The sequence below is a fragment of the Streptomyces sp. NBC_00158 genome, from assembly GCF_045160885.1.
Lineage (GTDB): Bacteria > Actinomycetota > Actinomycetes > Streptomycetales > Streptomycetaceae > Streptomyces.
In genome coordinates, this window is record NZ_CP108161.1 from 2,306,666 (window position 1) to 2,419,856 (window position 113,191).

Consider the following 113,191-nt stretch of genomic DNA (forward strand, 5'->3'; position numbering starts at 1 on the left):
GCACGACCTGACCGGGGCCGGGGCCGGGGCCCAACGGCCGGTTATCGACCGTGACTTGACATTCGGGGAACGGGGGTCTGGCCGGGGTCCGGCGGCGGTGATGTCATCCGAGTGAGCCGTCCGCGCCCGCACCGCGCGCGCCGGCCACTCCCCCCACATGCGAAGGCCCCGCTCCGGTTCGGAGCGGGGCCTTCGTACGCGTGCGGGGCGAGCCCGGGATCAGTCGTTCGGGACGATCTCGTAGCGCGGGGTGTTCTCCGCCATCTGGCGCAGCGCGTCCTTGCGGTCGCGCTTCGAGAGGCGGTCGATGTACAGGTAGCCGTACAGGTGGTCGGTCTCGTGCTGGAGGCAGCGGGCGAAGTAGCCGGTACCGCGGACCTTGATCGGGTTGCCCTGGGCGTCCTGGCCGGTGACCTCGGCGTAGTCCGGGCGGGCCAGCGAGGCGTACGCGGTCGGGACCGACAGGCAGCCCTCGTTCGAGTCGTCCAGCACGCGGGCCGCGGCGGGCAGCTCGACGAGCCTGGGGTTGACCACGACGCCGGTGTGGCGGACGCCGTCGTCGTCCGGGCAGTCGTAGACGAAGACCTTGGCGTCCACGCCGATCTGGTTGGCGGCCAGGCCCACGCCCTCGGCGGTCTTCTGGCTGGCGAACATGTCGTCGATCAGCTTGGCCAGCTCGTCGCCGAACTCGGTGACGTCCTTGCACTCGCTGTGCAGCACCGGGTTGCCGACGACCGTGATCGGGCGGGAGGTACCGCGCTCGCGGTAGGCCAGCTCGCGCGCCTCACAGTCCTCGGTGTCCACGACGTAGCCCTCGTCGTCGATCGGGGTCACCTGGTTCTCCTGCTGCGCCATGTCCGCCGTACGCCTTCCCTCAAGTCCGTGGTGTGCCCGTACAGCCTACGGCCCAGGGTCAGCAGACTTCCTCCAGATCCCGCCACTCACGGCTGTCGGGGCTGTCGGCGACCCAGCCGTCGAGCAGCCCGCGCACCAGGCCGGCCGGCGCGGCGATGCCGCACTCTCGCTCGGGCACCCACAGGGAGCCGGATCCGGCCGTCCGGTGGCCCAGCGGGCCGGGGTGGCCCGGTTCGCTGTGGTCGTGCGGGTCGAGGTGGTCGCCGTTGCCCTCGCCGCTGGGCATCGCGCTCTCCGAACAGGTCCGGCACAGCAGGCGCACCGAGGAGGACCAGTCCTCCGCGGCGAAGCCGGCGTCCGAGGCCAGCTGTTCCAGGGCGTCGCGGTCGGCCTCGGTGGCCGCCTCCAGCAGCACCACCCAGGTCGGCACCGGCGAGGGGGCCCACAGCTCGATCTCGTCGAAGACCGGGTACGAGGGGCCGGCCGCGGTGATCCGCTCGCCGTGCGGCACTCCGTCGTGCAGGACGACCTCGCCCCAGCGCCGTCCGGAGGAGGGCAGCGGGATGGACAGGACTTCCATCCGGGCTGGATCGAGCCTGCGGCCCCACACGACCTCGGCCTCGCCCTCGGGCGACAGCCGTACGGCGGCGCTGCCCAGCTCCATGCCCACCGGCTCACCGGTACCGGCCGTGCTGTGCGGGTCGCCGGGCACCTTCAGCCCGTACGCCTGCCAGGCCCGGCGGGCCAGCGGCCAGTCCTGGAGCGCGGTCGCGGCGATGCCGACGTTCCACCAGTCCGGGGCGCCGGTCTCGCGGTCGAGCAGGGCCACGGCGCGCAGTCCGGCGGACCTGGCCTGTTCCCAGTCGTGCCGGAACTTGTGGAGAAGTGCCAGGTTGAACCAGGACTCGGACAGCCAGGGCTCAAGATCGGCAGCCCTGGTCAGCAGCGCGCCCGCGTCCTCGTACCGACCGTCGCCGATCAGCGTGAACGCGCGGTCGGTGGCCTGCCGCCACGAGGCGGAGGGCCGATGCCGTACCTTCCCGAAGATCCTCACGATTCCCGCCTGCTTGGGGGCACCCCCAGCGGTGGCTGGGGGACAGGTGCAGCCTTGCGCACACCCTCACGGACACTCCTACTGCATCCAACCATGCCCGCTCGGACGGCCGCTCATTACCCATGGGTTACCCCGGCGGAACGGGTACGACTCTGCCGCGTCCGCCCCTGGCCAGAACCCTCGCCAAGGACTCCACGACCTCCGGCTGGTAGTCGCGGCCGGTGCCCAGGCGCAACTGTTCGAGGGCGGCCAGTGAGCCGCCCGGGTGACGGCCGCCGACCGCCAGGTCGTCGTACGCGTTGACCGCGCGCACGATGCGGGCGGCGACGGGCTGCTCACGGTACGGATCCGCCTGGCGTTCCACGATCACCGCGACCTCCGCCGGCACCCCGGTCTGGCGGGCCACCTCGCCGCCCAGCTCGGCGATCCGGCGCGCCTCGGCGGCGGGCAGTCCGGCGGTGGCCCCGGCGGGGACGGGGTCGACGAGCGAGAGCTGGCCGATGTCGTGCATCAGCGCGGCGTACTCCAGGACCGTGAGCTCCCGCTCCGACAGGCCCAGCTCGCGGCCGACGGCGCGGCTGAGGGCGGCGACCCGGCGGGCGTGCCCGGGGGCGGTGTAGCCGGCGATCTCGGTGGCCCGGGCGAGGGAGGTGATGGTCTGGCGGTAGGTGGTGCGGACGGCGGTGATCCGGTGGAAGGACAGCTGGGTCAGCAGCAGCGGCACGCAGAACACCGGCAGGGCCCACAGGCCCGCCACGGCCACCCCGAGGGCCATCACGACGCCGGTGGCGCAGATCGCCGAGCCGGCGCCGGGCAGGGCGCGCAGCTCGTCGCGGAGCAGGGGCCCGTACGGCCAGCCGGTGCGGGCCCCGGCCGTGACGGCGGCGAGGACGGCGTCGCACAGGGCGGTGAGGCCCAGCAGGAGCAGCAGGAACAGGACGAGGTACGGGCCCTGCCCGAGCCGGTCGCCGAGCCTGCCCGAGTTGTGCAGGGGCTGGAAGCAGGCGGCGGCGAAGGCCACGGTGAGGACCCGGCGGGCCACGTGGTCCAGGGCCGGTCCGTGGCCCCGGGCGATGTGCGGGACGGTGCCGGCGAGGGCGGCCGCGACGACGACGGCGACGGTCTGGAGCACCCCGTGGTGGGTGGGGTGCCCGGCGTCGTGGCCGAGCAGGGCGTACGCGAGGGCCCCGGCGGAGCCGAGGGGTGCGGGCCGGCCGGGGCCGGCGGGTCCGGCGGCGTCGCCGGTGCCGTCGCCGGTGCGGGTCGGTCGGTGGTCGCGGCGGGCGAGTTCGCCGAGGGCGACGAGGGTGCCGAAGGCCAGGGCGGTGCCGGGTTCGACGACTCCGGTCCACAGGGTGTGGCCCAGCCCGGCGGCGGTGAGCACGGCCGCGGCGGCGCGTACGGCCCAGCCGGCGAGGGCCCTCACCGGCCGCCGCCGGCCCGCCCGGCGGGATCGCCGGCCCGCGGCCCGGCGGCCCCGTCCCCGACGCCCTCGCCGGCCGCACCGGAGGCCCCTGCCGGGGTCCCGCCAGAGGCCCCGGCGGGGCTTCCGCCGGAGGTCCCGCCCGGGGCGCCGTCCGCGGTCTCCCGGCGCGGCGGGCCCGGGGCTGCGGGGATGACCTGGAGGTCCTCGTCCGAGGTGACCACGGGGTGCCAGCCGTGCCGGCCGATGGCGGCGACCAGGGCCCGCACCATCGCCGGGTCGAACTGCGCCCCGGCGCAGCGCTCCAGCTCCGCGAGGGCGGTCGCCACCGGCCGGGCGCGGCTGTAGGAGCGGGTGGAGGTCATGGCGTCGAAGGAGTCGGCCACCGCCACCACGCGGGCCAGGACCGGGATCTGCTCGCCGCTGAGCCCGTACGGGTAGCCGGAGCCGTCGACCCGCTCGTGGTGGTGCAGGATCGCGGACCGGGCCTCGCCGAGGAAACCGATGCCCCGCACCATCTCGTGCCCGTACTCGGGGTGCAGTTCGATGGTGCGGCGCTCCTCCGGGGTGAGCGGCCCGTCCTTGCGCAGCAGCCGGGTCGGCACGCCGAGCTTGCCGACGTCGTGCAGGATCCCGGCGATCCGGACCACTTCGAGGCGGTCGTCCCCCATGCCCAGCTCGCGGGCGATCATGGTGGAGGCCTGGCCGACCCGTTCGCTGTGCCCGCGCGTGTAGCGGTCCTTGATGTCGACGGCCTGCACCAGGGCGCGGATGGTGGCCCGGTGCGCGGCGCGTTCGCGGTGGTACTGGGCGAAGACCCAGCAGGAGATGTACATCGGCAGCAGGACGAGCAGCGCGGCCGGAGCCCCGTACGGGCCGCGCCACATGACGGCCATCATCAGGCCGGCGAGCCCGTGCACGCAGTGCGGGACCAGGGACCGGCCGGCGAGTCCGCGCCAGGCGGTGGCGGCGGGCCGGCCCTCGGCGGCGGCGAGGACGGCCGCGTCGAGGGCGGTGAGGACCAGGCAGAAGACGACGGCCGCGACGGCCGCGGGGAGCATCGCGTACGGGAAGTCGGCCACCCGGCCGGCGGGTTCGGCGCCCCCGCCGGTGAGGGTCTCCCGGCCGCCGAGGAGCGCGTAGGCCCGCCCGGCCGCCCAGGCGGCGCACGCCTGCTGGGCGGCGTGCCAGATCCGGCGGACCCCGGCGGGCCGCCGCACGACGCCCTGCGCGAGCCCTCCGGGGACCGCCACGAGCGCGGCGGCCGGGGGCGGCAGCAGGAATACGGCGGCCATGACCACCGGGAAGAAGGAACCGATGCCCTCTGGGACCCGGCGGCCGAGGACGGGCAGGTGCCGCGCCGACTCGCAGCCGAGGTAGAGGAGGGCCAGCAGGGCCACGGCGGGCCAGGGCGTCGCGGAGCCTGGGAGGAGGGCCGGGGCGGCGCAGGCCGAGGCGGCGAGGACGGCGGCCAGGACGCAGGCGCGCGCCATCGGCGGAAGTACCCGCATGGCGCTCTCCTCCCCCAGGGGCCGGGAAAACCGGGTACCGGAATGGAGCGGTACCGCGAGGGGAGAATAGGTCGGCACCCGAACGGAGCGGGGCACATTTTCGCATTGCGCCGTACGGGCGCCCCCGGATTAGCACCTTCGAGTGAATGAAGTGTGGTTCCGGGGGCGGTGGTTCAGCGTTCGGACCGGACCGTTCAGCCGGTCGCGGGCCCGGCGGTGATGTCACCCTCCGGGACGGCCTGACCCGAACGGATCAGTTCGATCCGGCCCATGACCTTGGAGCGGAGATCGGTCGGCACGTCGTCCGATCCGCAGCAGCGCTTGACCAGCTTCTTCACGGCCTGTTCCAGGCCGTACTTCTCCAGACAGGGATTGCATTCGCCGAAGTGCGTCTCGAACTTCGTGCAGTCACTGTCGGGCATCTCGTGGTCCAGGAACTCGTATAGATGATCCAGGACCTCGGCGCACTCCGTCTCGTGCGGCTCTCCGCAGCTCATGAGCCCGAGCCTTTCAGGTCGTTCGACTCTCCCGCGCCGGCGGGGACCAGCCCGCGCTCACGGGCATAGTCCTCCAGCATTCCGCGGAGTTGACGGCGCCCACGGTGCAGCCGCGACATGACCGTACCGATGGGTGTACCCATGATGTCCGCGATCTCCTTGTACGCAAAGCCCTCTACGTCGGCAAGATAGACCGCGATGCGGAACTCCTCGGGAATGGCCTGGAGCGCTTCCTTCACGTCCGAATCGGGCAGGTGGTCGAGCGCCTGCGATTCGGCGGAACGCAGACCGGTCGACATGTGCGACTCGGCGCGCGCCAGCTGCCAGTCCTCGATCTCCTCGGCGGCGCTGCGCTGCGGCTCACGCTGCTTCTTGCGGTAGGAGTTGATGAACGTGTTGGTCAGAATGCGGTAGAGCCACGCCTTGAGGTTGGTGCCCTCGCGGAACTGGTGGAAGGACGCGTACGCCTTCGCGTAGGTCTCCTGGACCAGGTCCTCGGCGTCGGCCGGATTGCGCGTCATGCGCAGCGCGGCGGAGTACATCTGGTCGAGGTAGCCGAGGGCGTCCCGCTCGAAACGCGCATTGCGCTCAGCGGTCGTCTCCTGTGCCTGGCCTTCGTCGGTCCCAGCGACAGGACCCACCTCCTCCGACAGCGTGGCGGCTCCGAAAGCGGATCCGCTCGAATCGGAGAATAGTCGACCTTCCCGGCCCTCCGCCGCCCGAAGCGAGTCTCGCTTGGGGGCGGGCAGCACCGTCCATTCCAGGTCAGCGGCCTGCGGGCGGTTCTGGCTGATGACCTGGGTCATGCGCTCCCTCTCCTCCGAAGTCTTTCCCCTGCGTTCCGACACTCCCCACAACAGGCGGCCGGGGCAGCGCATTCCCCGGTGCGCCAAGGGTTTTCGCCGATTTCCGGGGGCCGGGCGGGGCGGGTGAGCGGGGTCACGCCGGAATCTGTCAGGTCCGGACCGCGGAGGGGCCCGTCCGGGGCTCCTTGGGGCGTCCGCGGCGCGGTCCGCGGCTTCCGGGGCTCCGGCGGGAGTCCGTCCGGGCCCGTCCGGGGCTCCGTCCGGGCCGTCCCCGGGTCAGGCCGGGAGCCCGGCGAGCCAGGGGGCGACCGCGTCCGTGATGACCGCCAGGGCCTCCTCCTGGGTCAGGTCGGCCTTCTTCGGCACGGCGAAGCCGTGGTCGCCGAAGGGCACCTCCACGAGCTCGTGCTCCCCTCCCGGGAACTCCTCCGGCCGCCCGAAGGGGTCCCGGCCGCCCTGCACCACGAGGACGGGCCGCCCGGCGCCCAGCAGCTCCTCGGCGCGGGACTTCTCCGGCTTGCCCGGCGGGTGCAGCGGGAAGGCCAGCGCGAGCACCCCGGCCGCGCCCAGGTCTGCGGCGGTCCGGCAGGCCACGCGGGCCCCGGCGCTGCGACCGCCGGCCACCACGGGCGGCCCCGGCCGCTCCAGCGCGGGCCACAGGGCCCGCCAGCCCTCGTCCAGCACCTTGGGCGCGGCGGCGACCTTCTTCCCGGCGACCCGCCAGGGCTGCTCGACCAGGGCGACGGTGACGCCCCGGGCGGGCAGTGCCGCGGCCAGGGCCTGGAGGTCGCGGGCTTCGATGCCGCCGCCGGCGCCGTGGCCCAGGGCCAGCACCAGCTTCGCGGCGCGGGCGGCGTGCCAGGTGATCCGGGCCTCGCCGGCCGGGGTGTCGACGCTCTCGGTACGGGTGCTCATGGGCCCATCCTGCCGGGCGGCGGGCCCCTGGGACGGCAGGGCGCCGCCCTAGAAGAGGGTGGCCTCCTCCGGACCCTCCAGCTCCCGGAGCAGCTCCGGCCCGTTGTTGCGTACGCTGCTCACCGCCGTGGCCACCGGGTACGCCCGCATCAGCCCGCCCGGCGGGGGCGCCAGCAGCGCCCGCAGCCCGTTCTCGTCGGTGCGGGCGGGGTCCAGCCAGGCGTCCCAGCGGTCCGGGGTCAGCATCAGCGGCATCCGGGGGTGGATCTCGGAGAGCGAGCGCGGCCCCTCGGCGGGCGCCACCCCCAGCGGGGTGGTCTCGGCCTCGGCGGTGATCACCGAGCAGGTGGCCCACCAGGCGCCGGGGTGGTCGGCGGGCAGGGTGGCGTCGCGCCAGAACTCGTAGATCCCGGCCATCGCGAAGACCGAGCCGTCGGCGGGGAGCACGAAGTACGGCTGCTTGCGGGCCCGCTTCTTCTTCCCCTCGACCTCCAGCTCCCGCTCGTCGTGCGCGGTGACCCACTCGTAGTACCCGTCGGCGGGGACGATGCAGCGGCGCTGCGCGAAGGGGCGGCGGAAGGACGGCTTCTCGTGCAGGGTCTCGGACCGGGCGTTGATCATCCGGGCCGCGCCCTCGGGGTTCTGCGCCCAGGAGGGGACCAGGCCCCACTTCAGCACCCGCAGCTGGCGAACCGGACGGGGGTCCCGCGCGTCTTTCAGGGGACGGTCGAGGACGACGTGGACCTCCTTGGTCGGCGCCACGTTCCAGTCGGGGGCCAGGGTCTCGCTCGGCTCCCACCTCTCGATCCCGAATATCCCCGCCAGCTCCTGGGGCGTCCGACTCGCCGCAAACCTTCCGCACATGGCTGACACACTGCCATGGACCCGACCTCCGACCGCAAGGAGTCCGCCACTCCATGGACAGCAGCACGACGGCCGGCCTCTGGGACCGGCTCACCGGAATACAGGCCGCGCCCGCCTTCTGGCTGGTGCTGGCGACCGGACTGGCCGCGCTCGCGGTCGTGGCGCCCCGGCCGGTGTGGCTGGTGGCGCGGAACGCGATCACCATCGCGCACGAGGGCGGCCACGGACTGCTCGCCCTGCTGACCGGGCGCCGGCTCACCGGGATCCGGCTGCACTCCGACACCAGCGGGGTGACCCTCAGCTGGGGCAAGCCGACCGGGATCGGGATGGTCCTGATGCTCGCCGCCGGCTACACGGCGCCCGCGCTGCTGGGCCTGGGCGGGGCGGCCCTGCTGGCGGCGCACCGGATCACGCTGCTGCTGTGGGCGGCGACCGCGCTGCTGCTGGTGATGCTGGTGATGATCCGGAACGCGTACGGGCTGCTGACGGTGGTGCTGACCGGCGGGACGTTCCTGCTGGTGTCCTGGAAGGCCCCCGAGGCGGTCCAGGCGGCGTTCGCGTACGGGGTGGTGTGGTTCCTGCTGCTGGGCTCGGTGCGGCCGGTGTTCGAGCTCCAGGCCCAGCGCCGGGGCGGCGCGGCTCCGGAGTCCGACGCGGACCAGCTGGGCCGCCTCACGCACGTCCATCCGGTCGCCTGGCTGCTCATGTTCCACACGGTCACCCTGTGCTGCCTCATCGGCGGCGGGCGCTGGCTGCTCGCCCTCTGAGACGGGGCCGCGATCCAGATCGGGGGCCGTGGGGAGCCACTAAAGTAAGGGCCATGACCGAGACCCCCGCGCTCCATGACCTCTGGCCCGCTCCGTTCGCGGAGCAGGCCGTCCACGCCACCGTCACCGTGCCTGGGTCCAAATCGGTCACCAACCGCGCCCTCGTGCTCGCCGCCCTCGCGGCCGAGCCGGGCTGGGTGCGCCGCCCGCTGCGCTCGCGAGACTCCCAGCTGATGTCGGACGCCCTGCGGGCGCTGGGCGTCGGCATCGAGGAGACCGTCTCCTCCAGCTCCGCCGACGGCGACAGCGGCGAGGCCTGGCGGATCATCCCGGCGGCCCTGCACGGCCCGGCCACCGTCGACGTCGGCAATGCCGGCACGGTCATGCGCTTCCTGCCGCCCGTGGCCACCCTGGCCGACGGCGACATCCGCTTCGACGGCGACCCGCGCTCCTACGAGCGCCCCCTCGGTCAGGTCATCACCGCGCTGCGCGCCCTCGGCGCCCGGATCGACGACGACGGCCGGGGCGCGCTGCCCATGACCGTCCAGGGCGGCGGGGCCCTGGAGGGCGGCACGGTCGAGATCGACGCCTCCAACTCCTCCCAGTTCGTCTCGGCGCTGCTGCTGTCCGCGCCGCGCTTCAACCAGGGCGTCGAGGTCCGGCACGTGGGCGGCAAGCTGCCCTCGATGCCGCACATCCGCATGACCGTGGACATGCTGCGCGCGGCCGGCGCCCAGGTCGACACCCCCGAAGCCGGCGGCGAGAAGGACGTGTGGCGGGTGGCGCCGGGCGCGCTCCTCGGCCGCGACATGGTCGTCGAGCCGGACCTGTCCAACGCCCAGCCCTTCATGGCCGCGGCGCTGATCACCGGCGGCACGGTCACCATCCCGGACTGGCCGCTGCGCACCACGCAGCCCGGTGACGCACTGCGCGAGATCTTCACCGCGATGGGCGGCTCCTGCGAGCTGACCGAGGCGGGCCTGGTCTTCACCGGCACCGGCAAGATCCACGGCATCGACGTGGACCTGAGCGAGGTCGGCGAGCTGACCCCGGGCATCGCGGCCGTGGCCGCGCTCGCGGACTCGGAGTCGGTCCTGCGCGGCGTCGCGCACCTGCGGCTGCACGAGACGGACCGGCTGGCGGCGCTGACCGCGGAGATCAACGGCCTCGGCGGCGACGTCACCGAGACCGAGGACGGCCTGCGGATCCGTCCGCGCAAGCTGCACGGCGGCGTGTTCCACACCTACGACGACCACCGCATGGCCACGGCCGGCGCGGTGATCGGCCTGGCCGTGCCGGGCGTGGAGATCGAGAACGTGGCGACGACCGCGAAGACCCTGCCGGACTTCCCGAAGATGTGGACGGACATGCTCGCAGGACCGACGGGAGCGGGAGCGTAGGGGCCCGGTCATGCGCAGGTACGGCAAGCACACCGACGAGGACGACATCCGCCAGCGCCCGAACCCCAAGGGCAACCGGGCCAGGACGAACATCCGGCCCAAGCACGAGGACGCCTCCGACGGCTTCGTCCTCACCGTGGACCGCGGCCGGCTGACCTGCCTGGTCGAGGACCGCAAGGTCATCGCCATGAAGGCCCGCGAACTGGGCCGCAAGGCGGCGGTGGTCGGCGACCGGGTGTCGCTCGTCGGTGACCTGTCCGGCAAGAAGGACACCCTCGCGCGGATCGTGCGGATCCAGGAGCGCAAGTCGGTCCTGCGGCGGACCGCGGACGACGACGACCCGTACGAGCGGGTGGTCGTCGCCAACGCCGACCAGCTGGCCATCGTCACGGCGCTGGCCGACCCGGAGCCCCGGCCCCGGATGATCGACCGCTGCCTGGTGGCCGCGTACGACGCCGGGCTGGAGCCGCTGCTGGTCCTCACCAAGTCCGACCTGACCTCCGCGGACAAGATCCTGGAGGTGTACTCGACCTTCGGGCTGAACTACGTGGTCACCAACCGCGAGGAGCTGGCGACCGGCGATGCCGCCGACCGGGTGCGCGAGCGCCTGGACGGCCGGATCACGGCCTTCGTCGGCCACTCCGGCGTCGGCAAGACGACCCTGGTGAACTCGCTGGTCGGCGAGGGCCGCCAGCGGGCCACCGGGCACGTCAACGCCGTCACCGGCCGCGGCCGGCACACCACCACCTCGGCGCTCGCGCTGCCGCTGCCCTCCGGGGACGGCTGGGTCATCGACACCCCGGGCGTGCGCTCCTTCGGCCTGCACCACGTGGACCCGTCCCGGGTGGTGCTGGCCTTCCCGGAGCTGGTGCCGGGCACGGAGGAGTGCCCGCGCGCGTGCAGCCACGACGAGCCGGACTGCGCGCTCGACCGGTGGGTGGAGGACGGCCACGCGGACCCCGCGCGGCTGTACTCGCTGCGGCGGCTGCTGCAGACCCGCGAGCGCCGCGAGGGCGACTGACCGCGGGCCGGAGACGGACCGCAGGCGCACCGTGGGCGGACCCGCCGGCGACAGGTTGATCGTCCGGCGGGGTTTGCCACCGCCCATGTCTGGTAAATGCATAATCGCACCAAGTGACGCCGAGTCACCTGACGCGGGGAGGCATACGCCATGGCGTGGCTGCTGGTCGTGGTCGCCGGGATCCTGGAGACGGGCTTCGCGGTCTGCCTCAAGCTGTCGCACGGGTTCACCCGGCTGTGGCCGACGATCGCCTTCGCGTGCTTCGCCCTCGGCAGCTTCGGGCTGCTGACCCTCGCGCTGAAGAAGCTGGACGTGGGTCCGGCGTACGCGGTGTGGACGGGCATCGGGGCGGCCGGGACGGCGATCTACGGCATGGTCTTCCTGGGCGACCTGGTCTCGACCCTCAAACTCGTCTCGATCACGCTGGTGATCCTCGGGGTCATCGGCCTCCAGCTCTCCGGTTCGGCGCACTGAGCAGCCGCAGCAGCTCCGCCGCGGCCGGCTCCTGGCCCGGCTCCCCCGGCGCGACCACGTAGGACAGCGCGAGCCGTACGGCGAGCTCGCAGCGGCGGGCCGGCTCCTGCGGCAGCGCGGCCGCGGCCCGGTCGCGCGCCGCCCGGGTCAGCTCCCCCGGCCCGAGTGCCTGCCGGCCCCCGGGCGGGGGCGGCGAGGGCAGGCCCGGCCCCCAGGAACCGGTGAGCAGGGCCCGTACGAGGACCCGTGCGCGGGCCGCCCGTACGGTCCAGTCGGCGACGGCGGCGAGCCGCTCGGCGGAGCCGCGCGCGGCGGGCGCGGCCAGCGCCCGTTCCACCCCGTCGAGGTACCAGTCGGCGGAGCGGCGCACCAGGGCCCGGCCCAGGCCCGCCTTGCCGCCGAACTCGTTGTAGAGGGTCTGGCGCGACACCCCGGCGGCGGCCGCGACCTCGACCATCCGCACGGCCGGCCAGGGCCGGGCGGCCAGTGCGGCCTCGGCCGCTTGCAGCAGGGACTCACGGGCCGTCGGCATCGCCACCTCCCCGCTGGATTCGCCGGCCGCACATCCCCACCAGGGTTGACGGGCCGCCAGGTCCCGTCAAGGGCGCGTCCCGGCCGCACTGTGGACCTCGTTCGCCGGGACCGGCCGGTCTCGATACTGTTCGGCCATGTCCACGTATGCCGATGACCTGCGCCTCGCCCTCGAACTCGCCGACGCGGCGGACGCCGCCACGATGCAGCGCTTCCGCGCCCTGGACCTCCAGGTGGAGACGAAGCCGGACATGACGCCGGTGAGCGAGGCCGACAAGGCCGCCGAGGAGGTCGTCCGGGCCGGGATCCAGGCCGCGCGCCCCGACGACGCGATCCTCGGCGAGGAGTACGGGCTCAAGGGCGACGGGCCGCGCCGCTGGGTGGTGGACCCGATCGACGGCACGAAGAACTACGTGCGCGGCGTCCCGGTCTGGGCGACGCTGATCTCCCTGATGGAACAGGACGCGGACGGGGTGTTCCGCCCGGTCGTCGGCGTGGTCTCGGCCCCGGCGCTGGGCCGCCGCTGGTGGGCCTCGCAGGGCGGGGGCGCCTTCGCGGGCGGCGCGCTGGGCGAGCCCGCCGGGCCCGTCTCCGTGTCCAAGGTGGCCTCCCTGGGCGACGCCTCGTTCGCGTACTCCTCGCTGAGCGGCTGGGAGGAGCAGGGCCGGCTCCCGGGCTTCCTGGACCTGACTCGCGCGTGCTGGCGTACGCGGGCGTACGGCGACTTCTGGCCGTACATGATGGTCGCGGAGGGCTCGCTGGACCTGTGCGCCGAGCCGGAGCTGAACCTGTGGGACATGGCCGCCATCGCGGTCGTGGTGCAGGAGGCGGGCGGCCGGTTCACCAGCCTGGACGGGGTGGACGGGGTGGACGGCGGCAACGCGGTGGCCTCGAACGGCCTGCTGCACGACGAGATGCTGGGCTTCCTGAACCGCAGGGCCTGAAGCGGAGGGCCTGAAGCGGAGGGCCGCCCGGCGCGCTCGCGCGCTGTGCGTGCCCCCTTGATGACTTTCCGTGTCCGTGGGAGTCTGAGGATCCCCCCGCTTGTGCGCTTGTGAACGGCTTCTCTAAGTGGAGGACCTACGCGTGCCGCACCCCACCCAGGCGGGGGCTCACCCCAGGAGGTGGCTCTCCCCATGCTCGTCCGCGACGCCATGAGCACCGTGATCCTGACCCTCGGACCCGCGCACTCCCTCCGTCAGGCGGCCTGCCTGATGTCCGGCCGGCGCGTCGGCGCGGCCGTCGTCCTCGACCCCGACCACAGCGGCATCGGCATCCTGACCGAGCGCGACATCCTGAACTCGATCGGCGCCGGCCACGACCCCGACCGGGAGTCGGTGGGCGCGCACACCACGAACAACGTCGTCTTCTGCACCCCCGACGCGACCGTGCAGGAGGCCGCGGAGGCCATGGTCCACGGCGGGTTCCGGCACCTGATCGTGCTGGAGGACGGCGGCCCGGTCGGCATCGTCTCCGTCCGCGACGTCATCCGCTGCTGGGTGCCGGCCCGCCGGGCCGTGCACGCGTAGCGCTCCGGCACGGGAACGACAGCGGGCCGGAACCCCGGCGAAGGGGTTCCGGCCCGCTGTCCTGCTACGGCAAGCGGCCTTGATCAGCCTCGGAGGGCCTGGACCGCGGCTTCGAGCCGCTTGCCGAAGTCGGCGTCCGCCCGGCGGAAGTTCTCGACGGCGCGCTCGACGATGTCGTCACGGGAGACCTTGGCGATGAAGCCGGACAGGTTCTCGATCAGACGGGACTTCTCGTCCTCGGAGAAGAGGCGGTAGAGGTTGCCCGCCTGGACGAAGTCGTCGTCCTCGGAGTGCGAGGGGGTGGCGTGGTTGCCGGTGCCGCCGGTGACGGGGGTGGACTCCCACAGCGGGCGGCCGGTCTGGGCGGGGCCGCCGAAGCTGTTGGGCTCGTAGTTCTTGGAGCCCTTGTGGCGGCCGTCGTACAGGTAGCCGTCGCGGGAGTTGGTGCGCGCCTCGGTGGCGTGCGGGCGGTTCACCGGCAGGTGGTCGGCGTTGATGCCGACGCGGTAGCGGTGGGCGTCGCCGTACGCGAAGAGACGGCCCTGGAGCATCTTGTCCGGGGAGGGGCCGATGCCGGGGACGAAGTGCGCCGGGGAGAAGATGCTCTGCTCGACCTCGGCGAAGACGTTCTCCGGGTTGCGGTTGAGCTCCAGCTTGCCGATCTCGATCGGCGGGTAGTCCTCGTGCGGCCACACCTTGGTGAGGTCGAACGGGTTGAAGCGGTAGTTCGCCGCCTCGGCCGCCGGCATGATCTGGACCTGCACGGTCCAGGTCGGGAACTCGCCGCGCTCGATGGACTCGCGCAGGTCGCGCTGGTGGGAGTCCGGGTCCTCGCCGGCGAGCTGGTTGGCCTCGGCCTGGGTGAGGTTCTTGATGCCCTGGTCGGTCTTGAAGTGGTACTTGACCCAGAAGACCTCGCCGGCCTCGTTGCTCCACTGGAAGGTGTGCGAGCCGTAGCCGTTCATGTGGCGGTAGGACGCCGGTATGCCGCGGTCGCCGAACAGCCAGGTCACCTGGTGGGTGGACTCGGGCGACAGGCCCCAGAAGTCCCAGACGTTGTCCGGCTCCTGCGAGCCCGTGTACGGGTCGCGCTTCTGGGTGTGGATGAAGTCGGGGAACTTGATGGCGTCCCGGATGAAGAAGACCGGGGTGTTGTTGCCGACGAGGTCGTAGTTGCCCTCTTCGGTGTAGAACTTCAGCGCCCAGCCGCGCGGGTCGCGGCGGGCGTCGGCGCCGCCGAGGCTGTCCGCGACGGTGGAGAAGCGCAGGAACGTTTCGGTCTGCTTGCCGACCTCGGAGAGGAACTTGGCGCGGGTGTACCGGGTGACGTCCGCGGTCACCGTGAAGGTGCCGTAGGCGCCGGCGCCGCGGGCGTGCACCACGCGCTCCGGGATGCGCTCGCGGTTGAAGTGCGCGAGCTTCTCCAGCAGGAGCTGGTCCTGGACCAGGACCGGACCGCCGACGCCGGCCGTCTCGCTGTTCTGGTTGTCGGCGACCGGAGCCCCGGCCTCCGTGGTGAGCGGTCCCTGCGTCACGTGCGCCTCCAGCGTCATTCGTGCATGTCCTGTCCTTGGCGTTTGCCGTAATCGATCCTACGATGGACTTTGTCTAAGTCAAGCAAGCATCCAAGTCCACACTGGTTCGGGATCTACACGGATTCCCCGCTGTTAGGCTGGCGTGTATGAGTGACCTGCTGGAACGACTTCGCGGACGCGGCTGGCGCATGACGGCACAGCGCCGCGTCGTGGCCGAAGTGCTCGACGGTGACCACGTGCACCTGACGGCGGACGAGGTGCACGCACGTGCTGTGACCAAACTGCCCGAGATCTCTCGCGCGACGGTCTACAACACCTTGGGCGAGCTCGTATCGATCGGCGAAGTCCTCGAAGTCTCGACGGACCGGCGGGCCAAGCGGTACGACCCCAACGCCCACCGCCCCCACCACCACCTGGTCTGCGCCCAGTGCGGCGCCATCCGGGACGTCCACCCGGCGGGCGACCCGCTGGCCGACCTGCCCGACGGCGAGCGCTTCGGCTTCACGGTCTCGGCGGTCGAGGTGACGTACCGCGGGGTGTGCCCGAACTGCGCGGGCGCCTGACGCGTCACGGAAGAAGGCCGGGAGCCCTGGGCTCCCGGCCTTCTTCGCGTTCAGAAACGGCCCGGAAACGACTCGAGGCCCGGATCCATGGGATCCGGGCCTCGGGCCTTCAGTAGCGGGGACAGGATTTGAACCTGCGACCTCTGGGTTATGAGCCCAGCGAGCTACCGAGCTGCTCCACCCCGCGTCGGTAAACACGACTCTACGTGAGGCCACCCGGCAGATGCAAATCAGTTGTCGGGAACCCCGGCGGGCGGCGGCTCCGCCGCCCCTACGCGGACAGTTCCTCGGCCAGGGCGTCGCGCAGCCGGGCGGCGCGCTCGGACACCTCGGCCGGACCCAGCTCCATGGCCCGCACGCACCACTTCTGCCCCTCGGCGAGGTCCCCGTGCCGGGCCGCGAGCAGCCCCAGCCGGAGCGCGGCCCGGCCGTGCCCGGCCACCGCCGCGCGGGTCCACCACAGGGCCGCCTCGGGTTCGCTGCCCTCGCGGGCCAGCAGCAGCCCGAGGTTGAAGGCTCCGTTGCGGGAGCCGGCCTCGGCCGCCTCCCGGTACCAGCGGGCCGCCACCGCGAGGTCGCCCCGGGCGGCGGCGAGCATGCCGACCCGTACCTGTGCCCGGCGGTGGCCCTGCTCGGCGGCGCGCGCGTACCACTCCTCGCTCTCGGTGCGGGCGGCTCCGCCGACGGGCTCGCCGAGGGCCACCGGCTCCGGCGGCGGGGCCAGCGATTCCAGCAGGGCGGCCAGCCGGAATGCGGCCTCCGCGCTGCCGCCGCCCGCCGCGCAGCGCAGGTGCCGCTCGGCGGCCCGCTCCTCGCCGTCGCGCACGAGGGCGATCCCGACCTGGAGCGCCGCGTCGGTGTGCCCGGCGGCGGCGGCCCGCTCGTACCACTTCAGGGCGGAGCGGTCCTCGTCCCGGCTGGCGAAGAGGATCCCGAGGTTGAAGGCGGCGTCGACGCTGCCGGCCTCCGCGGCCTTGGAGAACCAGGGCTCGGCGCCGGCCGCGTCCCCGGCCTGGAGCAGCATGATCGCCAGGGCGTTGGCGGCCTCGCGGTGGCCGGCGTACGCGGCCCGGCGGTACCACTGCTCGGCCTGCGCGGTCCGCTCCTGGGCGGCGCAGAGCAGGGCGAGGTTGTAGGCGCCGTTGTGGTCGCCGGCGTCCATGGCGACCCGGTACCACTTCTCGGCGGTCTGGGTCTCGCCGCGGGCGGCGTGCAGCGCGCCGAGGGCGTTCGCGGCGTTGCCGTCGCCGTCCTGGGCGGCGCGGTGCCACCAGGCGGCCGCGCTGTCCTCGTCGCCGGCGTCGCGCAGCAGGAAGCCGAGGGCGCAGGCGGCGCGGGCCTCGCCCTGCTTGGCGGAGCTGAGGTACCAGCGGCCGGCCTCCTTGAGCTCGCCGCGGGCCTCCAGCAGGGCGCCCAGGTGCAGTCCGGCGCGGCGGTGCCCGCGCGCGGCGGCCTGGCGGTACCACTGCTCGGCCTCGGCGGGGTCGCCCTTGCGCAGGTGGCGGGCGAGCCGGTAGGCGGCCTCGCGGTGCCCCTGCTCGGCGGCGGCCCGGAACCAGCGCTCGATGCCCTTGTCCCCGCGGTGTTCCAGCAGGTCGGCCAGGCCGTAGGCGCCCAGGGCATGTCCGGACTCGGCCGCCTGGCGCAGCCAGTACTCGGCGGCGGGCTCGTCCCCGCGCTCGCGGTAGTGGCGGCCCAGGGCGTGCGCGGCGGGGGCGGATCCGGCGACGGCGGCGACCCGCCACCAGCCGGCGGCCTCGTCGGGGTAGCCGCGCTGGAGGAGGAGGACGCCGAGGTTGTTGGCGGCGGCGCGGTCGCCGCCACCGGTGGCGCCGCGGAGGTAGGGTTCGGCGCCGGCCAGGTCGCCGCGGCGCAGCAGCAGGGCGCCGAGCACGCTCATGGCGCCCGGGTCGCCCTTGTCGGCGGCCACGCGGTGGCGGGCCTCCAGCTCGGCGTCGGTGGCACCCTCGGCGTCCCCGAAGGCTTCTGCCGCGCTGTGCCTGTCCAAAAAGTCCGCATCGGTCAGTGCGGTCTGCGCGTTAACGGTCGGAGCGGCCTCGCCCGTTCCCGCGCCCGACTCGGCCTCCGCCCTCACAAACCGCCCTGTCTCCAGCAGAGTTGACCTGTCCCCCATAAATCCCATCGTCGCATCACCTGCTACCCGCGTACACCTGGTATGTCGCAGCCAGTGAGGTCACTACAGCGTTTTGTCGACATGCCCACAGAGAGACAAGTCAAACACGCTCGCCCCCCAACTCACCCGCCCCAGTGACCCCGTGTCTCCCAACAGCACCTTTTCGGTGCTCCGGACATGACGAAGGCCCGGATCCCATTGGATCCGGGCCTTCGTCTTCAGTAGCGGGGACAGGATTTGAACCTGCGACCTCTGGGTTATGAGCCCAGCGAGCTACCGAGCTGCTCCACCCCGCGTCGGTGAAACCACAGTATCACGACGCGGGACGGAACCATTACGGGGTTTTCCGCACCGCCTAGCCGCCCGGCTTGGGCGCCGTCAGCTTCGCCTCCGCGTCGATCGCCCGCTTCAGCGCCGCCTGCAGGTCGCTCTGCGCCTTGCCGTACGCGGCCCAGTCGCCCGCCTTCATCGCCTTGTCGGCCTCCTCCACCGCCTTCTGGGCGTCGGCGAGGGCCGCCTTGACCGTCGGGTCCTGCGCGGTCGGCGGGGTGTTCGGGTTCGTCGGCGTCGTCGGGTTCGTCGGCGTCGTCGGCGGCACCGGCGTGGTCGGGGCCTCGGCTCCGAAGACCACGTTCAGCGCCTTCTCCAGGGTGTCCTCGAAGGCCGTCTGGCCGCCGTAGGTCACCAGCACCTTGCGCAGCAACGGGTACTTCAGCCCGGAGCTGCGCACGTACACCGGCTCCACGTAGAGCATCCCGCCGTCCATCGGGACCGCGAGCAGGTTGCCGTACTCGATCTCCGAGTCGCCGCCGCGCAGCAGCCGGATCGACTCGGCGATCTTCGGCTCCGACTGGAACTTGCTCTGGACCTGGCCGGGGCCGTCCGGCGGCTTGCTGGTCGGCATCTTCAGGATTCGGATCTTGCCGTAGTCCGGGGTCCCGGGATCGGCGTTCACCGCCATGAAGGCGCTCAGGTTGGGCCGCTCGTTCGGCGTGAAGGTCGTCGTGAGCGAGAAGACCTGGTCCTTCTCAGGCTGGCCCGGCATCTTCATCGACAGGTAGTACGGCGGGACCGCCGTGCCGGCCTTGGTCGTCGGGTCGTCCGGGACGGCCCAGGCCTCACTGCCGCTGAGGAAGGTCTGCGGGTCCGTGACGTGGTACCGGGTCAGCAGCTCGCGCTGGACCTTGAAGAGGTCCTGCGGGTAGCGCATGTGGTCCATGAGCGGCTTGGAGATCTCGCTCTTGGGCTTCACGGTGCCCGGGAAGGCCTTCATCCAGGTCTTCAGGACCGGGTCCTTGGTGTCCCACTGGTACAGGTCGACCGTGCCGTCGTAGGCGTCGACGGTGGCCTTCACCGAGTTGCGGATGTAGTTGACCTGGTTCTCCTGGGCGACCACCGCGCGCTGGCTGTTGGTCAGCGAGTCCGCGGTGCTCTGGCCCAGCGTGGTGCGCGAGGCGTACGGGTAGCCGTTCGTCGTCGTGTAGGCGTCGACGATCCACTTGATCCGGCCCTCGACGACGGCCGGGTACGGGGCCCCGTCGATGGTCAGCCAGGGGGCGACGGCCTCGACGCGGTCCTTGGGCGTGCGGTTGTACAGGATCCGCGAGCCGTCGCCGATGGCGCCGGAGTAGAGGATCTGCGGCTCGCTGAAGGCGAGCGCGTACGCGGCGCGGTTGACCGGGTTGTCCAGGTTGACCCCGGAGTTCCCCTTGTAGCTGGTCTCCTTCTCGCCCTTGTCGTCCGAGTAGTCGAGCTCCTTCTGCGGACCGCCGACGATCGAGTACTGCTTCGTCTGCTCGCCGTAGTAGATGCGCTGCTCGAAGTCGGTGCCGAACATGCCCTTGGAGGGCAGGTCGGACTGCGTGAAGTCGGGGGCGCCGTCCTTGACGGTGGTGCCCTTGGCCGCGACCACGCCGTAGCCGTGCGTGTACTTGAAGTGGTCGTTGATCCAGTTGTTCTTCGGGATGCCGCCGATGTTCAGCTCGCGCAGCCCGATGACCGTGTCCTGGCCGTCGTACCGGTCGACCGCCAGCGTGGACGGGAAGCCGTAGTAGCCCTTGACCTGCTGGAGCTGCTGGAAGGCCGGCGAGACGATGTTCGGGTCGAGCAGGCGCAGGCTGGCCGTGGTGTCGGCCACCGAGCGCAGCTTGGTGCGGTCCTCGGTCTGCGGGGCGCCCGGGTAGTCCTTCACGTCGGCCCCGTCGATGCCGTAGGCGTCGCGCGTGGCCTTGATGTTCTTCTCGACGTACGGCGATTCCTTGGCCTGCTCGTTCGGCTGGACCTGGAACTTCTGGACGATCGCCGGGTAGAGCCCGCCGATCAGGATCGCCGAGAGGACCATCAGGCCGAAGCCGATGACCGGCAGCTGCCAGGTGCGCCGCCACAGGGTGGCGAAGAACAGCACCGCGCAGATCGCGGCGATGGCGACGAGGATCGTCTTCGCCGGCAGGTAGGCGTTGGCGTCGACGTAGCGCAGGCCGGTCCAGTTGTCGGCGGCCTTGAAGTCGCTGGACTTCACGGCGAGGCCGTACCGGTCGAGCCAGTACGCGATCGCCTTGAAGGTGACGAAGAGGCCGAGCAGCACCGACAGGTGCCCGGTCGCCGCGGCGGTGGCCCGGGCGCCCGGGCTGGTCACGCGCAGTCCGCCGTACAGGTAGTGCACGACGACGGCGGCGATCACCGAGAGGACGACGGCCGCGAAGCCGAAGCCGAGGAGGAAGCGGTACCAGGGCAGGTCGAAGGTGTAGAACGACACGTCCAGGTGGAACTGGGGGTCCTTGCGCCCGAAGGGCACCCCGTTCACGTACATCAGCCAGGTCTTCCACTGGCCGGCCGCCGAGGCGCCCGCGATCAGTCCGACGATCGCCGCGATGGCCAGGAGCAGCCACTTCTTGTACGGGGCGACGCTCATCCGGTACCGGTCGAGGCTCTGCTGCTCCATCGACATCGCGCTGAGCGGCGGCCGCAGCCGGTACGCCAGCCAGATGTTCAGCCCGACCGCACCGGCCATCAGCAGGCCGAAGACGGCGAAGAGGCCGATCTTGGTCCACAGGGTGGTGGTGAAGACGGAGGAGTACTTGACGGAGCGGAACCAGAGCCAGTCCGTCCAGAACCCGGCGAACATGATGAACGCCATCGCCAGGACGGCAAGGACGCCCAGTGTCGTCAGGAGGGTCCGGGCGCGCCGGGAGGGGCGGCCGACTCTCATCCGTGGCCCGGAGGGGCCTCCGCCGCGGTCCGGCATCTGGAAAGCCAAGGTGCGCACCTCGAAAGTCGCTGTGTCTGGTCCTGGGCCCACGATCGTAGGGCCCACCCATGCAACTTACTGAGGCTTTAGTCAGTTCCCGGTATCGGGGGGAAAGGAGGCAGGATGTTGTCCATGTCCAACCTTTCGCCCTCCCCCGGCACCCCCATGGCGGCCAGCCCGCTGACCCGCGCCGTCCTCGAGATCGACGAGTACGCCTCCACCCTCGGCTGGGACAAGCCGGCCCGCCTCTTCGCCCTGGTCGACACGGCCCGGCTGCGCCGGCAGGAGCCCCGCCTCGCCGGGCAGCTCGGCCTGGACCAGGACGACGCGGGCAAGAGCCAGCTCACCCCGATCGAGCAGGACGAGGTTCCGGCCGGGACCCCGCTGGACAAGTTCCTCGGCACCATCGCCTGGCCCGACGCGGTCGTCGGCTGCGCCCTGACGGTGGAGCGGCTGATGCTGCCGCCGTCCGCCGAGGCCGCCGTGCCGGAGGGGCTGAACGACAAGCAGCTGACCAAGTGGGTCGCGGGCCACCCCGAGCGGCAGGAGGTGCGCCTGACGGTGGGCGTGCTGCGCGACGGCTCGCGGGAGTCGGCCGTACGGCTGCGGGAGAAGGACTCCTCCAGCGAGGTGCTGACCGGCGCGAGCCTGGTGCCGGGGCTGGCCGACGCGCTGGCGGCGACCTTCAGCTAGGGGCGGGAGGGGGGCTCGGTCAGGACGCGGTGCACTTCGGCAGTCCGGCCGTGTCCCCCTTGCCGATCTTCTCCAGTGCCTTGGCGGCGTCGCCGATGGTGGACACCTTCACCAGGGTCAGGCCCTCGGGTGTGTGCTGGGCCGCGGAGGCGCAGTTCTCGGCCGGGGTCAGGAAGTATTCGGCCCCGGCCTTGCGGGCGCCGATGGTCTTCATCTGGATGCCGCCGATGGGGCCGACCTTGCCCTCGTCGTCGATGGTGCCGGTGCCCGCGATGAACTTGCCGCCCGTGAGGTTCTCGGGGGTGAGCTTGTCGACGATGCCGAGGGCGAACATCAGGCCGGCGCTCGGGCCGCCGACGTCGGCGAGCTTGATGTCGATCGGGAACGGGAAGGTGTGGTCGGTCCCGGCCCGGATGCCGACGATGGCGTGGCCGTCGTCCTCCGCCTTGCCCGCGGTGATGGTGACCTTGGCGCTGCCGGTGGGCTCGCGGTTCGCCTTCTCCGCCTCGGCCGCCTCCGCGGCGGGCACGATGGTGAACTCGACGGGCTCGCCGGGCTTGTGCTTGGTGACGAGCTTGGCCACGTCCCCGGGGACGGTGACGGGGGCGCCGTCCACCGCCTTGATCACGTCACCGGCGTGCAGCCTGCCCTCGGAGGGGCTGGCCTTGACGACGGTGGAGACGACGACGCGGGCGGTGACCGGGATGCCGAGCTGCTTGAGGGCGGCCACCTTGGCGCTCTCCTGCGACTGGCTGAACTCCTCGGCGTTCTCCTGCGTCGATTCCTTGTCCGTCTTGCCGTTCGGGTAGAGGTTCTCGTGCGGTACGACGATGTTGTCGCCGGCCACCCAGCCGTACACCGCTTCCAGCAGGTTCATGTCGTAGTCGGCGCCGGTGACGCGGACCGTGGTCATGTTGAGGTGGCCGCTGGTCGGGTACGTCTTGTGCCCCGAGATGCTCAGCACCGGCTCACCGCGCGAGTCGCCCAGCGTGTTCACGGTCGGGCCCGGGCTCATCTCGGAGTACGGGACCTTGATGAAGACCCCCGCGCAGAGCAGCGCGAACAGCACGAGGAAGGAGGCGAGCATCGTCGCGGTGCGGCGTGGCATGGATCGACAGTACGGGACGGCCCGGCCGGGCGGCCCGTGGGGCCGGTCCGTACGGGGTCAGCGGGCGGAGGGGGCTCTCGGGACGGTTCCCGGGACGCTTCAGACGGCGTCGGAACCGGAGTGCGCCTTTTCGTTCGTCCTCGCCCGGTCGGCCCGGTCCATGGCCTCGCGGAACCTGGCGTAGCCGGCCAGTTCGGATATGTCGCCCTGGGTTCGGTCGCGGGCCGCCCAGCTGCCCCATATCGCCGCCCCGATCGCGGCGAACAGCGGAATCAGCAACCACGCCAGTGATGCCATGAACGTGCCTCCCTGCCCCGAAAGTGCGTGTCGTTGGTGGCTTCAACGCTCGTGCCCGGAGGGGGGTTACGCAAATCGAGGGCGTGTTGCGCGGCCGAACGGGGGGAGGCTACCCCCCGCCCGTGAGGACCCCGCACCCGGCCCCCGTACCGGCGGCGTCAGCAGGCGACTGCGCCGGACTCCGTCCGTCGGCCCGGCGCACGCCACGGGTTCAGCAGGCGCCGACCCACTCCTCGGTGCCGTCGGAGAACGTCTGGTGCTTCCAGATCGGGACCTCGTGCTTGAGGTCGTCGATCAGCATGCGGCAGGCCTCGAAGGCCTCGCCGCGGTGCGGGCAGGAGACGGCGACGATCACGGCCAGGTCGCCCACGGCGAGGTCGCCGATGCGGTGTACGGCGGCCAGGGCGCGGACCGGGTACTTCGCCACGACGCGGTCGGCGACGCGGCGCATCTCGGCCTCCGCCGTCGGGTGGCAGGAGTAGCCGAGCGAGTCCACGTCGGCTCCGCCGTCGTGGTTGCGCACCGTCCCGACGAAGAGGGTGGTGCCGCCGGTGGCGTCGTCGCCGACGGCCTTGAAGACCTCGTCGATGGAGAGCGGGGTCTCACGGATTTCGAGCAGCCTGATGGGGTCCTGCGCGGCCTGCTCGCCGGGGTGGTCGAAGTGCGGTGCCATGTTCCCCATCGTGCCCTAGCCGCCGACCCGGTGGAATAGCCGTTTCGCCCGGGGCGCGGCGCGCCGGTTGGGAGCCTCCTACAGGAGACCGGCCCCGCCCCGGACCGGGCCGGTCCGGGGCCGTGTCCCGCAGGTCAGAGCCCGCGGCGGCGCCGGGCGCGGCGTACGGCGGCGGCCGCGCCGAGGAGGGCGACCGTCGCGCCGGCGGCGCCGGCGGCCGTGGCGGCGTCCTTGCGGCCGAGGCGGCGGCCGGCGACGGTGTGCCGGCCCGCGACCTCCTGGAGCAGCTCGGCCAGCACCTCCTCGTTGGTCCAGCGGGGCCGCCAGCCGGCCGCGTGCAGCCCGCTGACGCTGACCACCCAGGGGTGCATGGTGTAGGCGAGGTCCCCGGCCGGGGACGGGGTCAGGCCGATCCGGTGGAGCCGGGCGGCGGCGCCGAGCGCGACGGCGGAGGGCAGCTCCATGCGGCGGATCCCGCTGAGCTCCTCGACCTCCTCCTGTTCCAGCCAGCCCTCGCAGCCGACGGCGAGCTCGCCCTCGGCCTTCTCCAGGGCCGCGTACTCCAGGGCGCTGACCAGGTCCTCGACGTGGCAGAACTGCCAGGTGGGCCGGGATCCGGCGACGACGAGCAGGCGCGGGGACTCGAAGTAGCGGGTCAGGGCGGTGTCCGTGCCGCCGACCAGGACGGCGGGGCGGACCACGGTCACGTTGAGGCCGGGGTGGGCGCGGGGCGCGCGGCGGCCCAGGCGCTCGATCTCCAGGAGGTCGCCGACGCCGGTGGCCTCGGCGGTGGCGCGCAGCTCGGAGTCCTCCGAGAGCGGGATGTCGTTGTCCGGCAGGGCTCCGTAGACCATCGCCGAGGTGCACAGCACGACCCGGTGCACGCCGGCCGCGGCGGCTGCGGTGAGCACGGTCTGGGTGCCGCGCACGTTGTAGGCGGTGCGGGCGGCCGGGTCCGTCTCCAGGTCGAGGTCGAGCGCGAGGTGGACGACGACGTCCGCGCCGCGCAGCTTCTCGGCGATCGCGGGGTCCCGTACGTCCAGGACGTGCCACTGGGCGGCGGCGCAGTCCCCGCGCCGCTCGTCGATGGCCACGACCTGCTTGACCTCGTCGGATTCGACGAGGCGGCTCACCAGGGCGGCGCCGACGCCCGAGGCGGCCCCGGTCACCGCGATCACGGGGCTGGGGCGGCGCGGACCGGCCTGGTTTCGCGGCTGGCGAACGCCGGGGGCGCTGTCGTCGTGCTCAGGGCGGTTTTCGGCGTCGTGCGGCGCGCGAGCCTGCGGATCTGGGGAACTCACCGGGCGTCTCCAGCGGTTGTCTTCAGTGGGGACGCGCTGTGACGCGTACCCACCAGGTGATGTCCATCCTGCCGCAGCCCAGGACCCGGCGGAGCACCGAGCCCGGAAGCGGGAGTGGTGTCTAGGCTGGGTGGTGTTGTCGGACCATCGCCCGCCGGCTCCCGCCGGCGGCCCTACGAGCCGAGGAAACCCGTGAGCGACACCCCATTCGGATTCGGCCTTCCGCCGGAGGAGCCGGAGGACGGCGACAAAGGCAAGAAGGGCGGCCAGGGAGGTCCGGGCAATCCGTTCGGGTTCGGCCCGGGCGGCCTTCCCGGTGGCTTCCCGGGCGGTGCGGAGAATCCGTTCGCCGCGATGTTCGGCTCGATGAACCCGAACGACCTCGGTGCCGCCTTCCAGCAGCTCGGCCAGATGCTGAGCTACGAGGGCGGTCCCGTGAACTGGGACATGGCCAAGGACATCGCCCGCCAGACCGTCGCGCAGGGCACCGCGGACGGGGTCAAGGACGCGAGCGTCGGCATCGCGGAGAAGTCCGCGGTCGAGGAGGCCGTGCGCCTGGCCGACCTCTGGCTGGACGGCGTGACCTCCCTGCCGTCGGGTGCCAACGCGGCCGTCGCGTGGAGCCGTGCCGAGTGGGTCGAGGCGACCCTCCCGGTGTGGAAGGAGCTCGTGGACCCGGTCGCCGAGCGCGTGGGCGCGGCCATGGGCGGCGTGCTGCCCGAGGAGATGCAGGCCATGGCGGGCCCGCTGCTCGGGATGATGCGCTCCATGGGCGGGGCCATGTTCGGCCAGCAGATCGGCCAGGCCGTGGGCACGCTGGCGGGCGAGGTCGTCGGCTCGACGGACATCGGACTGCCGCTGGGCCCGGCCGGGCGGGCGGCGCTGCTGCCGCTGAACATCGAGGCCTTCGGCAAGGACCTGAGCGTCCCCTCGGACGAGGTGCGGCTGTACCTGGCGCTGCGCGAGGCGGCGCACGCCCGCCTGTTCGCGCACGTGCCGTGGCTGCGCTCGCACCTGTTCGGTGCGGTCGAGGGTTACGCGCGGGGCATCAAGGTGGACACGTCGAAGCTGGAGGACGTGGTCGGCCAGCTCGACCCGTCGAACCCGGAGCAGCTCCAGGAGGCGCTGCAGGGCGGTATGTTCCAGCCGCAGGACACCCCGGAGCAGAAGGCCGCCCTGGCCCGCCTGGAGACGGCGCTCGCGCTGGTCGAGGGCTGGGTGGACGCCGTCGTGCACGAGGCGGCGAAGCCCCGTCTGACCTCGGCGGACGCGATGCGCGAGACCATGCGCCGGCGGCGTGCTTCGGGCGGCCCGGCGGAGCAGACCTTCGCGACGCTGATCGGGCTGGAGCTGCGTCCGCGGCGGCTGCGGGACGCCTCGCGGCTGTGGGCCTCGCTCACCGACGCGCGCGGCGTGGACGGCCGCGACGGGCTGTGGGAGCACCCGGACATGCTGCCGACGGCTTCCGACCTGGACGACCCGGACGGGTTCGTACACCGCGAGCACCTGGACTTCTCGGAGATCGACAAGATGCTCGGCGAGGCCGCCCAGCAGCGTGACGAAGAGGGCGACGACAAGAAGTGAACCTGTACGACGACGCGGTCCGGGTCCTGAAGGAGTTCGAGGGTCCGGACGCCCAGCAGGAAGAGCTTCGCGGGGTCTACCTGGACCACCTGGCCGCCCACGCTGACGGGATGTACAAGCCCTGCACGGCCGGGCACGTCACGGGCAGCGCCCTGGTGATCGACCCGGCCGGCGGCCGGGTGCTGCTGACCCTGCACAAGAAGCTCGGCATGTGGCTCCAGATGGGCGGGCACTGCGAGCCCGGTGACACCACCCTCGCCGGGGCGGCGATGCGCGAGGCCGTCGAGGAGTCGGGCATCGCCTCGGGGCTGACGCTGGTGGAGGGCGGGCCGGTGCGCCTGGACCGGCATCCGATCCCCGCGCCGTGCAACTGGCACCTGGACGTGCAGTACGCGGTGCTGGCCCCGGCCGGTGTGGAGGCGGAGATCAGCGACGAGTCGCTGGACCTGCGCTGGTTCCCGTACGCGGAGGTGGCGGCGGTCGCCGACACCTCGGTGGTGCGGCTGCTGGAGGCCACCCGGGCGCGGCTCGGCGCGTGAAGTGACGGGGAAGGGGCGGACCCGTGCGGGTCCGCCCCTTCCCCGTGCCCCGGTCCCGGCCCCGGTCCCGGCCCCGGTCAGTTCCAGGCGTTGTTCTGGTTCTGGGCGTGCGCGCCGTGCTGGCCCATGCCGTACTGGGCCGCGACGCCCTGTCCGAGCTGGGCGTTCTGCGGGGGCAGCACCTCGCTGGGCTGCACCAGGGCGAAGCCGGTGCCGAGGAAGCTGAGCTCCCAGCCCTCGCCGGTGTTGCCGCGGCGCCGCCACACGCCGGTGGAGTGCGTCTGGGCCTGCATCTGCACGCGCAGCGAGGTGGACCAGGCGACGATGGCGTCGGCGTCGGCGTTGACGTACTTGTCGGGGGTGACCTGCATCATCAGCGGCTGGCCGGAGGTCATGAGGGCGACCTTGCCGCGGCCGGAGATGTTGAGCTGGTACTTGCCCGAGCCGGAGATCCCGTACTGGCTGTCGACGGCGATGACCTCGGTGTGCAGGGTGGAGTCCATGGCGAGGACGTAGCCGCTGTCCACGGTGAGGCCGTCGTGGTCCACGTCGACGACGTGGACGTACTGGGCGAGGTTGGCGAAGTAGACGGTGCCCTGGCCGGAGCAGCGCATCAGGTCGAGGCCCTCGCCGGTGCGGCGGCGGGCACCCCGCTGGTTGCTGCTCTGGTACTCGCCGTCGAAGTCGACGATGCCCTGGTAGGCGACCATCGAGCCCTTGCGGGCGAGGATGTCGTCGGAGCCGTTCAGGGTGACCCTCAGGAGCTGGGGGTTCTGGACGGTGTACCGGTCCTGGGACTGCTGCTCGGCGTGGCCGAAAAGTGAGCTCTGCATGGTGTGTCCGCTCCCCCTCAGCCCCGGGTCCGGAGCCGGTCGGTGCTGTCCTCGCTGGGCTGTACGACGACGATGCCCTGGCCGGAGAAGGCCATCTGGTAGGCCTCCCCGCTGCCCCGGCCGATCATCGACGAGGCCTTGAAGCTGCGCTTCCCCTTGACCTTGAGGTTCGGGGACCAGGCGACGAGCGCGTCCGGGTCGACGTACGTCTCGTCGTCGCCGCGGCCGCAGTCGACCACGATCGGGGTGCCGCGCGAGGTGATGGCGACCCATCCGGTGCCGGCGACCTGGACGTTGAACAGGCCCTGGCCGGCGAACTTCGCCATGCCCTTGACCCGCTCCACGCCCCACTGGAGGTGGGCGTCGAAGGCCAGGAGGTTGGTGCCGTTGACGGAGAGGGCGTCGTTGTTGAGGTTGATGCAGACGACGTCCGCGCCGTAGTCGGCGAGGTAGAGCAGGCCGTCGCCGGTGCACTTCATCAGGGGCGCGCCCTCGCCGGTCAGCCACTGGGAGGCCATCTGGCGGACGGCGGGCGGGTTGGGCTCGTACTGGACGAAGCCCTCGTATGCCACCATCGAGCCGGTGCGGGCGAAGAGGTCCTGGCCGCTCTGCATGGCGACCTTGAGCATGGCCCGGCCGTGGTTCTCCATCCGGGCCGTGACGGGTGTCGGGGCGTAGCCCGCGAGCTGCTGGTTCATTGCGTTCATGGCGTTCATGTGGGGCTCCCTCAGACCTCGTACGGCTGGACGACGATGAAGTTGCCGGGGGCGCCGCGGAACTGGAGGTTCACGGTCTCCCCGCTGTGGCCCGGGTAGGCGTTGCGGCGCAGCCGCACCTGGCTGGAGATGATCACCTGCGAGGCGGCCGACCAGGCGACGATGGCGTTGCTGTCGGCGAAGGTGGTCGGGGTGACCGGCAGGACGACGGGCACGCCGTGCGTCTTGACGATGACCGTGCCGGAGCCCTGGAACAGCATCGTGAACAGGGCGCCGCCGGGGATGCCGTGGCCCTCGATGCGGCGGACCTCGTGCTGGAGGGACTCGTCGAAGGCGAGGACGCTCTCGGCGGAGACGCAGATGCCGTCGCCCTGGAGCTCGATGGCGTGCAGGTGGGCGCCGTTCTCGGCGAGGAAGACCTGGCCGCGGCCGGTGCAGCGCATCAGCTGCATCTCCTGGCCGGTGGCGTTGCCGACGATGCGGCCGGCGAAGCCCGCGCCCTTGTAGCTGAAGTCGACCTTGCCCTGGTAGAGGACCATGCTGCCCTGGCGGGCGAGGACGGCCTGGCCGCCCATCGACAGGTCGACGCGCATGAGCTGCTGGTTCTGCGGGGTCCAGCGGGCGCCGGTGGGGGCTTCCTTGTACGGCTGGAGGGCGAGGGCGAGTCCGGCGCCGGGCGCGGCGGCCTGCGGGGCCTGGCCGTAGGGGGCCTGGGGCTGCTGGCCGTACGGCGGCTGCTGGCCGTAGGGGGCCTGCGGGGCGGGCGGCTGGCCGGGGACCTGGCCGTACGAGGGCCCCGGCTGCTGGCCGTAGGGCGCGGGGGCCGGGGCCGGCGGCGGGACCTGGCCGCCGTATGACTGCTGCGGCTGCTGGCCGTGGGCGGGCGGGCCGGGCTGCTGGGGCGGGTGGGGCGGCTGGCCGTACGGGGCCGCGGGGGCGGTCCCGCCGATCGGGCCGACCATGGTCGGGGCCGAGTGGACGGGCACGGGTGCGGGCGCGGGCGCCGGGGGCTGCGGGGCCGGGGGCTGCTGCTGCGGCGGGGCGTACGGCGCGGGGGCGGGCGGCTGCTGCTGGACCGGGGCGCCGAAGGACGGGGCCGGGGCGGCGGCCTGAGGGGGCGGGGCGAACGCGGGGGCGGCTGCCTGCGGCTGCGCCGGGGCCTGCGGCTCGGGCTGCGGCTCGTCCTCGGCGACCTCGCCGCCGAAGTGCTCCAGCAGCGCGCCGAGTCCGCCGTCGAAGCCCTGGCCGACGGCGGCGAAGCGCCACACGTCCTTGCGGTAGAAGTCGCCGATCATCAGCGCGCGTTCGGTGCTGAACTCGGAGCCGGTGAAGGAGTACCGGACGACTTCCTCACCGCCGGCCACGATCCGGATGTAGCCGGGGCCGATCTGCGACATCTGGCCGGCACCGTCGAGGGTGGCGCTGAAGGACAGCTTGTGGATGGACGCGGGCACGTGGTCGAGGGTCACCCGGAAGGACTCGGTGTCCCCGGCCTGCGCGCCGAGCTGCTGGATCGACTCCTCGGGCGACTTCGGCTGGTTGTAGAAGACGAAGTAGCGGTCGTCCGACAGGCGCTCGTCGGCGTCGAGGCCGAAGCAGCTGATGTCGAAGGTGAGCCCGGGCCCGGCGATCTGGACGCCCACGTACAGATCGGTGCCCGCCGTCAGATCACTGATCTTGGCCTTGTGGCCGCGTTGGAATTCCCTGGCCATGTGTCCGACCGTCCCCCATCCCGACTTCGACTGCTCGATGTGTGCCGCTCAGGCTAACGGCTCCTGCCGACATCCGGCCAAGCCGGTACCGACCCGCTCCCGGCCCGGTACCGCCCCGCTTCCGGGCCGGTTCCGGTCGGGGACCCGGCCCCGCTCCGACCCGGTGCGCGTCCGTGCTCCCGTGACGGGAGGTCACTCCTCGCGGGCGGCCGGGACCCGGGGCATCCGCTCCGCCGCGGCCACCCCTTCGAGGAACCCGCGGGCCCGCTCGGTCTTCGGGTAGGCCTCCAGCAGCGCCCAGAAACGGGGGCCGTGGCCGGGCACCAGGAGGTGCGCCAGCTCGTGCAGCAGCACGTAGTCGACGACGTACTCCGGCATCCCCTGGATGCGGTGGGACAGCCGGATGCTGCCCTCCGCGGGGGTGCAGGAGCCCCACCGGGTGTTCTGGTTGGTGACCCAGCGCACCGACAGCGGACGCGCGCGGCCGCTGAAGTACTGCTCGGACAGACGCTCGGCGCGCGCGATCAGTTCCGCGTCGCCGAGGGTGCGCTTGCTCTCCTGGGCGGCGAGCTTGTCGAGCATGACGCCCACCCAGCGCCGCTCCTCGGCCTCTGACATCCGGGCGGGGATCAGGACGACCGTCCGCTCGCCCTCGCGGTAGGCGGACACGGTCCTGCGGCGGCGCGCGCTCCGGCGTACTTCGACGGCGCGCTGTGGCGGGTCGGCTGGCACGCGTCGACGGTACCCGGTCGCCGTGGCGGAAGTCCCGCGCGTCCGCGGTTCGGAACATGATCGGTTCGCCGGGAACCGCAAACACCCCTATTCCTCATCTCATATGCCCAATACCCCTCGCCTGTGGACGAATTCCCGCGCCCGGTCCGGCGGCCGGGCATGGTGGCGGAGACGGGGAACGACGCGGTGGTTCGTCAGGACGGGGAGGCATTGATGTATCCGAAGGTGAAGCCGGCGCTGGCACGGGCGTGGCGGGACCTGCAGACGGTCCAGTTCGGGGTGACGCCGGCCCACGCGGTGGTGCTCGGACCGCTGGACACGGCGACCGGATCGCTCATCGACCGGATCGACGGGACGCGGGGCATGGAGCTGCTGCGCGCCGAGGGGGCCGGGATGGGACTGCCGGAGGGGCAGGTGGACGGGCTGGTCCGGCACCTCGCCGGGGCCGGGCTGCTCGACGACCACACCGCGGGAGGGCCGCGGGCGCAGGCCGTACGGAGAAGGCCCGAGGTGCTGGAGCGGCTGGGGCCCGACCTGGGCTCGCTCTCCCTGGTGCACCGGGAGCCGGGTGGTGATCTGCGGGGGGTCGCGGCGCGCAGGGCGTTACGGGTCCAGGTTCGCGGGAGCGGCCGGGTGGGGGCGGTGATCGCCGCCGTGCTGGCGGGGGCCGGGGTGGGCCGGGTGGACGTGCTCGACGGGGGGCGGGTGGAGCCGGCCGACGTGGCTCCGGGCGGTCTGGATCCGGGGAGCGTGGGCCGGCCGCGGGCCGAGGCGGCGGGGGCGCTGGTGCGGGAGTCGGCACCGGGGCGGGCGCCGGGTGCGGGGGATCCCGGGGGGCCCGGGCCGGAGCCGGCCCTGGTGGTCCTCGCGCCCCGGGACGGCCTCCAGGCGTGGGCCCCCGATCCGGCGACGGCGGCCGACTGGGTGGCGAGCGGCACCCCGCACCTGTACGCGGGGGTGCTGGAGGGTACTGGGCTGGTCGGGCCCCTGGTGCTGCCCGGATCCACGGCCTGCGCGGGGTGCATGGAGCGCGACCGCGTCGACCGGGACCCGGCCTGGCCCAGGATGCTGGTCCAGTGGCGCTCGGCGCACCGCCGGCGCGGGCCGGGGGCCTGCGACCTGGGGCTGTCCACGGCGGTGGCCGGCCTGGCCGCCGCGCACGCCCTGGCCTTCCTCGACGGGCAGCTGCCCGCCTCGACGGCCACCCGGTGGGAGGCCGCCCTGCCCGGCCTGCACTGGCAGCCCGCCGCGCTGCGCCCTCATCCGGACTGCCCCTGCGCGGCCGCTGCCCCCGAGCCGGCGGCGGGTCCGGCCGCGGAACCGGCGGCGGGTTCCGGGGCGGTGCGGTCGTGAGCCGCCGGACTCCCGGCGGAGCCGGGGCGGGTGCCCCGGTCCGGGTGCCAGGGGGGCCATGGCAGGATGCGACGAGGGCCGAGCCGCGCCCCGAACCGCCGCTCGCGGCACAGCAGTCCGGAAACTGGAGGGGCTCATGTCCGATCTTCCCCGGAAGGCGGTCACGCGCACCGTCAAGCTGGCCGCGCTCCCACTGGGCATCGCGGGCCGGGCCACCTGGGGGCTGGGCAAGCGGATCGGCGGCAAGTCGGCCGAGATCGTGGCCCGGGAGCTCCAGCAGCGCACCGCCGAGCAGCTGTTCCGCACGCTCGGGGAGCTGAAGGGCGGCGCCATGAAGTTCGGGCAGGCCCTCTCGGTGTTCGAGTCGGCGCTTCCCGAGGAGGTCGCGGGCCCCTACCGGGCGGCGTTGACGAAGCTCCAGGAGGCGGCCCCGCCGCTGCCGGCGGCGCGGGTGCACGAGGTGCTGGCGGAGCGGCTCGGCGAGGACTGGCGGGACCTGTTCGAGGAGTTCGAGGACAAGCCGGCGGCGGCCGCCTCGATCGGGCAGGTGCACCGGGCCGTGTGGCACGACGGCCGGCAGGTGGCCGTCAAGGTCCAGTACCCGGGGGCCGGGGAGGCACTGCTGTCCGACCTCAAGCAGCTGGGCCGGTTCGCGGGCCTGCTGGGGCCGCTGGTCCCGGGCATGGACCTCAAGCCGCTGATCACCGAACTGCGGGACCGGGTCGCGGAGGAGCTTGACTACGAGCTGGAGGCCGAGGCGCAGCGCACCCACGCCGACGCCTTCGACGCCGACGAGGACGTGGTCGTCCCGGACGTCGTGCACCAGGGCGACCAGGTGCTCGTGACCGAGTGGCTGGAGGGCGTCCCGCTCTCCGAGGTGATCGCCGACGGGACGCGGGAGGAGCGCGACCGCGCCGGACAGCTGCTGGCCCGGTTCCTGTTCTCCGGGCCCGCGCGGACGGGGCTGCTGCACGCCGATCCGCACCCGGGCAACTTCCGGCTCGTCACGGGGGCGGACGGCCGGATGCGGCTGGGCGTACTGGACTTCGGCACGGTGGACCGGCTGCCGGGCGGCTGGCCCAAGCCCATCGGCCGGTCACTGCGGCTGACCCTGGACGGGGACGCCGAGGGGGTCTACGGGCACCTGTGCGCCGAGGGGTTCGTCAAGGAGAGCATCGAACTCGACCCGGACGCGGTGCTGGACTACCTCAAGCCCATCATCGAGCCCGCCGAGGCGGACGAGTTCACCTTCACCCGGCCGTGGCTGCGCGGGCAGGCGGCGCGGATCGCCGATCCCCGCTCCCCCGCGCACCAGTTGGGGCGGCAGATCAACCTGCCGCCGTCCTACCTGCTGATCCACCGGGTGACGCTGAGCACCATCGGCGTGCTGTGCCAGCTGGGCGCGACGGTGCGGCTGCGCGACGAACTGGAGTCCTGGCTGCCGGGGTTCCTGCCCGAGGACTGACCGCGGGCGGGCGTCACCACCAGGAGGAGTCGAGCCGGCCCTCGATGGCCCGGAGGTTGGCTCGCGCGCAGTCGACGCAGAAGTACTGTCTGGCGCCGTTCTCCACCGAGCACGTCCAGGTGGGCGGCGGCGGGGCGCCTTCCGGGGGGCGGGCACCGCAGCGCGCGCAGACGACGGGCTGGGCCTCGGGCCCCGGGGTGGGTTGGGGGGTCGGCTGGTCCACCACCAGACGATATCCCCGCCGGCACTCGCGGGGCCCCGCAACGCACCGGGGGGACCGGTCCGTTCGGACCGGTCCCCCCGGTGCTGCCGTCGCCCGCTGTGTTCAGCGGGCGCCGACGGTGTTCATGCGGCTTTCAAGTCGCTTTCGAGCGGCTCCGGACCCGGTCGGGCCCGTCGGCGCTCAGTGCATGACGGCCATGGCCAGCGCGCGCCGGGCGCGCATGGAGACGCGCTCGGCCCTTCGCTGCATGCGCCGCGCGGCGACCAGGCGCAGGGCGTGACGCTCGGCGTCGACCTCGCGCATCCGGTCCTCCATATGGGCACGGGCCAGGGCTTCTGGGATGAGTTGCATTTCGCGGGTCCTGTTCTGACGCGAGGTGATCGCGCCTGCGGTGATGAAGTCTGCGGTGGCGGAGCCGTGCGGCTGCTCGCTCGTGGTGGCGTGGGGGGACATGGGGGCCTGCTTCAAGGGGTCGTGCGTGAGGGGACGGTCGATGGTTCCGATGGCGGTCATGCCGCTGCAACCGGGTTCTTGCGCGGACGGCCACGGGGCCGCTTGCGGGCCACGACCACGCCCTGGACGAAGAGCTCGCCGCCCCAGACGCCCCAGGGCTCGCGGCGCTCCTTGGCGCCGGCGAGGCAGGCCTCGACCAGCGGGCAGGTGCCGCAGAGGGACTTGGCGTACTCGACGTCCGCCGGGGACTCGGCGAAGAAGACCTCGGGGTCGAAGGTCCGGCACGGTACGGGGACGCCGAGGTTCTCGATGGCGTCGTCGAGCGCGGTGAGCGCGGTGAGGGGGGTCAAGGCGTGGTCCTCCGGGACTGCGGGCGGGGAGATCGTTTGGGTCTGCGGTACGGACGGGGCGTGCGCTTCGAGTTGCACGGTGTTTTCTTCCTCGTCTTGTTCGGCTAGTCGTTCCGGCCGGTCGGCCGGGTGGCGGCTGTGGTACCTGGTCTTGCCAGTCCCGAGGCCCCTTCGCTCCGTCGTCCCCGTTCGGGGACAAACAGAAGGGCCGCGGATCCCGGGTGGGGTTCCGCGGCCCTGAAGGCGCCGGCCTGATCATGCGATCAGGCTGGATCACTCCAGGGTTCGAGCCCGCGGAAGGCCCACATCAGGTGGTGCTGCGTCGTCTGCTGCTGCGTCTTGGATCCGGCACCGGCCGCGGCCGCGGCGCCATAGGCGCCATGCGCCTTCTGGGCTCCCGCTACTGCTGCCAGTGCCTTGGTCGGTCGCTCATTGCGCTCGCTGACCGGGAGGGTCGCCAGCAGGGCCGCGGGGCTGACAGCGGAAATCGCGGACAGACCGGTGCCCCGGAGGGAGACGGAACCGAGCAGGCAGGAAGCGGCGACCGAGCGATCGGTCATTTTGGTGAAGGTCATGAAGCTGGTCACTGGTCTCGCCTCCTCTCGGCGTCTCGGGGACTCGGCCCGGGGGCCTGTCCCATGTATTCGGATAAGTACAGCACGGATCCGGAGCTTCGGAGAAGCCACCGTTTCCGTTGCTAAGAACCTATGGGGCTTCGCCGGGCATGTGCAAACTATTTTTCCGACGAGTTTCTACGCGTCGTCAGGATCCTCACCGTCAGTCCCCTGACCAGTACAGATGGCCAGGACTTCGGCCCCGTACCGGTCGAGCTTGCGGCCCCCCACTCCGGAGATCATCGCGAGCTCTCCAGGCTCGGAGGGCGCGGCCTCCGCGATCGCCATGAGGGTTTTGTCAGTGAACACGCAGTATGCGGGCATTCCCTGGAGCTTCGACTGTGTTGCGCGCCACTCGCGCAGCCGCTCGTAGAGTCCCTCGTCCATGTCGGAGGGGCAGTCCCCGCAGCGCATCAGCTTGATGTCCCCGGCCTCGGTCAGGGTCCGGCCGCAGACCCGGCACAGCACCGGCCCCCGGCGGCCCCGCCCCCGCGCCGCCGCCTCGGCGGGGACTCCCGACCGGGCGGCGGGGGCCGCGGAGCCCGGCCGCAGCCCGTTCAGGAAGCGGCTGGGGCGACGGGAGGCCCGGCCGCCCGGAGCCCGGGAGAGCGCCCAGGAGAGCGTCAGGTGCAGCCGTGCGCGGGTGACGCCGACGTAGAGCAGCCGGCGTTCCTCCTCGACCTGGTCGTCGGTCTTGGCGTAGGTGATCGGCATCATGCCGTCGGTGAGGCCGACCAGGAACACGGCGTCCCACTCCAGGCCCTTCGCGGCGTGCAGCGAGGCGAGGGTGACGCCCTGGACGGTCGGCGCGTGCTGCGCGGCCCGGCGCTCGTCCAGTTCGACGGTGAGCTCGGCCAGTCCCGCGCCGGGGCGGGCGCGGGCGAAGTCCTCGGCGAGGCGGACCAGCGCGGCCAGCGATTCCCACTGGTCGCGCGCGGCGCCGGAGCCGGCCGGCGGCTCGGAGGTCCAGCCGGTGGAGCTGAGCACGGCCCGGACCTGGGCGCCGAGCTCGACGAGGTCGTCGAGCAGCGGGTCGTTGCCCGCGGAGCGGGCGGCTCCGCGCAGCGCGAGGACCGCCTTCTGCACCTCGGCGCGCTCGAAGAAGCGCTCCGCGCCGCGCAGCTGGTACGGGACGCCGGCGTCGGCGAGGGCCTGCTCGTAGACCTCGGACTGGGCGTTGATGCGGAAGAGCACGGCGATCTCGCCGGCCGGGACCCCGGCCGCGATCAGGTCGCGGACCCGGCGGGCCACGCCCTCGGCCTCGGCGGGCTCGTCCGGGTACTCGGCGTAGACGGGGTCGGGGCCGGGCTCGCGCTGGGAGACCAGCTCCAGCCGGTGTTCGGCGGCCCGGCCGCGGGCCTGGTTCAGCAGGCCGTTGGCGAGGTGGACCACCTGGGGGGTGGAGCGGTAGTCGCGGATCAGCTTGACCACGGTGGCCTGCGGGTAGCGGGTGCGGAAGTTCAGCAGGTGGTCGGGGGTGGCGCCGGTGAAGGAGTAGATCGTCTGGCTGGCGTCGCCGACGACGCAGAGGCTGTCGCGGTCGCCGAGCCACAGGTCCAGCAGGCGCTGCTGGAGCGGGCTGACGTCCTGGTACTCGTCCACCACGAAGTGCTGGTACTGGGCGCGGATCTGCTCGGCGATGTCGTGCCGGTCCTGGAGGATGCCGACGGTGAGGAGCAGCACGTCCTCGAAGTCGATCATGCCGCGGTCGCGCTTGAGCTGCTCGTACGTGCCGTAGATCTGGGCGATCTCGGCCGTGTCCCGGGGGGCCTCGCGGCCCGCCTTGAGGGCGGCGGCCGGGTAGTCGGCGGGGACGGTCTGGGTGACCTTGGCCCACTCGATCTCGCCGGTGACGTCGCGCAGCTCGTTGCGGTCGAGGCGGACGCGGCACCGCGCGCCGGCCTCCGCCACGAACTGGATCTTGCGCTCCAGGAGCCGGGGCACCTCCCCACCGATCGCCCGGGGCCAGAAGTACTGGAGCTGGCGCAGGGCCGCGGAGTGGAAGGTGCGGGCCTGGACCCCGCCCGCGCCGAGGGCGCGGAGGCGGCCGCGCATCTCGCCCGCGGCCCGGTTGGTGAAGGTGACGGCGAGCACGCTGGCCGGCATGAGCTGGCCCGAGCGGACGCCGTAGGCGATCCGGTGGGTGATCGCGCGGGTCTTGCCGGTACCGGCACCCGCCAGCACGCACACCGGGCCGCGCAGGGTCGTGGCGACCTCGCGCTGCTCAGGGTCGAGGCCCTGGAGCACGGCGTCGGCGTCGACGTCGGGCGCGCCGCCGCCGGCCGGTACGGATGAGGAGTGCGTTGCTGCTGTCACCCCGCCATGCTGCCAGGTCGGGTGCGCCGGACGGGAAACCCGTCCACAGGCCCGCGGCATCCGTCGTACCGGCCGGACCGGTGGAGCAGCAGGTCCGGCGGGAGTGGATCAGCCGGCAGTCGGATCGGTCACACCGGGCGGCCCGGCGGGAATGGCCCGGCGGGGCCGGACGTTCGACTCCTCGGATCATCACCGGCACCACGGTCCACCGAGACCTCACAGAGGAGCGAGCATGCAGGACACCGGCACCGTCACGATGTACAGCACCACCTGGTGCGGCTACTGCCGTCGGCTGAAGACCCAGCTGGACCGGGAAGGCATCGCGTACAACGAGATCAACATCGAGCTCGACCCGGAGTCCGCGGCGTTCGTGGAGAAGGCCAACAACGGCAACCAGACGGTCCCGACCGTGCTCGTGAAGTCCGCCGCAGGCAGCGAGTCCGTCATGACGAACCCGAGCCTCGCCCAGGTCAAGCAGGCCCTCGCCGTCTGACCGTCAGGGACGCGCGCTTCCGGAAAGGCCCCCGCCGCGGCGGGGGCCGTTCCGCGTCCCGGGCCGGTACGCAGGCGGCTCAGACCGCCGCCGGCCCCTTGGGCAGCGGCTGCCCGTACCAGAGCTCGACCAGGCGGGCCGCGATGGAGATCCCCGACGGGGGCAGGACCTCGCCCGCCTCGATCGCGGCGCGGTAGTCCTCGCGGGAGAACCAGCGGGCCTCCTGGATCTCCTCGCCGTCGACCGTGATCTCCGAGCTGACCGCGCGGGCGTTGAAGCCCAGCATCAGGCTGTACGGGAACGGCCAGGGCTGGCTGGCGACGTACTCGACCTCGCCGATCCGCACCCCCGCCTCCTCCCACACCTCGCGGACCACGGACTGCTCTATCGACTCGCCCGGCTCCACGAAGCCCGCCAGCGTCGAGAAGCGGCCCTCCGGCCAGTGCACCTGGCGGCCCAGCAGCGCCCGGTCCTGCTCGTCGGTGACCAGCATGATCACCGCCGGGTCGGTGCGCGGGTAGTGCTCGGCGCCGCAGCCCGGGCAGCGGCGGATGTGGCCGGCCGCCGCGACGACGGTGCGCTCGCCGCAGCGGGAGCAGAAGCGGTGCATCCGCTGCCAGTTCTCCAGCGCCACCGCGTGCACCATCAGCCCCGCGTCGCGCGGGTTCAGCAGCAGCCCGGCCTCGCGCAGCCCGGCCGGGCGGGCCGACTGGTCCATGCGGCCCGGCAGGGAGTCCTTCTGCAGCGCGAAGTACCGTACGCCGTCGTCGTCCGTCCCCAGGAAGTACCGGTGCGTCTCGGTGACCGGGGCCTCGAAGGCGGGGGTCATCACGATGCCCGTGCCGCCGTCGGGCGTGTCGTCGATCAGCACCTGTCCGCCGGAGACGACGAAGACGCGGGTCGTCGGGTGGCTCCAGGCGGCGGCGAGCCACGCCTCGTCGAGGCGGTGGTGCGCGGCTCGGTCGATGCCGCTGGGCGCGGTGAGCGACAGAGGACGCTCGGTGTGGGTGCTCACTGGTACTTCCAACTCCCCCGGTGGTGGGACAAGGCAGGCGTACGGGACGTGCTTCAGTCGGTGGTGGCGGTGGCCGCGGCGGGCTGCGGCGGCGACCAGTTCGCGGCGAGGTCGCCCCACAGGTAGGCGGTGGTCTCCACGCCCTTGAGGAGCAGGTCGAGCTCGACCTTCTCGTTCGGCGAGTGCCAGCCGTCGGACGGGACGGAGATCCCGAGGAACAGGACGGGCGCGTCCAGCACGTCCTGGAGGTCGGCCGCCGGGCCGGAGCCGCCCTCACGGGTGAAGCGGACCTGCTGTCCGAAGGCGCGGCCCATGGCGCGGACCACGGACTGCAGCGCCGGGTGGTCCAGCGGGGTCAGGCAGGGGCGGGTGGGCGCGCCGAAGGTGACGGAGTACCGGATCCCGGCGGGCACGCGGGCCCCGAGCCAGTCCCGGAAGGCCGCCTCGACCTCGTACGGGTCCTGCCCGGAGACCAGGCGGAACGACAGCTTCAGGTGGGCGGAGGCGGGCACGATGGTCTTGCCGCCGGGGCCCTGGTAGCCGCCGCCGATGCCGTTGACCTCGGCGGTCGGGCGGGCCCAGACGCGCTCCAGGGTGGAGTAGCCGGCCTCGCCGGCGGCCGCGTACGACTTGGCCGTGCGCAGCCACTCGGCCTCGTCGAAGGGCAGCTCGGAGATCAGCCGGCGCTCGGCGTCGGTCAGCTCGGCGATGCCGTCGTAGAACCCGGGGAGCGTGACCCGGCCGTCCTCGTCGTGCAGCGCCGCGACGACGCGGGCGGCGACCGTCGCCGGGTTGGGCACGGCACCGCCGAAGGCGCCCGAGTGGATGTCCTGGTCGGGGCCGTGGAAGTCGATCTCGCAGTCGGCGACGCCGCGCATGCCGGTGCAGACGGTGGGGGTGGTCTCGGACCACATGCCGGTATCGGAGACGATCACGACGTCGGCGGCGAGCTCGGCGGCCCGGGCCTCGACGAGGCCGCGGAAGTTCGGGGAGCCGGACTCCTCCTCGCCCTCGATGAGGAGCTTGAGGTGCACGGCGGGGGCCTCGGCGCCGGTCCCGGCGAGGTGGGCGCGCAGGCCGAGGGTGTGGAAGAACACCTGGCCCTTGTCGTCGGCGGCGCCGCGCCCGTACATCCGGCCGTCCTTGACGACCGGCTCGAAGGGCTCGGTGTGCCAGCCGTCGGCGAGGGCGGCGGGCTGGACGTCGTGGTGGCCGTAGACGAGGACGGTGGGGGCGGCCGGGTCGGCGGCGGGCCAGTGGGCGAAGACCGCGGGGGCGCCCGGGGTGTCCCACACCTCGGTGACCGGGAAGCCGGTCTCCTTGAGCTTCGCGGCGAGCCAGTCGGCGCTGCGGCGTACGTCGTCCGCGTGCTCGGGCTGGGCCGAGACGGAGGGGATGCGCAGCCACTCGGCGAGGTCGTCGAGGAAGGCGGCGCGGTGGGCGTCGATGTACGTGCGGACGACGTTGTCCGGGGTTTCGCTCATGGCCACGAGCCTAGCCGTCCGCCCTGGGGGCGCCGTCCGTGCCCGTTTCGCCTTGGAGGATCCACTCAAGCCGGTCCCGTCCGGGCAGGTCACGGGGGCGGATCACGCGGCCGCTGCGCACGTGCAGGAAGGCCGCCGTGACCCGGTCGAGGGGGGTACCGGTGGCTTCCGCCCAGGCGAGGCGGTACACGGCCAGCTGGAGGGGGTCGGCCTGGGTGGTCCGGCCGGTCTTCCAGTCGACCACCTCGTACGAGCCGTCGGGGTTGCGGTACACGGCGTCGATCCGGCCGCGGATCACCCGGCCGGCGAGGGTCAGCTGGACCGGGGCCTCCATCCGGTACGGGGTGCGCTCGGCGTACTCGCTGCGCTCGAAGGCGGCCTTGAGGGCGGCGAGGTCGGCCTCGTCTGCGACCTCCTGGTCGGAGCCGGGGAGGTCGGCGGCGGGGTCGAGGAGGTCGTCGAGGAGCGGCAGGGGCAGCTCGTCGAAGCGGGACTCCACCCAGGCGTGGAAACGGGTGCCCTGGCGTGCCGCGGGCTGCGGGGGCTTGGGCATGGGGCGGGCGAGATCGCGTACGAAGCCCTGCTCGTCGGCGGCCAGCCGCAGGAGCTGGCTCGCGGACAGGGCGGAGGGCAGCTCGACGTCCCGCACGGCTGCGCGGGCGCGGCGGAGCTCGCCCTCCAGGGCGTCGAGGTCCCGGTCCCAGGAGGCGACCGCCCGCGCCTCCTCGGGGGTCAGGTCCCCGACACCGCTACGCGGCGGGGGCCCCTCCGGGCGGGGGGCGTCGGGGTACGGCCGCGCCGGTCGCTCCGCGCGGTCCGGCGTGGTGGCGTACGGGTACGGGTACGGCCGCGCCGGGCCCCCGGCCGAGGCCTCGCCGGCCCAGAGGTCGTCGTCCCGCTCGGCGGTACCGGGCGCGCCCGGACCGCCCGCGGCCAGGGCCTCGCCGGCCCAGGGGTCGTCGGCGGGGTCGTCGCCGCGGGGCGTGCCCGGGTGGGCCGGTCCGGGGCCCGAGGACACGGCTTCCCCGGCCCAGGGGTCGTCGGCCGGACCGTGGTCCGTCGCCCGGGGGGCCGGTCCGGCTGCGCCGGGGGCGTCTGCCAGTGCTTCGCCCCACGGGTCGACGGGCACGGCTTCGCCCGCCCAGAGGTCGTCTGCGGCAGGGGCGGCGGCCTCGGGCCGGGGGTTCGTTTCCCCCACCCCGCCCCTTCCCGAAACCGGGGCTCCGCCCCGGACCCCGTCCCCGGCTGCGCCGGGCCGCGCGCGCACGGCTCCGCCGGCCCGGGACGCGCCGGGGGCGCCCGCCGGGGCTTCGCCCCACGGGTCGACGGGCACGGCTTCGCCCGCCCACGGGTCGTCCCCCTCAGGGAACGTCGCGGGTGCGGCACCCCCCGGCCGCGGGTCCCGTCCCGCTGGGCCGGAGGAACCGGCCGGGGCTTCGCCCCACGGGGCGGCCGGCACGGCTTCGCCGGCCCAGAGGTCGTCCTCGGGGGACACCGGCCCGGGGGCCGGGCCGGCTGTGCCGGCACGGTCCGGCGGGGCTTCGGAGCGCGGATCGTCCGCCGGAGGCAGGGGTTCCTCGTCGTACGACGGGTCCTCGCAGTCCGGGGGCCACAGGTACGGGTCGTCGGACGGCTGCGGGGTGCCGGGGGCGGTCAGGTGGGCTTCCACCAGGGCGGCCGCCTCGCGGCGGAGGGTGAGGGAGGCCGGGTCCAGGGGCAGGGGCCAGGAGTGGTCCGGGGTGGCGTCGGCGGCCAGGGCCGGGTTCTCGGCGTCGGGCTCGGGCTCCTCCGCCCAGGCCTCGATCTCGCCGAAGCCGGCCTCGCAGTGGGCGTACAGGGACTGCAGGAACGCCGAGGGGCCCCGGCGGCGCTTCTGGGTGGGGCCCCACCAGTGGCCCGAGGCGAGGAGGAGGGAGCGGGGGCGGGTGAAGGTGACGTAGCCGAGGCGGAGCTCTTCCGTCTCCTTGTGGGTCTTGAGGGCCGCCTTGAACGACTTCAGGCCCGCCGAGGTCCACGCCGGGACGTCCGGGAGGGTGTCGGCGTCGCCGCGCAGGGCGTACGGGAGGACCTTCGGGTACGAGGTCCAGGCCTCGGGGGCCTTCTCCTTCGGGAAGGAGCCCGCGCACAGGTCGGGGACGACCACCACGTCCCACTCCAGGCCCTTGGACTTGTGGGCGGTGAGGACCTTCACCGTGTTCTCCCCGCCCGGCAGGGCGTGGTCGAGGCCCTTCTCGTACTGGGCGGCCGTGCGCAGGAAGCCGAGGAAGGCCAGCAGGGTGGCCTCGCCGTCCAGGGCGGCGAAGCCGGCCGCGACGTCCAGGAAGTTGGAGAGGGTCTCACGGCGGCGCGCCGCGAGGGCGTGGGGGGAGGCGGAGAGTTCGACGTCCAGGCCGGTGGTCGACAGGACCCGGTGCAGGACGTCCATCAGCGGGTCGGAGAGCGAGCGGCGCAGGTCGCGGAGCTCCTGCGCGAGGTGCGCGAAGCGGACCCGGGCGGCTGCCGAGAAGGGCAGGTCTTCGGGGGCCGAGCCGTCCAGGAAGGTCTCCAGCGCGTCGGCCAGGGAGACGACCTCGGCCGGGTCGACGCCCTCGACCGCCGCCGCGAGCCGGCGGTCGGGGCCGTCGGCGGCGTCGGGGCGGGCGACCAGCTGCCGGGCGAGGCGCCCCAGCAGGGCCAGGTCGCGGGCGCCGATCCGCCAGCGGGGGCCGATGAGCAGGCGGACCAGGGCGGCGTTGGCCCCGGGGTCCTGGAGCACCTCGCAGACGGAGACCAGGTCGGCCACCTCGGGGAGGTGCAGCAGCCCGGAGAGGCCGACGACCTCGACCGGGACGTCCCGGGCGACCAGCACCGCCTGGATCCGCGCGAAGTCGGCGGCCGAGCGGCACAGCACGGCGATGTCGCCGGGCTCCCTGCCCGTGCGCACCAGGTGGGCGATGGAGTCGCCGAGCCACTCCAGTTCCTCGGCGTGGGTGTTCAGCAGGGCGCAGCGGACCAGGCCGTCGCGCTCGGCGCCCGGGGCGGGGCGCAGCGCCTCGACGCCCTCGTGCATGGCGCGCAGCGGGGCGGCGAGGCCGTTGGCGAGGTCGAGGAGGCGGCCGCCGCTGCGCCGGTTCTCGCTGAGGGAGAGCCGGGTGGCGGGGCGGCCGTCGGCGTGCGGGAAGTGCTCGGGGAAGTCGTCGAGGTTGGCGACGGAGGCGCCGCGCCAGCCGTAGATGGCCTGGCAGGGGTCGCCGACGGCGGTCACCGCGTGCCCGGTGCCCCCTCCGAAGAGGCCGGACAGCAGCAGCCGCTGGGCGACGGAGGTGTCCTGGTACTCGTCGAGGAGGACCACCCGGAACTCCTCGCGGAGCAGGGCGCCGACTTCCGGGCGGGTGGTGGCGAGCCGCGCGGACAGGGCGATCTGGTCGCCGAAGTCGAAGAGGTCGCGGGAGCGCTTGGCGGTTCGGTAGCGGGAGACCAGCTCCAGCAGCTCCAGGCGGCCTCGTACGGCCTCGGGGACCTTGCGCAGGTCCTCGTTGGTGAGCTTGGTGCCGGCGAGGACGTCGAGGAGTTCGGTGTCGTGGGCCCGCAGCGCGTCCGGCTCGACGAGGTGCTCGGAGAGTTCCCCGTCGAGCGCGAGGAGGTCGCTGACCAGGTCGGGGACGGACTTGGTGAGGGACGGGTAGGGGCCGGGTGCCTCGCGGAGCACCTTCGCGGCGAGCTGGAAGCGGGTGGCGTCGGCGAGGAGGCGGGCGCTGGGTTCCAGGCCGATGCGCAGGCCGTGGTCCTTGAGCAGCTGTCCGGCGAAGGCGTGGTACGTGGAGATGCGGGGCTCGCCGCCGGCCGTCCCGGCCTGGACGTCGGCCGGGGAGGGGTCGGGGTCGGTGACGCCGGCCTGGGCGAGGGCCTTGCGGACGCGCTCGGCGAGCTCGCCGGCGGCCTTGTTGGTGAAGGTCAGGCCGAGGACCTGCTCTGGGGCGACGGTGCCGGTGCCGACCAGCCAGACGACGCGGGCGGCCATGACGGTGGTCTTGCCGGAGCCGGCGCCCGCCACGATGACCTGGGGGGCGGCGGGAGCGGTGACGCAGGCCAGCTGTTCGGGCGTGAACGGGATCCCGAGGAGCTCCTTGAGCTGCTCGGGATCGTCGAGGGCGGGGGCGCGCCCGTTCACGTACGCGGTCATCTCAAAAGGCTAGCCGGAGCCGCCGACACTCCCGTCCGGCGTCTCACTCGACGGTCTGGCGGCCCTCGGGGAGGGCGCTGCACGCGCTGCGGAAGGTGCAGCGGGCGCAGTGTTCGCCGGTGGCGGGGGCGAAGCGTTCGTCGAGGACCCGGCCGGCGGCGGTGGCCAGCAGGTCGCCGACCCATTCGCCCCCGCCCTCGCCGGAGCCGGTGCCGGAACCGGTGCCGGTGACGGGCCCGGACAGTGCTTCCTGCGCCTGGATCTTCGGGACCTCGTCGCCGCCGTCGCGCTTGGCGGCGCCCTGGCGCAGCTGGACGAGCTCGGCGCCGCCGGGTTCGGGGCGGCGTCCGTCGAAGACCTCGTCGACGGCGCCCTCGCGGACGGCGAGCTGGTAGACGGCGAGCTGCGGGTGGCGGGCCACCTGGTCGCGGGTCGGGGCGTTCTTGCCGGTCTTGAAGTCGACGACGTACGCGCGGCCCTGCGGGTCGGCCTCGACGCGGTCCATGGAGCCGCGGATCCGTACGGCGTACTCGCCGGCGTCGAGGGTGACGTCGAAGTCGTGCTCGGTGGCGACGGCGGAGCGGCCGCCGCGGTCGGTGGTGTGCCAGCGCAGGAAGCGTTCCAGGGCGGCGCGGGCGTTGTCCTTCTCCTGGCGGGACTTCCAGGGGGCGTCGAAGGCGAGGGCGTCCCAGACGGAGTCGAGGCGTTCCATGAGGACGGCCAGGTCGGCGGGGGTGCGGCCGGAGGCGACCTCGTCGGCGAGGACGTGGACGACGTTGCCGAAGCCCTGGGCGGCGGTGGAGGGGGCGTCGGCCTTGACCTCGCGGCCGAGGAACCACTGGAGGGAGCAGGTGTTGGCGAGCTGGTCCAGGGCGCTGCCGGAGAGGGTGACGGGCCGGTCGCGGTCGCGCAGGGGCACGGCGGAGGCGGTGGGCTCGTACAGGCCCCACCAGCGCTGCGGGTGCGCGGCGGGGACGAGCGGGCGGTCCTCGTCGTCGGTGAGCGCGGCGAGCCGGGCGAGGCGGCGGGCGGCGGCGTCGCGCAGGGCGGGCGAGGCGTCGGGGTCGACGGTGGTGGCGCGGAGCTCGGCGACGAGCGCGGGGACGGCGAGGGGGCGGCGGGGGCGGCCGGTGACGTCCTTGGGGGTGACGCCGAGTTCGGTGAGGAAGCGGGAGGGCTGGTCGCCGTCCTCGGCGGGGGCCTTGACGGCGGTGACGACGAGGCGGTGGCGGGCGCGGGTGGCGGCGACGTAGAACAGCCGGCGCTCCTCGGCGAGGAGCGCGCCGGGGGTGAGGGGTTCGGCGAGGCCGTCGCGGCCGATGCGGTCGGCTTCGAGGAGGGAGCCGCGGCGGCGCAGGTCGGGCCAGAGCCCTTCCTGGACCCCGGCGACGACGACGAGGCCCCACTCCAGGCCCTTGGAGCGGTGGGCGGTCATGAGGCGTACGGCGTCGGTGCGGACGGCCTTGCCGGTGAGGGTGTCGGCGGCGATGTCCTCGGCGTCGAGCTGTTCGAGGAAGTTGAGCGCGCCGCGGCCGCCGGTGCGTTCCTCGGCGCGGGCGGCGTTGTCGAAGAGGGCGCAGACGGCGTCGAGGTCCCGGTCGGCGTTGCGGCCGCCGGTGCCGCCGCGGCGGGCCTGGCGTTCGAGGCGCTGCGGCCAGGGGGTGCCGTCCCAGAGGGTCCAGAGCGCCTCCTCGGCGGTGCCGCCGCCCTGGAGCAGCTCGCGGGTCTTGCGCAGCAGCAGGCCGAGGCGCTGGGCGCCGCGGGCGTAGGCGGGGTCGTGGGCGGTGAGCCGCTCGGGCTCGGCGAGGGCGCGGGCCAGCAGCACGTCGGAGGGTGCGGGTACGGCGACGCCGGCGGCCCGCTCCTCGTCCCGCAGCGCCCGCCCGAGCCGGCGCAGGTCGGCGGCGTCCATACCGCCGAGCGGCGAGGTCAGCAGGACCACGGCCCCTTCGACCCCGACCCACCCTTCGCCTCCGGCGGTCGCGGGGGTCTCGGGGGTCTCGGGGTCGCCCCCGGGGGCGTCGGCCCCAGCCTCGGTGCCGGAGCCGGTGCCGGTGCCGGTGCCGGTGCCTCCGGCGGTGGCGCGGGCCTCGGGGGCGCCCCCGGGCACGACGGCTCCGTCCTCGGCAGGACCGGCACCGGAGACGGCCTCCGGGACGGTGTCTCCGGCCTCTGCCGACGCCTCGGCGCCGGGGCCCGGGGGAACGTCCCGCCCACCCGCCCCGAATCCGCGAGCGAGCTCGCCCACCCCGGCGCCCGCGGCGCCCGGAACGGCTGGGCCGGGCCCGGCCGGGTCGGGCACGACGGCGGCGCCCGGCGCCACGGCCTCGCCGGGCAGCGGTTCCGCGCCCGGGCCCGGACCGGCGGCGTCGGCGGCGTCCGGCAGGGCGGGCGCGTCCGGCAGGGCGGGCTCGGGCGGCAGGGCGGGCTCGGGCGGCAGGGCGGGCGCGTCCGGGGCCGCGTGAGGCAGGGCGGCACCGGCGGCGCCGGGTCCGTCGGAGCCCGCCGCCTCGGCGGCGTCCGGCAGGGCGGCGGCCGACGCCGCCGGGCCGGGCACGCCCGGGTCGGCGGGGGCAGCGGCTCCGGCCGACGGGGCTGCGTCTTCCCGGTCCCCGCCCGGCAGGGCAGCGGCGGCGGTGAGGCGGAGGGCCGTCAGGAGGGGGGAGACGGCGGGTTCGTGGCGGAGGGGGGTGGAGGCGGCGTCCGTTTCCGCCGGGACTCCCGCCGCGATCAGGGCGCGGCGCATCGCCGGGAGGGTGCGGCCGCCCGCGCGGACCAGGACGGCCATGTCGCGCCAGGGGACGCCGTCCTCCAGGTGGGCGCGGCGCAGGACGTCGGCGATGTTGTCCACCTCGGCGCCGGCCGTCGGGTACGTGTACACCTCCACGCTGCCGCCCTCCCGGGCCGGCGCCAGGTCCCGGTGGGCGCGGACCGCGGCCGCGGGCAGCCGCGGCACCGGCATGCGGGCGGTGAGGAGGCGGGTCGCGGCCAGCAGGTTCGCGCCCGAGCGGCGGCCCGTCGTGAGGGCGCGGACGGCCGCGCCGGGGAAGGCCGACTCGAAGTCGAGGACGTTGTTGATGTCGGCGCCGCGGAAGGCGTAGATCGACTGGTCGGGGTCGCCGAAGGCGATCAGCGTCCCGGCCGGCCCGTTCAGCGCGCGCAGCAGCCGCAGCTGGGAGGCGTCGGTGTCCTGGTACTCGTCCACGAGGATCACGTCGTAGGAGGAGGACAGGGACGGGTTCTCCTCCGCCAGGAGGACCGCGCGGTGCAGGAGCTCCGCGTAGTCCAGGGAGCCCTGGAGGTCGAGGACGTCGAGGTACTCGGAGAGGAAGGCCGCGGCCGCCTTCCAGTCGGGGCGGCCGATGCGGTCGGCGAAGCCGGCGAGGGCCCCGGGGCCCAGGCCCAGCTCGCGGGCGCGGGCCAGTACGGCGCGGACCTCGTCGGCGAACCCGCGCGTGGTCAGCGCGGCCCGCAGGTCGTCGGGCCAGCGGATGGACCGCAGCCGCCGCTGGCCCTCCAGCAGGGTGCGGACCATCACGTCCTGCTCCGGGCCGGACAGCAGCCGCAGCGGGTCCGCGAAGAGCTCGTGGTCCTGGTGGGCGCGGACCAGGCCGTAGCAGAAGGAGTGGAAGGTGGTGGCCTGCGGGGCGCGGGCGCCGCCGAGCCGCAGCGCGGCGCGGTCGCGGAGCTCCACGGCCGCCTTCCGGCCGAAGGTGAGGATCAGGATCCGGGCGGGGTCGGTGCCGGCCTCGACCCGGGCGGCCGCGGTTTCGACGAGGGTGGTGGTCTTGCCGGTGCCGGGGCCGGCGAGGACCAGCAGGGGTCCGCGGGTGTGATCAACCACCGCCCGCTGCGCTGCGTCCAGAACAGGGGGAGCCACCTGGACCGGCCCGGTGCGCACCAGGCGGTACGCGTCAGGCGTGCGCGTACGCCGCTCCGAGCGGCCGGGGGGAGAGGTGATCACGTGGGGTGCCGGTCCTGGTGGGTCTGCGGTTGCTGCGGTCTGGCCGGCGGCCGCGGCGGTCGGGTGGACCGCGGCCGCGTACGCCGAAGAGGCAACGCTACGCCAACCGCGCGGGCCGCCGCAGTCCGTCCCGCGGGGTGCGGAAGTCGCCCGGGAGCGGTCCGGAGCCGTCCTCCGTACGGGCCTTCGACCCGCCGCCCGCGTCTCGGATGCCGGAAGCTGTCAGATGTGAGCCTCGTCGCCCCCGGCCCCCTCGTCGCGCCCGTCCCAGCGCGCCCTGCGCATCGCCAGCCGGGGTTCGCCGGAGGGCGTCTCGCGCAGCGGGGTGCCCTCGGTGCGGTAGTGCTCCAGGGCCCGCCGCTCGCTGCCGGGCAGGGGTACGCCGTCCGCCCGCACCACGCGCCACCAGGGCACGGCTCCTCCGTACAGGGCCATGACACGCCCGACTTGGCGCGGGCCGCCCTCTCCGAGCCACTCGGCGACGTCCCCGTACGTCATCACCCGGCCGGGCGGAATCCGCTCGGCCACCTCCAGTACCCGCTCCGCGTAGGCGGGCAGCTCTTCGCTCATTCGGCACATGGTGCCGGATGCTCCGGCCGGTCCGGTGGAAGCTTTCCTTCCGTACCGGCGCGCACCCTGCTGCCCCGCGCGGCCGCCCGTCCGTGCCACCATCTTCCGGGCGGTGACTGGTGATACGTGATCAAGAAGAGACGGATGTGACGGCGAAGGAGCGGGTTGTGAGCCCTCCGGACGGCGCGGCGAGGGGCGATGACGCGCGCCCGGACGAGGCGCACCCCGACGACCCGCCCGGCCACACGCCGACGGCGGCCGACCGCGTGGAGGTCGACGAGCCGCTGCTCGCCGCCCGCGTGCACCGGCCCTCCGACCTGGTGCGCCTGCTCGCCGGGATCCTCGGCATCGCCGTCGTGCTCGGCATCGCCGCGTTCGCCCACGGCACCACCGCGGGCCTGGAGCAGGACATCACGCAGGGCACCGGCCAGGCGCCGGCCCTGCTGATCAAGGTCGCGGGGCTGGTGTCCAGCATCGCCGTGCTCCTCGTGCCGGTGGCCTTCGCCATCGAGCGGCTGATCAAGCGCGACGGGCTGCGGATCGCCGACGGCGTCCTCGCGGCCGTCCTCGCGCACGGCGTGACCCTGGCCACCGACCTGTGGGTGTCCCAGGCCGCCCCCGAGACCATCCAGGACGCGCTGACCCGGGCCACGGCCACGGCCGGCTCCACGGACCCGGTGCACGGGTACCTCGCGCCCGTGATCGCGTACATGACCGCCGTCGGGATGACCCGGCGGCCCCGCTGGCGGGTCGCGCTGTGGGTGGTGCTGTTGTTGGACGCCTTCGCCATGCTGGTCAGCGGCTACACGACGCCGTTCTCGATCATCCTGACGGTGCTGATCGGCTGGAGCGTGGCGTACGGGACCCTGTACGCCGTCGGCTCGCCGAACGTCCGGCCCACCGGGCAGAACCTCCTCGCCGGCCTGCGCCGCGTCGGCTTCCAGCCGGTCAGCGCGATGCGCGCGGAGGCCGCGGACGGGGACAGCACGGAGACCGGCGACCGGGGCCGGCGGTACCACGTCACGCTGGAGGACGGGCCGCCGCTGGACGTCACCGTCGTGGACCGCGAACAGCAGGCGCAGGGCTTCTTCTACCGGGTCTGGCGGCGGATGACCCTGCGCGGGATCACCACCCGGCGCAGCATCCAGTCGCTGCGCCAGGCCCTCGAACAGGAGGCCCTGCTCGCGTACGCGGCGATCGCGGCCGGGGCGAACGCGCCGAAGCTGATCGCCACCTCCGAGCTGGGCCCGGACGCCGTGATGCTCGTCTACGAGCACCTGGGCGGCCGGAACCTGGACGCGCTCGCCGACGAGGAGATCACCGACGAGCTGACCCGCAACGCGTGGGAGCAGGTGCGCGCCCTGCAGTCGCGCCGGATCGCGCACCGCCGGCTCACGGGGGACGCGCTGGTGGTGGATCGTTCCGGCAAGGTGATCCTCACGGACCTGCGGGGCGGTGAGATCGCGGCCGGCGACCTGGTGCTGCGGATGGACGTCGCGCAGCTGCTGACCACGCTCGGCCTGCGGGTCGGCGCGGAGCGGTCGGTGGCCTCGGCGGTGTCGGTGCTCGGCCCGGACACGGTGGCGGACTGCCTGCCGCTGCTCCAGCCGATCGCGCTGAGCCGCTCCACCCGGGCGACGCTGCGCAGGCTGGCCCGGGAGCGGGCCGACCGGCAGCGGGAGGCCGTACTGGAGTCCTCGCGGGCGGCGAAGGCGGCGCGCGAGGCGGGCTCCGGGGACGCGGCGGCCTCGGCCGCCACGGCTGCGGCCGACCGCAAGGCCGAGAAGAAGGCCCTGGACGACGCCCTCGAAGGGGCGCGGGAAGAGGACCTGCTGAGCCAGATCCGCCAGCAGGTGCTGCTGATCCGCCCGCAGGCGCCGGTGGAGCCGGCCCGGCTGGAACGGATCCGGCCGCGCACGCTGGTGTCGTTCATCGCGGGCGCCTTCGGTGCGTACTTCCTGCTCACGCAGCTGGCCCACGTGGACTTCGCGACGGTCATCTCCGACGCGCAGTGGGGCTGGGTCGGGGCGGCGCTGGCCTTCTCGGTGCTGACGTACTTCGCGGCGGCGATGAGCCTGCTGGGCTTCGTCCCGGAACGGGTCCCCTTCCTGCGGACGGTCGTCGCGCAGGTGGCGGGGTCGTTCGTGAAGCTGGTCGCCCCGGCGGCGGTGGGCGGCGTCGCGCTGAACACCCGGTTCCTGCAGCGGGCGGGGGTCCGGCCGGGCCTGGCCGTGGCGAGCGTCGGCGCGTCGCAGCTGTTCGGCCTGGCCAGTCACATCCTGCTGCTGCTGGCCTTCGGCTACCTGACGGGTACCGAGAAGACCCCGGAGATGGCCCCGTCGAGGACGGTGATCGCGGGTCTGCTGACGGTGGCGGTGCTGGTGCTGGTCGTCACGGCGGTGCCGTTCCTGCGGAAGTTCGTGGTGACGCGGGTGCGGGCGCTGTTCGCGGGCGTGGTGCCGCGCATGCTGGACGTGCTCCAGCGGCCGCAGAAGCTGGTGACGGGCATCGGCGGCATGCTGCTGCTGACCGGCTGCTTCGTGATGTGCCTGGACGCCTCGATCCGCGCCTTCGGGGGCGGCGAGGCCATCAGCTACGCGAGCATCGCGGTGGTGTTCCTGGCGGGCAACGCGCTGGGCTCGGCGGCGCCGACGCCCGGCGGCATGGGCGCGGTGGAGACGACGCTGACGCTGGGTCTGATCGCGGCGGGGCTGGAGAAGGAGGTCGCGATCTCGGCGGTGCTGCTGTTCCGTCTGATGACCTTCTGGCTGCCGGTGCTGCCGGGGTGGGTGTCGTTCAACTTCCTGACCCGCAAGGAAGCCATCTAGCCCCTCCTTCTTGACGCGCCGCTCGCGCGGTGCGGCCCCTGGGGGCCTCCCCGGCTTCGCGCCGCTGCGCCGGACTCCGTCCGTCGGCCTGCGGGGCGGGGCCGGTTTGCGTCGCCGGTGCCTGTGGGTCGTGTGCGGGTGGGTGGGCCGCTGCGCGGGGCTGGGTCCCCTACCCGCCCTTCGCCCGTTCCCCGGGCTGCGCCCGGACCCCTTGCGGGTGCTCCGCCCCCGCACCCCCGCGCCTCAAACGCCGGCGGGGCTATGAATAGCCCCGCCGGCGTTTGAGGCGACGGGGTCAGGGGCGGAGCCCCTGGGAACGGTGGAAGGGCGGGTAGGGGACCTCGCCCCGCGCAGCGGCCACCCACCCGCAGACGACCCACCGGCAGCGGCCACGGGCACCGGCCCCGCCCCGGCTCCACCGGCAGCGGTGTCACGAGACCGCGAGGGTTACCAGCAGGGCGCCCGCGCAGGCGAGTTCCGCCGCGCCGACGGCGGCCGGGCGCAGGCCCCGTCCGGGGAGGGCGGCCGCTCGGGCCAGGTACGCCGTGAAGGGGAGGGCCAGCCAGGGGGAGAGCAGCGCGGCCAGCGCGAGGGCCGCGGCGTGGTAGGCCACCGAGCCCCGCCGGTACGCCCGGGAGCCCCGTTCGCGGATCATCGTCTTCACGTACGGCACCGTCCCCGCGAAGTACAGCAGGCAGGCCAGGGCCGCCGGCCACGCCCGGCCGGGGCCGAGGCCCCCGAGCCCGGCCGCGACCAGCGTCATCCCGCACGCCGGGACCACCGCCGCGAGGCCGTTGGCGAGGGCCCGTTCCCGGCCCCGCCACGCGTACCAGGTGTTGACCGCCAGGAACGGCGCCGCCGCCACCGCCGCGAGCAGCAGCCAGGGGTGCCGGACGGCCGGCGGCAGCGCGGCCGCCGCGCAGGCCCCGCCGAGGACCAGCGCCGGCCGGGTGTGCCGCCGCGCCGAGCGCAGCCCGCGGGCGTGCAGCCGCAGCCACTGCTGGCCGTGGAAGACCGCCGCGTACCCGAGCAGCCACGCGGCCAGCAGCAGTACGTGCTCCCAGCCGGGGCGCGGGGCCAGGAGGGTGCCCGCGAGGAACGGCACGACGAGCATCGCCCACGCCCCGTGCTGGTCCGGGATCCAATTCCTTTTCCGAGCCATGGAATCCATCCTTCCACGAATGAGAAGTGGAATTTTTCCGCGTGATTTGATTCCGCCGACTTCCGGACGGTCGGCCCGATGAAAAGCGGAAGTTGGTCACCCGCCCCCGGGACCTTTGCCGCCCTCCGGGCCCGCCCCACCGGCGTAGCGTCGACGAGTGGTCCGGTTTTCCACGGCCGCCCCGCCCACTCCGTTTCCGGTCGCCTGGAGGGTCACCTTGAACGCGCGTGATTCCGTCGATTCAGCCGTCGAGTCAGCAGTCGAGTCCGCCGTCGATTCGCTCGTCCGGGCGGGCGGTTTCTTCACCCGCGCCGAGGTCTCCGACGACCTGCGCACGGTGCACCGGACCGGCGGCCGGGCCGCCGAGGCCTTCTACCGGGACCGGTGGAGCCACGACAAGGTGGTCCACTCCACGCACGGCGTGAACTGCACCGGTTCCTGCCGCTGGAAGGTGTTCGTCAAGGACGGGATCATCACCTGGGAGACCCAGGCCACCGACTACCCCTCCGTCGGCCCGGACCGCCCCGAGTACGAGCCCCGCGGCTGCCCGCGCGGCGCCTCGTTCTCCTGGTACTCCTACTCCCCCACCCGGGTGCGCTACCCGTACGTGCGCGGGGCGCTGCTGGAGATGTACCGCGAGGCGAAGGCACGGCTGGGCGATCCCGTGCTGGCCTGGGCGGACGTCCAGGGCGACCCGGAGCGGCGGCGCCGCTACCAGCGGGCCCGCGGCAAGGGCGGACTGGTCCGGGCGAGCTGGGACGAGGCGCTGGAGATCACCGCCGCCGCGCACGTGCACACCATCAAGGAGCACGGCCCGGACCGGGTGGCCGGCTTCTCGCCGATCCCCGCGATGTCGATGGCCTCGCACGCCGCGGGCGCCCGTTTCCACTCCCTCATCGGCGCGCCGATGCTGAGCTTCTACGACTGGTACGCGGACCTGCCGGTGGCCTCCCCGCAGGTGTTCGGCGACCAGACCGACGTGCCCGAGTCGGGGGACTGGTGGGACGCCGCCTACCTGATGATGTGGGGTTCGAACGTCCCCGTCACCCGTACGCCCGACGCGCACTGGATGGCCGAGGCCCGCTACCGCGGGCAGAAGGTCGTCACCGTTTCCCCGGATTTCGCGGACAACACGAAATTCGCCGACGAGTGGATGCACCCGCACCCCGGTACGGACGGCGCCCTGGCCCTCTCGATGGGGCACGTCATCCTGAAGGAATTCTTCGTGGAGAAGGAGACCCCTTTCTTCACGGATTACGTCCGCCAGTACACGGACCTGCCTTTCCTGGTCTCCCTGCGGGAAACGGAGCACGGCCTGGTCCCGGGAAAGTTCGTCACCGCCGCCGATCTCGGGCAGGACACCGAGAACGCCGAGTGGAAGACCGTCCTGGTCGACGACGTCACCGGCGAGCCCGTCGTCCCGAACGGCACCCTCGGACACCGCTGGGGCAAGAACGAGACCCCGGAGTGGAATCTGGAGCTCGGCGCGACCGTCCCCCGGCTGACCCTGCTGGAGGAGGGGGAGAGCGCCGAGATCGTCCTCCCCCGCTTCGAGGACGACGAGCGGGACGACGAGCGGGACGGCGGGCGGGGCGGCGGGCGGGGCGGCACCGTGCGCCGCGGGGTGCCCGTGCGCCGTATCGGCGGCAAGCTCGTGACCACCGTCTTCGACCTGATGCTCGCCCAGTACGGGGTGGCCCGCGCGGGCCTGCCCGGCGAGTGGCCCACCGGCTACGAGGACGCCTCCCAGCCCGGCACCCCCGGCTGGCAGGAGTCCCTGACCTCGGTGCCCGCCGCGCAGGCGGCCCGGGTGGCGCGGGAGTTCGCGCGGACGGCCGAGGCCTCGCAGGGGCGCTGCATGATCCTGATGGGGGCCGGCACCAACCACTGGTTCCACTCGGAGACCATCTACCGCTCGTTCCTCGCCCTGCTCACCCTCACCGGCTGCCAGGGCCGCAACGGCGGCGGCTGGGGCCACTACGTCGGCCAGGAGAAGTGCCGCCCGGTCACCGGCTGGGCCACCCTGGCCGCCGCCTCCGACTGGTCGCGCCCGCCGCGCCAGATGATCGGCGCCGCCTGGTTCTACCTGCACACCGGCCAGTGGCGCTACGACACCCTCCCGGCCGAGGCCCTGGCCTCCCCGCTCGCCGAGGGCGCCTTCGAGGGCATGAGCGGCGCGGACTGCCTGGCCGCGAGCGCCCGGATGGGCTGGATGCCCTCGTACCCGACCTTCGACCGCAACCCGCTGGAGCTCGGCGAGGGCGCCGACCCGGTGGCGGACGCGGTGCGCGCGCTGGAGGACGGCACGCTCGGCTTCGCCGGCGAGGACCCCGACGACCCGCGCAACTGGCCGCGCGTGCTGAACGTGTGGCGGGCCAACCTGCTCGGCTCCAGCTCCAAGGGCAACGAGTACTTCCTCAAGCACCTGCTCGGCACGCACTCCAACCTCCCCGACGACGGGCCGCGCTGCACGCCCCGGGACGTCGCGTACCGGGAGGAGGACGTGGAGGGGAAGCTCGACCTGCTGATGTCGATGGACTTCCGGATGACGTCAACGACGCTGCTGTCGGACGTGGTCCTGCCGGCCGCCACCTGGTACGAGAAGCACGACCTGTCCTCCACGGACATGCACCCCTTCCTGCACGCCTTCACCCCGGCCGTGGACCCGCCCTGGCAGGCCCGCTCCGACTACGACGCCTTCCGCGGCCTCGCCGAGCGCTTCGGCGAGCTCGCGGCCACCCACCTCGGCGTACGCCGGGACCTGGTGGCGACCGCCCTCCAGCACGACACCCCGGGCGGCGAGATGGCCCAGCCGGGCGGGGTCGCGCTGGACTGGTCGAAGGGCGAGTGCGAGCCCGTACCGGGCCGGACGATGTACGGCCTGTTGGTGGTCGAGCGGGACTACGGGGCGGTCGGCGAGAAGTTCACCGCGCTCGGCCCGCTGGTCGACCGGCTGGGCGTGACCACGAAGGCGATCACCTTCGACGTGGCCGAGGAGGTCGCCCACCTCGGCAAGAAGAACGGCCTGGTCCGGGGCGGGGCCGGCGACGGCCGCCCCCGGCTGGACACCGCGCAGCGGGCCTGCGAGGCGATCCTCGCCCTGTCCGGGACGAGCAACGGCCGGCTCGCCACCCAGGGCTTCGAGACCCTGGAGAAGAAGGTGGGCACGCACATGGCCCACCTGGCCGCCGAGGCGGAGGGCAAGCGGATCTCCTTCGCCGACACCCAGGCCCGCCCGGTCCCGGTGATCACCTCGCCGGAGTGGTCGGGTTCTGAGTCGGGCGGGCGCCGCTACACCGCCTTCACCGTCAACACCGAGCACCTCAAGCCCTGGCACACCCTCACCGGCCGCCAGCACTTCTTCATCGACCACGACTGGCTGCACGAGGTCGGGGAGTCGCTGCCCGTCTACAAGCCGCCGCTGAACATGCACACCCTGTACGGGGAGCCCGAACTCGGCACCGTCGACCAGAAGTCGGTGGCCGTCCGCTACCTGACCCCGCACAACAAGTGGGCGATCCACAGCCAGTACCAGGACAACCTCTACATGATGACCCTGGGCCGGGGCGGGCAGACGGTGTGGATGTCCCCGCAGGACGCCGCGGCGATCGGGGTCGCCGACAACGACTGGATCGAGGCGGTCAACCGCAACGGCGTGGTCACCGCCCGCGCGATCGTCTCCCACAAGATGCCGCCCGGCACCGTCTACATGAACCACGCGCAGGAGCGCACGGTCGGCGTGCCGAAGACCGAGAAGACGGGCCGCCGCGGCGGCATCCACAACTCGCTGACCCGGGTGATGCTCAAGCCCACCCACCTCATCGGCGGCTACGCCCAGCTGACCTGGGCCTTCAACTACCTGGGCCCGACCGGCAACCAGCGCGACGAGGTGACGGTCATCCGCCGCCGCGACCAGAAGGTGGAGTTCTAGATGAAGGTCATGGCGCAGGTCGCGATGGTCATGAACCTCGACAAGTGCATCGGCTGCCACACCTGTTCGGTCACCTGCAAGCAGGCGTGGACCAACCGGCAGGGCACCGAGTACGTCTGGTTCAACAACGTCGAGACCCTCCCCGGGCAGGGCTATCCGCGCCGCTGGGAGGACCAGGAGAAGTGGAAGGGCGGCTGGGAGCGCACCCGCTCCGGCCGGCTGCGGCTGCGCGCCGGCGGCCGCCTCGCCAAGCTCGGCAAGATCTTCGCCAACCCGGAGATGCCCGGGATCGACGACTACTACCAGCCCTGGAGCTACGAGTACAAGAACCTCACCGACGCCCCGGCGGGCGACGACCTCCCCACCGCCCGGCCCGTCTCCCAGCTCACCGGCGAGCCCCTGGACACCATCCAGTGGGGCCCCAACTGGGACGACAACCTCGGCGGCGCCCCCGCCCACGCGCCGAAGGACCCGGTCGTGGAGAAGATCCGCGAGGAGGTCGGGGAGAAGATCCGCTTCGAGTTCGAGCAGAGCTTCATGTTCTACCTCCCCCGGATCTGCGAGCACTGCCTCAACCCGGCCTGCGTCTCCTCCTGCCCGTCGGGCGCCATGTACAAGCGGGAGGAGGACGGCATCGTCCTCGTCGACCAGGACCGCTGCCGCGGCTGGCGCATGTGCGTGACCGGCTGCCCGTACAAGAAGGTGTACTTCAACCACCGCACCGGCAAGGCCGAGAAGTGCACCTTCTGCTTCCCGCGCGTCGAGGTCGGCATGCCCACCGTCTGCTCCGAGACCTGCGTGGGCCGGATGCGCTACCTCGGGGTCATGCTCTACGACGCCGACAAGGTCGCCGGGGCCGCCGCCGTCGAGGACGAGCACGACCTCTACCCGGCCCAGCTGGAGTGCTTCCTCGACCCGCACGACCCGGCCGTGGTCGCCGCCGCCCGCGCGGCCGGCCTGACCCGGGAGTGGATCGAGGCCGCGCAGCGCTCCCCCGTCTACGACCTGATCGCCACCTACCAGGTCGCCCTGCCCCTCCACCCGGAGTACCGGACCATGCCGATGGTCTGGTACGTGCCCCCGCTCTCCCCCGTCGTCGAGGCGGTCGCCGCCACCGGCAGCGACGGCGAGGACGCCGGGAACCTCTTCGGCGCCATCGACGCCCTGCGCATCCCCGTGGAGTACCTCGCCGAGGTCCTCACGGCCGGCGACACCCACGTCGTGGAGGCCGTGCTGCACCGGATGGCCGCGATGCGCGCCTACATGCGGAAGATCAACCTCGGTGAGGAGCGGGACGAGTCGATCGCCTCCGCCGTCGGCCTGACCGGCACCGAGATGGAGGACATGTTCCGCCTGCTGGCCATCGCCAAGCTGGAGGACCGCTTCGTCATCCCGACGGCGGCCCGCGCCGACGCCGACGCCCTCGCCGCCTCGCACCCGCTGGACGCGGAGTGCCCCGTCGGGGAGCGGGCCGGGAAGCCCCGCGTGACGCTCAACCTCGGCCCCACCAGGAGGAGCTCGTGACCCCCGACGCCCTCGTACGCCTCGTCGCTGGCTGCGTCCTGCAGTACCCCGGCGACCGCTTCCACGACGAACTCCCGCGGCTGCGCACGGCCCTCGCCGCGGCTCCCGCCGAACCGGCGGCGCTGCTCGGCTCGTTCCTCGACGAGGCCGAGGAGCTGACCCCGATCGGGCTGTGCGAGCGGTACACCTCCACCTTCGACACCCGCAACCGGCGCTGCCTCTACCTGACGTGGTGGACCGACGGGGACACGCGCCGGCGCGGACTGTCCCTCGTACGGCTGAAGCGGATCTACCGGGACTTCGGGCTGGAGTACGCGGGCGAGGAGCTGCCCGACTTCCTGCCCGCCGCCCTGGAGTTCGCCGCCCTGCGCGAGGAGGCCGGCACCCGGCTGCTCCAGGAGCACCGGGCCGGGCTGGAGCTGCTGCGGCTCGCGCTCACCGAGTCCGCCAGCCCGTACGCCCGCGTGCTGGAGGCGGTGTGCACGACGCTGCCCGGCCCCTCCCCCGCGACGAAGGCCGAGGCGAAGGCCCTCGCGCGCAGCGGGCCGCCGCAGGAGCTGGTGGGCGCCGGCTCCCCGCTCGAACCCTTCGGGCCTGGGGGTCCCCCCAGCGGTAGCTGGGGGAGCATCGACCGGCCCGTGGACCTCCCGTGGCCCACCTCCCCGGAAAGGAAGACGGCCTGATGGACCTCATCCTGTGGGGCGTGCTGCCGTACGTCTCGATCGCCCTGCTCGTGGCCGGCACGGTCTGGCGGGCCCGCTACGACGCCTTCGGCTGGACCACCCGCTCCTCCCAGCTGTACGAGTCGCGGCTGCTGCGGATCGGCTCCCCGCTCTTCCACTTCGGCATGCTCTTCGTGGTCCTCGGCCACGTGGTGGGCCTGCTGGTCCCGATGGAGTGGACCGACGCCGTCGGGCTGAGCGACCACGCCTACCACCTGCTGGCCGTCTCCACCGGCGCCGTCGCGGGCGTCGCGGCCGCCGCCGGCATCGGGATCCTCGTGTACCGGCGCCTGAAGGTGCCCGCCGTGCGCCGGGCCACGCTGCGCGGCGACCACCTGATGTACACGGTCCTGCTGGGTGCGATGCTGCTGGGCCTGACGGCCACCGTCCTCAATTCCACCGGGCAGACCGGGGACTACAACTACCGCGAGGGCATCTCGGTCTGGTTCCGCGGCCTGTTCGCCCTCTCCCCCGACTACCACCTGATGGCGGGCGCCCCGCTCGCCTTCAAGCTGCACGTCCTGTTCGGCTTCACCCTCTTCGCGCTGATCCCGTACTCGCGGCTGGTGCACATGTTCTCCGCACCGCTGAAGTACCTCTTCCGCCCGTTCGTGGTCTACCGCAAGCGGGACCCCGAGCTGACCTCCAACCGTCCGGACCGGCGCGGATGGGAGCGGGTGTCATGACCGCCCGCCCCGCGCGCGCGGTCGTCCGCACCCCCCGCCACGACGTCGCCGAGCGCCCCTTCCTCGTCATCTGGGAGGCCACCCGGGCCTGCGAACTGGCCTGCCTGCACTGCCGGGCCGAGGCGCGGACCGCCCGCGACCCCCGCGAGCTCGACGGGGCGGACGCCCGCCGGATGATGGACCAGACCGCCGCCTTCGGCAAGCCCGCACCACTCTTCGTGATCACCGGCGGCGACCCCTTCCAGCGCCCCGACCTCACCGACCTCATCGCGTACGGCACCTCGCTGGGCCTGCGCGTCGCCGTCTCCCCCTCCGGTACGCCCACCCTCACCCGGGAGAACCTCCTCGCGGTGCGCGACGCGGGCGCGGTGGCCCTCTCGCTCTCCCTGGACGGCTCCACACCCGAGCGGCACGACTCCTTCCGGGGCGTCCCCGGAGTCTGGGAGCGGACCCTGGAAGGCTGGCGGGCCGCCCGCGACATCGGCCTCAAGGTGCAGGTCAACACCACCGTCAGCCGCCGCAGCCTGGAGGACCTCGCCGATGTCGCGGCGCTGGTGCGCCGCGAGGGCGCGATGCTCTGGTCCGGCTTCCTCCTCGTCCCGGCCGGGCGCGGACAGCAGCTGGACTCCCTCACCGCCGGAGAGACCGAGGACGTACTGGACTTCCTCTACGACTGCGGGGCCGTCCTCGCCACCAAGACCACCGAGGGCCACCACTTCCGCCGGGTCGTGCTCCAGCGGACCGTCCTCGAAGCACGCGGCGAACGCCCCGCCCCGGGACCCCTGTACGAGCGGCTGCGCGCCCGCGCCGGCCGGCTGGGGCTCTTCGACGGGGAGCGGCGGGCGGTGCGCAGGCCCCCGCTCGACGTCTCCTCGGGCCGCGGCTTCGTGTTCGTCTCGCACACCGGCGAGGTGCACCCCAGCGGCTTCCTGCCGCTGTCGGCGGGCAGCGTGAAGGACCGGCCGCTCACGGAGATCTACCGCCGGGCGCCGCTGTTCACCTCGTTGCGCGACCCGTCGCTGCTGCGCGGCCGGTGCGGGGCCTGCGAGTTCAAGTCGGTGTGCGGGGGCTCGCGCTCGCGGGCGTACGGCGCCACCCGGGACGTGCTCGCCGAGGACCCGTACTGCGCGTACGAGCCCGGCAGCTTCCCGTACCAGGAGGAACTGCGGCACCTGATCCGGGGCGCCGCCGGAAGGAGCACCCAGTGCGTTCGCTGATCATCGTGGGCGGCGGCATCAGCGGTCTGGCCGCCGCCTGGGAACTGCGGGGCGCGGCCGACGTCACCGTCCTGGAGGCCGGCCCCCGCGTCGGCGGGAAGCTGCGTACGGGCACCGTCGGCGGCATCCGCGTCGACGAGGGCGCGGAGTCCCTGATGGCGCTGCGGCCGGAGGCCGTGGAGCTGGCCTCGGCCGTCGGGCTCGGCGACGCCCTGTGCGACCCGGCCCGGTCGGCCACCACCGTCTGGACCGGCGGCGCGCTGCGCCCGCTGCCGCCGGGCCACGTCATGGGCATCCCCGCCGACCCGGCGGCACTGGCCGGCACCGGGCTGCTGTCGGCGGCGGGCCTCGACCGGGTCGAGCGGGAGGAGACCGTGCCCGCCCGGGCCGTCACCGAGGACTGCTCGGTGACGGAGTACCTGGCCGCCCGCCTCGGCCCGGAGGCGGTGGACCGGCTGGTCGAACCGCTGCTCGGCGGGGTGTACGCGGGCCGCGCCGACCGGCTCTCGCTGCGCGCGGCGATGCCCCGGATCGCGGCCCTGGCGGAGCGGGGCGAGCCGCTGCTGCCGGCGCTGCGCCGGATGCGGGCGGCCGCCGCGGCCCGGGCGGCGGGCCCGGCGCCCGCGGCCGTCCGGGGCGTGAGCGGCGGCACGGGCCGCTTCCCGGAGGCGGTGGCCCGGGCCTCGGGGGCGCGGATCCTCACCGGGACGGCGGCCCGCTCGCTGGAGCGGCTGCCGGGCGACCGCTGGCGGATCTCGGCGGTGACCGCCGACGGGCCGCTGACCCTGGAGGCCGACGCCGTGGTCCTGGCGGTGCCCGCCTTCGCGGCGGCGGAGCTGCTGCGGCCGCACTCGCCGCTCGCGCGGGAGGAGCTCGCGGCGGTCCCGTACGCCTCGACGGCGGTCGTCACTCTGGTGTTCTCCCGCGGCCGGGCCCGGGCCCTGCCGGAGGGCAACGGCTTCCTGGTCCCGCCCTCGGACGGGCACACCCTGAAGGCGGCGTCGTTCCTGTCGAACAAGTGGGCCTGGCTGCGGGAGGCGGCGCCAGACGAGTTCGTGGTGCGCGCCTCCGTCGGCCGCTTCGGCGAGGAGGGCCTGCTGGACCGCCCCGACCGCCATCTGATCCGTACGGTCACCGCCGAACTCCGCCGGGCGGCCGGTGCGATGGGCGAACCGCACGCCGCCCGGGTGACCCGCTGGGACCGGGGCCTGCCCCAGTACGGCGTGGGTCACCTGGACCGGGTGGCCCGGATCCGCGAGGCCGCCGGGAAGCTCCCGGGCCTGGCCCTGTGCGGGGCGGCGTACGAGGGCGTGGGCGTGGCCGCCTGCGTCGCCACCGGCCGCACCGCCGCCCGGCAGGCCGTCGCGGCCTAGGAGGTGTTCCCGCCCCCCGAACGGGTCAGCGCGGGGGCGGGGCCGGGGGCGGGCCCACAGGATGGGGGCATGCCGAGAAACGTCCTGCGGGCCACCACCGCCGCCGCGCTCGCCGCCACGCTGCTCACCACCGGTGCCTGCTCCGACGGCGGCGGCAGCCGGCGGACGGCCGGTACCGGAGCCGCCAAACCGGCCAAGCCGCTGTCCTGGGGCGGCTGCAACGCCCCCACGGCCGCCGAGGGCGGTGGTCAGGCGCCCGGCCAGGACTGGCAGTGCGCCACCCTCGACGTGCCGCTCGACTACGCCGAACCCGAGGGCGAGACCATCCCCATCGCACTGATCCGCGCGAAGGCCCGCGACAAGTCCAAGCGGCTCGGCTCGCTGGTGTTCAACTTCGGCGGGCCCGGCGGTTCCGGGATCTCCACCCTGCCCGGCGCCGCCAAGGAGTACGAGGCCCTGCGCACCCGGTACGACCTGGTGAGCTTCGACCCGCGCGGGGTCGGCCGCAGCGCCCCCGTCCGCTGCGAGGACGACAAGCAGCTCGACGCGTACTACGCGCAGGACTCCTCCCCCACGACCCCGGAGGAGGAGAAGGCGTTCGTCGACTCCATCCGCAAGTACCAGCAGGCCTGCCGGACCAACTCCGGCAAGGTGCTCCCGTACGTGGGCACCGAGAACGCGGCCCGCGACCTGGACCGGATCCGCCAGGCCCTCGGCGACGAGAAGCTGAACTACTTCGGGATCTCCTACGGCACCGAACTCGGCGGGGTCTACGCCCACCTGTTCCCGAAGAACGTGGGCCGGGCGGTCTTCGACGCGGTCGTGGACCCCACCAAGGACGCCGAGCAGGGCGCGCTGGGCCAGGCGAAGGGCTTCCAGCTGGCCCTCGGCAACTTCGCCCAGGACTGCGTGAACCGCGGCGACCAGTGCCGGATCCAGGGCAGCACCGCGAAGGAGATCGAAGCCAACATCATCAAGCTGCAGAAGGAGCTGGCGGCCAAGCCCATCGCCGGCATCGGCGACCGGAAGCTCACCGAGTCCCAGGCCACCAACGGCATCGCCCAGGCCCTCTACTCCAAGGAGCTGTGGCCGCTGCTGGAGCAGGGCCTGGACGAGGCCGAGGGCGGTCAGGGACAGTTGCTGATGGCCCTGTCCGACGCCCTCAACGGCCGTGACCAGAACGGCCGCTACAGCAACATCGGCGCGGCCAACACCGCCATCAACTGCGCCGACTCCAAGGAGCGCTACACCCTGGAGGAGACCAGGGCCCGGCTGCCGGAGTTCCGCAAGGCCTCGCCCGTCTTCGGGGACTTCCTCGGCTGGGCGATGCTGAGCTGCACCGACTGGCCGGTGGCCGGCGCCTGGCAGACCCCGGACGTGTCCGCGCCCGGCGCCGCCCCGATCCTGGTGATCGGCAACACCGGCGACCCGGCGACCCCGTACGAGGGCGCCCGCAAGATGGCCGAGCGGCTGGGCAAGGGCGTGGGCGTGGAGCTGACCTACAAGGGCGAGGGCCACGGCGCGTACAACAGCGGCGACAAGTGCGTGCAGGGCGCGGTGAACGCGTACCTGCTGGACGGGAAGGTGCCGGGCGCGGGCACCGTCTGCACGGCGGCGTAGGGCAGGCATGCGGAAGGGGCCGTACCCGGCGGGCGGGTACGGCCCCTTCGGGCACTTCTAGTAGACCGGCTTGTCGGGCTCGATCTGGTGGACCCAGCCGATGACGCCGCCGCCGACGTGCACCGCGTCGGCGAAGCCCGCGGACTTCAGGACCGCGAGGACTTCCGCACTGCGGACACCCGTCTTGCAGTGCAGGACGATCTTCTTGTCCTGCGGCAGGTCCTGGAGGGCGGTGCCCATCAGGAACTCGCCCTTGGGGATCAGCTTCGCGCCGGGGATCGAGACGATCTCGTACTCGTTCTTCTCGCGGACGTCGATGATCTCGATGTTCTCGCCGTCGTCGATCCACTCCTTGAGCTGCTTCGGAGTGATCGTGGAGCCGGCCGCGGCCTCCTGGGCCTCCTCCGACACGACGCCGCAGAAGGCCTCGTAGTCGATGAGCTCGGTGACGGTCGCGTTCGGACCGCAGACCGCGCAGTCGGGGTCCTTGCGGACCTTGACCTGGCGGTACTGCATCTCCAGGGCGTCGTAGATCATCAGGCGGCCGACGAGCGGCTCGCCGACGCCGGTGAGGACCTTGATGGCCTCGGTGACCTGGATCGAGCCGATGGACGCGCAGAGCACGCCCAGCACGCCGCCCTCGGCGCAGCTCGGGACCATGCCCGGCGGCGGGGGCTCCGGGTACAGGCAGCGGTAGCAGGGGCCGTGCTCGGACCAGAAGACGGAGGCCTGGCCGTCGAAGCGGTAGATCGAACCCCACACGTACGGCTTGTTGAGCAGCACGCAGGCGTCGTTGACCAGGTAGCGCGTGGCGAAGTTGTCCGTGCCGTCGACGATGAGGTCGTACTGGCTGAAGATCTCCATCACGTTGTCGGCTTCGAGCCGCTCTTCGTGCAGGACCACGTTGACGTACGGGTTGATGCCCAGCACGCTGTCCCGGGCGGACTCGGCCTTGGAGCGGCCGATGTCCGACTGGCTGTGGATGATCTGGCGCTGCAGGTTCGACTCGTCGACCTCGTCGAACTCCACGATGCCCAGGGTGCCGACGCCGGCCGCGGCCAGGTACATGAGGGCGGGCGAGCCGAGGCCGCCCGCGCCCACGGCCAGCACCTTGGCGTTCTTCAGGCGCTTCTGGCCGTCCATCCCGACATCCGGGATGATCAGGTGGCGGGAGTACCGACGGACCTCGTCAACGGTGAGCTCAGCAGCTGGCTCTACCAGGGGTGGCAGCGACACGGGGACTCCGTAGATGGGTAAGTCTGAACGTTGGTTCTTCCCGTAACACTGCCACGCCCTTCTTCATTCCGAGACACCCGGTCCGATACGTGAGACGAATTCGTCCCAGTACGCGGGCATCGACGCCCAGGGGTCCCGGTCCGGGGCGCCCCGGCGGTCCGTGAACCAGATGGTTCCGGCGCCCTGCCAGCGGGCGATCCGGACCGCCTCCTCCAGGTGGGTGCGGGGCACGCCGTGGACCAGGTGGCAGAACCGCTCCGGCGGGTGGTCGGCCGTCCACTCCGCCACCTGCGACCAGCGGTAGTCGGCCCAGGCCCCGGAGAAGGTGACCAGCTGGTCGGCGGCCTCCACGTAGCCCTCGTAGGGGTGCGTGCCGTGTCCCAGCACGATCCGCAGCCCCTCGCCGAGCCCGCGCAGGGCGTCGGTGACCCGGCGTACGGAGGGCAGGTCCGCCCGGCCGGCGGGGGCCCCGGCCAGGTAGAAGCCGCCGACGCCGTACCAGTCCCGGAACCGGTGCGCGTCCGAGACCAGCTCCCCGAACGACCGGGAGCCGTCCCGCATCGCGAGATGCCCGAGGACCGTCCCGCCCGCGTCCCGCAGCTTCGCGGCCGCCTCGGTGCAGTGCGGGTCGGGGCGGCCGCCGGGGCCGTCCGCGACGTTGAGCACCGCCCAGTGCAGCGGGGTCCCCGGGCGGGTCAGCTCGGCCCACTCCACCGGGGCGACCAGCGGGTGCGCGTAGCCGGGGATGCCCAGGCCGAGCCGGCCGGCCTCGGTCGCGGCCGCCGCCGTGGCCCCCGGCGGGGTGGTCAGATACGGCACGCCGCCTCCATCCAGATGTCCGCGAGGGACTCCTCCAGGTTGATCCGGGGCCGCCAGCCGAGCCGGTCCCGGGCGGTGCGCACGTCGGCCTGCTGCCAGGCGCCGCAGCCGTCGGGGTACGGGTACGGCTGGGGGGCCGCGGCGAGCTGCTCGGGAGTGGCCTCGGAGCGGGGTGAGCCGATGGCGGAGAGGCCCTGCGGCCTGCCCCCGTGCCCGTGGCCGAGCCGGTCGTTGCCGTGCGGCACGTCCAGCTCGTTCAGGGCGCCGCCGTATCCGGCGACCCGGGCGAGTACGGCGGCCGCGTCGCGCAGCCGGACCGCGCGGCCGGTGCCGATGTTCACGACCCCCTGGGCGGCGGACAGGGAGGCGGCGTGCACGGCCCGCGCGACGTCCCGTACGTCGACGAAGTCGCGCTGCACCCCGAGGCCGCTGAGCTTGAGCTCGCCGTCCCCGGACTGCATGGCCCGCCGCATGGCCTCGGCGAGCCGGCCCAGCGGGGAACCGGCCGGGGTGCCGGGCCCGACGGGCGAGAACACCCGCAGCACGACGGCGTCCAGCCCTGAGCCGAGGACCAGCTCGGTGGCGGCGAGTTTGCTGACGCCGTACGGTCCGCCGGGTCTCGGGACGGCGTCCTCGGCCGTGGAGGAGCCGGGCTGGCTGGGCCCGTACTCGGCGGCGCAGCCGAGCTGGACGAGCCGGGCCCCGCAGCCGCTGCGGCGCAGCGACTCGCAGATGGTGGCGACGGCGACGGTGTTGTGCCGGGTCAGTTCCCGGGCGCCGCCCCGGGTGGCGCCCGCGCAGTTGATGACCACGCCCGGGTGGACGGCGTCCAGGAACCGGGTGAGCGCGCCGGGGCTCCCGGTGGCGAGGTCGAAGCGGACGTCGGCGTCGTCGCCGCGGCCGAGCGCGGTGAGCTGCACGGCCGGGTCGGCGAGCAGCCGGTCGGCGACGTAGCGGCCGAGGTATCCGTTGGCTCCGATCAGCAGCACCCTCATCGCGCAACCCCTTGGTCGATTGGCTGGCCGGTCATGCTGTTCCTCCTTGGTTTCGGTGGGGCCGGTGACGCGCGTGTGCGGAGGCACGGGACAGCGCGAGGAAGGCGTGTACGAGGAGTCCCGCCGCGGCGGCGGGTACCGCCGCCGGGTCCGGGACGAGGGCGAGCGCGAGGGCCGCGGCGACCGGCGTGCGGTGCGCGCCGTGCCGCAGCAGCAGCCGGGCCAGGAACAGCAGCACCGCGAGCGGCACCGCCGTCCCGGGGGCGGCCGCCGTGACCGTGGCCGCCCCCGCGGCGGCCGCGGCGAACAGCAGGAGGACCCCGGCGAGCAGCGGCCGCGCCCCGGCGGCGAAGTCCTCCAGGGCCCGGCTCCCGGCGAGCCGGCGGCGCGCCCGGGCGGCGTAGAGGGCCGCGGCGAGGTGTCCGGGGGCGACGGCCAGCGCGAGGGCGGCGCCGAGGGCCGGGCCGTGCCGGTGGACGGCCCAGCCGACGGCGGCCGCCGCCAGCAGGTGGGCGGTGTAGGGGAAGCGCCCCCCGGCGCTCCGCCCGGGCCACACCAGGGCGGCGGCGGTGAGGAGCGCCGCGAGGGCTCCCGCCCCCGGCACCCCGGCGGCGGCCGCCCCGAGGGCGAGCGCACCGGGCAGCAGCGCGTACCCGAACCCCCGCACCACCCGGGTCCCGGCCGGGGGCCGCACGGCCACGTCGTCGGGGACCTCGCCGCGCGGGGTCCGGGCGTACAGCTCCTCGGCGAGGGTGAACACGTCCCGGTGCCGGAACCGCGCGGCGGTCCGGTCGGTGATCCCGTGCGCCTCCAGCCCGGCGGCGATCTCCAACGGATCGACGGCCCGCTCACAAAGCTCCCGGTGCCGGTGCAACAACGCCTTGACGGGATCCCCGCCGGCCCGGCCGCTCCGCCGCCCGGCGGCGCCGACCGCCGAGACGCCGGGTCCGGGAAATCCAGCCCCGCCGGCGTTTGAGGCGCTGGGGGCACCCCCAGCGGTGGCTGGGGGAGGGTCCGGGGGCAGAGCCCCCGGCAGCGGCGCCGCACCCGCGATGTCCGAGGTGGTCATACCGCCGCCTCCGAACCCGACGTGGCCCGGGCGACCCACGGTCCGGGGACCACCGCCTCGGCGGGCCGCGCGAACGGGACCTCCCCCTCGACCCGTGAGGAACCAACGGCCAGGAGCCGCAAGTAGCTCTCCCCGAAGGCCCCCACGTTCTGCTCGACGGTGAACAGCTCCAGCGCCCTGGCCCGGGCCGCGGCGCCCAGCCGCTGGGCCCGCTCGGGGTCCTCCAGCAGCGCGGTGCAGGCCTCGGCCAGCGCCCGGGGGTTGCGCGGCGGGACGACGAGCCCGGTGCCGCCGATGACCTCCCGTACGGCCCCCACGTCCGTGGAGACGGTGGCCCGGCCGCAGAACATGGCTTCGGCCAGGGTGATGGGGAAGCCCTCGATCACCGAGGACAGCAGCACGATCCGTCCGGCCCCGTACGCGTCGGCCGGCGACGGCGCCTCGGGCCCGCCGATCTCCTCGAAGGTGACGGGGCACTCCCCCACGGTCCGCGCGTCGGCGGCCTCGTCGGGGAAGAGCTGCGCGGCCAGCGCCCGGCAGTCCGCCAGGTAGCCGGGGGCGGCGGCCGAGGCGAAGATCCGCAGCCGGGTGTGCGGGGCGGCCCGGCGGACCTCCGCGAAGGCGTGCAGCAGGGCGATCAGGTCCTTGGACGGCTCGATCCGCCCGACCCACACCAGGGTGTCGGGGTCCCCGCGGTCGGGGTCCTCGCCGACGGCGGCGAATCGGTCCGCCTCCATGCCGGGGTAGACCGTCCGCAGCCGTTCCCGGGGCGCCCCGCAGCGTTCCTGCCAGCGGCGGGCGTGCGCGTTGCCGGGGGTGAGGAGGTCGGCGCGGGCGTAGATCTCGCCGGCGAGGCGGATGTGGAAGGCGGCGAGGAGGGCGCGTACGGCGGGCCGGGTGTCCTCGCGCTGTTCCAGGTAGTGGGCGCGGAGCTGGACGCCGTACTCGGTGACCAGCAGCGGAACCCCGAAGAAGCGTTTGGCCAGCAGGCCGGGGACGGCCGCGACCCCGCCGGCGGCGGCGTGGCAGACGTCGGCCCGGCCGAGGCCCTCGGCCTCGTCCTCGTACCAGTCGAGGGACAGCGGCCGCAGCGCGCGTTCCAGTTCGTCCACGAACTCCAGCAGGTCGGGGACGCGCGCCGCCTGGAGGGCCCGGCCCGCTCCCGGGGCGCGGCAGCCGGACTCGACCGCCCGCACGGCCGTCTCGGAGCGCAGGGCGGCGTACATCCCGCCCTGGTCGCGGGCGAGTCCGGCGAGTCCGTACAGTCCGGCGGCGAAGGCGTCGGGCTCGCCGGCGCAGACGCCCCGGACCAGCTCGGCGAAGCACTCGGCGAAGCGCCGACGCTCGCGGCGCGAGTAGGAGCGCCCGTCGTCGGCGGGGGCCCACAGCGGGGCCGTGCGGACGCGGGTGACGTGCGGCGGGAGGGTGACCCGGCCGCTCTCCTCCTGCCCGGCGGTGCGGCTCAGCGCGTAGAGCTCGAACTCGTGCTGGGGCAGCCCGCGAACGAGCCGGTCGCACCAGAGCCTCGCCTCTCCCGACGCATACGGATAACCACCTTCCGTGACCAGTCCGATCCGCACGAGTGGCACCCCCGATCTCCCGTTCCAGGCGGTCGCCGTCGGTCCGGCGACCCGCCGCGGGAGAACTCAAGCGGATGCGCCGGTGGCGCGACGGACGGTTGTCCGTCGCGCCACCGGAAGGGGTGAAGAGTCGTAACTTTCCCGTACGGTTCGCGTTCGAGCACGCTAAGAAGGGCGTTACGCGGAGGCCTCCTGGCGTTCGGTCAGCCGCGCGGAGCGGCGTTCAACGGCGAGCACGGGATCGAGTGCGGGGACGGCGTCGAGGAGCTGTCGCGTGTACGCGTGGGCGGGCCGGCCGTACACCTCCTCCACCGGGCCCTCCTCCACGACCACGCCGCCGCGCATGACGGCGACCCGGTCGCTGACCTGACGGACCACCGCGAGGTCGTGCGCGATGAAGACGAGGGCGATGCCGAGCTCCCGCTGGAGTTCCGCGAGCAGGGCGGTGACCTGCGCCTGGGTGGTGACGTCGAGGGCGGACACGGGTTCGTCGCAGACGATCAGCCGGGGCCGGGGCGCCAGGGCGCGGGCGATGCCGACGCGCTGGCGCTGCCCTCCGCTGAACTCGTGCGGGTAGCGGTCGTAGTGGGCGGGCTCCAGGCCGACCCGGGTCAGGAGTCCGTCGACGCGGGCACGGATCACGGCCTCGTCGCGTTCCCCGGCGGCGCGCAGCGGGTCGGCGATGGACTCTCCGACCGAGCGGCGCGGGTTGAGGGAGGAGACGGGGTCCTGGAAGACCATCTGGGCGCCCCCGGCGATGCCGGAGACCTCGGTCCCGGCGTGCCGGACCTGCCCGGAGGTGGGCTCCAGCAGTCCGACGAGCATCCGTCCGAGGGTGCTCTTGCCGCTGCCGGACTCGCCGACGATGCCGAGGGTCTCGCCGGCCCGTACGGCGAGGGAGACCCCGGCCACCGCGCTGACCCTGCCCCTGCCGCGGCCGAACTCCCGGCGCAGGCAGACGGCTTCGACGACGGGCGGCTCCGGTTCCGGCCCGGGACCGCCCGGGGCGGCGACCACCCGCAGCCGGGGGCTGCGCGGGGCGTCCAGGCGGGGTACGGCGGCCAGCAGGTCCCGGGTGTAGGGGGCCTCGGGGGCGGCGAGGACCCGGCGGACCGGGCCGTGTTCCACGGCGGCGCCGTCCCGCATGACCAGGAGTTCGTCCACGCTCTCCGCCGCGACGCCCACGTCGTGGGTGACCAGCAGCAGCCCGAGGCCGTGTTCCCGGCGCAGTCCGTGGAGGAGGTCCAGGATCTGGGCCTGGACGGTGACGTCGAGGGCGGTTGTCGGCTCGTCGGCGATCAGCAGCCGGGGTTCGCAGGCCAGGGCCATGGCGATGAGGGCCCGCTGGCGCATGCCGCCGCTGAACTCGTGGGGGCGGGCGCGGGAGCGGCGCACCGCGTCGGGGATGCCGACGCGGTCCAGGACCTCGACGGCCCGGGCGCGGGCGGCCCGGCGGGAGGCGGTGGTGTGGACGCGGTACACCTCGGCGATCTGGTCGCCGACGGCGAGGTAGGGGTCGAGGGAGCTGAGGGGGTCCTGGAAGACCATGGCGGCGGTTCCGCCGCGCAGGGCGCGCAGCTGTGCCGGGCCGGCTTCGGCGAGGTCGGTGCCGTCGACCCGTACGGTGCCGGAGATGCGGGCGCCGGTGCCGTGGTGCAGGCCGAGCAGGGCGGCGGCGACGGTGGACTTGCCGCTTCCGGATTCGCCGACGATGCCGAGGGCGCGGCCGGGTTCCAGGGTGAAGGAGACCCCGTCGACGGCCCGTACGTGCTTGCCGGGGCCGCCGACCGGGAAGTCGACGACGAGGTCGGTGACGTCGACCAGCGGGCCGGTCATACGAGGGCCACCCTTCGGTCGGCGAGGGCGTGGAGCAGGTCGGCGCCGGCGCCGGCGATGACGACGGCGGCGCCGATGGCGAGGACGACGCCGACGACGACGGGCAGGTCCACGACCCGGACGCCGTCGATGAGGGTCTTGCCGAGGCCGGGGATGCCGAAGAGGGACTCGGTGAGCACGGCGCCTCCGATCAGGGTGCCGAAGTCCACGGCGCTGAGGGCGATCACGGGTCCGAGGGCGCCGCGTACCGCGTGCCGGGTGACGACGGCCCGCTCGCCGACGCCGTAGGCGCGGAAGGTGCGGATGTGGTCCTCGGCGAGGGTCTCCAGGGTGGAGCTGCGGGTGAGGCGCGCGTACTTGGCGCTTTCGAACAGGCCGAGCGTCGCCCAGGGCAGCAGCAGGTTCCAGGCCCACTGTTCGGGGTCCTCGCCGAAGGGGACGTACGTCGGGAAGGGCAGCCAGCGCAGGTAGGCGCAGACGGTCATGAGCAGCAGCAGCCCGAGGATGAAGACGGGGGTGCCGGTGCCGGCGAGGGTGAGGACGGTCAGTGCCCGTTCGGTGGCCCCGCCGCGGCGCAGTGCGGACAGCAGGCCGGTGCCGACCCCGACGAGGAGCCAGATGGCGAGGGCGCCGAGCGCGAGGGAGAAGGTGGCGGGCAGCCGCTCCAGGAGCAGCTGGGTGACCTCCCGGTCGTTCTGGTAGGAGAAGCCGAGGCAGGGCGCGTCGCAGTGCAGCGCGATGCCGGCGCCGGCGGAGTAGTCCCGTCCGGCGAGGAGTCCTTCGAGGAAGCGCAGGTACTGGGTGACGACGGGGTCGTTCAGTCCGAGCTGTTCGCGCACCTGGGCGATCTGCTGCGGGTTGCAGCGTTCCCCGCAGGCGAGGCGGGCGGGGTCGCCGGGGGCGACGTAGAAGAGGGCGTAGACGACGACGGACAGGGCGAGCAGCACGAGCAGTGCGCCGCCGGCCCGTTTGAGCACGAACCTGGTCACGGTTTGCGCTCCTTTCCGGTACCGACCCGCAGGCGCGAGTCCTCGCGCGGGTCGAGGGCCGAGCGGACCGCGTCGCCGAGGACGGTGAAGGCGAGCACGGTGGCGAAGAGCAGCCCGGCGGGGAGCAGGACGTAGGCGGGGTCGGCGCGGAACCAGGTCTGGGCGCTGGAGAGCATCTGGCCCCAGGAGGGGGTGGGCGGTTTGACGCCGACGCCGAGGAAGGAGAGGGAGGCCTCGGCGACGATGGCGGTCGGGACCTTGATCGCGGCGAGGGTGATGACGGGTGCGGCCAGGGAGGGCAGCAGTTCCCGGCGGGCGACGCGCAGGGGTCCCCAGCCGGAGAGCCGGGCGGCTTCGACGAAGTCGAGGCCGTTCAGGGCGAGGGTCTGGGAGCGGACCATCCGGGCGGTGCCGCCCCAGTCGAAGAGGCCGATGACGAGGACGAGCAGCAGCGGCCGGGGGAAGCCGGGCGGTACGACGGCGGTGAGGGCGATGGCGATCACCAGCATGGGCAGGGCGATCATCACGTCGGTGAAGCGGCCGATGAGCTGTCCGACCCAGCGGTTGCCGAGCGCGGCGGCGATCCCGACGCTCACTCCGACGGAGATCTGCACGGCGACCGCGCCGAGGGCGACGAGCAGGGAGACGCGGGCGCCGTGGAGGAGCCGGGTGAACAGGTCTCGGCCGGTGCCCGGTTCGACGCCGAGCCAGTGGTCGGCCGAGATCCCGCCGAAGGAGCCGAGGGGGACGCCGCCGCGCGCCGAGTCGACGAGGTCGTCGTGGTAGGTGTTCGGGTCCTGTCCGGTGAGCTGGGTGAAGAGGGGGGCGGTGAGGGCGAGGAGGACGAGGAGGGCCAGGACGGCGGCGGCCGCGAGCGCGGACGGGCGCCGGCGCAGCCGCCGCCAGACCTGGCGGCCGGCGCCGACGGCCGGGGCGGGGGCCCCGTCCGCCGGTGCCGGCTGGTCGAGGAGCAGGGTCACTTGACCGCGACCTGGGAGATGTCGAGGACGCCGGTCCAGTCGCTGATGACGACGTTCTTGACGTCCTTGCCGACGAGCCGCTTGTAGACCGGGTGGAAGAGCGGGATGTCGAGGGCCTGCTCGCCGATCTTCTTGTCGAGGGCGCCCCAGCGCTTGCCGGCCGCGGCGAGGTCGGTGAGCTTGGCGATCTCGTCGATCTCGGTGTTCACGGCCGGGTCGTTGAGCTGTGCGTGGTTGTAGTTGGAGCCGTTGGTGACGATCTGCCGGCCGTCGAAGATCGGCGCGAGGAAGGGGCCGCCGGAGGGCCAGTCGGCGCCCCAGCGGGAGAGGAAGAAGCCGGGGGTGTTCTTGGCGTCCCAGCGGCGCTCGTTGAAGGCGTTGTTCTCCAGGCCTTCGAGCTTGACGGTGATCCCGGCGGCGGCGAGGCCCTGCTGGACGGCGGTGGCGACCTCGGGGCTGGTCTGGCGGTTCTGCGCGTTGGAGTGGGTCAGGGTGATGGTGAGGCCGTCGGGGTGGCCGGCTTCCTTCAGGAGCTCCTTGGCCTTGGCCGGGTCGCCGGTCTTGCCGGCGGGGAAGTGGTCGTAGGGGGTGAAGCCGAAGGCCTCGCGCTCGGGCAGGAAGGTGGTGGCCGGCTCGGCGAGGGCGGAGCCGCCGGCGGCGTTGACGACGCTGGTGCGGTTGATCGCGTACGCGATGGCCTGGCGGACCTTCGGGTTGTCGAAGGGGGCGACCTTGGGGTTGAAGGCCAGGTAGTTGACGTAGCCGAAGTGCCCGGTGCCGACGCGGCCCGCGAGCTCCTTGTTGTCGCCGATCTGGGCGAGTTCGGCGGGGCCGAGGTTGGTGTCGGTGGTGACGGCGGCGGCGTCGGGGCCGGAGCTGGTGGACAGCCGCTGGTTGACGACGGCGGCGTCGAGCCCGGAGCGGACGTCGATCTTGTCCGGGTAGGCCTTGCGCTCCTCGTCGGTCCCGGGGTCCCAGTGCTCGTTGCGTTCGAGCAGCAGGGTCTCGCCGTCGCCGGTGTTCTTGACGACCTTGTAGGGGCCGGAGGAGACGGGGTGCTCCTCGTACTTGGTGCCGGTGTCCTTGGCCTTGGGGACGGGGGCGAACTGCGTCTGGGTGGCGAGGAAGGGGAACTCTCCCTCGGGCTTGCGGAGTTTGAAGACGATGGTCTTCGCGTCGGGGACCGCGATGGAGTCGAGGCCCTTGCCGCCGTCCTTGTAGGGCCCCTCGTAGGTCTCTCCGCCGACCAGCCAGTCGCGCAGGTAGGGGGCGCCGCCGGAGAGTTCGGCGGCGAAGGAGCGCTCGATGCCGTACTTGATGTCGGCGGAGGTGATCGGGCTGCCGTCCTCGTACTTCAGCCCGTCCTTGAGGGTGTAGGTCCACTCGGTGGCGTCGGCGTTGGGCCGGCCGGTGTCGGTGGCCAGGTCGGGCACGACCTTGGCGCCGGCGGGGCCGTCCTCGCGGTTGCGGGTGGTCAGCGTGCGGAAGACCAGCGAGGGGACGTTTCCGCCGCCGGAGGTGTAGAGCCGGGCCGGGTCGAAGTCGTTCTGCGGCTCGGTGTTGAGGACGGTGAGGGTGCCGCCCTTCTGCGGGGCCCCGGGGGCGCCGGGCTTGCCGCCGGTCTCACCTCCGGCCTTGCCCGACGCGTCCTCGGGCCCGCACGCCGCGGCGCCCCCGGCCAGGACGAGGCTGACGGTGACCGCGGCGATGCGGCGCGATATGCGGGACTGGCGGGATGAACCGGCGGAAAGCATGGGAGAACGGGACCTCTCGGCGTGGAAGGGGATGCGTCGGGGGCCACGCGGGGTCGGCGTCCGGCACCACTACCGGCACACGAGGTGCCGGAAGGGCCGGTGGGGGAAATGCAGGAAGCCGCGCCCGCGGGCAGGGGAAGTGCCCGGGCGCGGCGAGGCCAGAGGAAAAGACGAGGGTGGTCGCGCGCTCAGGGCAAGCGTCAGCGACAGAAGATGTCGGCCACGCTGTGCGCGGCCACACCGAGGAGCGCCAGCTCTATGGCGGCGCTCGCGGCGGAGGTGTGGCGGTGCGACATGCGGAGAACAATTACCGATGATCGGACGGCTTGTCAACGGAGGAACGAGCCACCCGCCCGCACCCTTCGGTCAACTCCCGGGATACACCCATGGGTTGGGCTTGCAGTGAATGCCGTCGATGTCGAGGGACTTCGTCTGCTGCTGCATGATCGGCGCGAGGGCCCCCGGGGTCTGGCAGCTGACGTGCCCGTGCCCGAGCCGGTGTCCGACCTCGTGGTTGATGAGCATCTGCCGGTAGGCGAGCATCTGGTCGGCGCCGTAGGTCTGCGAACCCTGGCCCCACCGGAAGGCGTTGATCATCACGCGCTCGGTGGAGGCGGAGTCGCAGGAGACGTTGTCGATCGTGGTGTCGAGCCCCGACTTCGCGCACCAGACGCCGGTGGTCCCCGGGCTGGCCAGGGTCACCACGAACTCGGCCTCGCCGCCCGGCACCCGCTCGAAGGTCATCGCGTCGCCGTGGGCCCAGCTGCGCGGGTCGTTGAGGGTGCGCTGCACGGCGTCGGCGAACAACTGCGCGTCCATGCCGAGGCCCTGCTCCACGTCGACCCGGTAGCGCACCTTCTTCCCCTTGCCCGGAGCCTTGGCGACGCCGGGCACGGTGTCGAAGGCCCCCGGGCCGGCGAGCTTGGCTTCGATGGGCAGCTGCTGCGCCATCTGCTGCTCGTACGTCGCCGGCTGCGCGGGCGCGGCCGGCGGGACGGAGGGGGTGGGGCGGCCGTCGGAGCGGGAGGCCGGGGAGCTGTCGGTCTGGGTGCGCTTCGGGGTGTCGTCCCCGGCAGCGCGGGCGGCGGTGTCGGAGTCCCCGTCGGCGGCGACCTGTCCGGCGACGACGACGGCGAGCACGGTGGTGACGGCCGCCGCGGCCATCCCCGTGTACGTACGGATCTTCGTGCCGCGCCCGGTCACCGGCTCGGCGGCGGCCGCCACGGGCTTGCGGGGGCCGGGCACCCGGCGGTGCGAACCGGTCGAGGTGAAGGGGTCGCGCGGGGCGGGCTCCGCCGCCGGGGCGGGCGCGGGGGTGCCGAAGGGCGGGGTGTCGGCGCGCGGGACCGCGGCCGGAGCGGGCGCGGCGGCCGGGGCCCCGGTGGCGGCGGCGCGGGGGGCGCCGCGCCAGTCCCCGTAGACGGCGGCGGCAGCGGGGGCGGGGGCGGTGCCCCAGGCGCCGCCGTCCTCCCGGTGCCCGGGGTGGCCGACGGCGCGGGCGCCGCGCGGGGGGGCGTACCCCTGGTGGACGACGGTCGGCTCGGCGTTCGGGCGCTCGCCGCCGGGCCGGGACCCCGCGTGCGGCGCAGCCGCGGGCTCGTACGGGTCGGGGGTGTACAGCCCGTCCCCGTAGTAGGGGTCGGCCGCGTACCCCTGCGGCTCGTACGGCGCCTGCGGCTCGTAGTGCGCCTCGGGCTCCGGCTGCGGACGGACCGGGGCCGGAGCCTTGCGACTATGTCGTCCCACGTCTCAGCCCTTGCCGTCTTCGGTACTTCGGTCGGTTGCCCGCCCGGCGGTGTCGCGCAGCAGCTCCTGGAAGGCCGCGGCCACCACCTCGGGGTACTCCATCATCGCGACGTGCCCGGCCTCGGGCAGGCTCAGCAGCCGCGAGCCGCGGAAGTGCGCGGCCGCCTTGCGCGCCATACGGTACGAGACCAGTTGGTCGCGCCCACCGTAGACGAGGAGGGTCGGCGCGAGCACGCGCTGCGCCTGGCGCCACAGTCCGTGTTGCCCGCCGAGGGTGTAGGCGTCGACGATCCCCCGCGAGGAACGGGTCATCGCGTCCCAGAAATAGGGCAGCGCCATGCGCCGCTCCATCTCCTCGACGGCGGCGCCGAAGCCCTCCGCCGTCACCCGTGAGGGGTCCCCGTAACAGAGGTCCGTCACTCCCCGGGTGCGTTGTTCGGCCGTGAGGCCGACCGTGAGCCGCCCGAACAGCGCGGCCACGCCCGGCAGCGCCAGCAGGGCGGTGGGCACGGCCGACTTCTGCACGCGCAGCTCGGGCAGCGCGGGCGAGACGAGCGTCAGGGTCCGCACCAGGTCGGGCCGGACCGCGGCGACGCGGGTGGAGACGGCTCCGCCGAGGGAGTTGCCGAACAGGTGCACCGGCCCGCGGCCGGCGGCGTCGAGGTGGCGGATGACGGCGCGGGCGAGCGCGGTCACCGAGTAGTCCCGGTCGGCGGGCGGCGGGGACCAGCCGAAGCCGGGCAGGTCCAGGGCCTCGCCGTCGACGGTGCCGGCCAGCAGCCCCATCAGGGCCGACCAGTTCTGGGAGGAGCCGCCGAGTCCGTGCACGAACAGCGCGGGCGGCAGGCCCTCCCGCAGCGGTGGCCGGAAACGTACGTTCATTTCCAGGCCCGGCAGCGCGACCGTGCGCAGCTGCTCCCCCTCGGCCACCCGGACGCCACCCACCTGGGAGGCCGCGTCGGAGGTGGACCGTACGCCCGGCGGCTCGGTCGAAGACATGGGCCAATGTTACGAGACGATCACGCCCGGCCCCTTGCGTTCTCTTGTGTTCGCGGTCACAGGACCGTCTGGCGTCGCACTCCCGATCCTCCTAGGCTCGTAGTGAGTACGAGCGAAGGCGAGGGGAGCGGAATGACTGTCGACCCCGCGGAGCCGGACACCTTCCGGGAGCGGTTCCGGGACGGCCTCGATACCGAGGCTCCTGAGGCGGACGCCGCCGAGCAGCACATCGAGATCCAGCCGCAGGAGGACGACCCGCTCGTGGGTCTGGATCCGGGCGAGGCCCCCGAGGCGGACGCCGCGGAGCAGGCCCGGGTGGTCCCGCTGGACGAGGAGGACTACCGCTGATCGCCGCCACCCCCGCTCCGACGGGCGCTGACCAGCGTGTCAGGCGTGTGTCCGAGCGGTCCGTACCGCGAGAAAACTCGGCTTGAACCCACCAGATTCGGTTACCGAAAAGTACGATGGCGGCGCGGCGCAGAGCGCACTGTGTTCATAGAGAAAGTGGGAGGCGGCGTGACAGCCATCGAGCAGACCGAGGCAGCGCGTCCGCGGGGTACGCGGCTGCCGCGCCGTGCCCGGCGCAACCAGCTGCTGGGCGCGGCCCAGGAGGTCTTCGTCGCCCAGGGCTACCACGCGGCGGCGATGGACGACATCGCCGAGCGGGCCGGCGTCAGCAAGCCGGTGCTGTACCAGCACTTCCCCGGCAAGCTCGACCTGTACCTCGCGCTGCTGGACCAGCACTGCGAGAACCTGCTCTCGGCGGTGCGCGGGGCGCTGGAGTCCACCAGCGACAACAAGCTGCGCGTGGCGGCGACGATGGACGCCTACTTCGCGTACGTGGAGGACGAGGGCGGTGCGTTCCGCCTGGTCTTCGAGTCGGACCTGACGAACGAGCCGGCGGTGCGCGAGCGCGTGGACCGGGTGTCGCTCCAGTGCGCCGAGGCCATCTCGGACGTGATCGCCGAGGACACCGGCCTGTCGAAGGACGAGTCGATGCTCCTGGCGGTGGGCCTGGGCGGGGTCTCGCAGGTCGTGGCCCGGTACTGGCTCTCCAGCGAGAGCCCGGTGGCCCGTGACACCGCGGTGGGGCTGCTGACCTCGCTGGCGTGGCGAGGCATCGCCGGCTTCCCGCTGCACGGCACGGAGGCCTGACCGGCGCTGTTCGCTGCGAGCGTGTCCGCCACGAGCCGATCGTGTCCCCTCTCCGGGCTAATGTGGACCGGGTACGGCGCGGCTGATCGCGCGAACCGGACCGTCGGAGGGACAAAGCCGTGGAGGTCAAGATCGGCGTGCAGCACGCACCCCGGGAGATCGTGCTGGAGAGCGACCTGAGCGCCGAGGAGCTGGAGGCCATCGTGGCCGCCGCGCTGTCCGGTACGGCGCCGCTGCTGAGCCTGACCGACGTCAAGGGCCGCAAGGTCCTCGTGCCGTCCGACCGCCTGTCGTACGTCGACCTGGGCGAGCCGAGCGTGCGCAAGGTCGGTTTCGGGGCGCTCTGACGCTCACAGCAGCACCTGGGAACGAAGGAAACGGCCCGGCGGATGGTTCCGCCGGGCCGTTTCCCTTTCTTCCGCTTCGGGTAGGACGGCAGTGACCCGGTTCGCCCTGACGCATGGGAGTGACCAGATGCTGCTGATGGAGGCTCTCGGCTCCGGGCTGCTCGGCCTCGCACTGGCGGGCGCCGCCTCGCGGCTCCTCGCGAAGCGCTTGCCGTCCACCAGGACGGTGCTGGTCAGCGGGGTGGTCGGGGCCCTGTTCGGGGCGTACCTGACGCACATGTCGCTGGGTCCGGGGCACAACACCCTGTTCGCGACGCTGCTGGGCGGCGTCGGCGTCTCGGCCGTCGTGCTGTCGCTGCTGCTGCGTCCCGCCGACGGCTCCGGGAGGTCCCCCCGGCGCGCTCCGTTTTCGCTCTCGTCGGGGGGCTGAGCGGCGCTCGCGCCGCGCTTGAGCGGCGCGAGCCGTGCGGCGCCGACCGGGGTGATGCCGGATTGCCCGCGCGGGCGGTCACGGGCTCCCCGGGCCCGGGGCGGGCCCCGACGCCCCGCGCGGCGGAAGCCGAACGGGGCCGGGGGAAGCCCGCCCGGCCCACGTGGTCCCGCAAAACGCCCGGCCAGGGCTTACGCGGCGAGGCCCAGGGCCGCCATGCGCTTGGTGTGCGCCTTGGTGATGCGGGTGAACATCTCGCCGACGGCCGCCAGGTCGAAGCCGGCCGCCATCCCGTCGACGCCGCCGACCAGCATGGTGGACAGCGCGTCGCGCTCGGCGACCACGCGCTGCGCCTGCGAGAGGGCCTCGCCCATGAGCCGGCGGGCCCACAGCGCGAGCCGGCCGCCGCAGCGCGGGTCGGCCTCGATCGCGGCCCGGACCTTCTCGACGGCGAAACCGCCGTGGCCCGTGTCGTCGAGGACGCCGACGACCAGGGCGCGGGTGTCGGTGTCGAGGTGGGTGGCGACCTCGCGGTAGAAGTCGCTGGCGATCGAGTCGCCGACGTAGGCCTTGACCAGGCCCTCCAGCCAGTCGGAGGGGGCGGTCTGGCGGTGGAAGTCGTCCACGCCCTTGGCGAAGGGCTCCATCGCGGCGGTCGGCTCGGCGTCGATGGCCGCCAGACGGTCCCGGAGCCGCTCGAAGTGGTGGAATTCGGCGGAGGCCATCTTCGCCAGCTCGGCCTTGTCACCCAGGCTGGGCGCGAGCTTCGCGTCCTCCGCCAGGCGCTCGAAGGCCGCGAGCTCCCCGTACGCCAGCGCGCCGAGCAGGTCCACGACGGCGGCACGGTACTGGGGGGAGGCGGAGGCCGTCGCCCAGTCCTGGGCGGCGATGCCCTGCGGCTGCTCCTGGGCGTCGTCGTCGGCGGGAGATGCGTTTTCTACGGTCGACATGCTCCGCACAATAGCCCGCCGAAAGGCCGCACAAGTCACCACACCCGCACACTGTCGGCCCCGGTAAACACGCCTACCTGGTGAATTCACCCGACACACCTGCGCGATTCCGGGGTACAGTGGTAATGCGCCTGCCGAATACTCGGCGGGCCATCCGAATGAGGATGCCCGGTCGGTGGCCCGATCGGCTCCACCCGACCGCCCTCTGTGTGGTGGTGCGTCCATGCGCACCGATCCGCACGAGGGGCCCCCTCAGCGGCAGAAGCGCTTGAGCGAAGGCCAGTGGTCCCGCGCAGCTTTGTATGTACACAGCAGTACTGCAAGCCCGGCACGGTAGGACCCCCCTCGCCGCCTCGCGCCGCGTCTCACAGAAGAGGCAGCACCCTGACTACGTTCCGAGAACTCGGGATCTTTCCCGAGACCGCCGAGGCCCTGGAAGCCGTCGGCATCGTGTCCCCCTTCCCGATCCAGGAGATGACCCTCCCCGTCGCCCTCTCCGGCACGGACGTCATCGGCCAGGCGAAGACCGGAACCGGCAAGACGCTCGGTTTCGGCCTTCCGCTGCTGGAGCGGGTCGTCGTCCCCGCGGACGTCGAGGCCGGCCGGGCCAGGCCCGACCAGCTGACCGACGCCCCGCAGGCCCTCGTGGTGGTTCCGACCCGCGAGCTGTGCACCCAGGTCACCAACGACCTCCTGACCGCGGGCAAGGTCCGCAACGTCCGCGTCCTCGCCATATACGGCGGCCGCGCGTACGAGCCGCAGGTCGAGGCCCTCAAGAAGGGCGTCGACGTGATCGTCGGCACCCCGGGCCGCCTGCTGGACCTGGCCGGGCAGAAGAAGCTCGACCTGTCCCGCGTCAAGGCCCTCGTCCTGGACGAGGCCGACGAGATGCTCGACCTGGGCTTCCTGCCCGACGTCGAGAAGATCATGAACCTGCTGCCCGCGAAGCGGCAGACGATGCTGTTCTCGGCGACCATGCCGGGCGCGGTCATCGGCCTGGCCCGCCGCTACATGTCGCAGCCGACGCACATCCGCGCCGTCTCCGAGGACGGCGAGGGCGCCACCGTCGCCAACATCACGCAGCACGTCTTCCGTGCGCACAACATGGACAAGCCGGAGCTGGTCTCCCGCATCCTGCAGGCCGAAGGCCGCGGGCTCGCGATGATCTTCTGCCGCACCAAGCGCACGGCGGCCGACATCGCCGAGCAGCTGGAGCGGCGCGGCTTCGCCTCCGGCGCCGTCCACGGCGACCTCGGCCAGGGCGCCCGCGAGCAGGCGCTGCGCGCCTTCCGCAACGGCAAGGTCGACGTGCTGGTGTGCACCGACGTCGCCGCGCGCGGCATCGACGTCGAGGGCGTGACGCACGTCATCAACTACCAGACGCCCGAGGACGAGAAGACCTTCCTGCACCGCGTCGGCCGCACCGGCCGCGCGGGCAACAAGGGCACCGCCGTCACCCTGGTCGACTGGGACGACATCCCGCGCTGGCAGCTGATCAACAAGGCGCTGGAGCTCGACTTCCACGAGCCCGAGGAGACGTACTCCACGTCCCCGCACCTGTACGAGCAGCTGAACATCCCGGCCGGCACCAAGGGCATCCTGCCGCGCGCCGAGCGCACGCGGGCCGGCCTGAAGGCCGAGGAGCTGGAGGACCTGGGCGAGACCGGCGGGCGCGGTGGCCGTGGCGGCCGCGGCGCCGCTGCCGCCGCCGTGGTGACGGAGGAGCGCCCCGCGCGCACCCGTACGCCGCGCCAGCGCCGCCGCACCCGTGGCGGTGCCGAGCTGGACGCCGAGTCGGGCGTCGAGTCCCCGGCCGTGGCCGAGGCCCCGGCCGCCGAGGTTCCCGCCGCCGACGAGGCGCGCCGGCCGCGCCGCCGCCGGACCCGCGTGACGGCTTCGGCCGTCGCCGCGGTCGCCGAGGCCGCCGTGGTCGAGGCGCCGGTCACGGTCTCCGCCCCGGTCGCGGAGGTCGTGGTCGAGGCACCGGCCGTGGTCGAGGAGGCCCCGGTCAAGCCCAAGCGCACCCGGACCCGCAAGACCGCCGCCACGGTGGTCGAGGCCCCCGTCGCCGAGGCCCCGGTCGCCGTCGAGGCTCCGGTCGCCGAGGAGGCCCCGGCCAAGCCGAAGCGGACGCGGACCCGCAAGGCCGCCGCCGCTCCCGTCGAGGTCGTCGAAGCCGCCCCGGCCGCCCCGGCCCCGGCGGCCCAGGCCCCGGCCGCCGAGGCCGCGCCGAAGAAGCCGCGCCGGGTCCCGACCCGCAAGGCCGTGGCCACCCCGATCCCCGACGTGGTCACCGGCACGGTCACCGAGGCGCCCGCGCCCCGGCGGACCCGGTCCCGCAAGGCGGCCGCCGCCGCGCCGGAGCCGGACTTCCAGATGGCCCCGCCGTCCGAGCCGGCCCGCACCACCCGCCGGTTCCGCTGACCCGGCCGGGCACGCGCCCGCAGAACGGCCCCGGTCCCCTTTCGAGGGGGCCGGGGCCGTTCCCGTATCCCCCGGCGGTGCTACGGGCCGGTAACCTCGGGCCATGAGCAAGCCGCCGCGCCTCACCCTGCCGCCCGCCGCCCGCGCGTACCGCCTGACCACCGCCCGCGGCGAGTTCGCCGTGCACGAGGCGGGTGAGTCCGTACGCGGAACGGCCCTGCTGGTCCCCGGGTTCACGGGCAGCAAGGAGGACTTCATCGCCCTCCTGGAGCCGCTCGCCGCCGCCGGCTACCGGGTGGTCGCCGTCGACGGGCGCGGCCAGTACGAGAGCCCCGGCCCGCGCGAGGAGACCGCGTACGAACTCCAGGAGCTCGCCCTCGACGTGCTGGCGCAGGCCGCGGCCCTGGACGCCACGGGCCCCCTGCACCTGGTCGGCCACTCCCTCGGCGGGCTCGTCTCGCGCGCCGCGGTGCTGCGCGACGCCTCCCCCTTCGCCTCCCTCACCCTGATGAGCAGCGGGCCCGGCGCGATCGCGGAGGAGCAGCAGGCCCGTACGAAGCTGCTGGTCATGGCCCTGGAGGAGCTGCGTGAGGACATGCAGACCGTCTGGGCGGCGATGCGGGCCCAGGACCCGGCGGACGCGGAGCCGGACTCTCCCGAGCTGGCGGAGTTCCTGCACCGGCGCTGGCTGCGGACCGTTCCGGAGCAGCTGATCACCACCGGGCGGGTGCTGGTCTCGGAGCCCGACCGGGTGGCGGAGCTGGCGGCGGTGCCACTGCCGAAGCTGGTGCTGTCCGGGGTGGTGGACTACGCCTGGCCGGTGCCGCTCATGGACGAGATGGCCCTGCGGCTGGCTGCTTCCCGCGTGGTGGTGGAGGGCGCCGAACACTCCCCCAACGCGGAGAACCCGCAGGTCACGGCGGGTGCACTAGTGGACTTCTGGCGATCCTTGAGTGGCCGGTAGTTAGCTAAGGAAAAAATTTCCTTAGCGTAGGGAATGTTTCTCACGCGGCCCCTGTTGAACCCTGTGCAAGGAGAACACCGACGAAGGGAGAAGCCGTGCGCTTCGAGATTCTGCGCCTGGACGACGTCGACGGAACCGCCGTGGACAGCACCGTCGTGGACGCGGCCTCCGTCAACCGGATCGTGCAGCAGGCGGCCGCCATCGGCCAGCGCATCCTGATCCGACCGGCCGAGAGTGCGTCCTCCTGACGATGTCACGCGCGAACGCCCCCGCACCGGTTGGGTGCGGGGGCGTTCGTACGTCGGGGCGAAGGCGGCTCAGGCGCCGCGGACGACCTGGAGCACGCCGTTGATGATCTGCTGGACGGCGATGGCCGAGAGCATCATGCCGGCGAGACGGGTGACCAGGACGACGCCGCCGTCCTTGATGATCCGGATGATCACCAGCGAGTAGCGCATCGTCAGCCACAGCACGACGTGCATGGCGGCGATGGCCGCCCAGACCGACAGCTGACCGCCGAAACCGTCGGCCTTCTGCACGGCCAGGATGACGGAGACGATCGCACCGGGACCGGCCAGCAGCGGCATGCCCAGCGGGACGAGCGCGACGTTGACGTCCTTCGTCTGCTTGGGCTCGTCCGTCTTGCCCGTGAGCAGGTCGAGCGCGATCAGCAGGAGCAGCAGACCACCGGCGATCATCAGCGCCGGGACGGAAACGTGCAGGTAGTCCAGGATCTGCTGGCCGCAGAGGCCGAAGACCGCGATGACTCCGAAGGCCACGCAGACGGCCTGCCAGGCCATGCGGCGCTGGACCTTGGCCGGACGGCCGGAGGTCAGGGCGAGGAAGATCGGCGTGATCCCCGGGGGGTCCATAATCACAAAAAGCGTGAGAAAAAGGGATCCGAAGACGGCGAAATCAAACACAGTGATGCCTTGCAGTGAGGGGTGTTACCAAAAAGCGGGAGGGGGACGTGTGGGCGCGGCGCTTACGCGCGGGCGTCTCCACCGGCGCCGGGCACGGGGAAGGCCCCCGCCGCGCGGCGCGTGATCTCGCCGTAGATCTCGGGGTCGGTCGTGTACTCCCCGAGACGACAGGTCTTGCGGCTGCCGTGGTAGTCGCTGGAGCCGGTCGTCAGCAGACCCAGGTCCCCGGCCAGTCCGCGCAGCCGGGCGCGGGTGGCGGTGTCGTGGTCCATGTGGTCCACCTCGATGCCGTCGAGGCCGGCGGCCGCGAGCGCGGCTATCGCGGACTCGGGCACGCACTCGCCGCGCTTGACCGCGGCGGGGTGCGCGAACACGGTGACCCCGCCGGCCGCCTTGACCAGGCGGATGGCGTCGAAGGGGTCGAGCTCGTGCTTCTCGGCGTACGCGCGGCCGCCGTCGGCGAGCCAGTCCGCGGTGAACGCGTCCGACACGGTGGGGACGACCCCCAGCTCGACCATCGCGGTCGCGATGTGCGGGCGGCCGACCGAGCCGTTCCCCGCGATCCGGGCCACCTGCTCCCAGGTGACGTCCACGCCCAGCCCCTGGAGCTTGCCGATCATGGCCTGCGCGCGGGGGGTCCGGTCGTCCCGCACGAGCTCCCGCTCGCGGGCGAGCTCGGGCTCCTCGGGATCGAACAGGTACGCCAGCATGTGCATCCCGACGCCGTCGAGGCGACAGGACAGCTCGGCACCCGTGACCAGCGTCAGCCCGGCGGGCAGCGCGGCGATCGCCTCGGCGTATCCCCCGACGGTGTCGTGGTCGGTCAGCGCGACCACGTCCAGCCCGGCCGCGGCGGCATTGCGCACCAGCTCGGCGGGGGTGTCGGTACCGTCCGAAGCGGTGGAGTGGGCGTGCAGGTCGATGCGCACAGCCGGACTCCAGGGTTCACGCGGACGGGGGACACTCCAGGGTACCGCCCGCACGAAGCGGAACGGTCCCGCTGGGCGGGGCGTACGGGGATTGCGGCAGGGGGGCGCACGGGTCTCGCGGCGCGGGCCCGCTATCTCCCCCTCGAGGGGCGAGGGCGGGTCGGTAGTTGCCCACCCGCCCCCGTCTGCGGGTCCGGGGGCCAGGGGCGGCACCCCCTCGGGCGGCCTCAGAGAAGGCATGGGGGTTTCCCGTCAGTCCCATCGTCCTTCCGCGTCGGGCCGGCCTGTCAAGGGCGCTCCTTCGTCGCGTCGCTACGCGATCGCCTTCGGCGACCCTTGACAGACCGACCCGCCACGGAAAGCCGAAGAACTGCCGGGAAACCCCCAAAAGAACGGCACGGTCCAGAGGAGAAGGGACGGCCGTATCAGCGATGAGGCGACGGGCCCGGGCCCCGGCCCGCCGGGCATCCGGGCCCATGCAGCCCTCGGCCCGGGTCGGGCGCGCGGCTACCTGCACGAGAGGTCGATCAGAGCGACCAGCGGAGCCCCCAAAGCGCGATAGATCGCTACGCGCCCCTCTCGTCTCGGCGTCCGACGACCGCCCTGGGCTGATACCCACACCAAAGGACAAGCAGAGCAGCCCCGGGCGCCGACGGGCGCGTCAGATCGCTACGCGCTGCCCGGATTTCGGCGTCCGGCGGCCGTCTCGGGCTGATCGGATCGTCGGGAGAACAGGGTTGCGCGCTGACGCAGGCCACGTAGGCCCCCTCCCGGGACATCCCGCCCCCACCCGCCTTACTGTCTGCGGACCGGTGGGTGGAGGCTCATTTTCGTTCCCCTGCACCGGTTCCCGGCCATACGCTGAAGAAATCGCTGTGGTCCAGAACGGAGCCCCGCTCATGCCCTCGTGGTCCTCGTACAGCACTGGCGAACGCATCAAAATCCTTCGGGGAAAGCAGATCTCCCAGGAGCGGCTTGCTGCTATGACCGGCCTTGCCCTGGCCACCATCCAGGCCGCCGAGCAGGACCGGCGCCTCACCCTCCAAACCCTCATGAAGATCTCTGCCGCCCTCGGCGCGGACCTCTCCGTCATCGAAGGCCAGCAGCCTCCCCGCCGCGCGATGGATGCCGACGACCGGATGATGATCCGCGCACTCTCGGCAGCCGTCCACGACACGGCCGCCGGCATCCTGCCGGACGCCGCCGAGTCAGCCACGCTCGAAGACCTCGAACGCGCTACCGACAACTGCTGGGAGCTCTACTGGCGCGGCCGCTACACGGAGGCCGGAGCCATAGTGACGCCTCTCCTCGTCGCAGCTGCGGCCACCCTGAGGGACCGCCCCGTGGGGCAGAAAAGCGTCATGTGGGGCGCCGTCTCGGACGCCTACCGGATCGCTGCCTACGTCGCCAACCTTGTCGGCGTCCGTGACCTCGCGTACGCCGCGATCGGCCATGCCCGCGCGGCGGCAGAGAAAGGGCCGGATGGCCTCCGGCCGGCGCTGGTGGACTCCGGGCGAGCCTGGGTCTACCTGCGGGACGCCCGGCTGGAGGACGCTGCGCGGCTGGCGGAGAAAGCCGCGGTGGACATCGAGCCGCGGTTCTCCAGCGCCACTCTGGAGGAGCTGACGGTGTACGGGAGTCACGCCAACTTCGCTGCGGTCGTCGCCTCTCGGGCTGGAGACAAGGAGCGCGCGGCCGACTTCCTTTCCCAGTCCAACGCGACGGGGGCCCGCATGGGAGCGGAGCACCGTGCCCAAGGCACATTGTTCGGCCCCGTCACCGCGACGACGCAGGCAGTCGACATCAACGTCGCGATGGGTCAGACCGGCAAGGCCCTTACTCTCATTCAGTCCATCACCGAAGGCGAGGCCGGACACACCGCTCAGCTCACCCAGGCCGCCCGGAACCGATACGCCATGGCTAAGGCAATGGCACAGGCCGACGCGAAGATGTGGGACGCGTCCCTCACGACACTGGAGGACGCTCTCAGGGCAGCCCCGGATTGGGCCCGCCACCAGACCTTGCCCGGCGTGATCGCGGAGAAGGCAGGACGGCAGTCGACGGCGCGGCTGGCCAGGGTTTCGAAGCTGATCGGTATCCGGCCGCCGGTGGACGCGGGGTTCGCGGCGGCCGACCGCCGGACCGCCCTGTAGGTCCCACGAACCACACGACCGCGCGCCATCAAATGTTCAACAGTCCTACGTCCCGTACGAGTTGGGCGCGATCTCGCCGCCCGAGTCGTACGGGGCGTTTCTGTTCCTGACCACCCATCAGCGAGACCCTCATCGGTATGAACCGAAGTCCTCAGACTCGCGAGCGGCGCCGGAACATCGCGGACGGTGCACTCGGCCTCACCCGCATCAACGTGGCCGTCTACGCCAACCTCCGCAGCGTCTCCGAGCCCTCTCCTTACACGGTCCTCGACGCGCTACGGCGGTACGCCGAGGCCAGGGACTGGACGGTCCGGCCCGGCGCGATCCTCTGTGACGTCGGCCCCGCCGACACCCCCCGTGAGGAACGCCGGGTCTGGCCGCGCCTGGCGCAGCTCATCGAGGACCGGCAGGTATCCGGCCTCGTGGTCCCTGCCGTCTCCCACCTGGCTTCCGGCCCGACTGCGCAGGCCCGCTGGCGGAACTGGCAGGAGCAACACGGCCTCTTCGTCGTGGTCCTGCCGGACGCCCTGACGGCGAAGGACGACTCGTGACGGGGCGCGAGGTCCGGGGCGTGCTGTGTCTTGACACCCCTGACGACCCCGGGTTCGGGCTCGCCGAGGTTCCGCAGCCCAGCGCCGACCTCCTCGCCCGTGCACTGGTCGGCTGGCAGCGCTTCGCCCTCACCGCTCGGGAGGTGTCGGATGAGTGAGTGCTACGAGTACGTGCCGCACCGCCTGCTGCGCAAGCGAGTCCGCGACATCGCCTCCGGCACCGAGGGCGTGCTGATGGCGGTGGTCAACGAGAACGTCTCCGACACCGGCATCGAGCGCTGGGTGGAGCTCGCGTACATCCGGGGCGCGTCCGGGCGCGAGTTCACCACCGCCGTCGGCAACGTCGAGCCTGCGATGGGCCGGTGACCGCCTCGCCCCCGGCCGGGCCACCCGTCGCCACAGCCCCTGCGGGTCAACCCATACACGTGGGCGGAGCCGCCTCCTCCCTGCCCTCTGGTCGAGCCCAATCCATAGAGGCCAGCCCCTGAGAACTCCCGTCCGACTGCACGTCTGCCACGTCGAGCCGGAACGGGCAGCACCACCCCCGCACTACTCACACTCCATCGAGAGGAGCACCACCATGCGCACCGCAACCTTCACATCCTCGTCGCCGTGGGCGATGCGGCTGGTCACCGACCGGCTTCCGATCGGTTCGCCGGCCTACGCGACGGTGACGCTGGATCCGTCCACGCAGACCGCGCGCTACACCGACGCCACTGGTCAGCGCGTGGGGATGGGCCAGCACGGCACCAACCAGACGAACCCCACGACCTCCCAGTCCGGCGGCAGCGACGGCAACGCCCCGCAGCCGCAGACCGCCGACGACTCCAACCCCGACTACAGCACGGACTGACCGATGACCTCCACCGTCCTGGTCCTGACCGCGCTTGAGGACGTCACCGCGGATCTCGTCATCGGCGCACTCAACGAGCGCGACGTGCCGGTGGTCCGCGCGGACCCGGCCGACATCGGTGCGGGTGTGTCCTTCGCCGCCCACATCGGCGGCGGCACCCAGTCCTGGGGCGGGCGCCTGGCCACGGGCAGCCGGGAGGTGGAGTTAGGGGAGGTGGCGGCGGTGTACTACCGCCGCCCCACCCCGTACGCCGCCCGGTACGAGCACTTGCCCACGCAGCAGCGCGACTTCGCGTCCGCCGAAGCCCGCCATGGACTGAACGGCGTCCTACACAGCCTGACTGGCGCCTTGTACGTCAACCACCCGCTGGCCGTCGCCCGCGCCGAGTACAAGCCCGCCCAGCTCCAACGGTTCACCGAACTGGGCCTCACCATCCCAGCGACGCTGATCACCAACGACGCGGGGCAAGCGCGGACGTTCGCCGCCGAGCACGGCCGCATCATCTACAAGCCCTTCCGCGGCCTGCCCGCCAGCGAGGACGTCCATGCCGGAGCGATCTGGGCGCAGCGTGTTGACCCCGACACCTTCGACGACTCCCTCACCTGTTCCAGGTGGAGATCCCCAAGACGGGTGATGTCCGCATGACCGTCGTCGGCCACCGGGTGTTCGCCAGCCGCGTCCAGGCAGCGGACGGCGCCCTGGACTGGCGCCGGGGCGACTGGAACAAGCTGGTCCACACCCCGATCGGCGTTCCCGCGCCCATCGTCACCGCCGTGCTCGCTTACCTGGAGTCCTTCGGTCTGGTCTTCGGCTGCTTCGACTTCGCCCTCACCGGCGACGGGCATGCTGCGGAAGACTGGACGGCCATCGAGTGCAACCCGAACGGACAGTGGGGCTGGCTCCCCGACGCGCCCGCCATCACCAAGGCGTTCGCCGACATCCTCACCAGGAAGGAGGCGGCAGGCCATGTTCACGCCCGCCGACCTTGAGAACGACGCCACCCGGCTCCGGCACAAGATGGCCGACGCGCTCGCCAAGACCGGCGTGCTGAACGATCCGACGTGGCGGGCGGCGGTCGAGGCGGTGCCACGACACCGGTTCGTTCCCGGCTTCTACGCGTCCGCCGACGCCCCCACCCCCCAGGGGCTGACGGTGTGGGAGCCCGTCACCGCGGAACGCGACCGCTCCCGATGGCTGACCGCGGTCTACAGCGACAACACCCTGATCACCCAGTTCGACGGCGACGAACCCAACTGGAAGCAGGCCGGCCCCCGCCACGGAGGAGCCCCGACGTCCTCCTCGACCTTGCCGTCCCTCGTCGTGCAGATGTGGGCTGACGCCGACCTCCACGACGGCCACCGAGTCCTGGAGATCGGCACTGGAACCGGCTACTCCACCGCGATCGCCTGCGAGCGGCTCGGCGCCACGGCGGTCGCCTCCATCGAGGTCGACGGACACCGCCTCTCCCAGGCTGCCGGAGCCCTCTACGGCCTGGGCTACACACCTGCCCTCGCGGTGGCGGACGGCATGTACGGGTACTGGCCCGAGGCGCCTTTCGACCGGATCGTCGCCGCATGTTCCTTCCGATCCGTACCGCCTGCCCTCCTCACCCAGACCCGGCCTGGCGGCAAAATCCTCCTCACCCTGTCCGGCTGGCTCTACGGATACGCTCGCGTCCTCCTCACCGTCGCCGAGGACGGCACCGCAATGGGCGCGCTGCTGCCCGGCACAGTCTCCTTCATGGCCGCCCGTGCTCACGCCGCCCCCGCGTTCGGCAACCCCGCCCACTGGATGCCCCGGGCAGACAGCGCCGCCCGACCGGCACGGCACGCGCCGCAGCGGATCACCGCGCCCACCGCGGAAGCGTTTCACCTGCGCTTCCTCGCCCAGACCGCCATCCCCAACGCCCAGATGACCACGCTCGGTGAGAGCGTGCTCCTGGTCGACACAGTCACCGGATCCGCAGCCGTCCTCGCCCCGCAGACCGACGGCTGGCAGGTTCGCGAGGGCGGACCGGTCCGGCTGTGGGACACCGTCGAGGGCATGCTCGATGCCTTCGACGCGGCCGACGCCCCGGCTCCGGAGTCCTTCACCGTCCACGTGCACGCCGACGGCCAGCACCTGAGGCATCCACGGATTTCCCGTCTCCCGCTGCCGCGCCCCTAAAGCCCTGGAACCATGACCCCATGGCCAAGCACCGTCGCCCCGGACCGCCGAATCAGCCGTCCCGTGCCGTCCCCCGCATCGACAGCACCGACCCGCTCGCCGCCTACACCAAGCGCCGCCAAGCGCCGCAGGATGTCATCCGACGGCATCGACCGCTTCACGGCGGCGGCAGCCATGTGAACCCGGACGCACCGCGCGTGCTGGAGGAATGGGACGGCTTCGTCTACGCCGTGGCTGGTACCGCCCCTGATCTCGCGGCGGCAAAAGCCTGGGTCAACGGCTAACCACACACCAGCGTCCTCCGTTACTGCAACCGCCGGACGCCGAGATCAGAGGAGCGCGTAGCGATCTGACGCGCCCGGCCGCTTCCCACAGCGCTCTGAGCAACATTTGGTGCAGGTATCAACCAAGACGGTCGCAAGACGCCGAGAAAAGAGGAGCGCGTAGCGATCTGTTGCGTCTGGGGGCTTCCCGGGCTGCTTGGGTCGCCTTTTGGTGCGGGTAGCCGCGCCCCTGGCTCGGAATCGGGACTCTGAGGGCCCGGATGCCCGGCGGGCCGGCCCCCGGCCCGTCGCCTGCTCCCTGATACGGCCGTGCCTTCTCCTCTGGACCGTGCCGTTCTTTTGGGGGTTTCCCGGCAGTCTTTCGGCTTTCCGGGGCGGGTCGGTCTGTCAAGGGTCGCCGAAGGCGATCGCGTAGCGACGCGACGAAGGAGCGCCCTTGACAGGCCGGCCCGACACGGAAGGACGATGGGACTGACGGGAAACCCCCAAACCGGCGATGAGACCGCCCGAGGGGATACCGCCCACTCGGCCACCGCCCCGCAGACAGGGAGGCGGGTAGGCAGCCACCGACCGGGCCCGGGAAGTCGAGGGGGAGATGGCGGGCCCGCGCCGCAGGCCCCGTACGCCTGCCCCCGCCCTACCCCAAGATCCGCGGGCTCAGGGCGCCGCACGGGAGGAGTTCCACCTCCGAGCCCGCGTCGCGGAGGTCGGTGAGGACCAGTTCGTCGTACATGAGGAGGCCCGTCTGTTCGGGCCAGACGATGGCCCACAGCCAGAGGCCGCGGGCTTCGCCCGCGAAGACGGCGCGGTCGTCGGGGGCGCCCTTGACGTGCCACAGGGGGGTGGGGCGGCCCGCGGCGACGACCTTGGCGTGGGGTGGGGCGGAGACGTTGATGTAGGGGCCCGGGTCGGGGGCGTCGATGCCGGCGAAGCGGGAGCCCAGGCCGACGCCGAGCTCCTCGGCGATGAGCAGCAGCTCCCCGAGGCCGCCGAGCGGCCCCGGGCCGGTGCAGGCCACGGCGGTGGCGCGGCCGCCGCTGCGGTCGTCACCTGCGCTGGCGACGCCGGTGAACAGCCAGCCGACCGGCAGCGGCCACGGCATCCACACGGGCACGTTCGCCCGGTTGACCACGACCTCCAGCCCTTCGACGCTGGGCGGGATCACAGGCTGTAGCGGGTGGACGGCGCCGTGCACCGCGCACTGCCAGGAGTCGGAGAAGAGGCCGGGCGCGCGGACCCGGCCACCGCACTTCGGGCAACTCGGTTCGCCCCTCATAGGAAGCACGCTCCTCCCCGCCCGGGGCGTCGTCAAGACGCGATCACCCGTCCGGGCTCACTCCGGGCTCACTCCGGGCTCAGTCCAGTGCGACGGCCGTACGCAGAGGGTCCCGCAGATCGGTGCCGCGCGCGAGCCAGCGTTCCTGGAGCGCGGCGGCTCCGTGCACGCGCTTCCAGGCGGCTTCGTTCGCCGTCATGGGGAGCAGGGGGAGGAAGCGGACGGGGTCCATGGGCTCGTCGAGGTCGAGGTCCTCGACGAGTCCGCCGGGTTCGGCGACGAGTACGGAGCTGAACGGGGCTCCTTCCCACAGGGGTTCGCCGACGTCGAGTGAGGCGCCGGGGGCGACGACGAGCCCTTCGACCATCGGGGAGGCGGCGAGCACGGCCAGTGGCCGCAGGAGCTTGTCGGTGGGGGCGAGGCCGGCCCGTACGGTCAGTACGAGTTCGGCTCGCGGGCCGCGCACCGGGTCGGCGACGACGGCGGTGGGGTCGGTCATGGGGTGGGCGGACATGCCGAGGGTGGCGTAGCGGACGAGGTCGCCGTCGGCGAAGCGGAGGACCTCGATGCGGTCGGTGCCGAGGAAGGTGACGGAGGCGCGGGCGTCGGGTTCGCCGAGCGTGCTGCGCAGCCGGGCTTCGACGAGGGCCAGAATTTCTGCCATGGAGCGAGCATAGAACTCGTATCCGCCGGGTAAAGGGCGGGTCTTGACCATCCGTCGGCTGATAGTGTTGACAGCTGGTCGGGGCCGCACTCAGAAGAGTTGTTTCAGGGCTCCGGCGACAGGACGTCCCCCACGGGGGACCGGCCGGAGGAGGTGGGGCTGCGATGGATCGAAGTCGATCGTGCAGTACCAGCCGCTCTTCGGCGTCCTTCCAGGGCTCCTCCAGCCCTCTTTGATCTTCTGATCAGCAGAAGAGCGACGGCAGAACTTTGTCCTCCCGTCCTGTTTCCCTCCGTGGGCCCCGGGCTGCCAGCCCCCGGCCGTCACAGGGGGCCTCCCACCCGTGCGGTCCGCAGCCGTGCGCGAGAAGGAGCCTGCCATGTCGATGCTGCCCTACCTCCGTGCCGCCGTCCGTCCGGCACTGCGCAAGTCCACTCCCGTCCAGCCCGGCTACGACACCACCCGCGACCCCTCCGCCAGCAGTGCGGTGGTCGACTGCGCCGTGTACCGCGACGGGCGGCGTGCGCAGGGGGACTGTCTGACGCCGCGTGAGGCCCTGCGCCGGGTGCGCGAGGACGGCGGTTTCGCCTGGATCGGGCTGCACGAGCCCACCCACGAGGAGTTCGCCGGGATCGCGGCGACCTTCGGGCTGCACCCGCTGGCGGTGGAGGACGCGGTGCACGCGCACCAGCGGCCGAAGCTGGAGCGGTACGACGAGACCCTCTTCACGGTCTTCAAGACGATCCACTACGTGGAGCACGCCGAACTGACCGCGACCAGCGAGGTGGTGGAGACGGGTGAGGTGATGTGCTTCACGGGCCCGGATTTCGTCATCACGGTCCGGCACGGCGGCCAGGGGTCCCTGCGGAGCCTGCGCCACCGCCTCCAGGACGATCCGGAGCTGCTGTCGCGGGGGCCGTCGGCGGTGCTGCACTCGATCGCGGACCACGTGGTGGACGGGTACATCGCGGTCGCGGCGGCGGTGCAGGACGACATCGACGAGGTGGAGAGCGCGGTGTTCGCGGCCCCGGCGAAGGGGGTCGCCCGGGGTGGTGACGCGGGCCGGATCTACCAGCTGAAGCGGGAGGTGCTGGAGTTCAAGCGGGCGGTGTCGCCGCTGCTGCGGCCGATGGAGCTGCTGAGCGAGCGGCCGATGCGGCTGGTGGACCCGGACATCCAGAAGTACTTCCGGGACGTGGCGGACCACCTGGCGCGGGTGCACGAGCAGGTCATCGGCTTCGACGAGCTGCTGAACTCCATCCTCCAGGCGAACCTGGCGCAGGCGTCGGTCGCACAGAACGAGGACATGCGCAAGATCACCTCCTGGGCGGCGATCATCGCCGTGCCGACGATGATCTGCGGCGTGTACGGGATGAACTTCGACCACATGCCGGAGCTGCACTGGAAGTACGGCTATCCCCTGGTGATGGCCGCCATCGTCGGCAGCTGTTTCGCGATCCACCGGACGCTGCGGCGCAACGGCTGGCTGTAGCGGCCGGGAGCGCACCGCCTACGCTGTGCGCATGACTCTCAGCGCGCTCGACCTGGCCCTCGTCGAGGAGGCCTCCAAGAAGTCCGGCCTGATCTGGGTCCGCGGCACCGGTGCGGACCGGGCCCTGTGGCACGCCTGGGTGGACGGCGCCGCGCACGTGCTCGGCGACGGCCCCGGCGAGCAGCCGTTCCCCGGGCTGACCGACGGCGCCTCGGCCGAGGTGACCGTGCGCAGCAAGGACAAGGGCGGCCGGCTGGTGGCGTGGACGGCGGCCGTACGGGAACTCGTGCCCGGCAGCGAGTCCTGGGAGGCGGCCGTGGCCGAGCTGAAGGGCAAGCGGCTGAACGCGCCCGACTCGGAGCGGATGACGGAGCGCTGGGCCCGTGAGTGCCGGCTGCTGCGGCTGGAGCCGGTGGCGGTGGCGGACGGGCTGCCGACGGGTTCGCTGGCGGCGCGGCCGGTGGGTTCCCCGGCGGTCACCCGCAAGCCGATCCCGGCGGGTCTGCCGAAGCTGCTGCTGAAGCGGAAGAAGGCCAAGCAGTAGCGGTCGCCGCCGCTCAGCTCTTGGGGTCGGAGCCCTGGCCGCCCTGGCCGCTCTGCCCGGAGGACTTCGAGGGTGCCGGGGAGGCACCGGGGGTGGTGCCCTTGCCGTCCTTGGTGGTCGGCAGCTGGCTGCCGTAGTCGACGGTCTGGTCCTGCGCGGGCGCCTCCAGCGGGAAGGGCTTGCCCCACTCCGTCAGCTCGACGCGGCCGGCGCCGCCGGCGCGCTCCATCAGCAGCGGGTACGGGGTGCCCTCCAGGGACACCGACAGCTTGCCGCCCTTGCCCGCGTCGGCGGAGACGGGGACGGCGCGGGTGTTCGCGACGGTGGTGTAGGCGCCCTTGGTGAGCTTGCCCTGGAGGCCGAGCAGGCCGTCGAGCAGGACGTGCATGTCGGTGAACCCGCGGAACTGCTTGTAGGAGGGGTCGCCCTCGGGCACCTTCACGTACTTGTCGCCGAGCTTGCCCGCCGAGTCCGACTTGCCCCAGAAGGCGGCGCTGGCCTTCAGGTAGAGCTGTTCGCCGACGCGCAGCAGCTGGAAGGTGTCCTCGGCGGACTTGACCTCGCCGGAGCCGCCGTCGGACTTCAGCCGCATGTTCAGGGTGAAGGTCTTGCCGCCGGTGACGAGGGTGCCGGCCAGGTGGACGGAGTTCGCGGCGGTCGCCGCGGCCTTCGCCTGGCCCTCGATCTTGTCGGGGGCGAGCTTTCCGACGCCGTTCGTGCCCTTGTCGGGGTCCTTCTTCTCCGCGCAGCCCGTCCCGGCGACGGCGAGGCCCGCGCAGAGGGCACCGATGAAGGCGGCCCGGCGCAGCCGTACGGCGGGGGTGTGGGCGGTCACGGGCGTGTGCCTTCCGTCGGGGGTCTGCGGCAGCAGGCAGCGTACCCGTCCGGTGGCACCGCCCCGGCGGACCCCCGGACACGCCCCGGCCGGACGGCCCCACCAGGACGCCTTCCGCCGCCACGGGCTAGCCTGAGGCTCGGCACGACTGTTGATGGACGCTCTAGGAGGCGCACGGATGGCTGCAGGCGCCCCGCGGATCTTCGTCTCGCATCTGTCGGGTGTGCCCGTCTTCGACCCCAACGGCGACCAGGTCGGCCGCGTCCGCGACCTCGTGGCGATGCTGCGGGTGGGCGGCCGTCCGCCCCGGCTGCTGGGCCTGGTGGTCGAGGTCGTCAGCCGGCGGCGGATCTTCCTGCCGATGACGCGGGTGACGGGCGTGGAGTCCGGGCAGGTCATCACCACCGGTGTGGTCAACATGCGGCGCTTCGAGCAGCGGCCGACGGAGCGGCTGGTCCTGGGCGAGCTGCTGGACCGGCGGGTGCGCCTGGTGGACGGCGGCGAGGAGGTCACCGTCCTGGACGTGGCCATCCAGCAGCTGCCGGCCCGCCGGGACTGGGAGATCGACCGGATCTTCGTGCGCAAGGGCAAGGGCGGTGCGCTGCGCCGGCGCGGCGAGACGCTGACGGTGGAGTGGTCGGCGGTCACCGGCTTCTCCCTGGAGGAGGAGGGCCAGGGTGCCGAGAACCTGGTCGCGACCTTCGAGCAGATGCGCCCGGCGGACCTGGCGAACGTCCTGCACCACCTGACGCCGAAGCGGCGCGCCGAGGTGGCCAACGCCCTCGACGACGACCGGCTCGCGGACGTCCTGGAGGAACTGCCCGAGGACGACCAGGTGGAGATCCTCGGGAAGCTGAAGGAGGAGCGCGCGGCCGACGTCCTGGAGGCCATGGACCCCGACGACGCGGCCGACCTGCTCTCCGAGCTGCCGGAGGAGGAGAAGGAGCGGCTGCTGACGCTGATGCAGCCGGACGACGCGGCGGACGTGCGGCGCCTGCTGTCGTACGAGGAGAACACCGCGGGCGGCCTGATGACCACCGAGCCGATCGTGCTGCGCCCGGACGCCACCGTCGCGGACGCGCTGGCCCGCGTGCGCAAGTCGGACCTGTCGCCGGCGCTGGCCGCGCAGGTCTACGTGTGCCGGCCGCCGGACGAGACGCCGACGGGCAAGTACCTGGGGACGGTGCACTTCCAGCGGCTGCTGCGGGACCCCCCGTTCACCCTGGTCAGCTCCCTGGTGGACGCGGACCTGCCGCCGCTGCGCCCGGACGCCTCGCTGCCCGCGGTGACCAGCTACCTGGCCGCGTACAACATGGTCGCGGCGCCCGTCGTGGACGAGAGCGGCTCGCTGCTGGGGGCGGTCACCGTGGACGACGTACTGGACCACCTGCTGCCCGACGACTGGCGGGAGACGGACTTCCACTCCGAGGAGGCCCTGCGTGGGCACTGAGCGCGGGCGCGGCGATGCGGCGCGCGAGCGGCGCCGGGAGCGGCGCGAGCAGGCCCGGGAGGGGCTCTCGGAGCGCCTGGAGGAGGCTGCCGAGCGGCTCCGCAACGAGCGGACGGAACGTTCCTCCGAACGGGCGAGGAGCGCGGCCCCGGCGGGGGCGAGCGCGCTGACGCGGTCGCGCGTACGGCTGGACCAGCCGCGCCCGGACCGCCGCAAGCTGCTGCCCGAGTACGACCCGGAGGCCTTCGGGCGGCTGTCGGAGCGGGTGGCGCGGTTCCTCGGCACGGGCCGGTTCATCGTCTGGATGACCCTGGTCATCGTGGTGTGGGTGCTGTGGAACGTGTTCGCGCCCGACCCCCTGCGGTTCGACCAGTACCCGTTCATCTTCCTGACGCTGATGCTGTCGCTGCAGGCCTCGTACGCCGCCCCGCTGATCCTGCTCGCGCAGAACCGGCAGGACGACCGGGACCGGGTCACGCACGAGCAGGACCGCAAGCAGAACGAGCGCTCCATCGCGGACACCGAGTACCTGACCCGGGAGATCGCGGCGCTGCGGATGGGCCTGGGCGAGGTCGCCACCCGCGACTGGATCCGCTCGGAGTTCCAGGACCTGATCAAGGAGATGGACGAGCGGCGGCTATTCCCCGGTGAAAGTGACGAAGGCGACCGCTGATCGGCTTACCTGAGCCCTGCTACCGAGCCGTACCATCGGGGCATGGCTACCGAGACACCCTCCGCCGCCGTGCCGGAGCAGGACGCGATCCTGGACGCGCTGGCGACGGTCAACGACCCCGAGATCCACCGGCCGATCACCGAGCTCGGCATGGTCAAATCGGTGGAGATCGGCGAGGGCGGCGACGTCGCCGTCACGGTCTACCTCACGGTGTCGGGCTGCCCCATGCGCGAGACCATCACCAAGAACGTCACCGAGGCCGTCGAGAAGGTCGCGGGCGTCACCTCCGTCGCCGTGTCCCTGGACGTGATGAGCGACGAGCAGCGCAAGGAGCTGGCGGCCACCCTGCGCGGCGGCACCGCCGAGCGCGAGGTCCCGTTCGCCAAGCCGGGGTCGCTGACCCGCGTCTACGCGGTGGCGTCCGGAAAGGGCGGCGTCGGCAAGTCGTCCGTCACGGTGAACCTGGCGGCCGCGATGGCGGCCGACGGCCTGAAGGTCGGCGTGGTCGACGCGGACATCTACGGGCACAGCGTGCCGCGGATGCTCGGCGTGGACGGCAAGCCCACCCAGGTCGAGAACATGATCATGCCGCCGTCCGCGAACGGCGTGAAGGTCATCTCCATCGGCATGTTCACCCCGGGCAACGCCCCGGTGGTGTGGCGCGGCCCGATGCTGCACCGCGCCCTCCAGCAGTTCCTGGCGGACGTGTTCTGGGGCGACCTGGACGTGCTGCTGCTGGACCTGCCGCCGGGCACCGGTGACATCGCGATCTCGGTCGCGCAGCTGGTCCCGAACGCCGAGATCCTGGTCGTGACCACCCCGCAGCAGGCGGCCGCCGAGGTCGCGGAGCGGGCCGGTTCGATCGCGGTGCAGACGCACCAGAAGATCGTGGGCGTCGTCGAGAACATGTCGGGCCTGCCGTGCCCGCACTGCGACGAGATGGTGGACGTGTTCGGCTCGGGCGGTGGCCAGAAGGTCGCCGACGGCCTGACCAAGACGGTCGGCGCGACGGTCCCCGTGCTCGGCACCATCCCGATCGACGTCCGGCTGCGCGAGGGCGGCGACGACGGCAAGCCGGTCGTGCTGTCCGACCCGGACTCCCCCGCGGGCGCGGCCCTGCGCGCCATCGCCGGCAAGCTCGGCGGCCGCGCGCGCGGCCTCTCGGGCATGAGCCTGGGCATCACGCCGCGCAACAAGTTCTAGGAGAGGGTGCGGGCATTCGTTCCGCTGGGCTGGGGGTCCCCCCGGACGGAGTCTGGGGGAGGGTGGGCACACCGGCACACGCGCCCGCAGGGGCCGCGCAGCGTAAGGGCACCGCCGCCGGGCGGTGCCCTTTCCCGTACCCCGGCTACCCCTACTCGTACGCCGCGAGGTCGATGGCCGAGAAGCCCAGCCCGTACGCGCTCATCCCCCGTCCGTACGCCCCCAGGTGCACCCCGCTCCCGGTGGAGCCGGCCAGTACCCAGCCGAACTCCGACTCCCGGTAGTGGAACGGCGTCGGCTCGCCGTCCACCGGCAGCGACAGCGTCGACCAGTCCGCCCCCGCCAGGTCGTCGGCGAGTTCCCAGGCGGCCTCGGTCTGCTGGTCGAGCCAGTCGGCGCGCCGGGTGTGGTCCATCTGCGGCGGCCAGCTGTAGGACAGCAGCCCCGAGCCGGCCAGCCAGGCAGCCGAGGAGACCGAGTTGGCCTCCAGGACTCCGGTGCCGTCGCCGCTGCGGCGCGGGGGGTTGCCGGCGACGGTGATCACCACCGCGAAGCGGTCCTTCTCACCGGTGGCGATCTCGCCCCGGGCGGACGGCTCGTCGCCGTGGCCGGTGGAGCCGTGCTCCACGCTGCCGTCGGCTCCGGTGCCGACCTGCATGAGCCAGCGGGGGCCGGTGAAGGCCCCGTCCAGGCCGTACCAGGGGAACTCGGCGTTCAGGTAGCCCGCCGCCCCCCGGCGGGCCTTCGGGACCGGCGCGGCGGCTTCCGGGGATTGGCCCGCGGCGGCCTGGCCGCCGGTATGTTCCGGGGGCTCGGTCTGCGCGGGCGGTGCGTCTTCGGGGGCCTCGGCGGGCTGTGCGCCCACCCGGCTGCTGCTCGTCGTCTCCATGGGCGGCCTCTCGTTCCGTGGGGTCCGGAACGGCCCTCCCCCTCGCCTGTCAGAGGGGACCCCCCTCCGCGGGCGGCCTGGGTCCGGACAGATGGAGGATAGCCATCCGGTCCCGGATCGACGGGCAGGCTGCGGATCAGGTGGCGTCGGCGTCGAAGGGGGTGCGGGGCTCCTGGGCCGGTGCGGCGGGCTTCTTCAGCAGGTCCTGGCCGGTCCCGGCGGTGGGCGTGGCGGACGGCGCCGAGGCGGCCGCGTCGGCGTCGGTCTCGCGGCCGTTCACCGCGTCCGTGACCTCGTTCAGCTCCTTGCGGAGGTCGAAGCTGCTGCGCAGCTCCTGGAGGTCGTCGTTCTCGGAGAGCTGCTTGCGGATGAACGTCTTCGGGTTCAGGTCCTCGAACTCGAAGTCCTTGAACTCGGGTCCCAGTTCGGAGCGGATGTCCTGCTTGGCACTGTCCGAGAACGCGCGGATCTTCCGGATGAACCCGGAGACGTCCTGGATCACCTTCGGCAGCTTGTCCGGGCCGAAGACGAGGATGGCGAGCACCACGATGGTCACCAGCTCGAGTGCGCCTATGTCGTTGAACACCTTGCCGCTCCTCGGCTCTCTCCACATCCGGCCCGGTCAACGGTACCCGGCGTTCCTTGCGCTCCCCTACGCCGGTACGCGACCGTTCACGGATTCACCCGGGCGTCATCCCGTGTTCGTGTCGCGGACCGGCCGACCGGAAGCGGTTCCCGGGCCGCCGGGGGGCCGCTGAGGAGCCGCTCGGGGAGACCGCTCAGGAGCCGCTCGCCGAGCCGAGGACCACGTCCAGGGTGCGTTCCTTGCCGTCGCGCAGCACGGTCAGGCCGAGGCGGTCGCCGGGCCGGTGGGCCCTGATCTTGATGATCAGCTCGTCGCCGCCGTGCACGCGTACGCCGTCCACCTTGGTGATCACGTCACCGGGCCGCATCCCGGCGCGGGCGCCGGGGCCGTCGGCGACCACGGAGGGCTTGCCGTCCTCGCCCTTGGCGTCGACCCGGGCTCCGTCGCCCTTGTACTCCATGTCCAGGGTGACGCCGATGACGGGGTGGGTGGCGCGGCCGGTGCGGATGAGTTCCTCGGCGACGCGCTTGCCCTGGTTGACGGGGATGGCGAAGCCTAGGCCGATGCTGCCGCTCTGGCGGGTGGGATCGTCGCCGTCCTCGCCCTTGTCGGCGCCGCGGATGGCGCTGTTGATGCCGATCACGTGGGCGCGGGAGTCGAGGAGGGGGCCGCCGGAGTTGCCGGGATTGATGGGGGCGTCGGTCTGGAGGGCGTCGACGTAGCTGATGTCGCTGCCGTCGCGCTTGCCACCGCCGGCGGTGATGGGGCGGCCGGTGGCGCTGATGATGCCCGAGGTGACGGTGTTGGAGAGGTCGAAGGGGGCGCCGATGGCCACCACCGGATCGCCGACGCGGACGTTCTCGGAGTTGCCGAGGGCCAGCGGGCGCAGGCCCCGGACCCCGTTGACCTTCACCACGGCCAGGTCGTAGCCGCCGTCGCGGCCGACCGGCTCGGCGGCCACGCTCTCGCCGGTGCTGAAGGTGACCGTGATGTCGCGGGCGTCGGCGACCACGTGGTTGTTGGTCAGGATGTGGCCCTGCTCGTCCAGCACGAAGCCGGTTCCGGTGCCGCTGCCGCCGCCCCCGCTGACGTGCAGGGTGACCACGCCCGGCAGCGCGGTGGCGGCGATGCCGGCCACGCTGTCGGGGGCCCGGCCCTTGTTGTCGGCGGCGGCCTGCGGGAGCTCCAGACGGGTGCTGGTGCGCCGCTCGGAGAGGATGCCGAGGTAGCCGCCGACGCAGCCCGCGAGGAGCGCGATGACGGCGCCGACGACCGCCAGCTGCCACAGGGCGGGCCCACCGCGCGGCGCCCTGCCCTGGTCGACGACCTGGAGCGGGCCGGCGGCCCAGGGGTCGTAGCGGGGGCCGGAGCCGGCGGCCGGGTCCGGGGCGGTGGCGGGCTCGTCCGGCGTCCGGTCGGCGTCCGCTCGCGGGCCCGGTTCCGGAACGGCGGCGGGCCGGCTCCACCACGTCGGAGCCGGACCGTTCTGCTGGCTGTCGGACATGGGCGCTCCCCCGCGGGCCTGGCGCACCGCGGGGCGGCGCGTGTGCCGCAGATTCAACCAGGTACCCGGACCCGTCGGGGGCCCGGGTCAGCGGGAGAGGGAAACCGGCTGCGCCGTGGCCGGGGCCGAGGAGGCCGCCGTGGGCAGTTGCCCCACCGGGACCGGGCGGGTCGTCACGCCGGGGGTCGGGACCCGGTCGCGCACGAAGGCGTCGGTCAGCGGCACCGCGGGTCCGGGCCTGGTCGCGGGCGCCTCGCCGCGGGCGTTCGGCTCGATCGCGTCCAGCGGCAGCGAGCCGCCGAGCGCGATCGCCGCCAGCGACACGGCCCCCGCCGCCACGAAGGCGAAGCGGCGTCTGGGACGGCCCACCTCGTGGATGCGGAAACCCTCGCGCGGGGCGGCCGGGGCGGAGTACCCGAACGAGGAGAACGGGTCGACGCCCGGGGCCGGGGGCGCGAGCGGAGCCCCCGGTCCGCCGCCCATCCCGCCCATGGAACCCGGACCGGCGGGCCCGGCAGGCCCGTCCGGGCCCGCTCCCGGCAGCCCCTGGAGCCGGGCCAGCAGCCCGGCGGACAGCGGCGGCGGGGCGCTCTCCACGAACATGGTCTTCAGCCGGCGCTGCGCGTCGGCCTCGGCCTTGCACTTGGCGCAGGTCGCCAGGTGCGCCAGCACCCGCTCGCGCGCGTCGTGCTTCAACTCCCCGTCCACCAGGGCGGCGAGCCGGTCGCCCAGGTGCTGTTCGGCGGGGGAGGGACTGGCTCCGCTCACTCGGCTCCGCCCTCTCCCCCGGCGCCCGGCGCGCCCACCGCCACGCCCGCCAGCGCGCGCTGCTCTGCGCGGGCCTCGGGAGAGCGGTGCTTGAGCGCCTTGCGCAGGTGCGAGCGGCCCCGGTGGATGCGGCTGCGGACGGTGCCGAGCTTCACGCCGAGCGTGGCGGCGATCTCCTCGTAGGACAGGCCCTCGATGTCGCAGAGCACCACGGCGGCGCGGAACTCGGGCGCGAGGGTGTCCAGGGCCTGCTGCACGTCGGCGTCGAAGTGCGTGTCGTGCAGGACCTGCTGGGGGGACGGCTCACGGCTCGGGAGCCGCTCGGCGGCGTCGTCGCCGAGGGCGTCGAAGCGGATCCGCTGCTTGCGGCGCACCATGTCCAGGAAGAGGTTCGTGGTGATGCGGTGCAGCCAGCCCTCGAAGGTGCCCGGCGTGTAGGTGGACAGCGAGCGGAAGACGCGGACGAAGACCTCCTGCGTCAGGTCCTCGGCGTCGTGCTGGTTGCCCGTCAGGCGGTAGGCGAGGCGGTAGACCCGCGCACTGTGCGTGCTGACGATCTCCTCCCATGAGGGAGGGGTCCACGCCTGGGAGCCCGCGTCAGCGGCAAAGGTCGCGGTGGTCGCGGTGTGGGCGGAGTGGAAGCGGTCAGCAGTGTAGGTCACGGATTTCGGCTCACCCGCCGACCAGAAGAGACGTCTGAGGACGCCTCCACGATCCACAGGCGCAGCCGCACCTCCCCTGTCGGCTCTGGTGGTGTCCAGTGGAGCCCCTACCATAGCCACCCCTCCCGTCAGCTCTGGATAAGCATTTTTGCAGTAACTTTGCACGGGCCTCGGGGTCCGGACCGCCGATCTGCCCGCAGCCGTCCCCTCTATCCCGCCTCTCACCCTCCCAACGCCCGGTCCCATCTGCGGGTTCCCGACGTCAGCGGATACAGTCACCGTTGCGCCAACTATGGGGACAGGAGAGGGTCATTAGCGGCAACCGGCAGACGAGCTGGGCGTTCGCCGACGCGTTTGTCGCCGAGGACGACGCCCTGCGATGGGCCCGAGACCGGTCCAGGGAAGCGGGCCTGCGGTCCGTGTCCCCCGGCACCGGGGCCGCGCTGCGCCTGCTCGCCGCCACCGCGGACGCCAAGGCCGTCGCCGAGATCGGCACCGGGACCGGCGTCTCGGGGATCCACCTGCTGCACGGGATGCGGCCGGACGGGGTCCTGACGACGGTGGACCCCGAACCCGACCGGCAGGCCTTCGCCCGCCAGGCCTTCCGCGCGGCCGGCTTCGCGGGGAACCGCGCGCGGTTCATTCCGGGCCGGGCGCTGGACGTGCTGCCGCGGCTCGCCGACGGCGGGTACGACCTGGTCTTCTGCGACGGCGACCCGGCCGAGTCCCTCGACTACCTCGCGGAATCGTTGCGGCTGCTGAGGCCCGGGGGGCTGGTGTGCTTCGAGGGGGTCTTCGCGGACGGGCGGACGGTCGACTCCGCGGCGCAGCCGGTGGAGGTGATCCGGGTGCGGGAGCTGCTGCGCAGCGTGCGGGAGAGTCCGGCGCTCGAAGCCGCGCTGCTTCCGGTGGGCGACGGGCTGCTCTGCGCGGTCCGGCGGTAGCCCTGCCGGGCGGTGCGCGGGTTCCGCTGCGCGGGGCCGTCCCCCACCCGCCCTTCGCCCGTTCCCCGGGCTGCGCCCGGACCCCTCCTGGGGGCTCCGCCCCCAGACCCTCCCCCAGCTACCGCTGGGAGGTGCCCCCAGCGCCTCAAACGCCGGCGGGGCTACAGATAGCCCCGCCGGCGTTTGAGGCGACGGGCGCGCAGCGCCCGTACCGGGGTCAGGGGCAACGCCCCTGGGAACGGTGGAAGTGGGGGTCCCCCCGGACGGAGTCTGGGGGAGGGTAGGGGACCTCGCCCCGCGCATCGGCCCACCACCCGCACCAGGCCCACCGGCCCCAGCCACCCGAACCGGCCCCGCCCGGCGGACCGACGGACGGAGTCCGGCGCAGCGGCGCGAAGCCGGTAGGGCCGCCCGCGGCCGCACCGCGCGAGCGGTGCAGTGAGAAGGAAAAACCCCGCCCCCACCGCGGGGCGGCAGGGGCGGGGCAAAGATCTAGTGGCCGAGGCTCAGCCGACGACCTTCTTCAGGGCGTCACCCAGGGCGTCCGCCTCGTCCGGCGTCAGCTCGACAACGAGCCGACCGCCGCCTTCGAGCGGTACGCGCATGACGATGCCTCGCCCCTCCTTGGTGACCTCGAGCGGGCCGTCGCCCGTCCGCGGCTTCATGGCCGCCATGCTCGTTCCCCTTCCTGAAACCAGCTCATCGTCAGCCGACGGCCCCGTTCAGGCGCCTAGTACCCGGCATCGAACACATTGCTTCCCAGCCATTATCCCGCATGTCAGGACCCGATGACCAACATCGGAAGGGAACGCTTGCGCAACGCGCTCGGCCAAAACCACTCATTTCGGGGATCGGCCTGCGATACTTCGCCGTCGCCCCCGGGGGTGGGGCTCCGCTTTGTTTGACGCACATCACATGCCCGCCCCCGGTCCCGTCCGCCATGCTGGCCCTTGCACCGGCCGGTACCGGCCGGTAGCCAAGCCCGCGACGAAGGGGGACCCCCGCCATGGCAGACAGCGTGCTCTACGAAGTGACCGACGGACTCGCGACCGTCACGATCAACCGGCCCGACGCGATGAACGCCATGAACACGGAGGCCAAGGTCGCCCTGCGCGACGCCGTCCGGGCGGCGGCCGAGGACACCGCCGTACGGGCGGTCCTGCTCACCGCCGCCGGGGACCGGGCCTTCTGCGTGGGCCAGGACCTCAAGGAGCACATCGGCAACCTCGCCGCGGACCGCGAGAGCGGCTCGACGCTCACGATGAGCACGGTCTCCGAGCACTACAACCCGATCGTGCGGGCCCTGACGGAGATGCCCAAGCCCGTCGTGGCCGCGGTCAACGGCGTCGCCGCCGGGGCCGGCTTCGGGTTCGCGCTCGCGGCGGACTTCCGCGTCGTCTCCGAGACCGCGTCCTTCAACACCTCCTTCGCCGGGGTCGCGCTGACCGCCGACTCCGGGGTGTCCTGGACCCTGCCGCGGCTGATCGGCGCCTCCCGGGCCTCCGACCTGCTGCTGTTCCCCCGTTCCGTCAAGGCGCGGGAGGCGTACGAGCTGGGCATCGTGAACCGGCTGGTGCCCGCGGAGTCGCTGCGCGAGGAGGCCGAGAAGGTGGCCCGCACCCTCGCCTCCGGCCCGACGGTGGCCTACGCGGCGATCAAGGAGTCCCTGGCGTACGGGGCCTCGCACACCCTGTCCGAGGCCCTGGAGCGCGAGGACGTCCTCCAGACCCGCGCCGGGGCCTCCGAGGACCACTCCATCGCCGTGCAGGCCTTCCTCGCGAAGCAGCCGCCCCGGTACCTGGGCCGCTGACGCCTCACCCCTCGCGGGAGACGCATCCCGCGAGGTGGTCGTTGACCAGGCCGCACGCCTGCATCAGGGCGTAGGCCGTGGTCGGCCCGACGAAGCGGATGCCCGCCTTCTTCAGGGCCTTGGCCAGGGCCGTGGACTCCGGGGTCACCGCCGGCACGTCGGCGGTGCTCCTCGGGGCCCGGCCGGGCTCCTGCGGGGCGTGGGACCAGATCAGCTCGTCCAGCTCCCCCGCCCCCCAGCCGGCCAGTACCTTCGCGTTGGCGAGGGTGGCCTCGATCTTGGCCCGGTTGCGGATGATCCCCTCGTCGCCCATCAGCCGTTCGGCGTCGGCCGGGCCGAACTCCGCGACCGCCGCGATCTCGAAGTCCGCGAAGGCCTTCCGGAAGCCCTCGCGGCGGCGCAGGATCGTGATCCAGGACAGCCCGGACTGGAAGGCCTCCAGGCAGAGCCGCTCGTACAGGGCGTCGTCGCCGTGGACGGGCTTGCCCCATTCGGTGTCGTGGTAGGTGACGTAGTCCTCCGTGGACAGCCCCCAGGGGCAGCGCAGGCCGCCGTCCGGGCCCGCCAGCAGTCCCGCGCCGCTCACCGCCCGTCCTCGTCCTTCGTGAGGTCGACCCGGTCCGCCGGGGCCGTCTGGGGGGCTCGCGCGGCCGTCAGTTCCGCGATCCGGGCGTCCCGCTCGGCCAGCTCGGCCGCGAGCCGGTCCAGTACGTCGTCCACCTCGGCCATCCGGTAGCCGCGCGGCGCGACCGGCAGCCGCAGCGCGTCGATGTCCGCCCGTACGACCGGCCGGCTCTCCGGGAGCGCGTCGGCCACCCGGTCCGGCTCGGCCTCGGGCAGCACGGCTTCGCTGCCGCCGCCGACCACCGCGAGGGTGACCGCGGCCACGACCACGACCAGCGCGATCAGCAAGAACCAGAACACGATCAACTCCCCTGAGAGACTCCTGCCCCTCAGGTTAAGGTCGCAGACGAGGCGCGAGGGTCGCCGAAGGAGGAAAGAGCAGGATGCTGCGACTGGGCAGGCGCGAGTTCGACACCCACGAGCCGGTGATCATGGCCATCGTGAACCGCACCCCGGACTCCTTCTACGACCAGGGCGCGACCTTCCGCGACGAGCCGGCCCTCGACCGGGTCGAGCAGGCCGTGGCCGAGGGCGCGGCGATCATCGACATCGGCGGGGTGAAGGCGGGCCCCGGTGAGCACGTGGACGCGGCGGAGGAGGCCCGGCGCACGGTCGGCTTCGTGGCGGAGGTGCGCCGCCGCCACCCGGACGTGGTGATCAGCGTGGACACCTGGCGGCACGAGGTCGGCGAGGCGGTCTGCGAGGCCGGGGCCGACGTGCTGAACGACGCGTGGGGCGGGGTGGACCCGAAGCTGGCGGAGGTCGCCGCGCGCCACGGCGCGGGCATCGTCTGCACCCACGCGGGCGGGGTCGAGCCGCGCACGCGGCCGCACCGGACCTCGTACGAGGACGTGATGGACGACATCCTGCGCGTCACGGTCGGCCTCGCGGAGCGGGCGGCGGCCCTCGGGGTGCCCCGGGAGTCGATCATGATCGATCCGGGCCACGACTTCGGGAAGAACACCCGGCATTCGCTGGAAGCCACCCGGCGGCTCGCGGAGATGACCGAAACCGGTTGGCCGGTACTGGTGTCGCTGTCCAACAAGGACTTCGTCGGCGAGACCCTCGACAAGCCCGTCAAGGAGCGCCTGCTGGGCACCCTGGCGACCACGGCCGTCTCGGCCTGGCTCGGCGCGCAGGTCTACCGCGTCCACGAGGTCGCGGAGACGAAGCAGATCCTCGACATGGTCCGCTCGATCCAGGGGCACCGGCCGCCGGCGGTGGCCCGCCGCGGGCTGGCCTAGGCGGTACCGGAGGGGCGGCCGCGCCGCCGCCTCCGGGCGGGCGGCGCGGCCGGCCTCCGCTACTTGCCGACTTCCTTCGTCACCAGGGCGATCGCCTCGTCCACGTCGTCCGTGACGTGGAAGAGGTACAGGTCCTTCTCCGAGGCCTTGCCCTGGGCGATGACCGTGTTGCGCAGCCAGTCGATCAGGCCGCTCCAGTACTCCGTGCCGAAGAGCACGATGGGGAACCTGGTGATCTTCTGCGTCTGGACCAGGGTCAGCGCCTCGAACATCTCGTCCAGGGTGCCGAGTCCGCCCGGCAGGACCACGAAGCCCTGGCTGTACTTCACGAACATCGTCTTGCGGACGAAGAAGTACCGGAAGTTCAGCCCGAGGTCTACGTGCTGGTTGAGCCCCTGTTCGAAGGGGAGCTCGATGCCCAGGCCTACGGAGATGCCGTTCGCCTCGCGGGCGCCCTTGTTGGCCGCCTCCATCGCGCCGGGGCCGCCGCCGGTGATCACCGCGAAGCCGGCCTCGACGAGCGCGCTGCCGATCCGTACGCCCGCCTCGTACTCGGGCGAGTCCACCGGCGTGCGGGCCGAGCCGAACACGCTGATCGCGGGCGGCAGCTCCGCCAGGGTGCCGAAGCCCTCGATGAACTCCGACTGGATGCGCAGGACCCGCCAGGGATCGGTGTGCACCCACTCGGAGGGCCCGGCCGAGTCCAGCAGCCGCTGGTCCGTCGTACTGCCCGCCTGCACCTGGCTCCGCCTGCGCAGCACCGGCCCGAGCTGCTGCTCCTCGGGCCGACGGCGCGAGCCTTCGGGGTTGCCCATGATGTGCTCCCTCCTGCTGATCGTTGGATCAGGTTAGGCGCACGAAGGTGGCCGGAAGGGGAATTTACGAGGTCAGCCAGGCGCGGAGTCGTTCCTCGCAGTGCAGGATGGCCTTCGTCTCGACCCGCTCGTCGACCTTGTGGGCCAGCAGGGCGTCACCCGGACCGTAGTTGACGGCCGGGACGCCGAGCGCGCTGAAGCGGGAGACGTCCGTCCAGCCGAACTTGGGCATCGGGCGGCCGCCGACGGCCTCCATGAAGGCCGCCGCGGCCGGGTGGGAGAGGCCGGGCAGGGCGCCGCCGGAGGAGTCGTCGACCACGAACTCGGCGATGTCGCAGTCCGCGAAGACCTCCCGGACGTGGGCCAGGGCGTCGGCCTCGCTGCGGTCGGGGGCGTAGCGGAAGTTCACGGTGACCGTGCAGGCGTCCGGGATGACGTTGTTGGCGACGCCGCCCTCGACGCGGACCGCGTTGAGGCCCTCGTGGTACTCCAGGCCGTCGATGACCGGCTTGCGGGGCTCGTACGCGGCCAGCTTCGCCAGGATCGGGCTCGCGGCGTGGATGGCGTTGGAGCCCATCCAGCTGCGCGCGGAGTGGGCGCGCTCGCCCTTGGTGCGCAGGAGCACGCGCAGGGTGCCCTGGCAGCCGCCCTCGACCTCGGCGTTGGAGGGTTCCAGCAGGACGGCGAAGTCACCGGCCAGCCAGTCGGGGTGGGCGTCGGCGACCTTGCCGAGGCCGTTGAGGTCGGCGGCCACCTCCTCCTGGTCGTAGAAGACGAAGGTGAGGTCGCGGTTGGGTTCGGGGACGGTCGCCGCGATCCTCAGCTGTACGGCGACCCCGGACTTCATGTCCGTCGTGCCGCAGCCCCACAGGACGTCGTTCTCGTCCAGGCGGGACGGGACGTTGTCGGCGATCGGCACGGTGTCGAGGTGGCCGGCCAGGACGACGCGCTCGGCCCGGCCGAGGTCGGTGCGGGCGACGACGTTGTTGCCGAGGCGGTCGACGGTGAGGTGCGGGAGGGCGCGCAGCGCGGCTTCCACCAGGTCGGCGAGCACCTTCTCGTCGCCGCTCACGGAGGGGATGTCGACGAGCCGGGCGGTCAGCTCGGCAGCGTCCAGGGTGAGGTCCAGCTCGGATTCGGACATGGAACTGACCCTAACGCCCCGGGATGGGCGGGAAGCGGGAGCGTCCGGCCGGTGGACGGTTAATCGGCCTCAAGTACGGTGGGCCGCGTGTCCGAGACCGATCGCTCCCGCCCCCGCCGCCGCCGGCCGTTCCGCAAGGCCGTCGGCCTGGTCGTCCTGCTCGGGGTGATCGGGTACTTCGTCGTCCAGCGGGAATCCGACAACGGCCCTTCCTACTGCACGGCTTCGGCGACCGGCGCGGCGGGCTCCGCGGGTGCGGGGACCGTCCAGACGTACGAGATGACCCACGAGCAGGCATCGAACGCGGCGACGATAGCCGCCGTCGGGATCTCCAAGGGGCTGCCGGACCGGGCGGTGACCATCGCGCTGGCGACGGCGATGCAGGAGTCGTCGCTGCGCAACCTGGACCACGGGGACCGGGATTCGCTGGGGCTGTTCCAGCAGCGGCCCTCGCAGGGCTGGGGCACCCCGGAGCAGATCATGGACCCCGTCTACTCGGCGGGGATCTTCTACGACCGGCTCGCGGAGATCAAGGGCTACACGCGGCTGCCGCTGACGGTGGCCGCGCAGAAGGTGCAGCTCAGCGGCTTCCCGCAGGCGTACGCGAAGCACGAGCCGGACGCGACGGTCCTGACGGCCGCCTTCGGCGAGAACGGCACGCCGGCCTCGCTGGTCTGCTCCGGCCCGGCGCCGTCGGCGGGTGATCCGGAGAAGGTGCGGGCGGAGCTGGCGCGGGACTTCGGGGCGCCGGCGCGGGAGGCGCTGGGCGCGGGCCGGGCGGGTGCTCCGGCGGGGCGGTCGGCGGCGGGCGGTGCCGTGCCGGAGGCGGAGGTCGCGCTGCGGCTCAAGGAGGGCGGCGGGCCGGCGGAGGCGCGGCGCGGGCGGGCGATGGCCCATTGGGCGGTGGCCCGGTCGAAGGAGCTGGGGATCGCGCGGGTGTCGTACGACGGTTCCTCGTGGGTGGCCGGGCGGGACGGCGGCGCGTGGCAGGGCAAGGGCGGCGGCCGCAAGGGCGGCGGGGACCCGCACGACGCGGCTCCGGGCGAGGTGCGGATCTTCATGGCCCGCGCCACCACCCGCTGACCACCCGCTG

The 113,191-nt window shown here is 73.2% G+C and carries 105 protein-coding genes and 2 tRNA genes; 46 read left to right on the plus strand and 61 right to left on the minus strand.

What is annotated here, in order from left to right; translation table 11 throughout:
• Nucleotides 1–219: 219 nt before the first annotated feature.
• From def to OG553_RS10235, 8 genes are all read right to left on the minus strand, one after another.
• Nucleotides 220–855, minus strand: coding sequence for a peptide deformylase (gene def / locus OG553_RS10200; protein ID WP_405978669.1), 636 nt, complete (start codon nt 853–855; stop codon nt 220–222).
• 58 nt (nt 856–913) lie between these two features.
• Nucleotides 914–1,909: a tetratricopeptide repeat protein gene (locus OG553_RS10205; RefSeq protein WP_405978670.1), complete on the minus strand. Its 996-nt coding sequence runs from the start codon at nt 1,907–1,909 to the stop codon at nt 914–916.
• Between the two features lie 127 nt (nt 1,910–2,036).
• Complete coding sequence (locus OG553_RS10210) at nt 2,037–3,335, minus strand: HD-GYP domain-containing protein (protein ID WP_405978671.1); 1,299 nt, start codon at nt 3,333–3,335, stop codon at nt 2,037–2,039.
• Nucleotides 3,332–4,843 carry an HD-GYP domain-containing protein gene (locus OG553_RS10215; RefSeq protein ID WP_405978672.1) on the minus strand — a complete coding sequence of 504 codons (1,512 nt, stop codon included), beginning with the start codon at nt 4,841–4,843 and terminating at the stop codon, nt 3,332–3,334. The genes OG553_RS10210 and OG553_RS10215 overlap by 4 nt, the downstream gene beginning before the upstream one ends.
• 194 nt (nt 4,844–5,037) lie before the next feature.
• A complete protein-coding gene (gene rsrA / locus OG553_RS10220; RefSeq protein WP_388933841.1) occupies nt 5,038–5,340 on the minus strand; it encodes a mycothiol system anti-sigma-R factor in 303 nt (100 codons plus the stop codon).
• Nucleotides 5,337–5,981, minus strand: a complete 645-nt coding sequence (locus OG553_RS10225; RefSeq protein WP_007266438.1) for a sigma-70 family RNA polymerase sigma factor — start codon at nt 5,979–5,981, stop codon at nt 5,337–5,339. The genes rsrA and OG553_RS10225 overlap by 4 nt, the downstream gene beginning before the upstream one ends.
• A 441-nt stretch (nt 5,982–6,422) precedes the next feature.
• Entirely contained in the window at nt 6,423–7,061 is a 639-nt protein-coding gene (locus OG553_RS10230) for an alpha/beta family hydrolase (RefSeq protein WP_405978673.1), read from the minus strand.
• Between the two features lie 48 nt (nt 7,062–7,109).
• Complete coding sequence (locus OG553_RS10235) at nt 7,110–7,925, minus strand: SOS response-associated peptidase (protein ID WP_405978674.1); 816 nt, start codon at nt 7,923–7,925, stop codon at nt 7,110–7,112.
• A 53-nt stretch (nt 7,926–7,978) separates the two neighbouring features.
• Between OG553_RS10235 and OG553_RS10240 the strand changes: the two genes are divergently transcribed.
• From OG553_RS10240 to OG553_RS10255, 4 genes are all read left to right on the plus strand, one after another.
• The gene (locus OG553_RS10240; protein WP_405978675.1) at nt 7,979–8,692 is read left to right on the plus strand and encodes a M50 family metallopeptidase; all 714 of its coding nucleotides are present in this window, start codon (nt 7,979–7,981) and stop codon (nt 8,690–8,692) included.
• 53 nt (nt 8,693–8,745) lie between these two features.
• Nucleotides 8,746–10,092, plus strand: coding sequence for a 3-phosphoshikimate 1-carboxyvinyltransferase (gene aroA, locus OG553_RS10245; protein WP_405978676.1), 1,347 nt, complete (start codon nt 8,746–8,748; stop codon nt 10,090–10,092).
• 10 nt (nt 10,093–10,102) lie between these two features.
• Nucleotides 10,103–11,113, plus strand: a complete 1,011-nt coding sequence (rsgA, locus tag OG553_RS10250; RefSeq protein ID WP_405978677.1) for a ribosome small subunit-dependent GTPase A — start codon at nt 10,103–10,105, stop codon at nt 11,111–11,113.
• 150 nt (nt 11,114–11,263) lie between these two features.
• On the plus strand, nt 11,264–11,587 hold the full coding sequence (locus OG553_RS10255; RefSeq protein ID WP_007266432.1) for a multidrug efflux SMR transporter: 324 nt from the start codon (nt 11,264–11,266) through the stop codon (nt 11,585–11,587).
• Here the strand turns inward: OG553_RS10255 and OG553_RS10260 are convergent.
• On the minus strand, nt 11,553–12,119 hold the full coding sequence (locus OG553_RS10260; RefSeq protein ID WP_405978678.1) for a TetR/AcrR family transcriptional regulator: 567 nt from the start codon (nt 12,117–12,119) through the stop codon (nt 11,553–11,555). The two genes, OG553_RS10255 and OG553_RS10260, sit on opposite strands and share 35 nt — an antisense overlap.
• A gap of 136 nt (nt 12,120–12,255) precedes the next feature.
• On the opposite strand from OG553_RS10260, the gene hisN reads away from it, so the two are divergent.
• Nucleotides 12,256–13,062, plus strand: a complete 807-nt coding sequence (gene hisN / locus OG553_RS10265) for a histidinol-phosphatase (protein WP_405978679.1) — start codon at nt 12,256–12,258, stop codon at nt 13,060–13,062.
• Between the two features lie 192 nt (nt 13,063–13,254).
• On the plus strand, nt 13,255–13,647 hold the full coding sequence (locus tag OG553_RS10270; RefSeq protein ID WP_405978680.1) for a cyclic nucleotide-binding/CBS domain-containing protein: 393 nt from the start codon (nt 13,255–13,257) through the stop codon (nt 13,645–13,647).
• 83 nt (nt 13,648–13,730) lie between these two features.
• On the opposite strand, the gene OG553_RS10275 is transcribed toward OG553_RS10270, so the two are convergent.
• Nucleotides 13,731–15,200: a catalase gene (locus OG553_RS10275; protein ID WP_405978681.1), complete on the minus strand. Its 1,470-nt coding sequence runs from the start codon at nt 15,198–15,200 to the stop codon at nt 13,731–13,733.
• Nucleotides 15,201–15,328: 128 nt separating this feature from the next.
• Here OG553_RS10275 and OG553_RS10280 point away from each other — a divergent pair, with 128 nt between their 5' ends.
• The gene (locus tag OG553_RS10280; RefSeq protein ID WP_405978682.1) at nt 15,329–15,745 is read left to right on the plus strand and encodes a Fur family transcriptional regulator; all 417 of its coding nucleotides are present in this window, start codon (nt 15,329–15,331) and stop codon (nt 15,743–15,745) included.
• A 113-nt stretch (nt 15,746–15,858) separates the two neighbouring features.
• Here the strand turns inward: OG553_RS10280 and OG553_RS10285 are convergent.
• The 4 genes from OG553_RS10285 to OG553_RS10300 form a co-directional block, all read right to left on the minus strand.
• Nucleotides 15,859–15,932 (minus strand) — tRNA-Met (locus OG553_RS10285).
• A gap of 84 nt (nt 15,933–16,016) precedes the next feature.
• Nucleotides 16,017–17,888, minus strand: coding sequence for a tetratricopeptide repeat protein (locus OG553_RS10290; RefSeq protein ID WP_405978683.1), 1,872 nt, complete (start codon nt 17,886–17,888; stop codon nt 16,017–16,019).
• Between the two features lie 213 nt (nt 17,889–18,101).
• Nucleotides 18,102–18,175: transfer RNA gene (locus OG553_RS10295), tRNA-Met, on the minus strand.
• 59 nt (nt 18,176–18,234) lie between these two features.
• Nucleotides 18,235–21,144, minus strand: coding sequence for a UPF0182 family protein (locus tag OG553_RS10300; protein ID WP_405978684.1), 2,910 nt, complete (start codon nt 21,142–21,144; stop codon nt 18,235–18,237).
• 105 nt (nt 21,145–21,249) lie between these two features.
• On the opposite strand from OG553_RS10300, the gene OG553_RS10305 reads away from it, so the two are divergent.
• On the plus strand, nt 21,250–21,819 hold the full coding sequence (locus OG553_RS10305; RefSeq protein WP_405978685.1) for a PPA1309 family protein: 570 nt from the start codon (nt 21,250–21,252) through the stop codon (nt 21,817–21,819).
• 19 nt (nt 21,820–21,838) lie between these two features.
• On the opposite strand, the gene OG553_RS10310 is transcribed toward OG553_RS10305, so the two are convergent.
• The 4 genes from OG553_RS10310 to OG553_RS10325 form a co-directional block, all read right to left on the minus strand.
• Entirely contained in the window at nt 21,839–22,927 is a 1,089-nt protein-coding gene (locus OG553_RS10310; RefSeq protein ID WP_405978686.1) for a PDZ domain-containing protein, read from the minus strand.
• 99 nt (nt 22,928–23,026) lie between these two features.
• On the minus strand, nt 23,027–23,224 hold the full coding sequence (locus OG553_RS10315; RefSeq protein ID WP_362465900.1) for a hypothetical protein: 198 nt from the start codon (nt 23,222–23,224) through the stop codon (nt 23,027–23,029).
• Between the two features lie 211 nt (nt 23,225–23,435).
• Nucleotides 23,436–23,897, minus strand: coding sequence for a molybdenum cofactor biosynthesis protein MoaE (locus tag OG553_RS10320; protein WP_362465898.1), 462 nt, complete (start codon nt 23,895–23,897; stop codon nt 23,436–23,438).
• A gap of 134 nt (nt 23,898–24,031) precedes the next feature.
• On the minus strand, nt 24,032–25,198 hold the full coding sequence (locus OG553_RS10325) for an SDR family oxidoreductase (protein WP_007266419.1): 1,167 nt from the start codon (nt 25,196–25,198) through the stop codon (nt 24,032–24,034).
• A 192-nt stretch (nt 25,199–25,390) separates the two neighbouring features.
• Here OG553_RS10325 and OG553_RS10330 point away from each other — a divergent pair, with 192 nt between their 5' ends.
• Entirely contained in the window at nt 25,391–26,782 is a 1,392-nt protein-coding gene (locus OG553_RS10330; protein WP_405978687.1) for a zinc-dependent metalloprotease, read from the plus strand.
• Entirely contained in the window at nt 26,779–27,321 is a 543-nt protein-coding gene (locus OG553_RS10335; RefSeq protein WP_405978688.1) for an NUDIX hydrolase, read from the plus strand. Before OG553_RS10330 ends, OG553_RS10335 begins: the two co-directional genes overlap by 4 nt.
• 77 nt (nt 27,322–27,398) lie before the next feature.
• Here the strand turns inward: OG553_RS10335 and OG553_RS10340 are convergent, their stop codons facing one another.
• The 4 genes from OG553_RS10340 to OG553_RS10355 form a co-directional block, all read right to left on the minus strand.
• Nucleotides 27,399–28,154: an AIM24 family protein gene (locus tag OG553_RS10340; protein WP_385767797.1), complete on the minus strand. Its 756-nt coding sequence runs from the start codon at nt 28,152–28,154 to the stop codon at nt 27,399–27,401.
• Between the two features lie 17 nt (nt 28,155–28,171).
• A complete protein-coding gene (locus OG553_RS10345; RefSeq protein WP_125594309.1) occupies nt 28,172–28,852 on the minus strand; it encodes an AIM24 family protein in 681 nt (226 codons plus the stop codon).
• Between the two features lie 29 nt (nt 28,853–28,881).
• Nucleotides 28,882–30,582, minus strand: coding sequence for a TerD family protein (locus OG553_RS10350; protein ID WP_405978689.1), 1,701 nt, complete (start codon nt 30,580–30,582; stop codon nt 28,882–28,884).
• 192 nt (nt 30,583–30,774) lie between these two features.
• Nucleotides 30,775–31,314 (minus strand): M48 family metallopeptidase, encoded by a 540-nt coding sequence (locus OG553_RS10355; RefSeq protein WP_405978690.1) that lies wholly within the window; start codon nt 31,312–31,314, stop codon nt 30,775–30,777.
• Between the two features lie 213 nt (nt 31,315–31,527).
• Here OG553_RS10355 and OG553_RS10360 point away from each other — a divergent pair, with 213 nt between their 5' ends.
• A complete protein-coding gene (locus OG553_RS10360; RefSeq protein WP_405978691.1) occupies nt 31,528–32,667 on the plus strand; it encodes a ThiF family adenylyltransferase in 1,140 nt (379 codons plus the stop codon).
• Nucleotides 32,668–32,803: 136 nt separating this feature from the next.
• On the plus strand, nt 32,804–34,132 hold the full coding sequence (locus tag OG553_RS10365) for an ABC1 kinase family protein (protein WP_405978692.1): 1,329 nt from the start codon (nt 32,804–32,806) through the stop codon (nt 34,130–34,132).
• Nucleotides 34,133–34,145: 13 nt separating this feature from the next.
• Here OG553_RS10365 and OG553_RS10370 read toward each other — a convergent pair whose 3' ends face one another.
• The 5 genes from OG553_RS10370 to OG553_RS10390 all read right to left on the minus strand — a co-directional run bounded on the left by OG553_RS10370 (nt 34,146) and on the right by OG553_RS10390 (nt 38,148).
• On the minus strand, nt 34,146–34,358 hold the full coding sequence (locus OG553_RS10370) for a hypothetical protein (RefSeq protein ID WP_405978693.1): 213 nt from the start codon (nt 34,356–34,358) through the stop codon (nt 34,146–34,148).
• Between the two features lie 177 nt (nt 34,359–34,535).
• Entirely contained in the window at nt 34,536–34,868 is a 333-nt protein-coding gene (locus OG553_RS10375; RefSeq protein WP_405978694.1) for a hypothetical protein, read from the minus strand.
• Nucleotides 34,865–35,236: a WhiB family transcriptional regulator gene (locus OG553_RS10380; RefSeq protein ID WP_007266407.1), complete on the minus strand. Its 372-nt coding sequence runs from the start codon at nt 35,234–35,236 to the stop codon at nt 34,865–34,867. The genes OG553_RS10375 and OG553_RS10380 overlap by 4 nt, the downstream gene beginning before the upstream one ends.
• A gap of 185 nt (nt 35,237–35,421) precedes the next feature.
• Entirely contained in the window at nt 35,422–35,733 is a 312-nt protein-coding gene (locus OG553_RS10385) for a hypothetical protein (protein ID WP_405983009.1), read from the minus strand.
• Between the two features lie 177 nt (nt 35,734–35,910).
• Nucleotides 35,911–38,148 (minus strand): ATP-dependent DNA helicase UvrD2, encoded by a 2,238-nt coding sequence (locus OG553_RS10390; RefSeq protein ID WP_405978695.1) that lies wholly within the window; start codon nt 38,146–38,148, stop codon nt 35,911–35,913.
• A 172-nt stretch (nt 38,149–38,320) separates the two neighbouring features.
• On the opposite strand from OG553_RS10390, the gene OG553_RS10395 reads away from it, so the two are divergent.
• The gene (locus tag OG553_RS10395) at nt 38,321–38,581 is read left to right on the plus strand and encodes a mycoredoxin (protein ID WP_007266404.1); all 261 of its coding nucleotides are present in this window, start codon (nt 38,321–38,323) and stop codon (nt 38,579–38,581) included.
• Between the two features lie 79 nt (nt 38,582–38,660).
• On the opposite strand, the gene nudC is transcribed toward OG553_RS10395, so the two are convergent.
• The 5 genes from nudC to OG553_RS10420 all read right to left on the minus strand — a co-directional run bounded on the left by nudC (nt 38,661) and on the right by OG553_RS10420 (nt 49,776).
• Nucleotides 38,661–39,608 (minus strand): NAD(+) diphosphatase, encoded by a 948-nt coding sequence (gene nudC, locus OG553_RS10400; protein WP_405978696.1) that lies wholly within the window; start codon nt 39,606–39,608, stop codon nt 38,661–38,663.
• Nucleotides 39,609–39,649: 41 nt separating this feature from the next.
• Nucleotides 39,650–41,080 carry a dipeptidase gene (locus tag OG553_RS10405; protein WP_405978697.1) on the minus strand — a complete coding sequence of 477 codons (1,431 nt, stop codon included), beginning with the start codon at nt 41,078–41,080 and terminating at the stop codon, nt 39,650–39,652.
• A 10-nt stretch (nt 41,081–41,090) separates the two neighbouring features.
• Complete coding sequence (locus OG553_RS10410; protein WP_405978698.1) at nt 41,091–45,242, minus strand: UvrD-helicase domain-containing protein; 4,152 nt, start codon at nt 45,240–45,242, stop codon at nt 41,091–41,093.
• 43 nt (nt 45,243–45,285) lie between these two features.
• Nucleotides 45,286–49,203, minus strand: coding sequence for a UvrD-helicase domain-containing protein (locus OG553_RS10415; RefSeq protein ID WP_405983010.1), 3,918 nt, complete (start codon nt 49,201–49,203; stop codon nt 45,286–45,288).
• A gap of 225 nt (nt 49,204–49,428) precedes the next feature.
• The gene (locus tag OG553_RS10420; RefSeq protein WP_405978699.1) at nt 49,429–49,776 is read right to left on the minus strand and encodes an MGMT family protein; all 348 of its coding nucleotides are present in this window, start codon (nt 49,774–49,776) and stop codon (nt 49,429–49,431) included.
• A 119-nt stretch (nt 49,777–49,895) separates the two neighbouring features.
• Between OG553_RS10420 and OG553_RS10425 the strand changes: the two genes are divergently transcribed.
• A complete protein-coding gene (locus OG553_RS10425) occupies nt 49,896–52,604 on the plus strand; it encodes a YbhN family protein (RefSeq protein WP_405978700.1) in 2,709 nt (902 codons plus the stop codon).
• Nucleotides 52,605–53,034: 430 nt separating this feature from the next.
• Here the strand turns inward: OG553_RS10425 and OG553_RS10430 are convergent, their stop codons facing one another.
• A complete protein-coding gene (locus OG553_RS10430) occupies nt 53,035–53,766 on the minus strand; it encodes a YwiC-like family protein (protein ID WP_405978701.1) in 732 nt (243 codons plus the stop codon).
• A gap of 217 nt (nt 53,767–53,983) precedes the next feature.
• Between OG553_RS10430 and OG553_RS10435 the strand changes: the two genes are divergently transcribed.
• The 7 genes from OG553_RS10435 (at nt 53,984) to OG553_RS10465 (ending at nt 64,839) form a co-directional block, all read left to right on the plus strand.
• Nucleotides 53,984–57,697 (plus strand): nitrate reductase subunit alpha, encoded by a 3,714-nt coding sequence (locus OG553_RS10435; protein WP_405978702.1) that lies wholly within the window; start codon nt 53,984–53,986, stop codon nt 57,695–57,697.
• On the plus strand, nt 57,698–59,221 hold the full coding sequence (narH, locus tag OG553_RS10440; RefSeq protein WP_405978703.1) for a nitrate reductase subunit beta: 1,524 nt from the start codon (nt 57,698–57,700) through the stop codon (nt 59,219–59,221).
• Complete coding sequence (narJ, locus tag OG553_RS10445; RefSeq protein WP_405978704.1) at nt 59,218–59,904, plus strand: nitrate reductase molybdenum cofactor assembly chaperone; 687 nt, start codon at nt 59,218–59,220, stop codon at nt 59,902–59,904. Before narH ends, narJ begins: the two co-directional genes overlap by 4 nt.
• Complete coding sequence (narI, locus tag OG553_RS10450; protein WP_405978705.1) at nt 59,904–60,629, plus strand: respiratory nitrate reductase subunit gamma; 726 nt, start codon at nt 59,904–59,906, stop codon at nt 60,627–60,629. Before narJ ends, narI begins: the two co-directional genes overlap by 1 nt.
• The gene (locus tag OG553_RS10455) at nt 60,626–61,846 is read left to right on the plus strand and encodes a TIGR04053 family radical SAM/SPASM domain-containing protein (RefSeq protein WP_405978706.1); all 1,221 of its coding nucleotides are present in this window, start codon (nt 60,626–60,628) and stop codon (nt 61,844–61,846) included. Before narI ends, OG553_RS10455 begins: the two co-directional genes overlap by 4 nt.
• Entirely contained in the window at nt 61,834–63,219 is a 1,386-nt protein-coding gene (hemG, locus tag OG553_RS10460) for a protoporphyrinogen oxidase (RefSeq protein ID WP_405978707.1), read from the plus strand. The genes OG553_RS10455 and hemG overlap by 13 nt, the downstream gene beginning before the upstream one ends.
• 69 nt (nt 63,220–63,288) lie before the next feature.
• Nucleotides 63,289–64,839, plus strand: coding sequence for an alpha/beta hydrolase (locus OG553_RS10465; protein WP_405978708.1), 1,551 nt, complete (start codon nt 63,289–63,291; stop codon nt 64,837–64,839).
• Nucleotides 64,840–64,896: 57 nt separating this feature from the next.
• On the opposite strand, the gene moeZ is transcribed toward OG553_RS10465, so the two are convergent.
• From moeZ to OG553_RS10525, 12 genes are all read right to left on the minus strand, one after another.
• On the minus strand, nt 64,897–66,075 hold the full coding sequence (gene moeZ / locus OG553_RS10470; RefSeq protein WP_405978709.1) for an adenylyltransferase/sulfurtransferase MoeZ: 1,179 nt from the start codon (nt 66,073–66,075) through the stop codon (nt 64,897–64,899).
• A gap of 63 nt (nt 66,076–66,138) precedes the next feature.
• Nucleotides 66,139–66,894 carry a spherulation-specific family 4 protein gene (locus OG553_RS10475; protein WP_405978710.1) on the minus strand — a complete coding sequence of 252 codons (756 nt, stop codon included), beginning with the start codon at nt 66,892–66,894 and terminating at the stop codon, nt 66,139–66,141.
• Nucleotides 66,882–67,889, minus strand: a complete 1,008-nt coding sequence (locus OG553_RS10480) for an NAD-dependent epimerase/dehydratase family protein (protein ID WP_385765924.1) — start codon at nt 67,887–67,889, stop codon at nt 66,882–66,884. The genes OG553_RS10475 and OG553_RS10480 overlap by 13 nt, the downstream gene beginning before the upstream one ends.
• 31 nt (nt 67,890–67,920) lie before the next feature.
• Entirely contained in the window at nt 67,921–68,721 is an 801-nt protein-coding gene (locus tag OG553_RS10485; protein WP_405978711.1) for a hypothetical protein, read from the minus strand.
• 233 nt (nt 68,722–68,954) lie between these two features.
• Nucleotides 68,955–70,538: a DUF3492 domain-containing protein gene (locus OG553_RS10490; protein ID WP_405978712.1), complete on the minus strand. Its 1,584-nt coding sequence runs from the start codon at nt 70,536–70,538 to the stop codon at nt 68,955–68,957.
• Nucleotides 70,539–70,715: 177 nt separating this feature from the next.
• On the minus strand, nt 70,716–72,374 hold the full coding sequence (locus OG553_RS10495) for a dipeptide ABC transporter ATP-binding protein (protein ID WP_405978713.1): 1,659 nt from the start codon (nt 72,372–72,374) through the stop codon (nt 70,716–70,718).
• On the minus strand, nt 72,371–73,363 hold the full coding sequence (locus OG553_RS10500) for an ABC transporter permease (RefSeq protein WP_405978714.1): 993 nt from the start codon (nt 73,361–73,363) through the stop codon (nt 72,371–72,373). The genes OG553_RS10495 and OG553_RS10500 overlap by 4 nt, the downstream gene beginning before the upstream one ends.
• The gene (locus OG553_RS10505; protein WP_405978715.1) at nt 73,360–74,343 is read right to left on the minus strand and encodes an ABC transporter permease; all 984 of its coding nucleotides are present in this window, start codon (nt 74,341–74,343) and stop codon (nt 73,360–73,362) included. Before OG553_RS10505 ends, OG553_RS10500 begins: the two co-directional genes overlap by 4 nt.
• Nucleotides 74,340–76,097, minus strand: a complete 1,758-nt coding sequence (locus OG553_RS10510) for an ABC transporter substrate-binding protein (RefSeq protein ID WP_405978716.1) — start codon at nt 76,095–76,097, stop codon at nt 74,340–74,342. The genes OG553_RS10505 and OG553_RS10510 overlap by 4 nt, the downstream gene beginning before the upstream one ends.
• A gap of 200 nt (nt 76,098–76,297) precedes the next feature.
• Entirely contained in the window at nt 76,298–76,393 is a 96-nt protein-coding gene (locus OG553_RS10515) for an Ms4533A family Cys-rich leader peptide (protein WP_312847459.1), read from the minus strand.
• Between the two features lie 70 nt (nt 76,394–76,463).
• Entirely contained in the window at nt 76,464–77,843 is a 1,380-nt protein-coding gene (locus OG553_RS10520; protein ID WP_405978717.1) for a DUF3152 domain-containing protein, read from the minus strand.
• A gap of 3 nt (nt 77,844–77,846) precedes the next feature.
• A complete protein-coding gene (locus OG553_RS10525) occupies nt 77,847–78,842 on the minus strand; it encodes an alpha/beta fold hydrolase (protein ID WP_405978718.1) in 996 nt (331 codons plus the stop codon).
• 132 nt (nt 78,843–78,974) lie between these two features.
• Here OG553_RS10525 and OG553_RS10530 point away from each other — a divergent pair, with 132 nt between their 5' ends.
• The 4 genes from OG553_RS10530 (at nt 78,975) to OG553_RS10545 (ending at nt 80,774) form a co-directional block, all read left to right on the plus strand.
• Nucleotides 78,975–79,190 carry a hypothetical protein gene (locus OG553_RS10530; protein WP_405978719.1) on the plus strand — a complete coding sequence of 72 codons (216 nt, stop codon included), beginning with the start codon at nt 78,975–78,977 and terminating at the stop codon, nt 79,188–79,190.
• A 168-nt stretch (nt 79,191–79,358) separates the two neighbouring features.
• Nucleotides 79,359–79,997: a TetR family transcriptional regulator gene (locus OG553_RS10535; RefSeq protein ID WP_401244726.1), complete on the plus strand. Its 639-nt coding sequence runs from the start codon at nt 79,359–79,361 to the stop codon at nt 79,995–79,997.
• A gap of 119 nt (nt 79,998–80,116) precedes the next feature.
• Nucleotides 80,117–80,344, plus strand: coding sequence for a DUF3107 domain-containing protein (locus OG553_RS10540; protein WP_362467386.1), 228 nt, complete (start codon nt 80,117–80,119; stop codon nt 80,342–80,344).
• A 127-nt stretch (nt 80,345–80,471) separates the two neighbouring features.
• The gene (locus OG553_RS10545) at nt 80,472–80,774 is read left to right on the plus strand and encodes a hypothetical protein (protein WP_405978720.1); all 303 of its coding nucleotides are present in this window, start codon (nt 80,472–80,474) and stop codon (nt 80,772–80,774) included.
• Nucleotides 80,775–80,965: 191 nt separating this feature from the next.
• Here the strand turns inward: OG553_RS10545 and OG553_RS10550 are convergent, their stop codons facing one another.
• A complete protein-coding gene (locus OG553_RS10550; protein ID WP_125603230.1) occupies nt 80,966–81,724 on the minus strand; it encodes a ferritin-like fold-containing protein in 759 nt (252 codons plus the stop codon).
• Between the two features lie 450 nt (nt 81,725–82,174).
• Here OG553_RS10550 and OG553_RS10555 point away from each other — a divergent pair, with 450 nt between their 5' ends.
• The 3 genes from OG553_RS10555 (at nt 82,175) to OG553_RS10565 (ending at nt 85,360) form a co-directional block, all read left to right on the plus strand.
• Nucleotides 82,175–84,148, plus strand: coding sequence for a DEAD/DEAH box helicase (locus OG553_RS10555; RefSeq protein ID WP_405978721.1), 1,974 nt, complete (start codon nt 82,175–82,177; stop codon nt 84,146–84,148).
• Between the two features lie 103 nt (nt 84,149–84,251).
• Nucleotides 84,252–85,112 carry an alpha/beta fold hydrolase gene (locus OG553_RS10560; protein WP_405978722.1) on the plus strand — a complete coding sequence of 287 codons (861 nt, stop codon included), beginning with the start codon at nt 84,252–84,254 and terminating at the stop codon, nt 85,110–85,112.
• Nucleotides 85,113–85,207: 95 nt separating this feature from the next.
• Entirely contained in the window at nt 85,208–85,360 is a 153-nt protein-coding gene (locus tag OG553_RS10565) for a hypothetical protein (RefSeq protein WP_007266367.1), read from the plus strand.
• A 69-nt stretch (nt 85,361–85,429) separates the two neighbouring features.
• On the opposite strand, the gene OG553_RS10570 is transcribed toward OG553_RS10565, so the two are convergent.
• Together OG553_RS10570 and OG553_RS10575 are read right to left on the minus strand one after the other, a co-directional pair.
• Nucleotides 85,430–86,035: a MarC family protein gene (locus OG553_RS10570; RefSeq protein WP_405978723.1), complete on the minus strand. Its 606-nt coding sequence runs from the start codon at nt 86,033–86,035 to the stop codon at nt 85,430–85,432.
• A 62-nt stretch (nt 86,036–86,097) separates the two neighbouring features.
• Nucleotides 86,098–86,964, minus strand: coding sequence for a PHP domain-containing protein (locus tag OG553_RS10575; protein WP_362467389.1), 867 nt, complete (start codon nt 86,962–86,964; stop codon nt 86,098–86,100).
• A gap of 899 nt (nt 86,965–87,863) precedes the next feature.
• On the opposite strand from OG553_RS10575, the gene OG553_RS10580 reads away from it, so the two are divergent.
• The 9 genes from OG553_RS10580 (at nt 87,864) to OG553_RS10620 (ending at nt 92,971) form a co-directional block, all read left to right on the plus strand.
• Nucleotides 87,864–89,117 (plus strand): helix-turn-helix domain-containing protein, encoded by a 1,254-nt coding sequence (locus tag OG553_RS10580; protein ID WP_405978724.1) that lies wholly within the window; start codon nt 87,864–87,866, stop codon nt 89,115–89,117.
• A gap of 137 nt (nt 89,118–89,254) precedes the next feature.
• A complete protein-coding gene (locus tag OG553_RS10585) occupies nt 89,255–89,668 on the plus strand; it encodes a hypothetical protein (RefSeq protein WP_405978725.1) in 414 nt (137 codons plus the stop codon).
• The gene (locus OG553_RS10590) at nt 89,665–89,826 is read left to right on the plus strand and encodes a hypothetical protein (RefSeq protein ID WP_405978726.1); all 162 of its coding nucleotides are present in this window, start codon (nt 89,665–89,667) and stop codon (nt 89,824–89,826) included. The genes OG553_RS10585 and OG553_RS10590 overlap by 4 nt, the downstream gene beginning before the upstream one ends.
• Nucleotides 89,819–90,034: a hypothetical protein gene (locus OG553_RS10595; RefSeq protein ID WP_405978727.1), complete on the plus strand. Its 216-nt coding sequence runs from the start codon at nt 89,819–89,821 to the stop codon at nt 90,032–90,034. The genes OG553_RS10590 and OG553_RS10595 overlap by 8 nt, the downstream gene beginning before the upstream one ends.
• A 214-nt stretch (nt 90,035–90,248) precedes the next feature.
• Nucleotides 90,249–90,521, plus strand: a complete 273-nt coding sequence (locus OG553_RS10600) for a putative ATP-grasp-modified RiPP (RefSeq protein ID WP_405978728.1) — start codon at nt 90,249–90,251, stop codon at nt 90,519–90,521.
• Between the two features lie 3 nt (nt 90,522–90,524).
• A complete protein-coding gene (locus OG553_RS10605) occupies nt 90,525–91,166 on the plus strand; it encodes an MvdC/MvdD family ATP grasp protein (RefSeq protein WP_405978729.1) in 642 nt (213 codons plus the stop codon).
• Complete coding sequence (locus OG553_RS10610; protein ID WP_405978730.1) at nt 91,163–91,510, plus strand: hypothetical protein; 348 nt, start codon at nt 91,163–91,165, stop codon at nt 91,508–91,510. Before OG553_RS10605 ends, OG553_RS10610 begins: the two co-directional genes overlap by 4 nt.
• On the plus strand, nt 91,488–92,687 hold the full coding sequence (tgmC, locus tag OG553_RS10615; protein ID WP_405978731.1) for an ATP-grasp peptide maturase system methyltransferase: 1,200 nt from the start codon (nt 91,488–91,490) through the stop codon (nt 92,685–92,687). The genes OG553_RS10610 and tgmC overlap by 23 nt, the downstream gene beginning before the upstream one ends.
• Nucleotides 92,688–92,707: 20 nt before the next feature.
• A complete protein-coding gene (locus OG553_RS10620) occupies nt 92,708–92,971 on the plus strand; it encodes a DUF6087 family protein (protein WP_405978732.1) in 264 nt (87 codons plus the stop codon).
• Between the two features lie 637 nt (nt 92,972–93,608).
• On the opposite strand, the gene OG553_RS10625 is transcribed toward OG553_RS10620, so the two are convergent.
• Both OG553_RS10625 and OG553_RS10630 read right to left on the minus strand, forming a co-directional pair.
• On the minus strand, nt 93,609–94,247 hold the full coding sequence (locus OG553_RS10625; RefSeq protein WP_042801712.1) for a DUF6758 family protein: 639 nt from the start codon (nt 94,245–94,247) through the stop codon (nt 93,609–93,611).
• A gap of 79 nt (nt 94,248–94,326) precedes the next feature.
• The gene (locus tag OG553_RS10630; RefSeq protein WP_405978733.1) at nt 94,327–94,911 is read right to left on the minus strand and encodes a suppressor of fused domain protein; all 585 of its coding nucleotides are present in this window, start codon (nt 94,909–94,911) and stop codon (nt 94,327–94,329) included.
• Between the two features lie 379 nt (nt 94,912–95,290).
• Here OG553_RS10630 and OG553_RS10635 point away from each other — a divergent pair, with 379 nt between their 5' ends.
• Together OG553_RS10635 and OG553_RS10640 are read left to right on the plus strand one after the other, a co-directional pair.
• The gene (locus tag OG553_RS10635) at nt 95,291–96,403 is read left to right on the plus strand and encodes a magnesium and cobalt transport protein CorA (RefSeq protein ID WP_362467395.1); all 1,113 of its coding nucleotides are present in this window, start codon (nt 95,291–95,293) and stop codon (nt 96,401–96,403) included.
• A gap of 31 nt (nt 96,404–96,434) precedes the next feature.
• Nucleotides 96,435–96,947, plus strand: a complete 513-nt coding sequence (locus OG553_RS10640) for a hypothetical protein (protein ID WP_405978734.1) — start codon at nt 96,435–96,437, stop codon at nt 96,945–96,947.
• A gap of 13 nt (nt 96,948–96,960) precedes the next feature.
• Here the strand turns inward: OG553_RS10640 and OG553_RS10645 are convergent, their stop codons facing one another.
• Nucleotides 96,961–97,782, minus strand: coding sequence for a hypothetical protein (locus OG553_RS10645; protein WP_405978735.1), 822 nt, complete (start codon nt 97,780–97,782; stop codon nt 96,961–96,963).
• Between the two features lie 178 nt (nt 97,783–97,960).
• Between OG553_RS10645 and OG553_RS10650 the strand changes: the two genes are divergently transcribed.
• The 3 genes from OG553_RS10650 to OG553_RS10660 all read left to right on the plus strand — a co-directional run bounded on the left by OG553_RS10650 (nt 97,961) and on the right by OG553_RS10660 (nt 101,108).
• On the plus strand, nt 97,961–99,232 hold the full coding sequence (locus OG553_RS10650; RefSeq protein WP_405978736.1) for a magnesium transporter MgtE N-terminal domain-containing protein: 1,272 nt from the start codon (nt 97,961–97,963) through the stop codon (nt 99,230–99,232).
• 166 nt (nt 99,233–99,398) lie between these two features.
• Nucleotides 99,399–99,905, plus strand: a complete 507-nt coding sequence (locus tag OG553_RS10655) for a DUF1003 domain-containing protein (protein ID WP_401244875.1) — start codon at nt 99,399–99,401, stop codon at nt 99,903–99,905.
• Between the two features lie 87 nt (nt 99,906–99,992).
• Nucleotides 99,993–101,108 (plus strand): Mrp/NBP35 family ATP-binding protein, encoded by a 1,116-nt coding sequence (locus OG553_RS10660; RefSeq protein WP_405983011.1) that lies wholly within the window; start codon nt 99,993–99,995, stop codon nt 101,106–101,108.
• Nucleotides 101,109–101,259: 151 nt separating this feature from the next.
• On the opposite strand, the gene OG553_RS10665 is transcribed toward OG553_RS10660, so the two are convergent.
• From OG553_RS10665 to sigE, 5 genes are all read right to left on the minus strand, one after another.
• Complete coding sequence (locus OG553_RS10665; protein WP_405978737.1) at nt 101,260–101,997, minus strand: hypothetical protein; 738 nt, start codon at nt 101,995–101,997, stop codon at nt 101,260–101,262.
• Nucleotides 101,998–102,133: 136 nt separating this feature from the next.
• Nucleotides 102,134–102,583 (minus strand): sec-independent translocase, encoded by a 450-nt coding sequence (locus OG553_RS10670; RefSeq protein ID WP_405978738.1) that lies wholly within the window; start codon nt 102,581–102,583, stop codon nt 102,134–102,136.
• Between the two features lie 193 nt (nt 102,584–102,776).
• Nucleotides 102,777–104,087, minus strand: coding sequence for a trypsin-like peptidase domain-containing protein (locus OG553_RS10675; RefSeq protein WP_405978739.1), 1,311 nt, complete (start codon nt 104,085–104,087; stop codon nt 102,777–102,779).
• Between the two features lie 87 nt (nt 104,088–104,174).
• Nucleotides 104,175–104,855 (minus strand): zf-HC2 domain-containing protein, encoded by a 681-nt coding sequence (locus OG553_RS10680; protein WP_405978740.1) that lies wholly within the window; start codon nt 104,853–104,855, stop codon nt 104,175–104,177.
• Nucleotides 104,852–105,631 (minus strand): RNA polymerase sigma factor SigE, encoded by a 780-nt coding sequence (sigE, locus tag OG553_RS10685; protein ID WP_401244700.1) that lies wholly within the window; start codon nt 105,629–105,631, stop codon nt 104,852–104,854. Before sigE ends, OG553_RS10680 begins: the two co-directional genes overlap by 4 nt.
• Nucleotides 105,632–105,798: 167 nt before the next feature.
• On the opposite strand from sigE, the gene OG553_RS10690 reads away from it, so the two are divergent.
• Nucleotides 105,799–106,461 carry an O-methyltransferase gene (locus OG553_RS10690; protein ID WP_125605621.1) on the plus strand — a complete coding sequence of 221 codons (663 nt, stop codon included), beginning with the start codon at nt 105,799–105,801 and terminating at the stop codon, nt 106,459–106,461.
• Between the two features lie 506 nt (nt 106,462–106,967).
• Here OG553_RS10690 and OG553_RS10695 read toward each other — a convergent pair.
• The gene (locus OG553_RS10695) at nt 106,968–107,135 is read right to left on the minus strand and encodes a DUF3117 domain-containing protein (protein ID WP_003966491.1); all 168 of its coding nucleotides are present in this window, start codon (nt 107,133–107,135) and stop codon (nt 106,968–106,970) included.
• 332 nt (nt 107,136–107,467) lie between these two features.
• Here OG553_RS10695 and OG553_RS10700 point away from each other — a divergent pair, with 332 nt between their 5' ends.
• Nucleotides 107,468–108,271 carry an enoyl-CoA hydratase/isomerase family protein gene (locus tag OG553_RS10700; protein WP_405978741.1) on the plus strand — a complete coding sequence of 268 codons (804 nt, stop codon included), beginning with the start codon at nt 107,468–107,470 and terminating at the stop codon, nt 108,269–108,271.
• A gap of 4 nt (nt 108,272–108,275) precedes the next feature.
• On the opposite strand, the gene OG553_RS10705 is transcribed toward OG553_RS10700, so the two are convergent.
• Together OG553_RS10705 and OG553_RS10710 are read right to left on the minus strand one after the other, a co-directional pair.
• A complete protein-coding gene (locus tag OG553_RS10705; RefSeq protein WP_405978742.1) occupies nt 108,276–108,857 on the minus strand; it encodes a DNA-3-methyladenine glycosylase I in 582 nt (193 codons plus the stop codon).
• Nucleotides 108,854–109,195 carry a DivIVA domain-containing protein gene (locus OG553_RS10710; RefSeq protein WP_405978743.1) on the minus strand — a complete coding sequence of 114 codons (342 nt, stop codon included), beginning with the start codon at nt 109,193–109,195 and terminating at the stop codon, nt 108,854–108,856. The genes OG553_RS10705 and OG553_RS10710 overlap by 4 nt, the downstream gene beginning before the upstream one ends.
• An 83-nt stretch (nt 109,196–109,278) precedes the next feature.
• On the opposite strand from OG553_RS10710, the gene folP reads away from it, so the two are divergent.
• Nucleotides 109,279–110,139 (plus strand): dihydropteroate synthase, encoded by an 861-nt coding sequence (folP, locus tag OG553_RS10715; RefSeq protein WP_405978744.1) that lies wholly within the window; start codon nt 109,279–109,281, stop codon nt 110,137–110,139.
• 59 nt (nt 110,140–110,198) lie between these two features.
• On the opposite strand, the gene OG553_RS10720 is transcribed toward folP, so the two are convergent.
• Both OG553_RS10720 and dapE read right to left on the minus strand, forming a co-directional pair.
• Nucleotides 110,199–110,954, minus strand: a complete 756-nt coding sequence (locus tag OG553_RS10720; RefSeq protein WP_405978745.1) for a TIGR00730 family Rossman fold protein — start codon at nt 110,952–110,954, stop codon at nt 110,199–110,201.
• Nucleotides 110,955–111,018: 64 nt separating this feature from the next.
• Nucleotides 111,019–112,098 carry a succinyl-diaminopimelate desuccinylase gene (gene dapE / locus OG553_RS10725; RefSeq protein ID WP_405978746.1) on the minus strand — a complete coding sequence of 360 codons (1,080 nt, stop codon included), beginning with the start codon at nt 112,096–112,098 and terminating at the stop codon, nt 111,019–111,021.
• A gap of 78 nt (nt 112,099–112,176) precedes the next feature.
• Here dapE and OG553_RS10730 point away from each other — a divergent pair, with 78 nt between their 5' ends.
• Nucleotides 112,177–113,181: a hypothetical protein gene (locus tag OG553_RS10730; RefSeq protein ID WP_405978747.1), complete on the plus strand. Its 1,005-nt coding sequence runs from the start codon at nt 112,177–112,179 to the stop codon at nt 113,179–113,181.
• Nucleotides 113,182–113,191 lie beyond the last annotated feature (10 nt).

Coding starts and splice junctions, on each gene's coding strand:
- def (WP_405978669.1), bottom strand. CDS start 855: ATGGCGCAGCAGGAGAACCAGGTGACCCCGATCGACGACGAGGGCTAC.
- OG553_RS10420 (WP_405978699.1), bottom strand. CDS start 49,776: ATGAGCGAAGAGCTGCCCGCCTACGCGGAGCGGGTACTGGAGGTGGCC.
- OG553_RS10650 (WP_405978736.1), top strand. CDS start 97,961: ATGGCTGCAGGCGCCCCGCGGATCTTCGTCTCGCATCTGTCGGGTGTG.
- narH (WP_405978703.1), top strand. CDS start 57,698: ATGAAGGTCATGGCGCAGGTCGCGATGGTCATGAACCTCGACAAGTGC.
- OG553_RS10270 (WP_405978680.1), top strand. CDS start 13,255: ATGCTCGTCCGCGACGCCATGAGCACCGTGATCCTGACCCTCGGACCC.
- folP (WP_405978744.1), top strand. CDS start 109,279: ATGCTGCGACTGGGCAGGCGCGAGTTCGACACCCACGAGCCGGTGATC.
- OG553_RS10550 (WP_125603230.1), bottom strand. CDS start 81,724: ATGTCGACCGTAGAAAACGCATCTCCCGCCGACGACGACGCCCAGGAG.
- OG553_RS10595 (WP_405978727.1), top strand. CDS start 89,819: ATGAGTGAGTGCTACGAGTACGTGCCGCACCGCCTGCTGCGCAAGCGA.
- aroA (WP_405978676.1), top strand. CDS start 8,746: ATGACCGAGACCCCCGCGCTCCATGACCTCTGGCCCGCTCCGTTCGCG.
- OG553_RS10665 (WP_405978737.1), bottom strand. CDS start 101,997: ATGGAGACGACGAGCAGCAGCCGGGTGGGCGCACAGCCCGCCGAGGCC.
- OG553_RS10320 (WP_362465898.1), bottom strand. CDS start 23,897: ATGGCACCGCACTTCGACCACCCCGGCGAGCAGGCCGCGCAGGACCCC.
- OG553_RS10230 (WP_405978673.1), bottom strand. CDS start 7,061: ATGAGCACCCGTACCGAGAGCGTCGACACCCCGGCCGGCGAGGCCCGG.
- OG553_RS10360 (WP_405978691.1), top strand. CDS start 31,528: ATGTATCCGAAGGTGAAGCCGGCGCTGGCACGGGCGTGGCGGGACCTG.
- OG553_RS10240 (WP_405978675.1), top strand. CDS start 7,979: ATGGACAGCAGCACGACGGCCGGCCTCTGGGACCGGCTCACCGGAATA.
- OG553_RS10630 (WP_405978733.1), bottom strand. CDS start 94,911: ATGGCAGAAATTCTGGCCCTCGTCGAAGCCCGGCTGCGCAGCACGCTC.
- OG553_RS10340 (WP_385767797.1), bottom strand. CDS start 28,154: ATGCAGAGCTCACTTTTCGGCCACGCCGAGCAGCAGTCCCAGGACCGG.
- OG553_RS10465 (WP_405978708.1), top strand. CDS start 63,289: ATGCCGAGAAACGTCCTGCGGGCCACCACCGCCGCCGCGCTCGCCGCC.
- OG553_RS10395 (WP_007266404.1), top strand. CDS start 38,321: ATGCAGGACACCGGCACCGTCACGATGTACAGCACCACCTGGTGCGGC.
- OG553_RS10375 (WP_405978694.1), bottom strand. CDS start 34,868: ATGACCGCCATCGGAACCATCGACCGTCCCCTCACGCACGACCCCTTG.
- OG553_RS10625 (WP_042801712.1), bottom strand. CDS start 94,247: ATGAGGGGCGAACCGAGTTGCCCGAAGTGCGGTGGCCGGGTCCGCGCG.
- OG553_RS10255 (WP_007266432.1), top strand. CDS start 11,264: ATGGCGTGGCTGCTGGTCGTGGTCGCCGGGATCCTGGAGACGGGCTTC.
- OG553_RS10510 (WP_405978716.1), bottom strand. CDS start 76,097: ATGCTTTCCGCCGGTTCATCCCGCCAGTCCCGCATATCGCGCCGCATC.
- OG553_RS10620 (WP_405978732.1), top strand. CDS start 92,708: ATGGCCAAGCACCGTCGCCCCGGACCGCCGAATCAGCCGTCCCGTGCC.
- OG553_RS10695 (WP_003966491.1), bottom strand. CDS start 107,135: ATGGCGGCCATGAAGCCGCGGACGGGCGACGGCCCGCTCGAGGTCACC.
- OG553_RS10390 (WP_405978695.1), bottom strand. CDS start 38,148: ATGCCGCGGGCCTGTGGACGGGTTTCCCGTCCGGCGCACCCGACCTGG.
- OG553_RS10600 (WP_405978728.1), top strand. CDS start 90,249: ATGCGCACCGCAACCTTCACATCCTCGTCGCCGTGGGCGATGCGGCTG.
- OG553_RS10495 (WP_405978713.1), bottom strand. CDS start 72,374: ATGACCGGCCCGCTGGTCGACGTCACCGACCTCGTCGTCGACTTCCCG.
- dapE (WP_405978746.1), bottom strand. CDS start 112,098: ATGTCCGAATCCGAGCTGGACCTCACCCTGGACGCTGCCGAGCTGACC.
- OG553_RS10430 (WP_405978701.1), bottom strand. CDS start 53,766: ATGGCTCGGAAAAGGAATTGGATCCCGGACCAGCACGGGGCGTGGGCG.
- OG553_RS10515 (WP_312847459.1), bottom strand. CDS start 76,393: ATGTCGCACCGCCACACCTCCGCCGCGAGCGCCGCCATAGAGCTGGCG.
- OG553_RS10610 (WP_405978730.1), top strand. CDS start 91,163: ATGACCGTCGTCGGCCACCGGGTGTTCGCCAGCCGCGTCCAGGCAGCG.
- tgmC (WP_405978731.1), top strand. CDS start 91,488: ATGTTCACGCCCGCCGACCTTGAGAACGACGCCACCCGGCTCCGGCAC.
- OG553_RS10530 (WP_405978719.1), top strand. CDS start 78,975: ATGACTGTCGACCCCGCGGAGCCGGACACCTTCCGGGAGCGGTTCCGG.
- hisN (WP_405978679.1), top strand. CDS start 12,256: ATGTCCACGTATGCCGATGACCTGCGCCTCGCCCTCGAACTCGCCGAC.
- OG553_RS10675 (WP_405978739.1), bottom strand. CDS start 104,087: ATGTCCGACAGCCAGCAGAACGGTCCGGCTCCGACGTGGTGGAGCCGG.
- OG553_RS10560 (WP_405978722.1), top strand. CDS start 84,252: ATGAGCAAGCCGCCGCGCCTCACCCTGCCGCCCGCCGCCCGCGCGTAC.
- OG553_RS10280 (WP_405978682.1), top strand. CDS start 15,329: ATGAGTGACCTGCTGGAACGACTTCGCGGACGCGGCTGGCGCATGACG.
- OG553_RS10235 (WP_405978674.1), bottom strand. CDS start 7,925: ATGTGCGGAAGGTTTGCGGCGAGTCGGACGCCCCAGGAGCTGGCGGGG.
- sigE (WP_401244700.1), bottom strand. CDS start 105,631: ATGGTAGGGGCTCCACTGGACACCACCAGAGCCGACAGGGGAGGTGCG.
- OG553_RS10410 (WP_405978698.1), bottom strand. CDS start 45,242: ATGACCGCGTACGTGAACGGGCGCGCCCCCGCCCTCGACGATCCCGAG.
- OG553_RS10310 (WP_405978686.1), bottom strand. CDS start 22,927: ATGCCACGCCGCACCGCGACGATGCTCGCCTCCTTCCTCGTGCTGTTC.
- OG553_RS10290 (WP_405978683.1), bottom strand. CDS start 17,888: ATGGGATTTATGGGGGACAGGTCAACTCTGCTGGAGACAGGGCGGTTT.
- OG553_RS10585 (WP_405978725.1), top strand. CDS start 89,255: ATGAACCGAAGTCCTCAGACTCGCGAGCGGCGCCGGAACATCGCGGAC.
- OG553_RS10700 (WP_405978741.1), top strand. CDS start 107,468: ATGGCAGACAGCGTGCTCTACGAAGTGACCGACGGACTCGCGACCGTC.
- rsrA (WP_388933841.1), bottom strand. CDS start 5,340: ATGAGCTGCGGAGAGCCGCACGAGACGGAGTGCGCCGAGGTCCTGGAT.
- OG553_RS10260 (WP_405978678.1), bottom strand. CDS start 12,119: ATGCCGACGGCCCGTGAGTCCCTGCTGCAAGCGGCCGAGGCCGCACTG.
- OG553_RS10275 (WP_405978681.1), bottom strand. CDS start 15,200: ATGACGCTGGAGGCGCACGTGACGCAGGGACCGCTCACCACGGAGGCC.
- OG553_RS10385 (WP_405983009.1), bottom strand. CDS start 35,733: ATGACCTTCACCAAAATGACCGATCGCTCGGTCGCCGCTTCCTGCCTG.
- OG553_RS10350 (WP_405978689.1), bottom strand. CDS start 30,582: ATGGCCAGGGAATTCCAACGCGGCCACAAGGCCAAGATCAGTGATCTG.
- OG553_RS10525 (WP_405978718.1), bottom strand. CDS start 78,842: ATGTCTTCGACCGAGCCGCCGGGCGTACGGTCCACCTCCGACGCGGCC.
- OG553_RS10580 (WP_405978724.1), top strand. CDS start 87,864: ATGCCCTCGTGGTCCTCGTACAGCACTGGCGAACGCATCAAAATCCTT.
- OG553_RS10455 (WP_405978706.1), top strand. CDS start 60,626: ATGACCGCCCGCCCCGCGCGCGCGGTCGTCCGCACCCCCCGCCACGAC.
- OG553_RS10315 (WP_362465900.1), bottom strand. CDS start 23,224: ATGGCATCACTGGCGTGGTTGCTGATTCCGCTGTTCGCCGCGATCGGG.
- OG553_RS10215 (WP_405978672.1), bottom strand. CDS start 4,843: ATGCGGGTACTTCCGCCGATGGCGCGCGCCTGCGTCCTGGCCGCCGTC.
- OG553_RS10405 (WP_405978697.1), bottom strand. CDS start 41,080: ATGAGCGAAACCCCGGACAACGTCGTCCGCACGTACATCGACGCCCAC.
- OG553_RS10635 (WP_362467395.1), top strand. CDS start 95,291: ATGTCGATGCTGCCCTACCTCCGTGCCGCCGTCCGTCCGGCACTGCGC.
- OG553_RS10345 (WP_125594309.1), bottom strand. CDS start 28,852: ATGAACCAGCAGCTCGCGGGCTACGCCCCGACACCCGTCACGGCCCGG.
- OG553_RS10640 (WP_405978734.1), top strand. CDS start 96,435: ATGACTCTCAGCGCGCTCGACCTGGCCCTCGTCGAGGAGGCCTCCAAG.
- rsgA (WP_405978677.1), top strand. CDS start 10,103: ATGCGCAGGTACGGCAAGCACACCGACGAGGACGACATCCGCCAGCGC.
- narI (WP_405978705.1), top strand. CDS start 59,904: ATGGACCTCATCCTGTGGGGCGTGCTGCCGTACGTCTCGATCGCCCTG.
- OG553_RS10365 (WP_405978692.1), top strand. CDS start 32,804: ATGTCCGATCTTCCCCGGAAGGCGGTCACGCGCACCGTCAAGCTGGCC.
- OG553_RS10305 (WP_405978685.1), top strand. CDS start 21,250: ATGTTGTCCATGTCCAACCTTTCGCCCTCCCCCGGCACCCCCATGGCG.
- OG553_RS10605 (WP_405978729.1), top strand. CDS start 90,525: ATGACCTCCACCGTCCTGGTCCTGACCGCGCTTGAGGACGTCACCGCG.
- OG553_RS10545 (WP_405978720.1), top strand. CDS start 80,472: ATGCTGCTGATGGAGGCTCTCGGCTCCGGGCTGCTCGGCCTCGCACTG.
- OG553_RS10720 (WP_405978745.1), bottom strand. CDS start 110,954: ATGGGCAACCCCGAAGGCTCGCGCCGTCGGCCCGAGGAGCAGCAGCTC.
- OG553_RS10480 (WP_385765924.1), bottom strand. CDS start 67,889: ATGAGGGTGCTGCTGATCGGAGCCAACGGATACCTCGGCCGCTACGTC.